General features: G+C 41.5%; 124 protein-coding genes, 13 pseudogenes and 1 riboswitch. Of the genes and pseudogenes, 28 read left to right on the top strand and 109 right to left on the bottom strand.

Annotated features, from left to right (window positions below):
- Positions 1-232: 232 nt before the first annotated feature.
- The 15 genes and pseudogenes from ACHUFA_RS02865 to ACHUFA_RS02795 form a co-directional block, all read right to left on the bottom strand.
- On the bottom strand, positions 233-760 hold the full coding sequence (locus ACHUFA_RS02865; RefSeq protein ID WP_222347251.1) for a hypothetical protein: 528 nt from the start codon (positions 758-760) through the stop codon (positions 233-235).
- Positions 757-1,098, bottom strand: coding sequence for a hypothetical protein (locus ACHUFA_RS02860; protein ID WP_394404847.1), 342 nt, complete (start codon positions 1,096-1,098; stop codon positions 757-759). Before ACHUFA_RS02860 ends, ACHUFA_RS02865 begins: the two co-directional genes overlap by 4 nt.
- 296 nt (positions 1,099-1,394) lie before the next feature.
- Positions 1,395-1,583, bottom strand: a pseudogene (locus ACHUFA_RS02855) (helix-turn-helix domain-containing protein); the annotation flags it as partial.
- A 13-nt stretch (positions 1,584-1,596) separates the two neighbouring features.
- Complete coding sequence (locus ACHUFA_RS02850; RefSeq protein WP_394404846.1) at positions 1,597-2,394, bottom strand: PD-(D/E)XK nuclease-like domain-containing protein; 798 nt, start codon at positions 2,392-2,394, stop codon at positions 1,597-1,599.
- Entirely contained in the window at positions 2,391-3,362 is a 972-nt protein-coding gene (locus ACHUFA_RS02845; RefSeq protein WP_394404845.1) for a recombinase RecT, read from the bottom strand. Before ACHUFA_RS02845 ends, ACHUFA_RS02850 begins: the two co-directional genes overlap by 4 nt.
- Before the next feature lie 12 nt (positions 3,363-3,374).
- Positions 3,375-3,731 carry a hypothetical protein gene (locus ACHUFA_RS02840; RefSeq protein ID WP_394404844.1) on the bottom strand — a complete coding sequence of 119 codons (357 nt, stop codon included), beginning with the start codon at positions 3,729-3,731 and terminating at the stop codon, positions 3,375-3,377.
- The gene (locus ACHUFA_RS02835) at positions 3,728-3,907 is read right to left on the bottom strand and encodes a hypothetical protein (protein ID WP_318530325.1); all 180 of its coding nucleotides are present in this window, start codon (positions 3,905-3,907) and stop codon (positions 3,728-3,730) included. The genes ACHUFA_RS02840 and ACHUFA_RS02835 overlap by 4 nt, the downstream gene beginning before the upstream one ends.
- A complete protein-coding gene (locus ACHUFA_RS02830) occupies positions 3,900-4,103 on the bottom strand; it encodes a BAR domain-containing protein (RefSeq protein ID WP_394404843.1) in 204 nt (67 codons plus the stop codon). Before ACHUFA_RS02830 ends, ACHUFA_RS02835 begins: the two co-directional genes overlap by 8 nt.
- Before the next feature lie 2 nt (positions 4,104-4,105).
- The gene (locus ACHUFA_RS02825) at positions 4,106-4,339 is read right to left on the bottom strand and encodes a hypothetical protein (RefSeq protein WP_222347244.1); all 234 of its coding nucleotides are present in this window, start codon (positions 4,337-4,339) and stop codon (positions 4,106-4,108) included.
- 2 nt (positions 4,340-4,341) lie between these two features.
- The gene (locus ACHUFA_RS02820; RefSeq protein ID WP_222347243.1) at positions 4,342-4,599 is read right to left on the bottom strand and encodes a hypothetical protein; all 258 of its coding nucleotides are present in this window, start codon (positions 4,597-4,599) and stop codon (positions 4,342-4,344) included.
- A gap of 55 nt (positions 4,600-4,654) precedes the next feature.
- Positions 4,655-4,822: a hypothetical protein gene (locus tag ACHUFA_RS02815; protein WP_394404842.1), complete on the bottom strand. Its 168-nt coding sequence runs from the start codon at positions 4,820-4,822 to the stop codon at positions 4,655-4,657.
- A gap of 8 nt (positions 4,823-4,830) precedes the next feature.
- Positions 4,831-5,688, bottom strand: a complete 858-nt coding sequence (locus tag ACHUFA_RS02810; RefSeq protein ID WP_394404841.1) for an ATP-binding protein — start codon at positions 5,686-5,688, stop codon at positions 4,831-4,833.
- Positions 5,689-5,706: 18 nt separating this feature from the next.
- Complete coding sequence (locus tag ACHUFA_RS02805; protein ID WP_394404840.1) at positions 5,707-6,510, bottom strand: replication initiator protein A; 804 nt, start codon at positions 6,508-6,510, stop codon at positions 5,707-5,709.
- An 18-nt stretch (positions 6,511-6,528) separates the two neighbouring features.
- The gene (locus ACHUFA_RS02800; RefSeq protein ID WP_222347240.1) at positions 6,529-6,744 is read right to left on the bottom strand and encodes a helix-turn-helix transcriptional regulator; all 216 of its coding nucleotides are present in this window, start codon (positions 6,742-6,744) and stop codon (positions 6,529-6,531) included.
- 4 nt (positions 6,745-6,748) lie between these two features.
- On the bottom strand, positions 6,749-6,952 hold the full coding sequence (locus tag ACHUFA_RS02795; protein WP_394404839.1) for a helix-turn-helix domain-containing protein: 204 nt from the start codon (positions 6,950-6,952) through the stop codon (positions 6,749-6,751).
- Between the two features lie 49 nt (positions 6,953-7,001).
- Here ACHUFA_RS02795 and ACHUFA_RS02790 point away from each other — a divergent pair, with 49 nt between their 5' ends.
- Positions 7,002-7,130 carry a hypothetical protein gene (locus tag ACHUFA_RS02790; protein ID WP_394404838.1) on the top strand — a complete coding sequence of 43 codons (129 nt, stop codon included), beginning with the start codon at positions 7,002-7,004 and terminating at the stop codon, positions 7,128-7,130.
- Here ACHUFA_RS02790 and ACHUFA_RS02785 read toward each other — a convergent pair.
- A complete protein-coding gene (locus ACHUFA_RS02785) occupies positions 7,120-7,410 on the bottom strand; it encodes an ImmA/IrrE family metallo-endopeptidase (protein WP_394404837.1) in 291 nt (96 codons plus the stop codon). The genes ACHUFA_RS02790 and ACHUFA_RS02785 overlap by 11 nt on opposite strands.
- Before the next feature lie 74 nt (positions 7,411-7,484).
- Here ACHUFA_RS02785 and ACHUFA_RS02780 point away from each other — a divergent pair, with 74 nt between their 5' ends.
- The 5 genes from ACHUFA_RS02780 (at position 7,485) to ACHUFA_RS02760 (ending at position 12,153) form a co-directional block, all read left to right on the top strand.
- On the top strand, positions 7,485-7,685 hold the full coding sequence (locus ACHUFA_RS02780) for a KTSC domain-containing protein (RefSeq protein ID WP_222347239.1): 201 nt from the start codon (positions 7,485-7,487) through the stop codon (positions 7,683-7,685).
- Positions 7,686-7,890: 205 nt separating this feature from the next.
- Entirely contained in the window at positions 7,891-8,322 is a 432-nt protein-coding gene (locus ACHUFA_RS02775) for a hypothetical protein (protein ID WP_394404836.1), read from the top strand.
- A 589-nt stretch (positions 8,323-8,911) separates the two neighbouring features.
- Positions 8,912-9,679 (top strand): S24 family peptidase, encoded by a 768-nt coding sequence (locus tag ACHUFA_RS02770; RefSeq protein WP_394404835.1) that lies wholly within the window; start codon positions 8,912-8,914, stop codon positions 9,677-9,679.
- A gap of 140 nt (positions 9,680-9,819) precedes the next feature.
- Positions 9,820-10,887 carry an Abi family protein gene (locus ACHUFA_RS02765; protein WP_222347236.1) on the top strand — a complete coding sequence of 356 codons (1,068 nt, stop codon included), beginning with the start codon at positions 9,820-9,822 and terminating at the stop codon, positions 10,885-10,887.
- Between the two features lie 129 nt (positions 10,888-11,016).
- On the top strand, positions 11,017-12,153 hold the full coding sequence (locus ACHUFA_RS02760) for a tyrosine-type recombinase/integrase (protein ID WP_394404834.1): 1,137 nt from the start codon (positions 11,017-11,019) through the stop codon (positions 12,151-12,153).
- Positions 12,154-12,226: 73 nt separating this feature from the next.
- On the opposite strand, the gene pbp2b is transcribed toward ACHUFA_RS02760, so the two are convergent.
- The 11 genes from pbp2b to ccpA all read right to left on the bottom strand — a co-directional run bounded on the left by pbp2b (position 12,227) and on the right by ccpA (position 25,122).
- The gene (pbp2b, locus tag ACHUFA_RS02755; RefSeq protein ID WP_394404833.1) at positions 12,227-14,299 is read right to left on the bottom strand and encodes a penicillin-binding protein PBP2B; all 2,073 of its coding nucleotides are present in this window, start codon (positions 14,297-14,299) and stop codon (positions 12,227-12,229) included.
- Positions 14,300-14,362: 63 nt separating this feature from the next.
- Positions 14,363-15,754 (bottom strand): ribosomal protection-like ABC-F family protein, encoded by a 1,392-nt coding sequence (abc-f, locus tag ACHUFA_RS02750; protein WP_394404832.1) that lies wholly within the window; start codon positions 15,752-15,754, stop codon positions 14,363-14,365.
- Positions 15,755-15,999: 245 nt separating this feature from the next.
- Positions 16,000-16,785 (bottom strand): ABC transporter permease, encoded by a 786-nt coding sequence (locus ACHUFA_RS02745; RefSeq protein ID WP_222347232.1) that lies wholly within the window; start codon positions 16,783-16,785, stop codon positions 16,000-16,002.
- 1 nt (position 16,786) lies between these two features.
- Positions 16,787-17,605, bottom strand: a complete 819-nt coding sequence (locus ACHUFA_RS02740; protein WP_222347231.1) for an ABC transporter permease — start codon at positions 17,603-17,605, stop codon at positions 16,787-16,789.
- Positions 17,606-18,598, bottom strand: coding sequence for an ABC transporter ATP-binding protein (locus ACHUFA_RS02735; RefSeq protein ID WP_394404963.1), 993 nt, complete (start codon positions 18,596-18,598; stop codon positions 17,606-17,608).
- 107 nt (positions 18,599-18,705) lie between these two features.
- Positions 18,706-20,655: a threonine--tRNA ligase gene (gene thrS, locus ACHUFA_RS02730; protein WP_394404831.1), complete on the bottom strand. Its 1,950-nt coding sequence runs from the start codon at positions 20,653-20,655 to the stop codon at positions 18,706-18,708.
- Between the two features lie 17 nt (positions 20,656-20,672).
- Positions 20,673-21,002, bottom strand: coding sequence for a nucleoside triphosphate pyrophosphohydrolase family protein (locus ACHUFA_RS02725; protein WP_394404830.1), 330 nt, complete (start codon positions 21,000-21,002; stop codon positions 20,673-20,675).
- A gap of 263 nt (positions 21,003-21,265) precedes the next feature.
- Positions 21,266-21,652 carry a hypothetical protein gene (locus ACHUFA_RS02720; RefSeq protein ID WP_394404829.1) on the bottom strand — a complete coding sequence of 129 codons (387 nt, stop codon included), beginning with the start codon at positions 21,650-21,652 and terminating at the stop codon, positions 21,266-21,268.
- Positions 21,653-21,665: 13 nt separating this feature from the next.
- Positions 21,666-22,979, bottom strand: a complete 1,314-nt coding sequence (locus tag ACHUFA_RS02715; RefSeq protein WP_222347227.1) for a glycosyltransferase family 4 protein — start codon at positions 22,977-22,979, stop codon at positions 21,666-21,668.
- Positions 22,980-22,991: 12 nt separating this feature from the next.
- On the bottom strand, positions 22,992-24,026 hold the full coding sequence (locus ACHUFA_RS02710) for a glycosyltransferase family 4 protein (RefSeq protein WP_222347226.1): 1,035 nt from the start codon (positions 24,024-24,026) through the stop codon (positions 22,992-22,994).
- A gap of 94 nt (positions 24,027-24,120) precedes the next feature.
- Positions 24,121-25,122: a catabolite control protein A gene (gene ccpA, locus ACHUFA_RS02705; RefSeq protein WP_222347420.1), complete on the bottom strand. Its 1,002-nt coding sequence runs from the start codon at positions 25,120-25,122 to the stop codon at positions 24,121-24,123.
- Between the two features lie 214 nt (positions 25,123-25,336).
- Between ccpA and ACHUFA_RS02700 the strand changes: the two genes are divergently transcribed.
- From ACHUFA_RS02700 to ACHUFA_RS02690, 3 genes are all read left to right on the top strand, one after another.
- The gene (locus ACHUFA_RS02700; RefSeq protein WP_394404828.1) at positions 25,337-26,416 is read left to right on the top strand and encodes a M24 family metallopeptidase; all 1,080 of its coding nucleotides are present in this window, start codon (positions 25,337-25,339) and stop codon (positions 26,414-26,416) included.
- 147 nt (positions 26,417-26,563) lie between these two features.
- Positions 26,564-26,866 carry an NUDIX domain-containing protein gene (locus tag ACHUFA_RS02695; RefSeq protein ID WP_394404827.1) on the top strand — a complete coding sequence of 101 codons (303 nt, stop codon included), beginning with the start codon at positions 26,564-26,566 and terminating at the stop codon, positions 26,864-26,866.
- A gap of 193 nt (positions 26,867-27,059) precedes the next feature.
- Positions 27,060-27,593, top strand: coding sequence for a biotin transporter BioY (locus tag ACHUFA_RS02690; RefSeq protein ID WP_394404826.1), 534 nt, complete (start codon positions 27,060-27,062; stop codon positions 27,591-27,593).
- Between the two features lie 42 nt (positions 27,594-27,635).
- On the opposite strand, the gene ACHUFA_RS02685 is transcribed toward ACHUFA_RS02690, so the two are convergent.
- Complete coding sequence (locus ACHUFA_RS02685) at positions 27,636-27,851, bottom strand: YdbC family protein (RefSeq protein ID WP_394404825.1); 216 nt, start codon at positions 27,849-27,851, stop codon at positions 27,636-27,638.
- Positions 27,852-27,940: 89 nt separating this feature from the next.
- Here ACHUFA_RS02685 and ACHUFA_RS02680 point away from each other — a divergent pair, with 89 nt between their 5' ends.
- Complete coding sequence (locus ACHUFA_RS02680; protein WP_222347222.1) at positions 27,941-28,270, top strand: hypothetical protein; 330 nt, start codon at positions 27,941-27,943, stop codon at positions 28,268-28,270.
- 18 nt (positions 28,271-28,288) lie between these two features.
- Here ACHUFA_RS02680 and ACHUFA_RS02675 read toward each other — a convergent pair whose 3' ends face one another.
- Together ACHUFA_RS02675 and ACHUFA_RS02670 are read right to left on the bottom strand one after the other, a co-directional pair.
- A complete protein-coding gene (locus ACHUFA_RS02675) occupies positions 28,289-29,578 on the bottom strand; it encodes a peptidase U32 family protein (RefSeq protein ID WP_222347221.1) in 1,290 nt (429 codons plus the stop codon).
- 145 nt (positions 29,579-29,723) lie between these two features.
- Positions 29,724-30,653, bottom strand: coding sequence for a peptidase U32 family protein (locus ACHUFA_RS02670; protein WP_222347419.1), 930 nt, complete (start codon positions 30,651-30,653; stop codon positions 29,724-29,726).
- A gap of 166 nt (positions 30,654-30,819) precedes the next feature.
- On the opposite strand from ACHUFA_RS02670, the gene ACHUFA_RS02665 reads away from it, so the two are divergent.
- Positions 30,820-31,131: a DUF3270 domain-containing protein gene (locus ACHUFA_RS02665; RefSeq protein WP_222347220.1), complete on the top strand. Its 312-nt coding sequence runs from the start codon at positions 30,820-30,822 to the stop codon at positions 31,129-31,131.
- A 16-nt stretch (positions 31,132-31,147) separates the two neighbouring features.
- On the opposite strand, the gene ACHUFA_RS02660 is transcribed toward ACHUFA_RS02665, so the two are convergent.
- The 19 genes from ACHUFA_RS02660 to ACHUFA_RS02570 all read right to left on the bottom strand — a co-directional run bounded on the left by ACHUFA_RS02660 (position 31,148) and on the right by ACHUFA_RS02570 (position 47,141).
- The gene (locus tag ACHUFA_RS02660) at positions 31,148-31,588 is read right to left on the bottom strand and encodes a YtxH domain-containing protein (protein ID WP_394404824.1); all 441 of its coding nucleotides are present in this window, start codon (positions 31,586-31,588) and stop codon (positions 31,148-31,150) included.
- Positions 31,581-31,985 (bottom strand): DUF948 domain-containing protein, encoded by a 405-nt coding sequence (locus tag ACHUFA_RS02655; protein WP_222347418.1) that lies wholly within the window; start codon positions 31,983-31,985, stop codon positions 31,581-31,583. The genes ACHUFA_RS02660 and ACHUFA_RS02655 overlap by 8 nt, the downstream gene beginning before the upstream one ends.
- Positions 31,986-31,996: 11 nt before the next feature.
- Positions 31,997-32,773, bottom strand: coding sequence for a prolipoprotein diacylglyceryl transferase (gene lgt / locus ACHUFA_RS02650; protein ID WP_222347218.1), 777 nt, complete (start codon positions 32,771-32,773; stop codon positions 31,997-31,999).
- Positions 32,773-33,711 carry an HPr(Ser) kinase/phosphatase gene (gene hprK, locus ACHUFA_RS02645; protein WP_222347217.1) on the bottom strand — a complete coding sequence of 313 codons (939 nt, stop codon included), beginning with the start codon at positions 33,709-33,711 and terminating at the stop codon, positions 32,773-32,775. Before hprK ends, lgt begins: the two co-directional genes overlap by 1 nt.
- A 107-nt stretch (positions 33,712-33,818) precedes the next feature.
- Positions 33,819-34,733 (bottom strand): L-lactate dehydrogenase, encoded by a 915-nt coding sequence (locus ACHUFA_RS02640; RefSeq protein ID WP_394404962.1) that lies wholly within the window; start codon positions 34,731-34,733, stop codon positions 33,819-33,821.
- A gap of 95 nt (positions 34,734-34,828) precedes the next feature.
- A complete protein-coding gene (dltD, locus tag ACHUFA_RS02635) occupies positions 34,829-36,103 on the bottom strand; it encodes a D-alanyl-lipoteichoic acid biosynthesis protein DltD (RefSeq protein WP_222347215.1) in 1,275 nt (424 codons plus the stop codon).
- The gene (gene dltC / locus ACHUFA_RS02630) at positions 36,096-36,335 is read right to left on the bottom strand and encodes a D-alanine--poly(phosphoribitol) ligase subunit DltC (RefSeq protein WP_222347214.1); all 240 of its coding nucleotides are present in this window, start codon (positions 36,333-36,335) and stop codon (positions 36,096-36,098) included. The genes dltD and dltC overlap by 8 nt, the downstream gene beginning before the upstream one ends.
- Before the next feature lie 18 nt (positions 36,336-36,353).
- On the bottom strand, positions 36,354-37,607 hold the full coding sequence (gene dltB / locus ACHUFA_RS02625; protein ID WP_222347213.1) for a D-alanyl-lipoteichoic acid biosynthesis protein DltB: 1,254 nt from the start codon (positions 37,605-37,607) through the stop codon (positions 36,354-36,356).
- On the bottom strand, positions 37,607-39,142 hold the full coding sequence (gene dltA / locus ACHUFA_RS02620) for a D-alanine--poly(phosphoribitol) ligase subunit DltA (protein ID WP_222347212.1): 1,536 nt from the start codon (positions 39,140-39,142) through the stop codon (positions 37,607-37,609). Before dltA ends, dltB begins: the two co-directional genes overlap by 1 nt.
- Positions 39,143-39,152: 10 nt before the next feature.
- Positions 39,153-39,275 (bottom strand): teichoic acid D-Ala incorporation-associated protein DltX, encoded by a 123-nt coding sequence (locus tag ACHUFA_RS02615; RefSeq protein WP_222347211.1) that lies wholly within the window; start codon positions 39,273-39,275, stop codon positions 39,153-39,155.
- Between the two features lie 162 nt (positions 39,276-39,437).
- Positions 39,438-40,598 (bottom strand): sensor histidine kinase, encoded by a 1,161-nt coding sequence (locus tag ACHUFA_RS02610; RefSeq protein WP_222347210.1) that lies wholly within the window; start codon positions 40,596-40,598, stop codon positions 39,438-39,440.
- Positions 40,595-41,272: a response regulator transcription factor gene (locus tag ACHUFA_RS02605; protein WP_222347209.1), complete on the bottom strand. Its 678-nt coding sequence runs from the start codon at positions 41,270-41,272 to the stop codon at positions 40,595-40,597. Before ACHUFA_RS02605 ends, ACHUFA_RS02610 begins: the two co-directional genes overlap by 4 nt.
- A gap of 118 nt (positions 41,273-41,390) precedes the next feature.
- Positions 41,391-41,891 (bottom strand): NUDIX domain-containing protein, encoded by a 501-nt coding sequence (locus ACHUFA_RS02600; RefSeq protein WP_394404823.1) that lies wholly within the window; start codon positions 41,889-41,891, stop codon positions 41,391-41,393.
- Positions 41,892-42,146: a PspC domain-containing protein gene (locus tag ACHUFA_RS02595; RefSeq protein WP_222347207.1), complete on the bottom strand. Its 255-nt coding sequence runs from the start codon at positions 42,144-42,146 to the stop codon at positions 41,892-41,894. It abuts the gene before it with no gap.
- Positions 42,130-42,897: a hypothetical protein gene (locus ACHUFA_RS02590; RefSeq protein WP_394404822.1), complete on the bottom strand. Its 768-nt coding sequence runs from the start codon at positions 42,895-42,897 to the stop codon at positions 42,130-42,132. The genes ACHUFA_RS02595 and ACHUFA_RS02590 overlap by 17 nt, the downstream gene beginning before the upstream one ends.
- Positions 42,898-42,966: 69 nt before the next feature.
- A complete protein-coding gene (locus tag ACHUFA_RS02585) occupies positions 42,967-43,404 on the bottom strand; it encodes a SprT family protein (protein ID WP_394404821.1) in 438 nt (145 codons plus the stop codon).
- Positions 43,391-45,517 carry a Tex family protein gene (locus tag ACHUFA_RS02580; RefSeq protein WP_222347204.1) on the bottom strand — a complete coding sequence of 709 codons (2,127 nt, stop codon included), beginning with the start codon at positions 45,515-45,517 and terminating at the stop codon, positions 43,391-43,393. Before ACHUFA_RS02580 ends, ACHUFA_RS02585 begins: the two co-directional genes overlap by 14 nt.
- Before the next feature lie 85 nt (positions 45,518-45,602).
- The gene (locus ACHUFA_RS02575; RefSeq protein ID WP_394404820.1) at positions 45,603-46,472 is read right to left on the bottom strand and encodes a GRP family sugar transporter; all 870 of its coding nucleotides are present in this window, start codon (positions 46,470-46,472) and stop codon (positions 45,603-45,605) included.
- A gap of 153 nt (positions 46,473-46,625) precedes the next feature.
- Positions 46,626-47,141 carry a QueT transporter family protein gene (locus ACHUFA_RS02570; RefSeq protein ID WP_222347202.1) on the bottom strand — a complete coding sequence of 172 codons (516 nt, stop codon included), beginning with the start codon at positions 47,139-47,141 and terminating at the stop codon, positions 46,626-46,628.
- Positions 47,139-47,238: riboswitch (PreQ1 riboswitch) on the bottom strand. It overlaps the preceding gene by 3 nt.
- A 34-nt stretch (positions 47,239-47,272) precedes the next feature.
- Here ACHUFA_RS02570 and ACHUFA_RS02565 point away from each other — a divergent pair.
- Complete coding sequence (locus ACHUFA_RS02565) at positions 47,273-47,701, top strand: GtrA family protein (protein WP_222347417.1); 429 nt, start codon at positions 47,273-47,275, stop codon at positions 47,699-47,701.
- Positions 47,702-47,882: 181 nt separating this feature from the next.
- Here ACHUFA_RS02565 and ACHUFA_RS02560 read toward each other — a convergent pair whose 3' ends face one another.
- From ACHUFA_RS02560 to ACHUFA_RS02520, 9 genes are all read right to left on the bottom strand, one after another.
- On the bottom strand, positions 47,883-48,590 hold the full coding sequence (locus ACHUFA_RS02560; protein ID WP_222347201.1) for a B3/B4 domain-containing protein: 708 nt from the start codon (positions 48,588-48,590) through the stop codon (positions 47,883-47,885).
- A 12-nt stretch (positions 48,591-48,602) separates the two neighbouring features.
- Entirely contained in the window at positions 48,603-49,049 is a 447-nt protein-coding gene (locus tag ACHUFA_RS02555) for a MarR family winged helix-turn-helix transcriptional regulator (RefSeq protein WP_394404819.1), read from the bottom strand.
- A gap of 57 nt (positions 49,050-49,106) precedes the next feature.
- The gene (locus ACHUFA_RS02550) at positions 49,107-50,045 is read right to left on the bottom strand and encodes a YihY/virulence factor BrkB family protein (protein WP_222347199.1); all 939 of its coding nucleotides are present in this window, start codon (positions 50,043-50,045) and stop codon (positions 49,107-49,109) included.
- A gap of 24 nt (positions 50,046-50,069) precedes the next feature.
- Complete coding sequence (locus ACHUFA_RS02545) at positions 50,070-50,930, bottom strand: methionyl aminopeptidase (protein WP_222347198.1); 861 nt, start codon at positions 50,928-50,930, stop codon at positions 50,070-50,072.
- Positions 50,927-51,493, bottom strand: coding sequence for a GNAT family N-acetyltransferase (locus ACHUFA_RS02540; protein WP_222347197.1), 567 nt, complete (start codon positions 51,491-51,493; stop codon positions 50,927-50,929). The genes ACHUFA_RS02545 and ACHUFA_RS02540 overlap by 4 nt, the downstream gene beginning before the upstream one ends.
- Before the next feature lie 8 nt (positions 51,494-51,501).
- The gene (gene murA, locus ACHUFA_RS02535; protein WP_394404818.1) at positions 51,502-52,761 is read right to left on the bottom strand and encodes a UDP-N-acetylglucosamine 1-carboxyvinyltransferase; all 1,260 of its coding nucleotides are present in this window, start codon (positions 52,759-52,761) and stop codon (positions 51,502-51,504) included.
- A 209-nt stretch (positions 52,762-52,970) separates the two neighbouring features.
- The gene (locus tag ACHUFA_RS02530) at positions 52,971-54,683 is read right to left on the bottom strand and encodes a leucine-rich repeat protein (protein WP_394404817.1); all 1,713 of its coding nucleotides are present in this window, start codon (positions 54,681-54,683) and stop codon (positions 52,971-52,973) included.
- Between the two features lie 282 nt (positions 54,684-54,965).
- The gene (metK, locus tag ACHUFA_RS02525) at positions 54,966-56,156 is read right to left on the bottom strand and encodes a methionine adenosyltransferase (RefSeq protein WP_222347194.1); all 1,191 of its coding nucleotides are present in this window, start codon (positions 56,154-56,156) and stop codon (positions 54,966-54,968) included.
- A gap of 421 nt (positions 56,157-56,577) precedes the next feature.
- Entirely contained in the window at positions 56,578-57,057 is a 480-nt protein-coding gene (locus ACHUFA_RS02520) for a deoxycytidylate deaminase (RefSeq protein ID WP_222347193.1), read from the bottom strand.
- Between the two features lie 98 nt (positions 57,058-57,155).
- Between ACHUFA_RS02520 and ypfJ the strand changes: the two genes are divergently transcribed.
- Positions 57,156-58,058 (top strand): KPN_02809 family neutral zinc metallopeptidase, encoded by a 903-nt coding sequence (ypfJ, locus tag ACHUFA_RS02515; RefSeq protein ID WP_394404816.1) that lies wholly within the window; start codon positions 57,156-57,158, stop codon positions 58,056-58,058.
- Positions 58,059-58,291: 233 nt separating this feature from the next.
- On the opposite strand, the pseudogene ACHUFA_RS11145 reads toward ypfJ, so the two are convergent.
- From ACHUFA_RS11145 to ACHUFA_RS02505, 3 genes and pseudogenes are all read right to left on the bottom strand, one after another.
- A pseudogene (locus tag ACHUFA_RS11145) lies at positions 58,292-58,520 on the bottom strand (transposase); the annotation flags it as partial.
- A gap of 208 nt (positions 58,521-58,728) precedes the next feature.
- A complete protein-coding gene (locus ACHUFA_RS02510; RefSeq protein ID WP_394404815.1) occupies positions 58,729-60,081 on the bottom strand; it encodes a HAMP domain-containing sensor histidine kinase in 1,353 nt (450 codons plus the stop codon).
- Positions 60,082-60,083: 2 nt separating this feature from the next.
- Positions 60,084-60,734, bottom strand: coding sequence for a response regulator transcription factor (locus tag ACHUFA_RS02505; RefSeq protein ID WP_394404814.1), 651 nt, complete (start codon positions 60,732-60,734; stop codon positions 60,084-60,086).
- Between the two features lie 228 nt (positions 60,735-60,962).
- Between ACHUFA_RS02505 and ACHUFA_RS02500 the strand changes: the two genes are divergently transcribed.
- Complete coding sequence (locus tag ACHUFA_RS02500) at positions 60,963-61,658, top strand: CPBP family glutamic-type intramembrane protease (RefSeq protein ID WP_394404813.1); 696 nt, start codon at positions 60,963-60,965, stop codon at positions 61,656-61,658.
- A 345-nt stretch (positions 61,659-62,003) separates the two neighbouring features.
- Here ACHUFA_RS02500 and ACHUFA_RS02495 read toward each other — a convergent pair.
- A pseudogene (locus ACHUFA_RS02495) lies at positions 62,004-62,132 on the bottom strand (transposase); the annotation flags it as partial.
- A gap of 69 nt (positions 62,133-62,201) precedes the next feature.
- Between ACHUFA_RS02495 and ACHUFA_RS02490 the strand changes: the two are divergent.
- Positions 62,202-62,275: pseudogene (locus tag ACHUFA_RS02490) on the top strand (IS200/IS605 family transposase); the annotation flags it as partial.
- Positions 62,276-62,479: 204 nt separating this feature from the next.
- Here ACHUFA_RS02490 and ACHUFA_RS02485 read toward each other — a convergent pair.
- A pseudogene (locus ACHUFA_RS02485) lies at positions 62,480-63,502 on the bottom strand (IS30 family transposase).
- A gap of 251 nt (positions 63,503-63,753) precedes the next feature.
- Here ACHUFA_RS02485 and ACHUFA_RS02480 point away from each other — a divergent pair.
- Both ACHUFA_RS02480 and ACHUFA_RS02475 read left to right on the top strand, forming a co-directional pair.
- Positions 63,754-64,275: an isoprenylcysteine carboxyl methyltransferase family protein gene (locus ACHUFA_RS02480; RefSeq protein ID WP_222350202.1), complete on the top strand. Its 522-nt coding sequence runs from the start codon at positions 63,754-63,756 to the stop codon at positions 64,273-64,275.
- Between the two features lie 58 nt (positions 64,276-64,333).
- Positions 64,334-65,911 carry an LPXTG cell wall anchor domain-containing protein gene (locus ACHUFA_RS02475; RefSeq protein ID WP_394404812.1) on the top strand — a complete coding sequence of 526 codons (1,578 nt, stop codon included), beginning with the start codon at positions 64,334-64,336 and terminating at the stop codon, positions 65,909-65,911.
- A gap of 251 nt (positions 65,912-66,162) precedes the next feature.
- On the opposite strand, the pseudogene ACHUFA_RS02470 reads toward ACHUFA_RS02475, so the two are convergent.
- Positions 66,163-66,240 (bottom strand): annotated as a pseudogene (locus ACHUFA_RS02470) (IS200/IS605 family transposase); the annotation flags it as partial.
- Between the two features lie 66 nt (positions 66,241-66,306).
- On the opposite strand from ACHUFA_RS02470, the pseudogene ACHUFA_RS02465 reads away from it, so the two are divergent.
- A pseudogene (locus ACHUFA_RS02465) lies at positions 66,307-67,402 on the top strand (IS3 family transposase).
- An 11-nt stretch (positions 67,403-67,413) separates the two neighbouring features.
- Here ACHUFA_RS02465 and ACHUFA_RS02460 read toward each other — a convergent pair.
- Together ACHUFA_RS02460 and ACHUFA_RS02455 are read right to left on the bottom strand one after the other, a co-directional pair.
- Positions 67,414-67,887, bottom strand: a complete 474-nt coding sequence (locus tag ACHUFA_RS02460) for a glycerophosphoryl diester phosphodiesterase membrane domain-containing protein (protein ID WP_394404961.1) — start codon at positions 67,885-67,887, stop codon at positions 67,414-67,416.
- A 30-nt stretch (positions 67,888-67,917) separates the two neighbouring features.
- On the bottom strand, positions 67,918-68,952 hold the full coding sequence (locus tag ACHUFA_RS02455; protein ID WP_394404811.1) for a M42 family metallopeptidase: 1,035 nt from the start codon (positions 68,950-68,952) through the stop codon (positions 67,918-67,920).
- A 65-nt stretch (positions 68,953-69,017) separates the two neighbouring features.
- Between ACHUFA_RS02455 and birA the strand changes: the two genes are divergently transcribed.
- Positions 69,018-69,959: a bifunctional biotin--[acetyl-CoA-carboxylase] ligase/biotin operon repressor BirA gene (birA, locus tag ACHUFA_RS02450; RefSeq protein ID WP_394404810.1), complete on the top strand. Its 942-nt coding sequence runs from the start codon at positions 69,018-69,020 to the stop codon at positions 69,957-69,959.
- Here the strand turns inward: birA and ACHUFA_RS02445 are convergent.
- The 10 genes from ACHUFA_RS02445 to udk form a co-directional block, all read right to left on the bottom strand.
- Positions 69,931-70,125 carry a DUF3272 family protein gene (locus ACHUFA_RS02445; RefSeq protein WP_222349119.1) on the bottom strand — a complete coding sequence of 65 codons (195 nt, stop codon included), beginning with the start codon at positions 70,123-70,125 and terminating at the stop codon, positions 69,931-69,933. The two genes, birA and ACHUFA_RS02445, sit on opposite strands and share 29 nt — an antisense overlap.
- A 131-nt stretch (positions 70,126-70,256) precedes the next feature.
- Positions 70,257-71,921, bottom strand: a complete 1,665-nt coding sequence (gene dnaX / locus ACHUFA_RS02440) for a DNA polymerase III subunit gamma/tau (protein WP_222349118.1) — start codon at positions 71,919-71,921, stop codon at positions 70,257-70,259.
- Positions 71,921-72,418 carry a GAF domain-containing protein gene (locus ACHUFA_RS02435; protein ID WP_222349116.1) on the bottom strand — a complete coding sequence of 166 codons (498 nt, stop codon included), beginning with the start codon at positions 72,416-72,418 and terminating at the stop codon, positions 71,921-71,923. The genes dnaX and ACHUFA_RS02435 overlap by 1 nt, the downstream gene beginning before the upstream one ends.
- Before the next feature lie 46 nt (positions 72,419-72,464).
- On the bottom strand, positions 72,465-73,055 hold the full coding sequence (gene leuD / locus ACHUFA_RS02430; protein WP_394404809.1) for a 3-isopropylmalate dehydratase small subunit: 591 nt from the start codon (positions 73,053-73,055) through the stop codon (positions 72,465-72,467).
- Positions 73,056-74,444 carry a 3-isopropylmalate dehydratase large subunit gene (leuC, locus tag ACHUFA_RS02425; protein ID WP_394404808.1) on the bottom strand — a complete coding sequence of 463 codons (1,389 nt, stop codon included), beginning with the start codon at positions 74,442-74,444 and terminating at the stop codon, positions 73,056-73,058. It lies immediately after the preceding gene.
- Positions 74,441-74,716 (bottom strand): DUF1294 domain-containing protein, encoded by a 276-nt coding sequence (locus ACHUFA_RS02420; RefSeq protein ID WP_222349110.1) that lies wholly within the window; start codon positions 74,714-74,716, stop codon positions 74,441-74,443. The genes leuC and ACHUFA_RS02420 overlap by 4 nt, the downstream gene beginning before the upstream one ends.
- Complete coding sequence (gene leuB / locus ACHUFA_RS02415) at positions 74,713-75,750, bottom strand: 3-isopropylmalate dehydrogenase (RefSeq protein WP_222349108.1); 1,038 nt, start codon at positions 75,748-75,750, stop codon at positions 74,713-74,715. The genes ACHUFA_RS02420 and leuB overlap by 4 nt, the downstream gene beginning before the upstream one ends.
- Complete coding sequence (locus tag ACHUFA_RS02410; protein ID WP_394404807.1) at positions 75,747-77,318, bottom strand: 2-isopropylmalate synthase; 1,572 nt, start codon at positions 77,316-77,318, stop codon at positions 75,747-75,749. Before ACHUFA_RS02410 ends, leuB begins: the two co-directional genes overlap by 4 nt.
- Before the next feature lie 268 nt (positions 77,319-77,586).
- Positions 77,587-78,135: a PadR family transcriptional regulator gene (locus tag ACHUFA_RS02405; protein WP_222349104.1), complete on the bottom strand. Its 549-nt coding sequence runs from the start codon at positions 78,133-78,135 to the stop codon at positions 77,587-77,589.
- 1 nt (position 78,136) lies between these two features.
- Positions 78,137-78,766 (bottom strand): uridine kinase, encoded by a 630-nt coding sequence (udk, locus tag ACHUFA_RS02400; protein ID WP_222349103.1) that lies wholly within the window; start codon positions 78,764-78,766, stop codon positions 78,137-78,139.
- Positions 78,767-78,849: 83 nt separating this feature from the next.
- Between udk and ACHUFA_RS02395 the strand changes: the two genes are divergently transcribed.
- Together ACHUFA_RS02395 and ACHUFA_RS02390 are read left to right on the top strand one after the other, a co-directional pair.
- Positions 78,850-79,848 (top strand): Gfo/Idh/MocA family protein, encoded by a 999-nt coding sequence (locus tag ACHUFA_RS02395; RefSeq protein WP_394404806.1) that lies wholly within the window; start codon positions 78,850-78,852, stop codon positions 79,846-79,848.
- Positions 79,826-80,908 carry a DEAD/DEAH box helicase gene (locus ACHUFA_RS02390; protein ID WP_394404805.1) on the top strand — a complete coding sequence of 361 codons (1,083 nt, stop codon included), beginning with the start codon at positions 79,826-79,828 and terminating at the stop codon, positions 80,906-80,908. Before ACHUFA_RS02395 ends, ACHUFA_RS02390 begins: the two co-directional genes overlap by 23 nt.
- A 137-nt stretch (positions 80,909-81,045) precedes the next feature.
- On the opposite strand, the gene ACHUFA_RS02385 is transcribed toward ACHUFA_RS02390, so the two are convergent.
- The 7 genes and pseudogenes from ACHUFA_RS02385 to rplK all read right to left on the bottom strand — a co-directional run bounded on the left by ACHUFA_RS02385 (position 81,046) and on the right by rplK (position 84,620).
- Entirely contained in the window at positions 81,046-81,630 is a 585-nt protein-coding gene (locus ACHUFA_RS02385) for a cysteine peptidase family C39 domain-containing protein (protein ID WP_394404971.1), read from the bottom strand.
- A 4-nt stretch (positions 81,631-81,634) separates the two neighbouring features.
- A pseudogene (locus ACHUFA_RS02380) lies at positions 81,635-81,685 on the bottom strand (hypothetical protein); the annotation flags it as partial.
- A gap of 60 nt (positions 81,686-81,745) precedes the next feature.
- Positions 81,746-81,976 (bottom strand): annotated as a pseudogene (locus ACHUFA_RS02375) (hypothetical protein); the annotation flags it as partial.
- Between the two features lie 95 nt (positions 81,977-82,071).
- A complete protein-coding gene (locus ACHUFA_RS02370) occupies positions 82,072-82,428 on the bottom strand; it encodes a hypothetical protein (RefSeq protein ID WP_394404804.1) in 357 nt (118 codons plus the stop codon).
- Positions 82,429-82,521: 93 nt separating this feature from the next.
- Positions 82,522-83,301 (bottom strand): glutathione-dependent disulfide-bond oxidoreductase, encoded by a 780-nt coding sequence (yghU, locus tag ACHUFA_RS02365; protein WP_394404803.1) that lies wholly within the window; start codon positions 83,299-83,301, stop codon positions 82,522-82,524.
- 109 nt (positions 83,302-83,410) lie between these two features.
- Positions 83,411-84,100 carry a 50S ribosomal protein L1 gene (gene rplA, locus ACHUFA_RS02360; protein WP_222349084.1) on the bottom strand — a complete coding sequence of 230 codons (690 nt, stop codon included), beginning with the start codon at positions 84,098-84,100 and terminating at the stop codon, positions 83,411-83,413.
- Between the two features lie 94 nt (positions 84,101-84,194).
- Positions 84,195-84,620, bottom strand: a complete 426-nt coding sequence (gene rplK, locus ACHUFA_RS02355) for a 50S ribosomal protein L11 (RefSeq protein WP_222349081.1) — start codon at positions 84,618-84,620, stop codon at positions 84,195-84,197.
- A gap of 160 nt (positions 84,621-84,780) precedes the next feature.
- On the opposite strand from rplK, the gene ACHUFA_RS02350 reads away from it, so the two are divergent.
- Positions 84,781-85,134, top strand: a complete 354-nt coding sequence (locus ACHUFA_RS02350; protein WP_222349127.1) for a DUF3397 domain-containing protein — start codon at positions 84,781-84,783, stop codon at positions 85,132-85,134.
- A gap of 151 nt (positions 85,135-85,285) precedes the next feature.
- On the opposite strand, the gene gloA2 is transcribed toward ACHUFA_RS02350, so the two are convergent.
- The 3 genes from gloA2 to ACHUFA_RS02335 all read right to left on the bottom strand — a co-directional run bounded on the left by gloA2 (position 85,286) and on the right by ACHUFA_RS02335 (position 88,435).
- A complete protein-coding gene (gene gloA2 / locus ACHUFA_RS02345; RefSeq protein WP_394404802.1) occupies positions 85,286-85,672 on the bottom strand; it encodes an SMU1112c/YaeR family gloxylase I-like metalloprotein in 387 nt (128 codons plus the stop codon).
- Entirely contained in the window at positions 85,672-88,080 is a 2,409-nt protein-coding gene (locus tag ACHUFA_RS02340) for a DNA translocase FtsK (protein WP_394404801.1), read from the bottom strand. The genes gloA2 and ACHUFA_RS02340 overlap by 1 nt, the downstream gene beginning before the upstream one ends.
- A gap of 94 nt (positions 88,081-88,174) precedes the next feature.
- A complete protein-coding gene (locus ACHUFA_RS02335) occupies positions 88,175-88,435 on the bottom strand; it encodes a metal-sensitive transcriptional regulator (protein ID WP_222349078.1) in 261 nt (86 codons plus the stop codon).
- 219 nt (positions 88,436-88,654) lie between these two features.
- On the opposite strand from ACHUFA_RS02335, the gene ACHUFA_RS02330 reads away from it, so the two are divergent.
- The 3 genes from ACHUFA_RS02330 to ACHUFA_RS02320 are packed head-to-tail and all read left to right on the top strand — an operon-like array spanning position 88,655 to position 90,862.
- The gene (locus ACHUFA_RS02330; protein WP_318530399.1) at positions 88,655-88,918 is read left to right on the top strand and encodes a rhodanese-like domain-containing protein; all 264 of its coding nucleotides are present in this window, start codon (positions 88,655-88,657) and stop codon (positions 88,916-88,918) included.
- Entirely contained in the window at positions 88,915-90,570 is a 1,656-nt protein-coding gene (locus ACHUFA_RS02325) for an FAD-dependent oxidoreductase (RefSeq protein ID WP_394404800.1), read from the top strand. Before ACHUFA_RS02330 ends, ACHUFA_RS02325 begins: the two co-directional genes overlap by 4 nt.
- A complete protein-coding gene (locus ACHUFA_RS02320; protein WP_394404799.1) occupies positions 90,563-90,862 on the top strand; it encodes a rhodanese-like domain-containing protein in 300 nt (99 codons plus the stop codon). Before ACHUFA_RS02325 ends, ACHUFA_RS02320 begins: the two co-directional genes overlap by 8 nt.
- A gap of 82 nt (positions 90,863-90,944) precedes the next feature.
- Here ACHUFA_RS02320 and ACHUFA_RS02315 read toward each other — a convergent pair whose 3' ends face one another.
- The 4 genes from ACHUFA_RS02315 to ACHUFA_RS02300 form a co-directional block, all read right to left on the bottom strand.
- A complete protein-coding gene (locus ACHUFA_RS02315; protein WP_394404798.1) occupies positions 90,945-92,006 on the bottom strand; it encodes a sensor histidine kinase in 1,062 nt (353 codons plus the stop codon).
- The gene (locus ACHUFA_RS02310; protein ID WP_394404797.1) at positions 91,996-92,667 is read right to left on the bottom strand and encodes a response regulator transcription factor; all 672 of its coding nucleotides are present in this window, start codon (positions 92,665-92,667) and stop codon (positions 91,996-91,998) included. The genes ACHUFA_RS02315 and ACHUFA_RS02310 overlap by 11 nt, the downstream gene beginning before the upstream one ends.
- 461 nt (positions 92,668-93,128) lie before the next feature.
- Positions 93,129-93,812 carry an ABC transporter ATP-binding protein gene (locus ACHUFA_RS02305; RefSeq protein ID WP_222349074.1) on the bottom strand — a complete coding sequence of 228 codons (684 nt, stop codon included), beginning with the start codon at positions 93,810-93,812 and terminating at the stop codon, positions 93,129-93,131.
- Positions 93,812-94,903: an ABC transporter permease gene (locus ACHUFA_RS02300; protein WP_394404796.1), complete on the bottom strand. Its 1,092-nt coding sequence runs from the start codon at positions 94,901-94,903 to the stop codon at positions 93,812-93,814. The genes ACHUFA_RS02305 and ACHUFA_RS02300 overlap by 1 nt, the downstream gene beginning before the upstream one ends.
- Positions 94,904-95,110: 207 nt before the next feature.
- Here ACHUFA_RS02300 and ACHUFA_RS02295 point away from each other — a divergent pair, with 207 nt between their 5' ends.
- Positions 95,111-96,592, top strand: a complete 1,482-nt coding sequence (locus tag ACHUFA_RS02295; protein ID WP_222349072.1) for a C69 family dipeptidase — start codon at positions 95,111-95,113, stop codon at positions 96,590-96,592.
- A 44-nt stretch (positions 96,593-96,636) separates the two neighbouring features.
- Here the strand turns inward: ACHUFA_RS02295 and ACHUFA_RS02290 are convergent, their stop codons facing one another.
- Together ACHUFA_RS02290 and ACHUFA_RS02285 are read right to left on the bottom strand one after the other, a co-directional pair.
- Complete coding sequence (locus ACHUFA_RS02290; protein ID WP_394404795.1) at positions 96,637-97,143, bottom strand: hypothetical protein; 507 nt, start codon at positions 97,141-97,143, stop codon at positions 96,637-96,639.
- A gap of 81 nt (positions 97,144-97,224) precedes the next feature.
- Positions 97,225-97,452 (bottom strand): annotated as a pseudogene (locus ACHUFA_RS02285) (3-hydroxyacyl-CoA dehydrogenase family protein); the annotation flags it as partial.
- 135 nt (positions 97,453-97,587) lie between these two features.
- Here ACHUFA_RS02285 and ACHUFA_RS02280 point away from each other — a divergent pair.
- Positions 97,588-98,394 (top strand): peptidylprolyl isomerase, encoded by an 807-nt coding sequence (locus tag ACHUFA_RS02280; RefSeq protein ID WP_394404794.1) that lies wholly within the window; start codon positions 97,588-97,590, stop codon positions 98,392-98,394.
- 49 nt (positions 98,395-98,443) lie between these two features.
- Here the strand turns inward: ACHUFA_RS02280 and ACHUFA_RS02275 are convergent, their stop codons facing one another.
- The 17 genes and pseudogenes from ACHUFA_RS02275 to ACHUFA_RS02195 all read right to left on the bottom strand — a co-directional run bounded on the left by ACHUFA_RS02275 (position 98,444) and on the right by ACHUFA_RS02195 (position 108,122).
- Positions 98,444-99,130, bottom strand: a complete 687-nt coding sequence (locus ACHUFA_RS02275) for a 5'-methylthioadenosine/adenosylhomocysteine nucleosidase (protein WP_222349068.1) — start codon at positions 99,128-99,130, stop codon at positions 98,444-98,446.
- Positions 99,131-99,139: 9 nt separating this feature from the next.
- Complete coding sequence (gene macP / locus ACHUFA_RS02270; protein WP_222349067.1) at positions 99,140-99,430, bottom strand: cell wall synthase accessory phosphoprotein MacP; 291 nt, start codon at positions 99,428-99,430, stop codon at positions 99,140-99,142.
- Between the two features lie 6 nt (positions 99,431-99,436).
- Positions 99,437-99,985 (bottom strand): NUDIX hydrolase, encoded by a 549-nt coding sequence (locus tag ACHUFA_RS02265; protein WP_222349066.1) that lies wholly within the window; start codon positions 99,983-99,985, stop codon positions 99,437-99,439.
- 8 nt (positions 99,986-99,993) lie between these two features.
- Positions 99,994-101,373: a bifunctional UDP-N-acetylglucosamine diphosphorylase/glucosamine-1-phosphate N-acetyltransferase GlmU gene (gene glmU / locus ACHUFA_RS02260; protein ID WP_222349065.1), complete on the bottom strand. Its 1,380-nt coding sequence runs from the start codon at positions 101,371-101,373 to the stop codon at positions 99,994-99,996.
- Positions 101,374-101,532: 159 nt separating this feature from the next.
- Positions 101,533-102,450, bottom strand: a complete 918-nt coding sequence (locus ACHUFA_RS02255; protein WP_394404793.1) for a DUF4300 family protein — start codon at positions 102,448-102,450, stop codon at positions 101,533-101,535.
- Positions 102,451-102,493: 43 nt separating this feature from the next.
- Positions 102,494-102,895: an NUDIX domain-containing protein gene (locus ACHUFA_RS02250; protein WP_222349056.1), complete on the bottom strand. Its 402-nt coding sequence runs from the start codon at positions 102,893-102,895 to the stop codon at positions 102,494-102,496.
- Complete coding sequence (locus ACHUFA_RS02245) at positions 102,896-103,138, bottom strand: DUF3977 family protein (RefSeq protein ID WP_222349054.1); 243 nt, start codon at positions 103,136-103,138, stop codon at positions 102,896-102,898.
- Positions 103,135-103,833, bottom strand: coding sequence for a 3-oxoacyl-ACP reductase (locus tag ACHUFA_RS02240; protein ID WP_394404792.1), 699 nt, complete (start codon positions 103,831-103,833; stop codon positions 103,135-103,137). The genes ACHUFA_RS02245 and ACHUFA_RS02240 overlap by 4 nt, the downstream gene beginning before the upstream one ends.
- A complete protein-coding gene (locus tag ACHUFA_RS02235; protein ID WP_222349051.1) occupies positions 103,826-104,062 on the bottom strand; it encodes a DUF2829 domain-containing protein in 237 nt (78 codons plus the stop codon). The genes ACHUFA_RS02240 and ACHUFA_RS02235 overlap by 8 nt, the downstream gene beginning before the upstream one ends.
- A gap of 61 nt (positions 104,063-104,123) precedes the next feature.
- A complete protein-coding gene (locus tag ACHUFA_RS02230; RefSeq protein WP_222349049.1) occupies positions 104,124-104,462 on the bottom strand; it encodes an FtsX-like permease family protein in 339 nt (112 codons plus the stop codon).
- Positions 104,463-104,470: 8 nt separating this feature from the next.
- Positions 104,471-105,460: a hypothetical protein gene (locus ACHUFA_RS02225; RefSeq protein WP_394404791.1), complete on the bottom strand. Its 990-nt coding sequence runs from the start codon at positions 105,458-105,460 to the stop codon at positions 104,471-104,473.
- A 101-nt stretch (positions 105,461-105,561) separates the two neighbouring features.
- Positions 105,562-106,101, bottom strand: coding sequence for an FtsX-like permease family protein (locus ACHUFA_RS02220; protein WP_394404790.1), 540 nt, complete (start codon positions 106,099-106,101; stop codon positions 105,562-105,564).
- Between the two features lie 36 nt (positions 106,102-106,137).
- Positions 106,138-106,254: pseudogene (locus tag ACHUFA_RS02215) on the bottom strand (ABC transporter ATP-binding protein); the annotation flags it as partial.
- Positions 106,250-106,369, bottom strand: a pseudogene (locus ACHUFA_RS02210) (ABC transporter ATP-binding protein); the annotation flags it as partial. The pseudogenes ACHUFA_RS02210 and ACHUFA_RS02215, both read right to left, overlap by 5 nt.
- Before the next feature lie 96 nt (positions 106,370-106,465).
- Positions 106,466-106,696: an ATP-binding protein gene (locus tag ACHUFA_RS02205; protein WP_394404789.1), complete on the bottom strand. Its 231-nt coding sequence runs from the start codon at positions 106,694-106,696 to the stop codon at positions 106,466-106,468.
- Between the two features lie 10 nt (positions 106,697-106,706).
- Complete coding sequence (locus ACHUFA_RS02200; RefSeq protein WP_394404788.1) at positions 106,707-107,447, bottom strand: sensor histidine kinase; 741 nt, start codon at positions 107,445-107,447, stop codon at positions 106,707-106,709.
- Positions 107,440-108,122 (bottom strand): annotated as a pseudogene (locus ACHUFA_RS02195) (response regulator transcription factor). Before ACHUFA_RS02195 ends, ACHUFA_RS02200 begins: the two are co-directional and overlap by 8 nt.
- Positions 108,123-108,267: 145 nt before the next feature.
- Between ACHUFA_RS02195 and ACHUFA_RS02190 the strand changes: the two are divergent.
- On the top strand, positions 108,268-109,479 hold the full coding sequence (locus tag ACHUFA_RS02190; RefSeq protein WP_222349042.1) for a DUF2974 domain-containing protein: 1,212 nt from the start codon (positions 108,268-108,270) through the stop codon (positions 109,477-109,479).
- Positions 109,480-109,690: the final 211 nt, after the last annotated feature.

The raw sequence follows: 109,690 nt of genomic DNA, 5'->3' as shown, positions 1-109,690 counted from the left end.
TTGTCATTGCAGCTAGCACTATAGCTATGATTTTATCTTTGTCCATGTTGCACCTCTAGAATGTAGTATTCTTTGAACTTTGACTTCACACTAGCTAATTTTGTAAGTGCTTCTATTTCGGTATCAAAAAAATACTCATCGAATTTGCTCTTAGTCGTCGTATTTCTGCTCACAGTTGAAGCGCGCTGATAGACTCTGACGACATGCGTTTTCTTTTTAACCATTTGACACCTCAATATTCATGTGATTCCAGATCATCGTTGAGACCTTTTTCGACGTAGTAAAAACCAAGCAGAATCGCATCTGCCTCGTCATCCTTGACTGTCTTGTTAAAAGACTCTAAGACCTTATCAACTGCCTGCAACTTCATAGATTTTTTAGAGCGGGCTTTTAAGCCTTTGTACTCTTTATGGCTAAATTTCCAATGCTTGCGCCACGTAGACACATTGACAAAAACTGCCTTATCCGCAATCAGTCTGCCAAGAATGGTTCCTGTCACAATCCCGATGCTGATCATTGATTGCTGATTTGGACCCATGACGCTGTTTTTTTCCACCACAATTGCGCTAAACGGACAATCATGCTCCTTTAGAGCCTTAGACTGTATCATGCGTAGTTGACTAGCCATATAGCGACCACGCTCAAAATAAGACTTACTCTTGTGCTTCAAGACACCACTTTGGACCAGTTCTGGACCTTTAAATAAGGCCCATCCTGTTCCAGTAGTTGAGATGTCTAGCGATAATACTAGACTACTCATTCAATCACTCCTTGAATTCCGAGAGATTCAAAGATGTTTTTCTTGTTGTCTTCAATAAAGGCAAAGACTTTCTGGATTTCGTCCATATCCTTTTTGCGGTCCTTGGCCGAGTATGACGAATCGATAACGATAGGCATCAAAGGTTCTGCCTCTAGCACTAAATCATAAACCGGTTCGAACAAGTCGCCGTTTTCGTCCAAAGAAGGCCCGTCATAAACTTTTTCAAATAGAGTTCTAAACTTCCATTTTTCGGCCAAGTGACCTGCGATGACAAAGGTTCTGTCAATTCGACTGCTGATGATGGTTGTTTCTGTTCCTGTGATTCTAATTTGTTCCATGTTTCATTTCCTTTTCAAAAAGCTAGAGTCTGGATTTGTGTGAGTAAAAACAATTGTGAGTATATCCAGACTCTACGAAATTCTGCGATTCGTCCAAAATCGCAAAACTAACGCTTTCTAGTTCGCTTTTAACGTGGTTCACGACACGTTGTTTATTGTTAATCTAAAATTCTATCAATTACATTTAATACGTCGTTTTCGGAAATAAAATTTTCGAATCCATTGCGTATTACCTTGTATTCTTTCAAAGCTTTGATTTCATGGAAAAGCAAATCTCTAAGATTGTCTCCTTGATAATCGGAATAGCCGAGTAAATAAGCAACTGTTACCCCAAAATGTTCAGCGAGTGCCTGAGCTTTGTCTGGTTTGATTTGGCTTTCGCCGTTTTCCCAATTTTGTAAAGTTCTATAATGCACGCCAATTTTTTTAGCTAACTCTTTCTGAGATAGCTTTTTTTCTTGCCTTAATTCTTTCAATCTATTCATGATTTCACGACCTTTAAATAATATATACACGTTTTGTCAGCTTATTAGCTCGACAAAAATCGCAATGTCCGCAAGGTTTAGGTTTTTCTAAACCTTTTTTAACCGCATCCAATCGTTGAATGTTTTGAGATAGCTCATTTAATTCCATCTGCATCATGTCTATATTTTGCACACGTAGCGCAGCTGTATCAGACGGTTCTTCCTTGGTTACTGCGTAGATGATTGGCTCAAAAGGCTTGTTGTAAATCGCCTCTAACATGTTTTTGTAAGCTGCCATCTGTAAGATGTAACCGTAAGCCTCAAACCAAGGCAATTTAGCCTGACCAGTCCAAACCATGTCATCAACTGGACCTTTCGTGGTCTTAATATCCACAAAATAGCCACGTTCAACGTTTAGACAGTCGATTTTACCTTTGAACTCTACACCACCAAGGAAGCCAGTGACAGCGACTTCTTTGTCCCCGCGATAGATAGCCATAAAGTTATCATCATTTTTGAGCGCTTCAATCATCTGTTCAGCTACTAAGAACTCCTTTTTAAGCTGGCCTTTCGTAGCGCCACGAGTTGATAACATTACATTTTTGTTGACGTCAACAAAATTGGCATGAGCTTCTTCGCTCTCGAAGTAACTATGTACATAGTTACCGACGAGTAGCGCAGTCTTATCTCTGGCATCTGTCCAATCCCCTCGTAATTCGGCAAGCGCTCTTGTCTCGCATTCTCTAAAACGCTTGTACTGACTAATAGACCAGTATCTGATGGCCGATTCCTTGCTATAGTAGTCCTTTCCGAGTAAATCTAATTTTGTCATGGCATCAAGTCTTCTAAGTTGTCAAAGAGGTTGCCAGAGCCTTCCAAAATCTCGCCTGTTTCGGCATCAAAATCTGGAATTTCTTCTGCTGGGTATTCGGTTGAAGTTGATTTGCTCTTATTTGCTGTTTTTTTAGCCGTTTTCGGCTCTGTTTCGGCTGTCTCGGCAAATTGTCCATCTAACACCTTTTCGTTCTCTATGGGCTCTCTATGGGCTTGTAGAAGGTCGTCCAAAGTTGCGTGATCATCTTTGATTAGTTCAACTTCTTTAATTTGACGACCGTCTTCGTATTCATCAGCGATAGCACTGTTAATTGCTCCAGCGAATAAGTCGCTGTCATTACTTGTATTGATAAACATTTTGGCTGCACGGTTGATAACTGTGCGCATTGCCATCTGGTCTGGAAAATCAATCTGCACATTCTTTGTTTTCGCTTTTGACCAAGATTTGTCAATTTGCTTTTTAGTCATGATTTCAAAAAAATCCGTTCCATCTGTACGAGTGATGATACAGTAAGCGGCAATGATTGGATTGTCAGCATTCTGCCAATCAGTCTCGTGTTTGACTAGTTTTTTGCGACCATTTTCAACAGCCACTTCCAACGTGTCTCCTTCGTACACAACATTCGCGGTAACATCTTTGACTTCTTCCAAATCCTTGGTGACTTTGATTGTCCCAAAATATGACATCCGCAACTGAACATCTGTCCCGTATTGGATAAAGTAGCACTGCTTTTTAGCCGGACTTAGTCCTTGCGTCACCATTTCGAGTAGCGCATTATAAACACTGTCTTGGCTGCATTGTTGCAATAGATTGCCACTAGACGAGTTCTTCAACGCGTAGTAAGCAGAGCTTAGAGCGTTATTTACGCTGTAATTTGGAGCGATAAGCAAACCTTCGCCTTTCATCGCTTCGATTCGCGTGGCAACATTTGATGTTACCTGTTTCTGTGTCAATTCATTTGCCATCTATTTTCTCCTCTATTCTTCATCCATTCTAATTGCGTATATCTTAACAACCTTCTTGATAAGCTCAACCTTATCTTTACCACGCTTGTCGATTTCAGATCCATATCTTAGTAAATCCATTCTGTCTTTTTCACAAGATGTCGAAAGGTGTTTTAGAATTTTTTCAAGTTTTTCATCTTTAAAACCGACAAATTTCTTTTCAAATTCTCCGTCTTCGCCCTCAACAACTTCGTAGATTTTATTTTCATCTCTAAAATCTTCAATCAGTTTTTGCGTATCAAAAGAAACTGGTGATACGTAACCATATCTTTCGACACCTTCTGCAATTGATAAAATAGTTGTCGCTAAAATTTGTGTTTCTGTGTTCATTTTCTTCTACCTTTCGTCTGTTTCAAGTTCCAGTTTTCTTTCTTCAACCTGCGGTTCTCGTTCTGCAAGCTGATAATAATATCCTGTTGCTCATTGATAATCTTTCCGAGCTCTTCGCAAAGATGTAGCTTGTCGCAACGTTCGCGTCTGATTGTTTCTAGCAATTCTTTAGTCATTGTTTTGCTCTCGAATTGCGTCTGTAACATCGGATAGTACGTAGCCTAGATAGATACCAATAGCGACGTGGTTAATCGTTTGTTCACCGCTTCCAAACTCGTACGCGGATTCCACTTTTGCCAAAATCCTGTCATACAAATCTAGTTGACTTTCAATGTACTTATTCTGCGCTTCAATAATTTTCTGTTGGTTCATATTCATACCTCTAACGGCTTCCAAGCCTTCAAACTGAGTTTGGCCTGCACCTTAGCACGTTCACGCTCTTCCATGACTGCCTGCCACTTGATGTGGTACTCGTGATTCTCACGGATTTCCTGCATTCTACGTTTGCGACGTAGGTTTTCCAGTTTTCGTTGTTCCAACCACGCACTGCCTGCAACCATCGCAAACAATCCAGATACGACTGTGATTCCGCCTAAAATTTCACTCATGTTTATGCCTCTTTAATTTTCATCTTTTCAAGTTGTGCTTGTTCTTTTTTCCAAGCAGGCGACCTGTAATAAGCCATGTAATCCGCAAACCCTTCCTCGAAGAAGAACTTGCCATCTCCAGTCAGACAATGCTTCTGCGACGGCATTTTATGCGCTTCACGTCGTCTTGTAGCTATCGTTTTGGCTGATATACCAGTCTTTTCTGCCAGCTTTGCATCTGTCACTGGTAAATTTATGACTTTCTTTTTTTCTTTTTCCATGGTATAATTCCTTTAGTTTTTATTTGCAAGCCATCTGTTCCCGCAGTGGCTTTTTTTATTTTGCTGAAAATTCGATTTGTCCGACTTCCAACCAGTTATGCCAATCAACTAGTTTACAAGCTAATTGATTAATAGATAACTGCAAGAGTCGTTTTTTTAATTCTTCATCAATTTTCCATGCGACCGCTTCAAAATCAGCAATCATTTCTTCTTTTTCGTCCATACAACCTCCTAAAACGGTAATACACGTTTATCCTCTGCTGTGTCTGGATAAAAAAGTGTGTGTCCTTTAGCGCCTTTGAGCATTCGACTGAGTACTGCTTTGTCGTAGGCTTTCTGTAAACCGTCCTTGCTCAAATTAGTATTGATAAACGAATTTGAGCGAGCATCAAATAGTTCATACAGAATCTCTTGTTTAAAGTCAGATACACGTCTAACCTCATTCTGATACGTAGCTTCTTTTCCAAGGTCGTCCACAAATAGAAAATCAACCGACTTCATCAATTCCATTAACTTCTTACCTTCGTGGTTTGTCTTATCGTCAAACCCATCTTTGATTTTTCGGAACAGTTGTTGAATAGGAATGTACAACACGCTCTTAGGTTCGCCGTTTGCTCTAAAGTCGTCGTTTAGTTTCTTAGCTATTGCCAAAGTCAAATGCGACTTTCCGACTCCGGCATGGCCACTTAAAAGAGCATTTCCTGTACCTTGCTGCCTAAACCAAAAATCATTCTGTCTCAAGCCAAAATTTCTAGCGTGATTATCCATTTGCGTAGAAGTCGTGAACGTTGAGTAATTCGCATCTTTTAAATCTGACGGAATGATACTCTTGTTATAAAAGACATCGTAAGTCTTGCTCAAATCGTGTTGCAACGTAGATTTCATATCTAAGGCTTCACTTGATTTATCAATCGCTTCTTGTCCACACCTCGGACAGACTCTGATTTTCTTTACGCAATCAGGAACCATTTCCTTTTTTTCTTTGTCATATTTGTAGACAGTGACAGGTTGAATCATTTCCCAAACGTAGATATTGTGCTTCCTGCATAGTTCGTCTGTCACGGTATGACTAAGTTTTCTGACATCCATTCACGGCATTACTCCTTTCTACAATTCCAAGAACCAGTCACCGCCGTACTTAGGCTTGTCAGGTTCTTTTTTTGAGCACTTTCCATTTTGGAAACGGTCGGCTTTTCCGTCATCAAACTTCCGCTGTTCTTCGTCCTGTTGCGCTATGGTCTTGATACCGTTCTGCGACCAAGATTTTAAAATAGAGTTGATATAGCCAAATGACCGCTTAGAGTTGTCCGCAGCTCTCGAAATAGCACGCTTGACTAATTCAGGCTCAAGACCATCTACAGTCATGTACTGATTCAGACTTTCATACTGATAGCCGTCCAATGCTCCAATCCGTTGTTGGTAGTAGTCAAATACTGAAGAATTTTCAGAAGGGCTATAAGCAGTAGAAGTATTGGTTATATTAGTATTGGTTATATTAGTATTGATTCCGTCTAATTTTTGGACTTCTTGAAGTCTAGTATTTAGACTTCCGCGGTCTAATTTTTGGACTTCTTGAAGTCTAGTATTTAGACTTCCGTTGATGTACATGATGTTAGGCTTGTTTACGCCTTGGCGGATTTCTTCCAACAGACCAATTTTTTGCAATTCTTTCTTAGCGTTAATAATAGTCTGTCGACTGCAAGAAAGTTCCTGCATAAATTGCTCAATGGTGAAGTACATATATACTCTGCCATTTTCGTCATACCAATTATTTTTTTCCGAAAGAGTTCGTCTATCGAACAAGAGCATATACATCAATTTAGCTTTATCACTCAAAGCGTTGTAAGGTTCTTTTAATATCCACTGCGGAAATTGGAAAAATTGATTATTTCTTACTTCATCAATGTGCATACTTTCCTTTCTATCTAGTTATGCTTTGTTCACCTTTCGTGAAGTTGTATCTGTAAAAATATCGCCTATACTAACTTTGAAGTAATTGGCGATGTTGTACATCTCGCTTAGTGTAAAATCTCGGTTTCCTAATTCTTTATCGCGATAAGTTGTCTCGCTTTTATTGATGACACCAGCTAAAGTTGCTTGTGTCAAGCCAGCTTTTTTTCTCAACTCATAAAGCTTAACCTGCATTCTCTCACTCCTTTCTAAATTCATCTAGGCTGACTTCTAGTGCGTCAGCGAGTTTTACCATTTTTTCAAAACCAATATCGTGATACTTTGCGTTGTAGATACTCGTCTTTGGAATATCTGCCATTTTCGCCAAATCAACGACTGTCAAACCTCGTTCTGCCAATATTTCTATGACATTCAGGAAAATAAATCCAACTTTAACTACCAAATCTAGTGATTTTCTCCTGTGTGTCAAATAGAAAAGAAAGGAGAATGATATGGCAAAATCGTGCAAACCATCTAAAACTGTCAGTAAAGCTGGTAAAACTCTATCAACTAGCAAATCACCTTCTGCTAAATCAAAAGCTAGCCACACTCTGAACAGCCATAAATCAACTAAGCATTAAGCAATTTAGGATTATCAGTAATGACTTGATGTAGAACGATTGAAAAACGATTCACAAATTCTTCATCTTGTTCTTTGTAACCAGCTTCATGCAGAATGGCATGTGTTAATTCATGGATTAGCACTTGCTTTTTCTTTTGTTCTGATAACGATTCACGGATATAGATTTTCTGTTGCTCATAGTCACAGTAACCCCAAAGATTGCGTTCATCATCATGGGCTTTGAAATATTCTTTGACTTCGACAGCGTAAGTCATTCCACAGACTTTAATTTCATCCATCCAGCTCCCTCCTTTCTAAAAGTGTTGATAATTGATATAATATCCTCGAAATCTTAATGAAAGGAGGATAAGGTATGCAACGTCAATACGTTTCATCTAGTAACGTCCGAAGTGTTGGTTGGGAAGATAGCACTTTGGAAGTTGAATTTAATAATGGTTCTATTTACCATTATCATAATGTTAGCCAAGCTGAATACCAAGCTGTATTAGTTGGTTCTGTTGGTTCAAATATTCATAGATTAGCTAAACTGCATTCATACACACGTATTATCTAATCTATTAGAGTTTCGCTTGTAGGGTGGAACTCTTTTGTTTCCGTAAAAGTGACGCCTTCAACCGTTATGATAATTTGGCTATGCAGGCAGTTCTTTGACAAGAACTCCGACCCTTCTAACAATTTTTGCATCAACTCTGGTGGCATTTTCTTCACCCCCTTTCTATGTGGTATAATGAAAATAAAAACGATCGGAGACACCTCTCATGGAAAATTTTCAATTTTGGCTCACTTTCGGTACTGCAACAATACCAGCTGCAATAACCGGTTTGCTTAGCTTTGGAGCTTCTTGGATGAAAAATCGTTCTGACATTAAAGCGATTAAAATTCAGTTTGAGCACGAGATGGAGAAACTATCGCTATCTCATAAGCACGAACTTGAAAACATTGAGCGACAACACTCTCAAGAATTAGATGCTCTCAAACAATCTCACGACCTCAGACTCTTAGAATTAGAGAAAGTATCAAAACTAGATGCTGAAATGGATTTAGCTTTAAAACAGAATGAACTTATCTATAAAGTCATGACGGGAGAAGTCAACCTCGATTCCGTATTTTCTAGCGCAGACAAGGTAGAAAATTACAACCAAAAACAAAACCTAAAAAAACAATTTGTCCAAAAACTCTCCAAGAAGTAGGCTACTTGCCACTTCTTTTTTTATACTCATCCCAAACGCTTTTGTACATCTCGTCACGCATTTTCTTAGATTTCCTGTCAACAGCTGTTGTGACCACGATGAAAGAAATCAATGAAAAAATGGTAGAAAGTAACAACGTTATTAAGATTTGAAGGTCCATCCCCTTCCCCTTTCTACACCAACCAAGTGGCGATAATAATTCCGACGGTCAAGGCAATCAATACCCAAGTCAGGATTTTTGCGTGTTTGTCTTGCATAACTTCCACCTTTGCTTTATAATAAAGTCACAATAATTGGACGGGGCAAACGCCCCTGACAATTATTCTAAGAGTTTGCTTAGTAGATTTAGTAAGGCTGCAATCAAGTTGATAACCGCTATTATCAATGCGATTCTTACTTCGCTACTAAGCTTTTTCTTTTTGCGACTTCTCATAAGCGCTCCTTTCCTTAGATTTGATTGATTACCTCAACCTTGATTATATTATACTTCACTTTTCGTGAAGTGTCAACTATTTTTTTGCGAAAACACAAAAAAACTTTTCAAATCGTGAATTTATGTGATATAATCATACTGAAAAGAGGTGAGAAAATGACTGATAAAGAATTAGCTATCTATATTGGAAATAAAATAAAAGAATATAGAAAAGCCAAAAGTTTTACACAAAAAGAATTAGCTGAGAAAGTTGGAATGGGAGATACTACTATCGCCAATTACGAAAAAGGTTTTCGTACACCGAAGAAAAACACCCTTTTCAAATTAGCAAACGCTTTTGATATTTCTATAGATGATTTATTTCCTCCTATAGACAAAATTGTCGAAAAGTCCACCCCCGCCGTCCTACAGCTAGACAAAGACCTAAAAGACCCGCGACACGGTAAGTGGGTGCAGTATGGAAATGAGTTGTTAGAGGAGCAAAAGAGAGAAAAGACAGTAGAAAACAGTAAGAATACAGTAGAGGTTCACGAAGAACAACTTTTCCCCTACAACTACTACGACCAACCAGCCTCGGCTGGAACGGGGCAGTATTTGAACGATGTGCAAGTTAAACAAGTTGAATTGCCTATCAATGTGAATGCCGACTTCGTTGTACCCATTTACGGTGACTCCATGGAACCAGAATACCACTCAGGCGATTACGTATTCGTCAAACTATCTGTGGACCTCTCTGATGGCGATATTGGAGTATTTGAGTATAACGGGGACGCTTATATTAAACAATTGCTTATCAATGAAGATGGAGCGTTTCTGCATAGCTTAAACAGTAAATACGACGACATTCCTGTTGATTCAGATAGTGACTTCCGTATTATCGGAAAGGTTGTGGAGAGATATAGGAAAAATATTAATAAAAATTAAACATTTTTGTTGACAATCTAATATTTTTTATGTAATATAAGTTAAATGAGTTAAGCCCATATCCCCAAGGGGGTATGGTCGTTAAGAAAACGGCATCTAATTTATATTAGTTGCCGTTTTATTTTTTGTGGGAGAACCAGATGAAACCTTTTAAGGATTTAGATGAGCAGATTAACATATTAAAAAGCAGAGGCCTAAACTTCTCTGATGTTGATAAAGCTAAAAAATATCTTTTAACCAACAATTACTATAACGTGATTAACGGATATAGTAAATTTTTCACGACACGCCGAAATCACTCTATTTATATTTCAACCACTGATTTTGATGAGATTGTCGCTGTACATTTATTTGATAAGGAATTAAAAAACGTCGTTTTAAAAGCGTTTATCGAAGCAGAAAAACATTTTAAATCAGTTGTAGCTTATAGATTTTCCGAAAAATACAAATCGCCATATTCCTATCTTAATACTAATTGTTACAAAAGAACATCTAATTTCAAAGAGATGGCTAAAATATCTAAGTTAATAGGAATTTTATCTAATATCGTCAACTCGAATGTAAATAAAAAAGATATGAATTCGATAAAGCACCATTATAAAAATCATGGTGAAATCCCTTTTTGGGTACTATGCAATGATATGACGTTTGGTCAAATAATTACATTTTATACGTATCTAGACAGTAGTTTACAAGATGATATTGCAAGAGATATGTCTACGTTTTTACAAAGTAACATCCAAAATATAACGAGTAAAACAACCAATCAGGTTATCTCTGCTTCTACATTATTAAAGGTTCTAAATAATACAAATGAGTTTAGAAACATTGCAGCTCACAATAATTTAATTTTTAAGCATCGCTGCTGGAAATCTCTAAGTTCTCAAAGGTGGTTGCCTGCTGACCACGTTAGTTGTAATCGCCAAGGGCTGTATTATGTATTTTGTTATTTGCAGTGTTTATTGTCTAGTTCACAATATGCTATTTTACACAACAGTATTAGAAAAAGGGTCACAACCCTTAAGAAAAACCTCCATTCTATCCCGATTTCTAAGGTTTTGCAAACCTTGGATTTCCCGACCGATTGGGATAATACTTCGATAATCCCGCTGCCAAATACACCGCAAGCAATAAAAAAACGTTCCATAGATAGCGTGAAAAATATTAATAGACCACTATCTGAAAGATTACGTTTTAAATCAAAGTAAAAAACAAAAAAGCCTACCACTCTCCGCCGCCAAGCTTGAGTGATAGGCTAAATCTGGTATAGTACATAGACTGCTTATTAGTAGTTCTATTTACTTTACCCATTTTATCAAAAAGTGAGGTAAAAAACAATGTGGATTGAAGAATTAGACAACGGAAAGTATAAGTATTTTGAGCGTTATAAGGACGAATATAACCGCACAAAGCGTGTATCTATCACTCTTGACAAGAATACCAAGCAAGCGCAGAATCAAGCCTCACGCATGTTACTAGAGAAGATACAAGAGAAAACAAAAAGCGGAAATGCAACTTCCGCTTTATTTTGGGAAGTTGCGAAGGATATGGAAAAAATTGAAACGCATACGCTTAAACCTGCCACTATACGAAACAGAAAAGTTGCTCGGCACAAACTAGCTCTATTTATTCCAGAGAAAACTTTGCTGATAGAATTAAAACAAGCTCAAGTACTGGATATTTTGGAGAATCTATACTACGAGGAAAACTATTCGCTCGAAAGCATCTCGAATTTTAAGGCTTATATCTCAAATGTATACAAATACGCTATCAAGCGTGGATACAATGTGGAAAATCCAACGAAAAACTGCACAATTGTCCCTAAAATAAAAACGATAGACGAGTTAGAAAACGATACCCCAAAATATTTGGAAATGGAGGAATTACGCGAAGTGCTCCATTTAGTTGATGCGAAAAATCATCGTTATGCGTTGCTCTTCGAATTTTTGGCGCTGACAGGTTTGCGCATCGGCGAAGCCTTAGGTTTGACTTGCAAAGATTATCAAGGAGACTTTATAGCGGTAACTGGTACATACGATAGATACGTACGCCAAAAGATAACGCCAAAAAACAAATCAAGCTACAGAAAAGTATCGCTCAGCAAGAGAGCAAGAACGATATTAGACGAAATTATTCAAACAAATATCACACTTGGAAACAATCAAGGAAAGTCATCTGACCCAATATGGACAAATCAACGAAACGGCACTATCATTTTTGATTCAAATATCGGCATATTCTTGAGGAGATTGGACTATCAAAAAAAGAAACTATCAACACACGTTTTTAGACATACTCACATCTCCATATTAACGGAATTAAACACACCGCTCAAAGCAATTATGGATAGAGTCGGGCATACGAATCCAAATACAACTCTAAAAATCTACACACACGTTACAAATAAAATGAAAAATGACATCATAGATAAACTTGATAACTTGCCCCTTTTCTGCCCCCAGAAAAACAAATAAACCCCACGAACGTTGATTTCATGGGGTTTTTATGTGTTTTATTTGATGTGTGTTGGGTAGAGCATAAAATTCCTTAATTCATATGATAAAGTGAGTTGTAAAGGTTAACGATTTCTGTGACAATGGCCTTACTTGTCGCTGAATTGAGATCCGTAAGATTTGGCAAGACAACGGATACCGCAATTTGGGGATTGTCACTCGGTGCATAGGCAACGATATTGGTATTGACTGCGTCTAAAAATTGACCATCTGCCGCTTTGACAAAGGTTTCGGCAGTACCTGTTTTGGCACTGATTTGCACAGAAGCTCCGTTTGCAATAGCACGACCAGTTGTGAAACCGCTGGCACCATTTACCACTTGGTAGAAACCTTCCTTGATAAGAGCCATATCTTCTGCAGAGACATTGACTTGATTCAATTCCTTACCGGTCACCGTTGAGATTTGATTGCCTAGACTACCGTCTTCCTTATTGTCATAAACCCCTTGCACTAAATGCGGTGAAACACGTTTTCCATCATTGGCAACCGTCGCTGCATACTGGGCCATTTGCAGAGGAGTATAGTTGTCAAACTGTCCAAAGGCATTGGTCAAATAGTTAGAAATACTGAATTCTTCAGGAATATAGCCTGTAGACTCAAGCGGCAAGTCAATACCTGTTGAAGTACCCAGACCAAATTCTCTAAAGGTAGACCGCAGCTTTTTCATTGCCTCTGTCATTTGATCATTTTCAGCTAAGGTCATGCCGTAAATATAGGGTTGACCAGCCATCTTGAGGGCAAGCTGTACCATGTAAGTATTAGATGAGTACTGGAGAGCTTGAACAGCTGTGATATCTTGATTGCCATAAGCTGTAAACCAAGAAGTAATGGGATTGGAACCCGCAAACTGGATAGGCTGGTCCGTCAGGACTTGATTTCCCGAAATAATTCCATTTTCCCAACCAGAAGCAATGGTGGCTCCTTTGACGATTGACCCCGGTACAAAGATATTGGTAATAGTTCCGAGAGCATCTTCTGACACCTCATTGGTCTCGGTATCATGCTTGTAGCCCGCCATGGCAAGGACATCGCCGGTATCTGGTTTGAGAACGACAGCATAAACACCATTAGAATAACGAGCACTACCTGTTGAAAGCTCAGCATCAAAGTGCTTTTTCAAGATAGCATTGACACCATCTTGGAATTTCAAATCAAGGGTTAGCTTGATATTATTCCCTTTTTGTCCTTCTTGAACCGTTTTTATCTGGTCTACTCTGCCATTTTTATCCAATAAAATATCTCGAACTTGGTGTTTGCCTTGGAGAACTTCTTCGTATTGTTTTTCCAAGTAAGCTGTTCCCACACGGTCATTAAGAGCATAGCCTTTGGCTAAATACTCTGCCGCATCTTCTTGTGGCAATCCTGCTTGCTCAGTCGTTACCGTCCCTATAATGGAAGCTAGCGATGTCTCCTTGACAACTCGGTTCCAGTTACTGGTGGTCGAAATGCCTGATAAATTCTTTTCATTGGCAGCGATCAAAGCAATCTGTTCAGCTGTCAGGGGTTCTGTCACCAAATGGACTGTTTCAAAGTAACCTGCCGCATTCATCTGCGAAAAGAGTTCAATGACCTTGTTTTCTTCCTCAGAAAAATTCAACTGTTCGGGCTTCAAGCTCGCTACTGCATTAGCATAAATGGTAGACTCATTCAAATAATTGCCATCTGTATCAAATTTTTTCTTTTTAGGAAGATTGGCAACAACTTCTCGATAGGTTTCTGGATCAGCCAAGTAGTAATCTGCGCGATCTCGGTCTGAGTTGGACACACTTGTCACTGTCACATAACCAAGCAAATTTTGTGCAATCTGCTTAATTTGCCCCGCTGTCATCGTGTTGGAACGAGTAAAAGCGACCACTTGTTCCACTTCATTTTCTACCAAAGCAACTCCTTTGGCATCATAAATCTGACCACGTACCGAGCTGGTCGTAATGGTCTTCTTACTGGCTTTTGCCAATTTATTGGTATAAAATTCCTGATTCACAATCTGCATGTAGGCCAATCGTGCAATCAAGGCTGTAAACAAGAGGACAACCAACGAAAATAGGATATAGAGTCTTCTAGGAATGTGGTTGCGTAACTTGTTATTTGCCGTTTTCTTTTTCGCCACTATCAACACCTCTTTCTGGAAATTCTTTTCTATTATAACACAGGAGGAGGGATTTTTCTTGACCTAGATTGGGCTTTCTAGAGAAAGTTGACCATCCTCAATCCGCCAAATCTGCTCTGCTATTTCCCCAACAAAACGAGGATCATGTGAGATGAGAAGAAGGCTTCCAGGATAGCTTTCTAGAAAGGTTTCCAAGGCCTCCAAGGTGACCACATCCAGAAAATTGGTCGGCTCATCCAGTATCAGCAGAGTGCTGTCGCTCAATAAAACCTTGGCTAGAGCCAATCGCACACGCTCACCACCTGACAAGGTCGCCACCTTCTGTTGAGCCTTTTCATAGCGAATCCCCAGCATGGCTAGAAGATTAAGGATTGTCACACGGTCCTGCTCAGAAGTCTGACGAGCATTATCAAAGGCGGATTTTTCCAAGTCCAGCTGGCTGAAATTCTGTGAAAAGTAGGCGACGGATAACTTAGCCGCATAATAACCGTCCAGCTGATGAGACAAGAGTTGTCGTACAAAACTAGTCTTTCCAGCACCATTTCTCCCCAGCAAGGCCACTTTTTGACCAAAGGTCATGCTTAATTCTGGATGATAAAACAAATAATTCTCTTCTACAAAAATCGCATTTTCTTTGAGGCGGAAAAGGGTGTGGAGAGTGCTGTCCAACTGCCCTCGCACCTCCATTTTCACCCATGATTCCTTTCGTGGTTTTTCTACTTTATCCATGCGCTCGATGCGTTTTTCAATCGCCTTAGCATTCTTGGCCATTGCCTTAGCTTGCCCATCATAGGCACCCAATCTAGAATTAACCTTCCAATCCGAAGAACTGACTGACTTTTTCTTCTTAGTTAATTTTTTCGCCTTGACCTTCTTGTCTTCCAAGACACCTTGCAGTTGCTTGACCTTGGCTTGATAATCGCGATAAGCAGCTGCTTTCTGGCTTCGTTCAGCCTGCCGTTCTTCTGTACACTGGTCATAATTTCCTTGGTATTGACGAATAGTCTGGTGTTCCAGATACCAGATTTTCGTCACAATTTGATTGAGGAAGTCACGGTCATGACTGACCACCAACAGACTCCCTCGGTATTTTCGCAATTGGTGGATGAGCCAGAGACGATTTTCCATATCTAGATTGGCAGTTGGCTCATCTAAAAGCAAGAGTCTAGGCTTTTGAGCCAGTGCTTTCTTTAGTGCCTGCAAAATTTGTTCACCACCAGATAGAGCTGTTTCTTCTTTGATTTGAGGAAGATAGGCAAAATCCTGCATAACCTCTATCTGACCTGTGAAATCTCTATCCTGCCCCACAAGAATCTTGAGAAAGCTAGATTTGCCAGCACCATTTTCCCCAATTAAACCCACCTTACAACCTGTCTCCAGCTGTAACCTAGGCAGATCAAATAAGAGACGACCTGCTACTTCTTTTCTTACTTGTTGACAATATACTACTTCCATAAAAACCTCACTTGCCTGAAAAAGAAAGGTTTCGGGTAGACAAAAAGCCGTGCAGAACACGACCTTGACAGAAAAATCCCGCCAAGCCAGACTACAAGAAACCTCAAAAGTACAGTCTCCACCCTTGTATCTCAAGAATGAAAACTAGAAACTTCGGATTTACTTGTTAATCATGACGCCACAGGACCTCACATTTCATTTTATAGGTTTATTTTAGCATAAAAGTACAGGATTGAACAGAATTTTTAAGAACCCGCACTTTCATAGGCAGACAAACCTTTATTCCATACAAAAATAGAAAGACTGAGACAAATGATTGCCGCCAAAACCAGCCCTCCTAAGCGAAATACCAATTCTTCCCCTGTCAAAAAGTAAGCTGCAGGATAATAGGCTGTAAAAGCAAAGGGAAGAATAAAGCTAAGCACATATTTCAAAAAAGGATGGTAGATTGCCATAGGATATTTAGCAAAATCATTAAACATATAAAAAATATAAGTCACTGCACCCGATTGCTTGGTCCAAAAGGAAATACTGGCTGTCGCAATCTTTAATGAAGTATAAATAGCTGTCGCAAATGGCAAACTAAGGACAAACAAGAGCAACTTCCCTGCTGTCCACTCCATACTCCCAGCACTGCTTGCTAGAAGTAGAAAGCCAACCAATAACTCTCCAAGAGCATCTACTTGAAAGGTTTCTACCAATACATGAAAAAGTGGATTGAGAGGGCGTGTCAAATATTTATCAAAATCCCCCCTGCGAACCAAACGCTGACCAACCGCCCACAAATTATCGAAGAAAAGGTGGTCAATTCCCTTGGGAAGCAGTGAATAACCATAGATAAATGCAATCTGCGCGAAATTCCACCCTTGTAAATTAGGAATATGGGAAAAAAGAACTTGGAGGAAAAGGATATTCAAGCCCTGTGTCAAAAAAACTCCCAGCACACCAATTAAAAAATCCACCTTGTACTCCATCAGCTGCTTTAGATATTGCTTGATAAACAAGCCATGTAATCGTCCTAAACGTCTCATATCAACCTCCTTGAACTGTCAAATGTCCCTGTACAGCTTTCCAAACTAACTGAGACAAGCCCACAAAAAAGAGCAACCAAAACACCTGCAGTCCCAAAGCAAAGAAAGTTTCTTGCAGATTATATTTTCCAATAAAGATCATGACTGGTGCATACACGAGCGATGAAAAAGGTAAAATCGACAATATTTTAGCGACAATTGTTGGGAAAAAAGCCAGCGGTATGAGACTTCCTGATAAGAAAGCAACAATGGAATTCTTCAAAAGGTTGGAACCCCAGAGATTTTTAAATACAAAGGCTGTAAATCCAAAACAAATATTAAAATAAAAGTTCATCAGATAGGCCAATAACAAGCTAAACAGATAAATGACCAATCGTAGCAAGACTTGCAAAAAAGTCTGACCTTGCCAGATTTGCCAAAGACTCATTCCAAGTAAAAATGGAAAACCTACAGATAAAAAGACCATACACTTGAAGCCTAATTCGGTAAATAAATAGGATATGGCAAAGTGAACTGGACGCAGTAAACGCATGACAATCGAACCATCTTTGACCTCATCGCCAATCATAAAGGATGAATCTGACTTAGTCAATAGATTGGTTAAGAACCCGACAATAATATAGGAAGTCATATCTGCTAAACTAAAATGATTGAGAACGGGATTGGCTGATGAATCGAAAACTGCTTTCCATAAGTAAAAAGCCACAAAAGCACCAATCACATCTCCCAAGCGATAGAGGAAAAAATTAACCCGATAGGTCACCATTTCCTGAATCCCCGCCCGTACAAAGGGGCGGTATCGATACCAAAAAGTCTTCATTTAGAGCTCCTTTCGGTAGAAACGCCGGATAATATCCTCAATGTCCGCTTCCTTGATGGCTACATCACGTACTTGGACCTGATTCATAGTCTTTTGGATTAAATCAGCCGTCTGATAACGTGTCCGATCATATTGCACAGTCAAGTGATTTTTCTCGCGCTTGACCTGAATATCTGGCATCCCTTCATAAGAAAAGCGATTTGGAGATTGACCCGACATGACTTCAAATTCCAAGGTCTGCATTTTTCCAAAAGTTGTTTTTAATTGATCCAAGGTGCCATCAAAAATTTCTTGCCCCTTATCAATCATAAAAATCCGGTCACAAAGATTTTCAATATCGCTCAAATCATGGGTCGTCAGTATAATGGTTGTCTCTTCCTCTTGATTGAGCTGAGAAATGGCCTTTCGAATATTGTCCTTAACCGCTACATCCAGCCCAATCGTTGGCTCATCTAAGAATAGAACCTTGGGATTATGGAGCAAGGAGGCTGCAATATCGGCCCGCATTCGCTGACCAAGCGACAGCGTCCGAACAGGATCCTTGATAAATTCATTCAAATCCAGAATATCATTGAGAAAGTCCATACGCTTGTGAAAATCCTTATCAGGAACCTGATAGATTTCTTTCAAGACAGTGTAGGTTTCTTGCAAGGCTAAGTCCCACCACAACTGGGTCCGTTGCCCAAAAACAACCCCGATATCCTTAACATAGTCCTGTCGATTTTCTTGAGGAATTTTTCCGTTAATCTGACAAAAACCAGATGTCGGAGTCAAAATCCCTGTCAACATTTTAATTGTAGTTGATTTCCCAGCACCGTTGGCACCGATAAAGCCCATAATCTGCCCCTTTGGAACTTCAAAGGTCAAGTCCTTGACTGCTTCAAAATTCTGGTATTCTGGTCGAACTAAAGATTTCATAGCTCCTAAAAGCCCTGGCTCCTTGATCGTTTTCTTGAAATTTTTCTGTAAATGAGATACACGTATCATTGTCATCATAGCGACTCCTTGCTATTTCGTATCTCTCATTATAGCAGGTTCCACCTACTTATGCAAACGTTTTCTCGGGTTGCAAAAAAGAAGCCCCGCAGGACTTCATTTTCTTATTCTGCATCAGCTGGGCGTGATTTGCGAGCGATATCTGCTAAAATTGTCTCTACAAATTCAGCGATGGTTTCAGTGTGTGTTTCTTTACTTCCGTAGCGACGAACGTTGACAGCCGTGTCAGCCATCTCCTTGTCACCAACGATCAATTGGTAAGGAACTTTTTGCGTTTGACTTTGACGAATCTTGTATTGCATTTTTTCGTTTCGTTCATCCACTTCAACACGGACACCACGGTCGCGAAGTTCTTTTGCTACTTCCCAAGCGTAGCCAGTATGCGCTTCATTTGAAATAGGGATAACCGTAACTTGTTGAGGTGCCAACCAAGTTGGAAAAGCTCCTTTGTAAGTTTCGATAAGGATAGCTGTAAAGCGTTCCATGGTTGAAATAACCCCACGGTGAATCATAACTGGACGGTGTTCTTCTCCATCAGCACCAATGTATTTCAGGTCAAAACGTTCTGGAAGAAGGAAGTCCAATTGAATAGTTGACAGGGTTTCTTCATTACCAAGAGCAGTCTTCACCTGGATGTCGAGTTTTGGACCGTAGAATGCTGCTTCACCTTCTGCTTCAAAGTAATCCAGCTCCATATCATCCATTGCGCCCTTGAGCATAGCTTGCGCATTTTCCCACATTTCGTCGTTATCATAGTATTTCTCAGTGTCCTCAGGATCACGGTATGATAAACGGAAACGATAATCAGTCAAGTTGAAATCAGCATATACATCAATGATCAACTGAAGAGCACGTTTGAATTCTTCTTGGATTTGTTCTGGAGTAACGAAGATGTGACCATCGTTGAGGGTCATTTCGCGCACACGTTGCAAACCAGTGAGGGCACCAGATTTTTCATAGCGGTGCATCATACCAAGCTCAGCGATACGCACTGGCAATTCACGGTATGAACGAACATGATTTTTATAAACTTGGATGTGGTGTGGGCAGTTCATTGGACGAAGGACAAACTCTTCCCCGTCGCCCATATCCATAGTTGGGAACATATCTTCATGGTAGTGGTCCCAGTGACCTGATGTTTTGTAGAGTTCAACAGATGCTAACGGTGGTGTGTAAACATGTTGGTAGCCTGAAGCCAACTCTTTATCCGTAATGTAACGCTCCAAAGTCCGGCGAATTGTCGCACCATTTGGCAACCAGAATGGCAAACCTTGACCAACTTCTTGAGAAATCATGAAGAGGTCCAATTCTTTACCAAGTTTACGGTGGTCACGTTCTTTAGCTTCTGCCAAGCGTGTCAAGTGGTCTTTCAAATCTTTCTTGTCAAACCAAGCAGTCCCATACACACGTTGCATCATATTGTTGTCGCTATTTCCACGCCAGTAAGCACCCGCTACGTTAAGCAAGTGGAAGACTTGGATACGACCAGTTGACGGTACGTGTGGTCCACGGCAAAGGTCTACAAATTCACCTTGACGGTAAATGGTCAAACCAGCAGCGTCATCAGCATGTTCAGAAATCAATTCGACCTTATAAGGATCGTCTTTGAAGATTTCAAGCGCTTCTTCTTTTGTCACTTCCTCACGAATACATGGATAGTTTTCTTTAACGATTTTTTGCATTTCTGCTTCAATAGCTGGCAAATCTTCGTTCGAAATTTGTCCGCCAGCATTGTCCGTATCATAGTAGAAACCATCCTGAATAGCAGGACCAACCCCCAACTTGATGTCCGGGAAAAGGCGACGAGCCGCTTGGGCAAATAAGTGAGCTGCTGAGTGACGCAAGATATCCAAGGCATCCTCGTGATCAGGCGTTACGATTTCAAGCGTACCGTCCTCTTCAATAGCACGAGTGGTATCAATCAATTTACCATTGAACTTACCAGCAAGCGCCTTTTTCGCCAAAGACTTGCTGATGCTCTCTGCAATTTCAAAAGTAGTCACGCCAGCTGGGTACTCACGAACAGCACCATCTGGGAAAGTGATTTTAATCATGTTTATCTCCTTATTTTTTATTTTTTAATCCCCAATAACTCTTCTTTTTGAGCTAAAAAGGTTTCCATTTCTTTTTGAATATCAATATCCAGTCGGTCAGCCAGTTCAATCAACCACCAGATATTTTCAGCCATTTTATGCTCCAAGGTATAAGGCGTTTCATCATAGTAACGCCCCTGCTTGGTCATAATCAGGCGGTTCATGTTGCCAATATCATTGGTCAAAGCCAAAAGGTCTTCCTCAATCGACCACTCTTTGTCGTGATGCTTGACTTCCAACTCTCTGTAAGCCTTGCGAATGGCTAGGCAACGGGCAATCGTTTCTTGTGGAATGCTGGTCAATTTCATCTCCTTGTTTTGTCAAAAAAGAAAACACGACGCCCTCACAAAAGGACGTCGTAACGTGGTTCCACCTTCATTCGCAGTCACGCTAAAAAGCCTGACTACCTCAGATTGGCGATAAGGGAACCACCCTTTTATGTTTGCATAAAATCATACCGAGTAGTGTCCGTCCATGAATAGGTGCCACTCCCAGCAACGGGCACTCTCTCGACCATTCGACAAGGTTAGACATGTCTCTGTGTTTTATTGTAGCACAAAATTCAGATATTTCAAGTTTTCTTCTTCCCTTTTTTTGACATCCTCCCTAGACCAACCCCTAATAACATCGCTAGAAAAGAAATAATTAGATAGGGAAGAAGGTAAAATTCAATACCATCGCTGTTGAAACATACATATTCTACTACTATTTTAAGCAAAAATCCACCACCAATTACCAAAGGAAAGTACCAGTTAAAACCTTGAAAGAAACCAAACAATGTGGAAACAAGAAAAATTGCCAGTGGTGCATAAAATAAGATTGTACTAATATCAAAACTCTTTAAGGCTAGTTCATTCACGTCAAGCCATTTCATTGTTACAAAAAGATAAAGAAAAACTGGTAGAAAATGCACGACAAGTGGACATAGAGAATACAGAAATAGTTTTTGAGTCTTCATAACAGATTCCTTTTTAATCTAGATAATCTCGAATGGATTTGATCTGCTTGATGGAAGCTTTCCAGATTTTCGCGGTTGTATCTGATGATTTGACAAAGGCACGTTTAGGCAAGGCAATCGCTCCTTTGAGAATTTCTTCTGCTACCGATTCGCCATTGAGCTGGTTTTTCCGAAAATCATAGGCAATTTTCAAGTCCAGATAATATTCATAAACCCGACGACCGAAGTTTTCTGCAGAAATTTCATACAACTTTTTGTCCAAGACATACTGATTCATAGCTGGTGTCTGGTCAATAGCCTCAAGAACCGTTTCCGCCAAGGCTTCTTCTTCTGCAAAAAGAGCTCCAAACATCGGATTCGTCAGTACATTTTCCAAATAAGGGTTGGCATGAGCCAAAATCGGTGTCCCAGAAGCCAAACTCTCCAAGTAGGTCAGCCCCTGCGTCTCACTGGTTGAAGCCGAGATGAAGAAATCTGCTGCCTTGTAATAAAGAGCCGTGTCGCTAGGCGCAATCATACCTGTCATCTGAATGGAAGCCTCTAGCCCCAATTCCGCTATCATGGCTCCCAAGTCTTTGGCATAAGGCCCACCACCAGCAATGACTAGCTTCACATTGGGATTTTCTGCTAGGATTGCAGGCATAGCTTGCACCACCGCCTGAATATTTTTTTCATAGGAAATCCGTGACAAGCTGAGGAGCATGGTTTCATTTTCCGCAATCCCCAACTGCTCCCGTAAATCCTCGATATTATCTTTGGTAATTTCTGGACGGTCAAATTTTGCCAAGTCAATCCCTGTCGGAATCACGCGCTTGGGAATAGCAATCTGATACTCATTAAGAATGTCTTCAACAATCTCACTCGGACAAATCACACCATCCAAATCCTTGAAAAAGGCACGCGCCAAATACTTGACCATGCTTGGTCGAATCAATTTTCCGTTAGCAATATAGCGAACATAGTCCTCGTACTGAGTATGATAAGTGTGAACCAGCGGAATATCCAGCTCACGTGCAATCATTTTTCCTAAGATCCCCAGAGAAAATTCTGTATGGGTGTGAATAAGGTCTAACTTGTAACGCTCTGCAATTTTCAAGGCATCTGTAAAGCCACGATAGGCCACCCGACGATCCTTGAAGGCAAAGAAAGGCACACTTGGAATGCGGATTATATCCCAATCTTCATAACGATTGACATCCTTATCTGTCGTGGTAAATATGAACACCATATGTCCCTGTTTTTCCAGTTCTGTCTTCAGGGTCTTAATGGACGTCGCAACACCTGATACCTGCGGAAAATAAGAATCTGTAAACAATCCAATTCTCATACAAATCCCTTTCTAGTCTTTTTTAGGTGACACTTTTTCGTAAAATTCCTGCCACATCTCTAGCACATGCTCACGTGAGTAAAATTCATTGCCACGCTGAGCATCGGCTACCGCCTGCTGGTAATAGTTGCTATCTGTTGCCAATTTTTCAATTTGATCAACAAAGCCCTCCAAATCCTCCGCCCGACGATAAAAGTCAAAGAGAATATCTTCATAAATCTCCAAATCCCGCAAAAGAATGGGCTTGTGGGTGCACATGGCCTCTAGGATGGACATGGGAAAGAGTTCTTCAAAGGATGGTAAAATCATGACATCCGCCAAATTGTAGATAGCGTTCATTCTTTCTCGCTCGACAATTCCTAAAAAAGTCACATTAGCTGGTGGATTATCTACTACTTTTTTCAATTCTTCATAACCGTCTGTGATTTTTCCAAAGGAGAAGCCACCTGCCCAGACAAACTTGTAGTGAGGCAAACGCTCTGCCATTTTCAAAAAGTCAAAAACACCCTTACGCGTCTGAATCTGGCCCACGCCTACAATCAAAAAATCAGCCTGAGCAAAACCGTACTGGTCCCGATTAGCTGCCTTTTCCTCTGCTGTCAGGGGATGAAAGGTCTGGCTGGACACAAAATTTGGAATGTAGGTCACCTTTTCCTTGGGCACACCGTAGCGAGCCAACTCGCCAATAAAGTAGGGATTGACTGTCACCAAGTAATCCATCTTCTTATAGAATGCAATCATATACTTGTAAAATATTTTCTTGGCAAAACCAGGCAACTGTAGGCTCTGTTCAACCGTTTCAGGTAACATATGCACGTAGCCCACTGACATTCCCTTGCGGGTAAACCAAGGCTTGGTCAAGTAAAATTGAGGGTCAATAGTATGATAATGGGTAATATCTGCAGGCTTGTACTGATTAATGGTCACTTCAAAGTCTTCTGACAATCCTGTCTTCACCAAGTCAACCTGCTCCAAGTAAGCTGAACCAACTCCCTGCCCTGAAACCTTTGTGGCGCTCGACATCATGTTAATAATTTTCTTACTCATTCTCTCTCCAGTCACAAATTCTTTCTATCATTTTATCATAATCTTTCAATATTCATGTCGATTTACCAAAAAAAGCTGCCGAAGCAGCTTGTCTTTATTTAGTTGATTGGCGTTCTTTGATGCCATGGTTAAGGACCACTTCGCGGTTTTCCAATTCTTCCTTGTGCATGATTTTAGTCAACATACGCATGGCAATAGCACCGATATCATAAAGTGGTTGGCTAATAGATGTCAAGTTTGGACGAGTGAACTTAGTTACCAAAGAATCATCGCTTGTCACGATTTCAAACTCTTCTGGAACTTTCACTCCGCGGTCAGCAATACCGTTCAAGAGACCAGCAGCAATTTCGTCTTCTGCTACATAAGCCGCAGTTGCACCTGCATTCAAGAGGCGTTCTGCCAAGGCATAGCCTTCTTCATATTTGTATTTAGACTCAAACACCAAACCTTCGTTGAATTCCAAACCATTATCTTGAAGGGCTTCCTTGTAACCTGCCAACCGAATCTTACCATTGATTTCATCCACTAGCGGACCAGATACAAAGGCAATCTTCTTATTATTTTTCCCCAACAAGTTTACCACATCCTTGGCTGCTTGACCGTAATCAATATTAACACTTGGTAATTGATGTTCAAGGTCAACTGTACCTGCCAAGACAATCGGTGTACGTGAGCGTGAAAACTCTGCACGAATCTTGTCTGTCAAGTGGTACCCCATAAAGATAATCCCGTCTACTTGTTTAGAGAAGAGGGTGTTCACCACATTGATTTCCTTGTCATCATTTTCATCAGAGTTTGCCAAGATAATATTGTATTTGTACATCTCAGCAATATCATCAATCCCTTTTGCAAGCGTTGCGTAGTAGGCATTTGCAATATTTGGAATCACCACCCCAACTGTTGTCGTTTTTTTGCTGGCCAAACCACGTGCAACAGCATTTGGACGGTAATCCAAGCGTTCAATGACTTCTAAAACTTTCTTACGAGTATTCTCTTTTACATTTTTGTTGCCATTGACAACACGACTAACAGTAGCCATCGATACGCCAGCTTCGCGGGCAACATCATAGATTGTTACTGTATCATCCGTATTCATCATATTTCCATATCCTTTCTGTAACTTTTATCTTATGAAAATTACGCTTTCACTCTGTTATAGTTTATCACTTTTTGAAACCACTTTCAAGAGTTTTGTTGCTTTTTTTAGAAAATAAATAGGAAAAAAGTAAAATTTTCTCAATTTTAGTTGGGACTTGATTTTTCTCATAATTGGCATAGAATAGAAGGTAGAAATTTCAAAGGAGAAAACTATGTCAAAAATTACGACTCTTACTCAGAAACTCGAAAAAGAAAATATTTTCGCTGCTGTTTTATCTGACCCCGTTTCTATCAACTACTTGACTGGATACTTATCTGATCCACACGAGCGCCACATGTACCTCTTTGTCTTTGCGGACAAGACACCGCTCCTTTTCTTGCCTGCCCTTGATGTGGCACGCGCTGAAGCGACGCTTAATTTTCCAGTTGTGGGATACCAAGATTCTGAAAATCCTTGGGAAAAAATCAAAGCTGTTCTACCAGCAACCAATTTCCCACAAGTGGCTGTCGAATTTGATAACCTCAACGTGACTAAGTTCAAAGGCTTGCAGACAGTCTTCTCTGGAGAATTTGTCAACTTGACACCAACTCTCCAACACATGCGTCTCATTAAATCAGCCGATGAAATCGAAAAAATGCTGGTTGCCGGTGATTTTGCAGACAAGGCTGTTCAGGTCGGATTTGACAATATTTCTCTGGATGTGACCGAAACAGATATCATCGCCCAAATCGAGTTTGAAATGAAAAAACAAGGCATCAACAAGATGAGCTTTGACACCATGGTCTTGACTGGTAACAACGCTGCTAACCCTCACGGCATTCCAGGCACTAACAAGATTGAAAATGATAGTCTCCTTCTCTTTGACCTAGGTGTGGAAACATTAGGCTACACTTCTGATATGACTCGGACGGTGGCTGTCGGAAAACCAGACCAATTCAAGCAAGATATTTACAATCTTTGCTTAGAAGCTCAATTAACTGCTCAAGAATTTATTAAACCTGGTGTTACTGCTGCTGAAGTTGACGCGGCTGCCCGCAATGTCATTGAAAAAGCAGGCTATGGCGAATACTTTAACCACCGTTTGGGACATGGTCTCGGCATGGATGTCCACGAGTTTCCATCTATCATGGCGGGCAACGATATGGAAATCCAAGAAGGCATGTGCTTCTCTGTAGAACCTGGCATCTACATTCCTGGTAAGGTCGGTGTTCGTATCGAGGATTGTGGTTATGTGACAAAAACTGGATTTGAGGTCTTCACCAAAACACCAAAAGAATTGCTCTATTTTTGAAGGCTAATCATAACCTACAAACAAGAAGATTATTGTAGCACTTGCGGTCATAAACTTGAGATACGCTTCTTAGAGCATGAAGGAAGTATCCCCTACTGCCCAAGCTGTCAAGAATATCGATTTCCAACTTTCGATACAGCCTGCAGTATGATTGTGCTAAATGAAGCTGAAGATCAAGTCCTGCTTATCCAGCAATATGGACGTCCAGATTACATTTTGACGGCTGGCTGTATTAGTCAGGGGGAGAATGCTGAAGATACAGTTGCACGAGAAATCGCTGAAGAACTTGGTCTGACCACGACTTCGATCTGCTTCAACAAAAGCCATTACTACGCAGGTTCAAATACACTCATGCTGAATTTTATCGCCACAACAAGCGCTCAGGTAAAACCGAACCACGAGATTGATCATCGGCAATGGTCCGAGAAGCCATCAAACCAAACAGCCTAGCACAAGAATTTCTCAATTACTATCTAGATAGACTATAAATCACACAAAGCACCAGAGACAAGCGTCTTAGGTGCTTTACTATTTATTAACCAAACAGCTTGACGCTTCTTGTGACAGCCGATCTTAGCCTATTGACTTTCCGAAAAAGAGTCTGTAAACTATTGTTAACCTAACAAACAAAAAGGATAACAACATGAAAACTACTAAATTACATCAGCTAACCTATATCGCTAGCGGAGTGACCCTCCTTGTCATTCTCTCTCAGATGACGATTTCGCTTGGCCCTGTTCCCTTCACCCTGCAAACTTTCGCAGTCGGACTGATTGCAACAATTTATCCTTGGCGACTTGCTTGTTCTTCTGTCGGGCTCTACCTCCTTCTTGGTGGAATTGGAATTCCAGTTTTTTCTGGATTTTCAGGAGGAATCGCTAGCCTAACTCTTCATCCAACAGCTGGTTTTTTATGGGGATTCCTCACCTATGCCTTCGCTACTTCACTAATGACTTATCGTGATTCGAGTGTCATCAGAGTCCTAAGCGCCAATATTCTCGGCGATATAACGTGCTTTTTACTAGGTATCTTCTTTTTTAGATTTAGCTTGGATACTAGTTGGAGTAAGACACTCGCCCTGACAACTCTTCCCTTTCTTCTTCCTGAACTTGGTAAAATTAGCTTGGTTTGCCTCAGCCATCGCTACCTGCAACCTATTTTGAAGAAGAATAGGTAGGCTACAAATGTACTATAAAAAGCTAGGGAAGACCTAGCCTTTTTACTTACCTGCAAATGCATCTAACATGACTTGGAATTCTTCGTTTGAGAGGGTAATGCCTTTACTCATTTTTGTATGATCTGGACTCCAGGTACGGATATCATACTTGGCTGGTGCTCCGTTAAAAGAGACACGGTTTAGTTCCTTGGTCCAACCTTTATCATTTTCTGACAAGACCAAGAGTTGTTCTTCAATTTCAAATGTAAATTCTGCCATATTTTCCTCCTAACTATCTATTCGTAGACACTTGTCTTTTTTTAAAAATTTCGCTAAGATTATTGTATCAAGGATGAAAGGATTTTACCATGAAAAAGTTCATCGAGCTACTTTTAGATCATGCACAAGTATTTTTAGGGACAAAAACAGCTCCTGTTACTATCAGCGATGAAGAAGAGAAACAAGAAAAACTATTGGAAACCATTGACTTAGCTTTATATAAGCAGGCTGCCGTACATGTCATCTACGGTCGTCAGAAAAGTTTCACAGGCGAAATCGTCAAATTTGACAAAGAACGAAAGCGTTTAGTGATGAAAAATTTCTCCAAAAATATGGGAAGCATCATTCATTTGGAAGAAATCAAACGCATCTCCCTAGTTCCTGAAACCATTCGAAAATCGCAAAAAGGCTGGAAGTAAACTTCCAAGCCTTTTCTATCATGCACGAACTGTAACTGACTTCCCGTCTTCTTGGTAAAGATTGATAAGACCTGACTTGCAGGCACGAACCATATCACCAGGGAAAACTTCCTGTGGCAAGGTAATAGTTAAGAGTTCCATTGGACGGTTGGCACGGTCAATCAAGTTGCCGTCAGAATCACGCAGTTCTTGAATGCTGGTCTCAAAATGACGGAAACCTGGTCCGTAAAACTCAACTTGGTCACCTTCGTTGATAACATTGCGCTGACGAATGGTTGCGGTCATAGTCGCCTTGTCAAAAGCGACTACTTCTGCGATGAATTTATACTCAGGAATTTTACGACGGGCACCAAAGAGCTGCTCGTTTTCTGTTGGTGCATTGTAGTAGAAACCAGTTGCCAATTCACGCTGTGCCACTTTCCACATCTCATCAATCAAGTCTTGCTTGATAGATTCAAATTTAGCTGGGCTTTCAAGATAAGCATCCACTGCTGCCTTATAACAGTTTGTTACTGTGGAAACATAGTGGACAGACTTCATACGACCTTCGATTTTCAAGCTATCAACGCCATTTTCAATCATATCAGGAATATGGTCAATCATACACATATCAACGGCAGACATCGAAAATTCTTCCGGAACTTGACCTTGGATAGAACGGCGCTCTTCGCCAAATGGCAAATCATAGAGATTGTATTTCCAGCGACAAGACTGAGAACAGCCACCACGGTTGGCATCACGGTTACTCATATGGTTAGATAAAACGCAACGACCTGAGTAGGAAATACACATAGCACCATGGACGAAGGCTTCAATTTCCACGCTGGTCCGCTTACGGATTTCAGCCAATTCTGCCATAGTTACTTCGCGGGCTAAAACGACACGAGTCAAGCCCAGTTCTTTCCAGAACTCGAACGTTTCATAGTTGGTTGATGAGGCTTGGGTTGAAAGGTGAATCTCCAAACCAGGTGCTTCTGTCGCACAAATCATGATAAGGGCTGGGTCAGACACGATGACCGCATCCAAGCCCATATCACGCAACTCACGGAACCAAGCACCAGCGCCTGATTCATTGCCCTCGTGAGTGACCATATTGGCAGCCACATAGACCTTAGCACCGCGGGCATGGGCGTATTCAATTCCCTCTTTCATCTCTTCCATAGAGAAATTCCCAGCGCGGCTACGCAAACCATAGGCCTGACCACCAACAAAGACAGCATCTGCACCATAATCAATGGCAACTTTTAATTTTTCCAAAGTCCCAGCAGGCGACAAAACCTCAGGACGCTTTAACGTTTTATTTGACATATTTTATTCTTTCTATTTACAAGATAGGTTGAATTAAGGTCTTTCGACACTTCTCACTCTAAAACGATATTTTTTAGAGTGGGAAGCTAGTTTTTTCACTGACCATGTCCTGTTTAATAGTAACTTCATGGTCAGCAATACGATATTATTTTACTTTATTACGAGCGTACTCGTAGAAACCAGTATCTAAACCACGCTCTTTAGGGTGGAATTTGCGAATTTGCTCATCCAAGACAAAGGCTTGGTCTTGACTAAACTCACCTTTTTCCATCAAATCACGGGCTTGGATAAAGATTTTTGCGATTTCAACAAAGTTTTGACCTGGACAGAATACCCCATCCAATTTCCAATTGTGGTAACCATGGGCATCCAATTCCAGTAACTTGGTCATCATGTCGATATCATTGTTGATAAAGATATGAGTGCCGTGTTTGTCCTCAAAAATAGAATAGTGGCTATCTGGATCTGTCGGCTCTGCTAAGAAGAGACCGCGTTCTTTGGACTTATCCGTTTCATCAGCCTTTGTAAAATTGTAGTAATTTTGTAACAAAGAGCGTTTTGAATGGTGGATAACGGAAGCTCCATAGACCAAAATCTCAGCTGGTATGTCCAAATTTTCTGCAATATCAAAGAGTTCTTCAGACGGAATTTCACGCGCCAAAACTGCTTCGACAGCTCCATGTTCCTTCCAAAAGTTAATCTGACGACTAGACGTCACAAAAACGGAAGTATCATAGATGAGTTTAAAATTGTAACCATCGCGTTTATTAATATAGAAGACACCCGCATCTCCTACCACCAAATAATCCACTTGAATTTCCTTCATCAATTCCATGAAAGGCTTGATATTGTCCATCATGTCTTGGTGCATAAGGGCGTTGGCCGCCACTGTCAGCTCCTTTCCTGCTGCATGCACTAGTTGGGCAATTTCACGCAATTCATCATATGAAAAAGTTTTTGGAAGGCGCAGTGCGTAATCTGCTTCTCCCACATAAATGCGGTCAACACCTGCGGCAAGCAGCTCTTTGACCTGCTCCACACTTTCAGCTGTTGCTGTAATAATAATTTTTTTCATAAAGTTCATTATATCAAATTCCTCCTTAAAATTTAAGGAAAGATTAGAATTTTAATGTTCTGACTTTTCTCATGTGAATTTTGCCTTTTGTAATACTTTTGTAACATTACTGTTACATAAAGAAAGCAATATTATGATATTATTGTAAAGCATTAAAGGAGACGATATGGCACTTAGACAATATCGGCCTGACCAGTTTGAAGAGTATATCCCGCAAGAGAAACAGGCTAGTTACCAAGAATATAAAGAAAAGAATACACGAAGAGAACAATTAAAAGAGGTACTCTTTTTTGTCAATATCGCTATTTTTAGTATTTTGACTGTCATTTCAGCCTATATCTACCTATCACTTGGCATTCCAGCCTTCTTTGCCTTTATTTTGGCAACAGCTACAGGGCTTTGGGGACTCAAATTGGTTCAAATAGGGCTAAAAGCAGAATACAAACGAATTCAACAAAAAAAACGAGGTCGAAAATAATTCCGACTTCGTTTTTTTACAAGTTAATTTCAATGTCGTTTTGAACGACTTTTTCTTCTTCAACTGCTTCAAAAACATCTTCTGAGAGGACTTCCACTTCAGCTGTTTCTGATTCAGCGAATTTTTCTTTTACTTGGTCAATTTTTTCCAAAGACTGGTCCTTGAGGGCCAGGGCTTTTTCTTTTCCTGATTGAATCAAATCATCCACTGTCAGCTCCCCTGTTTCTAACTGCGTTTTGACCTGATCAAATTTATCTACGACCTGTTGTCCCAAATCTTGCGCCTTGTTGACAAATTCAGCATTGATTTCTTCGTAATTTTCTTGGTAATCCTTGGCAAAGCTAGTGACTTTGTTTTTCACAACTTTCCCTGTTTCTGATGCCAAGAAAACTGCCGCAGCTGCACCGCCTGCTGCTCCTAAGAGGAGGCTTGTTAAGATACTTGTTTTTTTAGCCATTGTCTTTTTTTCCTTTCTTGTTCAAAAGTGATGAGACGATATTAAGAGCTGACAGGGCTGTTCCTGCTTTGACTGTACTCTGTCCGGCATTTTTAGCCTTAACTGTTAAGTCACGAGCAGAAGAATTAAGGTCTGATACCGAAGTTGACAGATCCGCAACAGCAACAAAAAGGGGATCTAGGATCTGTACCTTGCCATTGACATCTTCTACTAAAACATTGGTCTTAGCCAAGAGTTCATTGGTCTGGTAGAGGGTAACATTAAGGTCACTCGTCAAAACTTTTAGCGTTTGTTGTGCTTCATCTGTAACTTGACCAATTTTTTTCAGCAAGAGTACTAGGTAAACTGCGATAGCCACAAAAGAAAGGGCAATTAATAAAACAGCAATTTCAATCATCATAAAACTCCTTATGCAGTATAGTAAGGGATTGACTTATCCCGACGGCGGTAGGCCCAAAGAGCCAATCCGAGTAAAATCAAACCTGCCGACAACCATTGTGAAACCCGTAAGCCACCCAACATGAGGCTATCTGTCCGCATCCCTTCGATAATCATCCGGCCGATACCGTACCAAATCATGTAAAAGAAGGTGATTTCACCCTGCTTCAAGAAACGGGGGCGACGTCGTAAGATGAGAATAAGGACAAATCCAAACAGGTTCCAGACAGATTCGTAAAGGAAGGTGGGAACACGATAAGAACCGTCAATATACATCTGATCTCGAATGAAGGCTGGAAGGTAATCCAGGCTTTTCACCGCCTTCCCGTAAGCTTCTTGATTGAAGAAATTCCCCCAACGCCCAATTGCTTGTGCAATCATCACCGGTGGAACAGTGATATCTAAAAAGTCCCATGTTTCAATAAAACGGTGACGAGTAAAGAGAAGGAGGCAAAGTAAGCCTGTCAGCAAACCGCCATAAATAGCTAAACCGCCATGCCAGATGGCAAAAATCTCACCCAAATTGTCCTTATAATCTGCCCAAGAAAAGATGACGTAGTAAAGACGCGCACCGATAATGGACAAAGGAAAAGCAATAAGGATAAAATCCAAAATATCATCCGATAAGATTTTTTTGCGCGGCGCTTCTTTAGAAGCCAAGTAAACTGCTAACATCAAGCCTGAAACGATACAGAGCGCATACCAACGAATGGCAACAGGTCCCAACTGGATAGCAATTGGATCCATTAGTCTGCCCCCACTTCTGTATTTTTCTCAATGAGAGCTGTCAAACGATCTTCGAAGGTTTTGGTTGCGTCAAATCCCATCAATTTAGCACGGTAGTTCATAGCTGCTGCTTCGATGACCACAGAAATGTTACGACCGGTTTTAACTGGAATACGAATTTGAGGAATGGTGATTCCCGCGATTTCAATGGTATCACCACCATTTCCAAGACGGTCAAAGACCTTACCTGTTTCGTAATTTTCAAGGTAGACAGCCAATTGCACTTCTGATGACTCTTTGACAGCGCTAGCCCCATAAAGGCTCATAATGTCAATGATACCAACACCTCGGATTTCCAAAAGGTGACGAAGGATTTCTGCAGGTTCACCCCAAAGAGTCACATCATCCTTAGCAAAAACATCTACACGGTCATCCGCAACAATCCGGTGACCACGCTTGACCAGTTCCAAACCAGTCTCACTCTTACCGATACCAGAATCCCCTTGAATCAGTACGCCCATACCATAGATATCCATGAGCACCCCATGAACACTAGTCCGCTGTGCCAAACGTGAATCAAGGAAGGATGACAATTCTCCTGAAAGTCGGCTAGTCGCCGTCGTTCCGCTAAGGATAGCGATCCCCTTTTCCTTGGCTGCTTGATACATTTCTTCTGGAATTTCCAAGCCACGCGCCACAATTACAACGGGGGTTTCTGGCTGGAACATGCGGCTCAAGACAGAGTAGCGATTGTGAGAGGTCATAGACACCAGGTAAGACCACTCCTTCATCCCAATCAACTGAATCCGCTCTGGTGAATAATAATCAAAATAACCTGTCATTTCAAGACCTGGACGTGAGATATCCGCTGTTGAAACAACTTTTTCTAAAAGTTCTTCAGTTCCATAGGCACAATCAACTCGCACATGCTGCATCAAGTCCTTGACTAAAACTGTCATACACTACCTCCATTTTTCTAATACTTTATTATACCATAGTTTGAACTAATTTGTGAAAATTCAAGGAAGCGTTTTCGAAAAAAGCTGGGAGAAATCTCTCCTCAGCTTTACAAACTTTCAGCAAATTTTTTCTGAATAAAGGCTGCAGAGGCTGCCAATTTTTCCTCTTCTGCTGCTGTTAGATTGAGCTTGACCTGCTCGATGATACCTGACCGTCCGACAATAGCTGGATAGCCCAGATAGGTTTCGAGAGGCTGGTAATAAGTTGATACTGGTAATTCTTCTCGGCTATCTGACACCACTGCCAAGGCTAGTCGAATAGCGGCTGAGGCAATGCCGTAGCTGGTATATTTTTTCCCGTAGAAGACACGGTGCCCTCCAACAATGGATTCTTGGGTTAATTCTTCTAAAACACTCGCTTCTACCATATCGGTAATAGCCTGCCCCTTGATCCACACTTGGCTCCATGCGGTAAATTGGGAATTGCCATGTTCACCAAGATTGTAACCCGATACACTTCTAGCATCTACCTCAAAATACTGACTCACAGCTCGTTTCATACGTGCTGTATCTAACAAGGTTCCTGTCCCGATGACCTTCTCCTTTGGTAGCCCAGTATAATGTTGATAGAGACTCGTCACCACATCAACTGGATTTGAAATGACAATCAAAATTCCTGCAAAGCCAACCTCTTTCAACTGAGCCGCGACTTGCGGAACCTGACTGGCTGTGAAAGGCAATTCTGCAAAACGGTCTGCATCAGGATTATCCTGGAGAGCAATATCTCCCAAAGCTGAAATGACCACATCTGCATCCGCCAAGGCTGCATAGTCATTGAGGATAATATTCGCATGATGAGGGAGATTGGCTGCAGCATCTTCAAAATCTCCAGCATCTGCCAGCAATTTTTTCTCATTGATATCTATTAAAACATAGTCATCAAATGCTCCCTGAGCAATTAAACCATGGACTATTGTTGAACCCACGTGCCCCATTCCAATAATTCCGACCTTTCTCACTATAAGCGTCTCCTCCTTAGTTTTGACTATTATACACCTTCTCCTAAAAAAAGAAAACAACTTCTAGCAACTTCAATCATTCGTCGCTAAAAATTGTTTTACTTTTTATCTGTAGGAAAATCCTCTGGTTGACCTGAATAGGCTGCCCATGATTTTTCTAAAAATGCATCATTGAGCTGGTAAGTTGGCGCTGCTTGTTTTTGTGTCAAAAAAGGTTCAATGTACTTGTCTAACTCCAACCAACCATTCCAACCTAGATGAATGGTATCCTGCATAAAATAGGGTTTATCGCCATCTTGTGACAAATCAGCAATGTGAGTAAAACCTTGACTCTGCAACTGGTACTTAATCTTGGCAACTGACTTGGCATACATGGTCTGATCCAGTCCTGAAAAACGAGCCCATTTCCCATTGACAGGAGGAATGACGAAAAGCACATTGGTATTTGATTCTGCAAATTCCTTCAAAACCAGCTGAAGATCGGTGTACTCGGGAGAAGACAGATAAGAAAATTGCTTTTGAGCACCTTTTAATTCTTTTAAGCGGGAAGCGATTCGCTGACGATAAAAGTCATTTTTAATACCAAATTGATTATTTCCTGTCTCTGACTGGGCAATCATGGTTGCCAGTTGCGCCAAATTATCATAAGAAAATTCATCTGGTAACAGTGCTTTCTGCTTTTCAAAGGATGGACTTGTCCAACTTCCTAGAGAAAAATAATCAAAGAAATAATCCTCTTTATTGAGCAAACTTGCATGAAAGGCTAGCCACTCTCTGTCTGACTGACTAAATGCATGCCCCTTAGCCACTTTTTCTACCAAATCCCGATGAGCAATCTGAGGATGCAGTCTCAGAAGGCGTCTGGCCGCCACCTTGTCATAGTTGCTTCCTGTCTGCTCTTGTAAGAAAGAAACCAGTTGCCCATTGCTAAAGTAGGACTGGAAGGCTGAACGATTGCTCCCACCTTTGACAAACCACTGAGGAGAAATGACGTAAACAGCCGTTTTATCCTTCAAAGCATAGTCCATCTGCTGCATGCTAAAATAATGACTAATAGAAGCCGAGCCCCTTTGCCCAAGCAAAAAAGGTGTATAAGAACGATGGTATTTCTCCGCTAAAACTGCTGGATGAAAGGCATCCATGCGCAACCATTCACTAGACCCAAAAAAGGGAACAAAATTCTGCTGTAGATCACTGAGCGCCCGCTCTTTTTTCAAACGACTTTTGAAAACTGTTTTGGCTAAAGAATACGCATCTGCCTTTTCTCTTGCTTTATCATAATGAATCTTAGTCGGCGTAATAGCTAACAAAAGAACAATTAAACTTGCTGCACAGACAAGCGGCCCTAGAATCTGCCATAGACGTTTAGGCATTGCGTAATTCCTCTACACCGGCAATGATTTTATTAACCGTATTCCAGTCGTCACGACCAAATTCAGAAACAGGAATGGCAATATCGAAGTGACCTTCCAACTCCACAATCAACTCAACAGTTGCCATACTGTCTAAAACACCCGCATCAAACAGATCTTCATCCAACATTTCTGACACATCTTCCATAAATAAGTCTTGGAAAATTTCTAAAATTTCTTCTTTACTATTCATACGATTACTCCTTTTGTATTACTTAATAACCTTCGGAAACCAGAGCATGTCTAGGAATCCTGAAAAAATGAGGAAGGAAATCATGACCACATTGAAGGTGATAAAGATTCCCAAAGCTTGTGTCCACTTGTTTTCTGGCAAAGCAGGAAGCCCTTGCGCTTTCCGTTCTTTGTTAATGAGTTTCTTCTTGCGAAGCCAGGCATCATTGATGACCAAGCCTAGACCATGAAAAAGCCCATAAGCGATATAATACCAGGTCACCCCATGCCAAAAGCCCATCAATAACATATTGAAAATGTAGGCAACACTTGAAGTGGTATTACGGTTTTTAAAAACCTTATGCTTGACCAAGACCTTAACCAAGCGCATAAAGACAAAATCACGAAACCAGAAAGACAAACTCATATGCCAACGGTTCCAAAATTCTTTGAGGTCACGAGATTTGAAGGGCTGGTCAAAATTGATAGGACTCTTAATGCCCATGAGATTTGAAATGGCTAAAGCAAACATGGTGTAGCCTGCAAAATCAAAGAAAAGATCCAAGCCAAACAGATACATAACACCAATGGTTGGAAGGTTAAAGAGCCCTCCTTTCTGCAAAGCCATTTCCCTTATCGGTGGAAGCAAGACCTGTCCTAAAAAGTAGGAAATAATAAACTTATAAGCAAATCCACGCATAAGATAGGAAACTGACCGTTCCAACATCACGAGCAACTCTTCTCGATCTGGAATCGCTTGATAATCATCATTGAAACGCTTAAAACGGTCAATCGGTCCACTGGTAAAGGTTGGTAAAAAGAGAAGAAAGCGGAGGCATTCCCAGAAGGTAAATGTCTTGAGGACACCGTCACGCATCTCCATGATCATCCCAACCGTTCGGAAAGTAATATAAGAAATTCCTAAGAATCCAAATAGCGATTTATGCTCCAAAATCAAGGGCGATACCTTGACAAAGACAAGAGGCAAGACAGACAGAAGAGTCCAGAGATAAAAGACTAGGCTGTGATTAAACCTCAGCCGATACACTTTATAGGACCAAATAAGCCCCAGCTGCCAGACCATAAATTTCAAGAGGGATACTAATTGATCTGTCGTTTTTCCTGTCAACATCAGCACGATAAAAATAAAACTAAAGGCTGCTTCATAGATGGGAAAACGTTTCTTGTAAAAAAGACCGATAAAAATGGGAAGAACACCGATCATCAGATAGACAAAGTACTGAGGATTCCCGTAAGCATCCATATGAGGCAGACTAGTGAAAAATTGTTCCATTAGGAATTCACCTCAGCCATGAGTCCTTTGATGTCAATTTTCCCGTTCGGTGTCAGGGGCAATTGGTCACGGTAGAAGAACTTGGACGGCATCATGTAGTCCATCATAATATCTTTCAAGTCCTCTTTAATGGCCTTGGTAATATCAAGATCACGCTCAAACTGGTCACTCACTCCTTCTTTCAGGAGTACATAAGCCAACAGATTCTGCACCTTGTGGTCCTTATTGTAACGAGGCACTGCCACAGCCGACTTGATGTATTGGGATTTGTTAAGGTTTTGCGAAACGTCTTCTAGCTCAATACGGTAACCATTAAACTTTATCTGGAAGTCCATACGACCTCCGTAAAGAAGCAAGCCCTCATCGGTCATACGGCCTAAGTCACCGGTATGATAGGCTGGTAAGCCTTGGAACTCAAAGAAGGCTTCAGCCGTTTTTTCAGGGTTATTGAGGTAACCTTTGGAAACAGCAGGACCTGATACGATGATTTCACCTTGTTCTCCATTTGGAAGGACCTTTCCGTCTTCATCGATGACAAAGGTTGGTGAGTCATCTTTGGTATAGCCGATTGGCAGGCGCGTGCAGGTTTCTAGCATTTCATCTGTAATAGCTACCGCTGACAAGGCAACTGTTGCTTCCGTCGGACCATAGGCATTGATAATACGAGCTTGTGGAAAACGCTGGCGCAATTTCTGAGCCGTCTTAACCGTCAATTCTTCCCCATCAAAGTAGAAATGCGTCAAGTGTGGCAAATTTTCCGCATTAAAATCTGGCGACAAGAGTGCCATGTCAGCGAAAGACGGTGTTGAGGTCCAAATACCGATTGGCAAGGTCAAGATCGTCGCAAAGAGTTGCTTGAAATCACCGATCACTTCTTTCGGAAGAGCGAAAAGCGTCCCACCCATAGCCAAGGTCGGTGCCCAGTACATAACGGACAAGTCAAAGGAGTAAGGCGGTTGGGCCAACATCTGTGGACGTTCTGGCACGGCAAATTCCTTGTCCCTAATCATCCAGTCGGTAAAGCTCAAAAGGTTGTCATGCGAAATTTGCACCCCTTTAGGCTTACCAGTTGTTCCAGATGTGAAAATGATGTAGTAGTTATCATTGCCTTTGACTGGATGAGTCAGTTCATAGCTGACTTTTTCTTGAAAAATGGCTTGCACTTGGTCCAAGGTAAGGACTGGACAATCTACTTTCTCAAGTGGAAAGTCACCAATCGCTACAATCAAACTTGGCTCTGCGATTTCCACAATAGCTTCTACACGTTCGAGAGCCGAGTGTTGGTCCACCGGAATATAAGCATGTCCTGATTTGGTCAAACCAACAAAGGTCGCAAGCATTTCATACTCCTGCCCTCCAAAGACGAGGACTGGCGATTTTTCGGGTAATCCAAGACCATCAATGTGGCTAGCAAAGGCATCCGAATCTGCCTTCAATTCACCATAAGTATGTACCTGACCAAGAATATCATAGACTGGAAAATCTGCTTGTTTTTCAGCAAAATACTCAATGCGTTCAATCATGTCTTTTAACACAAAATACCTCCTAAAATTCATTGTAGATGAAATTACCCTGACCACGTCCTAGGTAACTATAAAAATAAACTAATACTAGTAAAATGACAAAATACACGGCTGTTTTTGCCACAAACTTCCAAAAATCACTCATCTTTCTTCCTTTTCTAAGAATCTTTATTCACTAGTGAAATAGTTTGATTTAGGTGATCATTTTCCGATCATCAAGGCTGTTTTTTGAAAAAACTAACGATGAGTAGCGGAGAATGAGCCCTAAATAAATGCATTGAACTGTGAACACAAGTTCTACATTCCATTAAGCAAGGGGAAATTCTACTTGAATAAGAAACTGTCCATCAACTTGCTCTACTTTAATCGTCCCCTTATGCTGGGCAACAATTGCCTTTGCGATGGATAAACCCAATCCAAAACTTTCTGCCTGATGATGAGACTCCTCCGCTTGGTAAAAACGATTAAAGAGATTGTTCAATACTTCTTGGGGATAAGGATAGGCTGGATTGACCACCAGAATACAAGCCTTTTTCTTTCGGATAGACAATTGCAAATCAATCTGACTCCCTCCTTTAGAATGCTTGATAGCATTGTCCAAGAGAATCGCCCAAAGCTGCTTCAATTGTCCTTCTTCTCCTTTGACAAATACAGCTGGCGCTATCTGCTCAGAGATCACTTTCCCCTCTTCAAAGGCCAGACTTTCATAGGTCAACAACATCTCTTCACAGACAGCAGACAAGTCACAAGGCTTCGTAAAGCTATCGGCCACTCTCGTTTCCAAACGCGTCAGCCCTAACAATTGCTGTACTAGACCTTCCATACGCTTAGATTCTGAAATAATGTGATGTAGATAGCGACTATCTGCTCCTTCATTTTTCAAGACCTGAGCATTAGCCTGAATGGCTGCAATCGGCGTTTTCAGTTCATGACTCGCATCTGAAACAAACTGTTTTTCACGCGCCAAAGCATCCTGAGCAGGTTTCACAATAAAGCGAGAAAGATACAGACTAACACCACTCAGTAAGAGAAAGCCAAAAATTGCAAAAGCCATTTCTACCACTAATTGTCCCAGTCGATCTTCATAGGGCTTGCTATCTAGCAGGGCTAAACTAATCTGTCCATCCTTATTTTCTTTAATGGCATAAATGTAGTCTTGATACTTACGACTTTTCTTCCCCTTTTTCAGCATTTTTTGACTCAAGATTTCCACTTCATCATTCGATAAAAGAGTATTGTTGAGTTGCACCTTGCTGGGTTGATTAGGAGGAATTGTCACTAAAGCAATCGCTTCATCATTAGGAATGGCAATATATTGGTTACTGGCAACCAGACGGACCAAGCGGTAATTATCCATCGTGTCCCAAAATTGACTATAGTAGTGATTAACTGTAAAGAGGAAGGCAACAACCACCGTTAAGAGAGACATGGTGATGATGACAAATTGTTTCCGTAGGTGTGCAATCATCCTTCAACCTCTTTCATAGAGTAGCCCAGACCACGCGTCGCCTTGATTTCCACCGTCGCCTTCAAAAAGCGGAGCTTCTTACGGATAAAGGTCATAAATACCTCTAGCTGATTGTACTCCGAATCATCCATGGGACCCCAAACCTTAGTGATTAACTGTTCTTTCGATAGAATTTGATTTGGATGACGGAAAAATATTTCCATCAGGAGAAACTCTTTATTGGAAAGGGTGATTTTTCCCTCAGGAGATAGTAATTCTCTACTATCCGTCTTAAGAGTGAGGTTCCCTAAACTTAATTGATTGGCCTTCTGAACCACGGACTGTCTCACCTGCACACGCACACGCGCCAGCAATTCATCCACTTCAAAAGGCTTCGTAATATAATCATTAGCCCCTTGGTCTAGCCCTGTTACCTTATCATCTACTTGCGAACGAGCCGTCAGACAAATAACAGGAACTTCCAAACCTAACTTCCTTGTTTTTCGTAAGACAGATAGACCGTCCAGCTTGGGTAGCATGAGATCCAGCAAAACCAAGTCATAGACTGCCGTAATGATTTCATCTAAGCCTGATTCCCCATCAAAGGCTAGACTCACTTCATACCCTTCTCTTTCTAAAATAGCCTTCAAGGCTTCTGCGATGCTTCTTTCATCTTCTACTAATAAAATCTTCATGCATTGCTCCTATTTTCCAGATTCTAGTCTAGCATAGCAAGATTGAAAAAACATTGAAAAGATTGTGCTAGTTTATTTCTGTAAATATTAACAGAAAATCCACAAAAAAAGACCCTAGTTACTTGGTCGCCAAATAAGCTAGAATCTGTTCTTTTTGATTGGTAAAAACCTGATGTGTTTCTAAAAAATTTGGTACTTCTTTTTCTGCTACCCAAACATGAGCATCTGTTTCCGAAATTTGATAGGAAACGTCCTTTTTGCCAGTAATTTTCGCCAAATAGACATCAAAATGCGTTCGGTGCTGCTCTTCTGTAAAACGAAAAAGAAAATCAACTGTACTGGCCTTCAAGCCTGTTTCTTCCTGCAACTCACGTAGAGCTGCCTCCTGCGAGGCTTCGCCCAAGAGTACTGAACCACCAGCTCCCGCTTCATAATAAAGCGGAAAATGAGATTTTTTAGGCGAACGACGAACAAAGAGCCAATCTCCATCTTCATGTTGAACCCAAACATTGACAGCTAAATGATAGATTTCATCCTCAGTTGGCCAATCAGCTCGATCTAGAATTCGGTTTTCAACAAGCTGACCATCCTTATCAAAGGCATTCCAACGTTCTACCATTTATAACTTCTCCGCATCCTTGGTCTTGCGGGGACCTGTTCCAAAACGCTCCGCATCTACATCTTCCTTATAAGGCAAGAGAACTGCCGCCAGAACATAGGCTGCAAGTGCCAGTAGACCTAATCCCCTTAACAATACAACCACTGCTACAAACACACCTCGGACAATCCACACATCCCAATTAAAACGACTAGCTACTGCTGCTAATACACCGGAGAGGATTTTGCCTCGTCTTTGCTTATAAAATCCGTACATTCTTTATTCCTTTCACACTCAACTGACCATCCAAGGTCAGCATTTTTACCTGCAGAGGATATTGCCCCTCCTGTTGGCAAATATAGGGGCTAGGATGAGATTTCCGACCAACCCAAACCTTCCCTATTCGACTCTCTAATCTTCCCTGAACACCTTGGTTCTTAGCTAGTTGCAGCTGCACATTGGCATGACAAAACTGCACTGATAAATGCTGAGAAAACTTCCCTGCGACTGCCAAGCGGACATCCTGTTGTTTTTTATCCGTCTGACTATAAATGGAAATATCCTCAAAAGGCAAATAGTCTAGTCGAGCATCTGCCTGACCCAAATCCAAGTCTAAGACCGACATCCATTTGTCTGGAAGAGCAATGGCGACCTGACAAGGAAAGCGACTTTCAAAATAGAGTTGCTCCTCTTCAATAAAAATCTTGGGTAAATCTTCCTGCTCCAACTGCTGAGGGTAGACAATCCGAATGACACAGTCCTCTTTTTTCTGTTTGGTGAATTGAATCCGTCCTTCTGTCAGACGAATTTTTATGGACTCAATATCTGAAAAGGTGAATTCTTGCTTGAGTTTACTAGATGAAAAGACCTTAAAATGTGGCAAAGTGAAGCCGAGCTTGGCTTTTTCTTCAATGAAAAGAAAATCACAGTCCGCATTAAGCTCCAAAAAACAAGCCTTGGCTTCTTCCTTGGTTAATATTCCTTTTTCATATAGCTCCAAGACACGTTTTTCCTGTTCTTGTCCCATTTTTTCACCTCAATTCTCATATAGTATAGCAAATACCAGCCCAAAAGAAATCAGCCCAAGGACTGATTTCTAATTTTTGTCTAGGATTAATTGTCCACGGCACTTGCCACAGCGGTATTTTTTCAAGTCAATGCGTCGTTTTCGGGTGTAGACTTGTCCACAGACTTGACAATGATAATGATGAATATTCTCCTTATTAGAAGGTAGACTCGGTGCATAGCGCAAGCCATCTACTGTCCTCAACAACTCCTTAAACTCTCGATCACCATGTTTGTAGCCTTTTTTCTCAAAGTAGAGATGGTAATGGCAGAGTTCATGTCGCACAATTTTTCGGAAAGTTTCCAGTCCAAATTGGTCTAATAATTTGCGGTTAAAATCCAGATGACCGTCTTTAGGAAAGAAGCGTCCTCCTGTGGAGCGCAAGCGATTGTTCCAAAAAACCTCATGAAGAAAGGGACGGCCAAAATCCTCCTCAGATACCTGCTTGACATAATCAGTGAGATTCACGAGGTGGCACCAAGGTCAAATTAACTTTTTCGCGCGCTGTATCCAGTTTGTGCACCCAGACCGTCACCAAGTCGCCAACAGATACGACCTGACTTGGATGCTTGATGAAGTTCTTGCTCATGTTGGAAATGTGGATTAGTCCATCTTCGTGAATGCCGATATCCACAAAGGCACCGAAGTCCACCACATTACGGACAACTCCTTCCAACTTCTGTCCAATCTGTAAATCCTTGAAATCCAAAACATCTTGACGCAGGACAGGAGCTGCAAATTCATCCCGTAAATCACGACCTGGTTTGAGCAAGTCTCCCACAATGTCCTTGAGAGTTTCTTGACCAATAGATAATTTTTCTGCCGTTTGCGCAATGTTCAACGCCTTAAGTTGTGGTGTTGCTTGCTCCAAATCACTTGCTCCTAAAAGGCTAAACAAGTCTTGAACCGCTTGATAAGACTCAGGGTGAACACCTGTATTGTCTAAGAAATTTGGTGCATCAGGAATGCGTAAGAAACCTGCTGCTTGTTCATAGGCCTTGTCTCCCAAGCGTGGTACTTTTTTCAGCTGGGCACGAGAAGTCAGAGCGCCATTTTCTTCGCGGTACTTAACAATATTTTCAGAGATGGTTTTATTGAGGCCAGCCACGTGCGCGAGCAAAGACGGACTAGCCGTGTTGACATTGACACCGACTTGGTTAACGACCGTATCGACAACAAAGTCTAGTCCTTCAGACAGCTTCTTCTGATTGACATCGTGCTGGTATTGACCGACACCGATAGACTTAGGATCAATTTTCACCAGCTCTGCCAAGGGATCTTGGAGACGACGAGCAATGGAAATAGCTGAGCGTTTTTCAACCGTCAAATCTGGAAATTCGTAACGCGCCAACTCGGAAGCAGAATAAACAGAGGCTCCACTTTCATTGACAATGACGTAAGAAATGTCTGGGAAATCTTTCAAAATCTCTGCTACAAAGGCTTCTGATTCACGGCTGGCAGTCCCATTTCCGATAGCAATAATTTCAACCTGATATTGATCAAGCAAGTTAGCCAAATCAACTTTTGCCTGAGCAATCTGGCTATTTGAAGCGGGCTTCACGGGATGAATCACCTGCGTTGTCAAGAGTTTACCCGTCTGGTCTACTACCGCGAGCTTAGCCCCAGTACGGAAGGCAGGGTCAAAACCGAGCACCATTTTCCCGCGAAGAGGCGGTACCAAGAGCAGGTTGCGGAGGTTTTCTGAAAAGAGAGCAATGGCTCCTTCTTCGGCTGCCTCTGTCAATTCTGTCCGAATACGGCGTTCCATGGCAGGAATAATCTTCTTCTTGAGGGCTTGACTGATAGCGTCAGCGATGTAGGCGTTCTTCTGTGGAAACCGTACTTCAAAGAAGCGAATCATCTTGTCCAGATTGTGCTCAAAGGCCACTTTTAAGACACCCAGACTTTCACCACGATTGAGTGCCAGTGTTCGGTAACCCTGCATTTTAGCTACTTTTTCAGAAAAATCATAGTAGATCTGGAAGATTAATTTTTCATCGGCCTTTTCATCTTTCAGCTGAGAAATCAAACTAGAATTTGACGCTATTTCATGGTAGACCCAGGCACGGAGCTTGGTATCTTCGGAAATAGCTTCCACTAAAATATCCACAGCACCAGCCAGACAATCCTTCCCTGTCGCAAAGCCTTCTACCACAAAATTTTCTGCCTGCGCATCCAAGTCAGCCACATTTTGTAAAATGAGACGCGCCAAGGGGAAGAGACCTGCTTCTCGTGCTATGGTAGCCTTAGTCCGACGCTTTTCCTTGTAAGGCAAGTAAAGCTCTTCCACATCTGCCAACTTTTCAGCTTCTTCAATGGCCTGACGGAGTTGGTCTGTCAACTTGCCCTGTTCTTCAATCTTAGCCAAAACCGTTTCCTTGCGATCTGCCAAAGCAGTCAATGACTTGTCCAGGTCGATAATAGATTTAATCACTACCTCGTCCAGATTGCCTGTCGCTTCCTTTCGGTAACGTGCGATGAAAGGAATGGTATTTCCTTCTGCCGTCAAAGTCAATACGGTATCAATTTGCTTGAGTGATACGCCCAAATCCTGAGCGATTTTCATGTATTTCTTATCCATAGCTTCTATTATAGCACATGTAAGCCCTTTTCTGAATGACTGGAATAGAAAAAAAGAGGCTTGTTTTCAAACCTCCATTTTGCAATTAATACGTTTTTACAATGCCTAACAAAACTGCACCAGCAACAAAGCAGGCAATTCCAATCAAGACCCAACGCATTTCTTTCTTGGTTTTTGTTTCCCCCAAGAAAAGGATGCCGCCAATGATGGAAATAATAACACCCAACTGTGAAAAGCTAAAAGCAATTGCTAGACCAGCTTTAGCTGCAGCTAAGAGCATGAAGATATTTCCAATTCCCCATAGAAGGCCGACAGAGCCATTTTTAAGGACAAGAATATCCAAGTCTACTTTGAAAGACATGAACAAGAGGGCGCCAAGGACCATTCCGATTGCCATTGGGAAAATAACCGCCAAGGCCTCAAATTTCATGATGTTATTGAACAAAACAGCATAGGAAATATAACCAACTGTTGAATAGGCTAAGGCACGGAAACCTTTTGGCAAATCAATGGAGCGCTCCATTTGGTGAGCACCGTCCTGATCTTGTTTACTTGAAAAATAAAAACCAACAACCAATAAGACGAGGGCAATCATTCCCAAGATAAACTGTATAGGCTTTGTCCACTCATGAAAGAGAAAGGCACCCACCAAACTTCCTAGAACCAGCTGAGCACCACTTGACAAGGGGCCAGCAATCGAAACACCCACGTGCTTCATCGCTTGAAATTGACCAGATTGACCAACTGACCAGAGAATACCTCCAATAATTCCAAAGACCCACAGTTGCCAGGTCATTTCAGGACGCACCACCAACCAAACTACAAAGGCAAAAGCCAAGGCACCAAGGGTCATTCCGAAGGTCTGTTGCGTTGGCTTCCCTCCAATCTTATTACTTGCAAAACCAATACTCCCCCAAGCAAACATGGGAATAAGAGCTAACATGATTCCTTCCATATTTTCCTCCTAGACATAAAGTTTCGTCAAAACAAACGAAATGTTATTATACCGAATTGTTGGAAAAATTTCAAGATATTGGACAAATTGTTTTTTTTTATGCAATTTATACAGCAAAAAAGCACCTTTCGGTGCTGCCTCCCAGAGTCTATTTTATTTTGTAAAATCGATACGTTGGCTCATTTTTTCAATCAACCAAGCACCAACTAAAAGTGATGCAAATTCACCGATAGCTGTTGTAAACCATGTCAAGAAGAATGGAGTAGCTGCGATGACTTTCAATTCCAAGGCAATGGTGAACATTGACAGTGAAAAGAAAATAGAGAAGAAAAAGAATGCTTTATTGAAGAAGCCGTTAAGGATCCGTTCCTTCTTATACTTGTCAAATAAGATAACACCAAGTGTCACAAAGACCAGCGTTGATCCACCACCGACAAAGACGTCAATCACACCAAAACTATAAAGATTGGCAATCATACAACCGATCGTCAAGCCAGCAATGTACTTGCGGTTGTAAAAAGCTAAGAAATTGAGCATTTCTGCGATACGGAACTGGTAAGCACCGTAAGAAATCGCATTAAGGGGTGGCGTCACTGTCAAAATCACGTAAACAGCAGCAACGAGAGCAATTTGCGCTAAATCACGCACAGTCCATTTATTTGTCTTCATGTTTGTCTCCTTTGGCGGCTAAACCGCTTGTAATATGCTTGGCTAAAGGGAGGAAGTGCCAAGGGTTGTCGATTGACAACTTGATAAGTATAGCATATTTACCAAAAAAATGATAGACTATCCTTATGAAAATGATACAAAAAATACTGAAAAATGAAGTCTTCCTTTATTTGGTCTTCGGAGTTGCGACAACCTTGGTCTACATGATAACTAGATTGGTTTTATTTAACCTAATTCCTCATACCTTGACCGTTGTCTTTATTTCCAACTGTGTGGCCATTCTCTTTGCCTTTATCACCAATGATAAAATCGTTTTTCGTCAAGCAAGTCACGGCTGGTTCCCACGATTGATTAAGTTTATCTCTGCTCGAATAACGACCTTAGCATTAGATATGTTCCTGGCTTGGCTCTTCGTGGATACCTTCCCAAGCATCATCGGTCAGTTTGTTCACAGTGATATCAAATCTGTCAATGCAGTAGCAACCTTGATTTCTCAAATCCTCGTTATCGTCCTCAACTATGTACTAAGTAAATTATTTGTCTTTAAGGAAAAGAAATAAGCCTGGGACAAAAGTCTCAGGCTCTCAAACTTTTATAACTTTAACAGTTTGACGCAGTGGTTAACTGAATGTTCTCACTCCTTGCTACGCAAGCAATTTCGACCAATCTAGTCAACTGTGCGGAGGTGGGAAGACAAAATCGATTTCTACGAAATCACGATTTTTGTCCCATTCTCATTTTTTATATTTCCACTTCCACATTTTCTGCTGTCAAAGCTGCTACTTGACCCGTCACGCCAAAATAATCGGCAATCAGATTTTGCAGTGCTACAACCGCCTCATTGGCACGAGCAATCTGACTTTCGTTGATGGCTTCAATAACTAAAACAGCATCCTTGGTATCTTCTGTCAGCATGGTTCTTTGAGCTTCACGCCAGTTGAGATTACGGCAAATAGCTCCTTCTTCATCGTAATAGATGATTTCTTCTGGAAGAGCTGGCGCGTCTTCTTCAGCTCCAAGTGGGAAGAACGGCTCTCCACCTTTTGCTTTTCCAAGATGCATATCTCCTTGAATCTTAGTCACATCTTCCCCACCACAAGGCAAGCCATAAGAGAGAGAAATGCTATTATACAGGTCTACAAGAGGATTGATGGGACGGAATTCACGACCTTGACTAACCCGTTTCAAGAGCGCTTCAATAGATGAACGTACTCCTTTTTTGGTCTTGAATTTGGTAAAAACCTCACGCCATTCCTTAATGACATCATTGTCTGTAAAACTGTCTTCTTCAATAAAAACCTGCGCTTTTTTGGCTGCTTGATTCAAGAGATCTTGAAAATAAGGATCCTTACTTTCGTCGACTCGATTATCCAAGCCCTTGACAGACAAAATCGTAATTTGTGCCTGTGGAAACACATCCCAAAAACTTTGATCAACAACAACTTTCATGCTTAGACTCCTTTAATAATTTCTTTTTTTACCTTGTTTGACATCGTTCCAATCTTGAACGATATTCTCTCGGACCTTGGTCAAGAGACGCTCCAGTTCACTAGCTTCTTCTTGGGTCAAACCTGTCAAGCAGCGTTCCTCAGAATAGTGATGCTCCCTCTGCAAGACTTCATAAAGCTCCAAGCCCTTCTCTGTCGCATAGAGATGCTTATTTTTTCGATTACCATCAGCAGTTTTTCGAAGGACTAGACCATTTTTTTCCAATTTCTGTACCGAACGAGCTACTGTTGAACGGTCAACCTTCAGCATCTCAGACAATTCTTCCTGAATAATCCCTGGATACTGACAAATTCTCACTAAATACAAGTACTGTCCTTTTGCCAAATCCATTTCCCGAAATTCAATATTGGCAATCGAATCCAGACTGCGGGCAATAATGCCAATTTCTCCAATAATCATCGCTCCTCCTTTTTCTTATTATAACACTTTTCCTTGCAAGTGCAACAAAAAAGAGGATTACTCCTCATTTTCATCAGCTATTTCAGTCGGATTCAAGCGAGTCTTAATCCGGTTTAAAATCGATACCACATCACCATGACGAGTATAAAATTCTTCCACATGCATACTTTGAACCGTCGCATTGAGCACCGCTCCAATAATCAAAATATTGGCCATAAAGACAAACCAGAGCATCAAGACCAGAATCACAACGGAGGTCACAAAGCGAAAATCCAATAATCTAGCTGCATAAGAATCCAGATAGAGACCAAACAGTTGCCCAACAGACCCCATGACGACCATCACAAAGATAACACCTGGTAAAATATAGCGAATCTTCTTCACACGGACATTAGGCAGGAAGAAATACATCATGGCTAAGGCTAGAAACAAGGAAATATAGACAACTGGTTCTGTCCGATTAATCAGCTTCAGGAAAAAATCATCTGTAAAATCAAAGGTCTGATGCAATTTCTGTAACACAGTATTACCAAAAGCCACCATGATAACACTCATCGTCAAAATCAACTGAAGACCAATTCCTAAGAACACACCTACAATACGACTGACGATAAAGTCACGGTGTTTCCCGACCCCGTAAGCCTTGTTAAAGGCTTTCTGCAGAGCATCCATACTTTTTGAAATCGTCCACAAGGTTGTCGCAATGGAAATCCCAAGCCATGACGAAGACGGTTTTGTCAGAACCGACACCACCATATTGGCTGCCGTTGGGTACAATTTTTCTGGAAATAGTTCCTGCATGAAAACCAAAATTTGGTCCACATCAAAATTAAGATAGGGCAGAAGATTGGCCAAGGTCATCAAAATCGGGAAAACAGAGATGATAAGATAATAGGCTACTGCCACACTGGTAATATCAATCTCTGAACCCATATAAAAAGAAAAAAGAGAAGTAAAGAAGCGTTTGAATTTATTTTCTTTCAAGCGACTTTTCATATTCTCCTCCTTTTCTATTCAATTTTAATAAGTTCCTTCTTCACCTTGACTGGTCAAGATAACCGGACCATCTTTTGTAATGACAAATTGGTGCTCGTATTGGCAAGATAGGCCACCATCGATGGTTTTATGAGCCCAACCTGTTTTCATATCTGTATCAATTTCCCAAGTGCCTGTATTAATCATCGGCTCAATTGTAAGAACCATTCCTTCTTTAAGGCGCAAGCCACGACCTGCACGACCATAGTGAGGTACCATTGGTTCTTCATGCATGGTTGGTCCAACACCGTGTCCCACCAAGTCTTCTACGACACCATAACCATGACTTTCTGCGTATTCTTGGATGGCTGCACCGATATCACCGATACGATTGCCCACTTTTGCCTGAGCAATGCCACGGTACATACACTCTTTGGTTACTTCCATGAGTTGTTTTACTTCATCAGAGACATTGCCAACCGCATAAGCCCAACATGAATCTGCCAAGCCACCCTTGTATTCTTGGGTGTATTTTTTAACTTGTGCTACGTTGTTAAAGTCCAACTTAGATACATCAAGAACAGCTTTATCCAAAGGCTCACTCAAAACCATGTCTACCTTGAGCAAATCACCATCTTTCAAGATATAGTGACGCGGAAAAGCGTGCGCTACTTCATCGTTCAATCCACAACAAGTTGCGTAAGGGTAGTCCATAAGTGTTCCGTCAACACCGATTTGAAGCGGCAAGACATTGGCCTCTTTACAACGACGGCGAACATATTCTTCGACTGCCCACATGTCAACACCTGGTTGAATCAAATCGCGAAGTCCAATATGGATACTGGCAAGAAAATCACCTGCACGGTCCATAGCTTCAATTTCACGTTGTGATTTTAATGTAATCATTCTTCTTCCTCTGCTAATCTAAATTCTGACGCGGTCAGAACAAAATCAATATAATGGCGCGTTTTTCGGCTGTACCGGTCACTTCCTCGATACTGCCGTTTGGCTGTAAAACCAACTTTCTGTGCGACAGCTTGACTGGCCTTGTTTTCTGCATGAGTTTTGAGCAAGATTTCGCGCAACCCTAGTTCATAAAAAGCTAGAAAAACAATATTTCGTAAGGCTTCTGTCATGAATCCCTGCTTACGATATTCCTTTCGCAAAAAGTAGCCTATCTCTGCCTGACGTCCTTCTACATCCAGCTTTTCAAAGCGAATAGCACCCAGTAATTGCTTCCTTCTCTTGTCCTCAATAGCCCAGATCCCCAAAGGCTGGCGCATGAAGGTCTCAACCAAGAGGTCATCACTGACTTCCTTGTCGCTGAGAGCTGGGAAAATAAAGTCTAAATTTTCTGGATCAGAGACGATCTGAAAAAAGCTCTTCTCATCCGAAAAATGAAAGGGTCTCAAGACCAGCCTCGGCGTTTCAAAGTGTGCAAACTCTGCTAATTTCCGCCAAATACGCATAGTAACTCCTAGTCTTCTACCAACTGGATATCCGCACCCAAGTCCGTCAATTTTTCAATAATATTAGAATACCCACGCAGGATAAACTCAATATTGGTAATTTCTGTTTGTCCTTGCGCCATCAATCCTGCAATGACCATGGCTGCACCCGCACGCAAATCCGTCGCCTTCACTTGGGCACCTGTTAATTGATTTGGACCTTGGTAAGAAATATAATTGCTAGTTGTTTTAATATCCGCACCCATTTTAACCAATTCAGCTACATGACCAACGCGTTTTTCATAAATGGTATCAATCACACGACCACTGCCCTCTGCTTTGAGAAGAAGCGGTGTCAATGGTTGCTGCAAATCTGTTGCGAGCCCTGGATATGGAGCTGTTTTAACAGAAACTGCTTTTAAGCGCTCCTGTTTTTCAACAAAAATGGAATCTTCCGAAACAGTCATACGCACGCCCATCTCTTCCAATTTTGCAATGTAACTTTCCAAATGTTCATAGAGGACATTGTCTACATGAATGCCTTGCCCAACAGCTGCAGCAAGAGCAATGTAAGTTCCAGCTTCAATGCGGTCTGGAATCACTTGATGACGAGTCCCGTGAAGATTTTCAACACCTTCAATGGTGATAATATCTGTCCCGGCACCGCGGATATGAGCTCCCATATTATTAAGAAGCGTCGCCACATCAATGATTTCTGGTTCACGTGCTGCATTTTCAATGACTGTACGTCCCTTGGCCTTAACCGCAGCTAGCACGGTATTAATCGTAGCACCAACACTAACTGTGTCCATATAGATATGAGCACCGTGAACACGCCCCTCTGTAGCCGTCAAGTGCATATTGCTTCCTTCATAGGAAACAGTTGCTCCCATAGCTTCAAAGGCTTTCAAATGCAGGTCAATTGGACGTGGGCCTAAGTCACAACCACCAGGTAAGCCTACAATAGCTTGACCGAAACGACCTAGCAAGGAACCGTAGAAATAATAAGAAGCGCGCAAGCTATTGATTTTCCCAAAAGGCATCGGCATATCTTGAACACCACGTGGATCAATTTCCAAAGTTTCGCCATCACGTTTAACAGTAGCCCCCATGGTCTCCATAATATCAATCAAACTATCTACATCAGAAATAGCAGGTACGCCATCCAAAGTGACAATGCCGTCTGCTAAGATGATAGCTGGAATCAAGGCTACCACTGAATTTTTTGCACCACTAACTGTTACCCGTCCTTCCAATGGACGACCACCGTTTATGACAATTTTTCTCATACTAACATATCTCTTTCTCAATTTCGTCATAAAGACATCCATTTATTATACCATATAGGGTAAAATATGGCTAGTGTTTCAATTTTAGCCTTCCTATAGTAAAATAAAACAGTGAACAGACTGTCGCAAGCCCTCTGACTTGCTGAAGCCTATCCACCATTTTACTGATAAAAATAAAAAACAAAGAAAGTCAAACCGTACGATTTAATCTAGCGTTTCTGCTTCTTCACAAGTAGGAAAACAGCTCCGACGATTAAAGTGATTACACCGATTAAGGCGTACAATTGTTGCACCTTACTTCCCGTGCTAGGAAGTATAGCTTGCACCTTACTTGACAATACATGATGTTTTTTCATTCCAGCATCTTGCTTGTCACTAGACACTGGTTCTTTGTCTTTCATATCCATTTTTTTTATTTCACTTGCGAAGTCTTTCCTTTCCCTTTCACTAGTGTGGCTAATCGCAGGAGTGGTACCTGCCGTTTTTTCCTCCTTACCAGCCTCTTCTGACTTGGTTTCTACCGAATTGATATCCTCTGGATTCATTTCTTCTATAGAAATGGGATTTCCTTTTGATAGATTTGGCGCAAGTTTCTCCTTAATCGACTGTGTTTGTACAATAAATTTTACCGTTTCAGGAACATCAAAACTTGTCTCCTGAACAGAGAATTTGTCATCTTTATTCAAGAGACGGATTTCTTTCAAACTATCTAGACGTCCCGCTAAAAATTTTCTTGGAATCTCACGAACGCCTTTTCCGAGGACTAATGTTTCTAATTTTGGCAACCCATTAAAAGGATTTTCTCCAAACTCTGTCACTTGGTTTGGAATCGTTAATTCTTTCAATTCCAAATTTCCATAAAAAGCTAGTCGCTCAATTTTTTTCAAACTCAGTGGTAAGGTAACCTTTTCCAGCGCCAGAGCATCAGCAAAGACAAATGTAGGAAGAACTTCTACGCCTTCACCTATTTCAACGTTTTTCAGAAACTGATTAAAATTGAAAGCAAAAGCTTCGATTTGTTTAACACTATCTGGAGTACGATAGGTGTCGCCACTTTTTCGAGCTGGATAATAGATTAGCTTACTCATGTCCCTAGAATATAGAATACCATCTTGTGAGACAATTGCCTCATTCCCCTCTTCAACGTAGACCGACTTCAAACCAGATGAGTGTCTAAAAAGGGCATTCCCAATTGTTTTCACCGATTTAGGGAGTATTATTTCTTCCAATTTTGGTAGATTCGAAAAAGCTTCATGGGCAATCATTTCCAACTTAGAACCCTGTTCAAAACTTACTTTTCGTAATTTTTCGTTAAAATCAAATCCTCTATTTCCAATGTATTCAAGTGAAGCAGGTAACAGAACTTCCTCTAACTCTGTGAAAGAAAAAGCTCCATCTTCAATCTTGGTTAATTGACTTCCCGCTTCAAATGAGACTGTCTTTGCTTTACTCCCCTTAAAACCATTTTTTTCAATAATCGTCACACTACTTGGAATTTCAATGGAACTTGGGTAGTAGGTCAAAAGCCCAGATTCATCTGCATAATAGGCCAAAGCCTCCTCCGCAACTCTTGTCACTTCATAAGTGACACCTGAGATGACTACTTCTGAAGGAATGCGATAGGGTTTATCATCCTGCTCTGCTGTGAATTGGATCGGATAGAGACCATTTCCAATTTGAACCTTTGGCTTATCTCCATCTACTGACAAGACCTTATACTTGATACCATTATCTTCAATAACTGTTCCAACTACTGGTTTAGAGTTGACTAGAGCACTGCTTCCTGATATGGAATCCACTGTTGCGACATGGATATCCGGCGACTCTACTTCTTCCCCAAACACTGGTGCTGAAGTTAGAGAAGCTTGAGCTACTACTAATACTGCTGCTGTCACTAAATAGCTACTATTTCTTTTTTTCATATGTCTCCTCATTTTACTAAGTGATGTTAAATTCATATATAAACAGTCAAGCCTTTGAGCTCATTGTTTGACTGTATCAACACTATTTCTTTTATTGTGCTAGCTTTTTATAGTGTTGCTGGATATTTCCAATCATATAACTGAAATCCTATGATTCAGTATACCAAACCACATCTATTAAGTCAACCTATTTTTTTAATTAGGTATGGTTAAAATCAAAAAGATAAAAAAAGAGCGACATCAACTAGGAAACAAATCCTAGCCTCTGTCACTCTTATTTTGTTATTTCAATAATTCTTTTAAAGCATCAACCTTGTCCAATTTTTCCCATGGTAAGTCAATATCCGTACGTCCCATGTGTCCGTATGCCGCTGTTTGACGATAAATTGGACGTTTCAAATCGAGCATTTGAATAATACCAGCAGGACGAAGATCAAAGACTTGACGAACAGCCGCTTCCAAGGCTGATTCTGCAACGGTTCCTGTACCGAATGTATCCACTCGGACTGAGACTGGGTGGGCAACCCCAATCGCATAAGCCAACTGTACTTCTGCTTTCTTAGCAAGGCTTGCTGCAACGATATTCTTTGCAATGTAGCGCGCGGCATATGAAGCAGAGCGGTCAACCTTCGTCGCATCTTTACCAGAAAAGGCGCCACCACCGTGACGAGCGTACCCTCCGTAAGTATCCACGATAATCTTACGACCTGTCAAACCAGAATCCCCTTGAGGACCACCGATAACAAAACGACCAGTTGGGTTGATAAAGAATTTTGTCTTGTCATCAAGGTACTCTGCAGGAATCACAGTTTTAATGACTTTATTGATAACATCTTCATGAATTTGTTCATTCGTCGCTTCTGGGTCATGTTGAGTAGAAATAACGACAGTATCCACACGAACTGGTTGATTGTTTTCATCGTATTCAACAGTGACTTGTGATTTGGCATCTGGACGGAGATAAGCAATCTCACCTGATTTACGCAAGTCAGTGAGTTTTTTCACCAATTTATGTGACAAGGAAATTGGTAATGGCATGAGTTCTGGTGTCTCATCAACTGCAAAACCAAACATGAGACCTTGGTCACCAGCACCAATCAAATCCAAAGCATCGTGCTCAGCATTTTCACGAACCTCAAGCGCTTCATTAACCCCTTGAGCGATGTCTGGTGATTGTTCAACAAGCGATGGGTGCACCCCAACAGACTCAGCTGAAAAACCATACTCAGCCTTATCATAACCAATCTCCGCAATGGTATCACGAACCACACGGTTGATGTCCACATAAGCAGTCGTTGAAATTTCTCCAAAAACATGCACAGACCCCGTATAAACAGCCGTCTCCGCCGCAACGTGAGCCTCAGGATCTTCCGCTAAAATAGCATCCAAAATAGCATCTGAAATCTGGTCTGCAATCTTATCTGGATGCCCCTCAGATACTGACTCAGACGTGAAAAGTTTACGTTCTGACATAAAAATGTCCCCCCTAAAATTAGAATTGCATCAACTTACCGCAACAAGCATTCACACTATTGTTACTAGAATTTTTGACAAATCGATATTATTTGTCAAAAATTCTAGTAAGTCGACTAGCCAAGATTCCATAGGACTTGGCGTCCAACAAAGAGCAACATCGAGTTGCCCTTGTTGGTGTCGAGTTACAAAGAACCGGCCTTTTGTTATTCACTAACATGACCTATCTAAAAATTTTAGTGACAAGGCGATGAAGTCGCAGATAGTACTGAAGTACATCAAGACAAATCAACGCAGTCAATAAGATTTTTAGACGGTCAAGCCGCCTTTTCGGGACTCATTAACCAAACCATTGTACCATGAAAACTCCTAGGATACAATTAGAAACAAAAACAGAATACACTAAAGAAATTCATTTATCTCAGATAAAATCCGTATCTTGAATGGCTTTTTTGACATCTGCCAATGGTAAATGGACTAGCTCACATCCTTTTTCCCGATAGAGATAGGTAGCATAGTCGTCAATGCGATATTCATTGATATAGACCACGCGCTTGCAACCCACTTGAAGTAATTGCTTAGAGCAATTCAGGCATGGAAAATGGGTTACATAAGCAGTAAAACCACGCGGAATCCCACGTTCAGCTCCCTGTAAGATAGCATTAATTTCCGCATGAATCGTCCGAACACAGTGACCATCCACCATGAGACATTCTCTGTCTAGACAGTGCTCAGTTCCAGATACCGATCCATTGTAGCCCGTTGCAATGACCTTATTGTCCTTGACCAAAACTGCACCAACTTTTGCCCGTTTGCAGGTTGCCCGATTGGCAATAAGTAAGGCCTGTGCAGCAAAGTATTCATCCCAAGCTAGCCGATTTTCCACAAGTTCACCTCGCATTTTTCTTTTATTATACTATGAATAACCTTATAAAAAAAGAACGCTCGCTTTTCTTTTTTACGCGCTTACTATATAATATAAGGGAAAGAGAGTACATTATGAAAATAGATGATTTAGAACAAAGTAAACGCATTGAAGATCGCCGGGGCCAGCAACAGTCTGGCTATTCTAGCGGTTCTAGCAATGGACTTGGCATTTTACTCCAGCTTCTCATGTCTTCTGGGCGTGGAAAATGGCTGGTTATCCTCGTTCTTCTCCTGGCTTTTCTAGGCGGTGGAATGAATCTCGGGGACCTTTTCGGAGCAAGTCAGTATCAGTCCTCTTATTCTACCAGTCAGTCTGCTTCAACTGCTGCATCTGACCAAGATGCGGTCTTTGTCAGCAAAGTCTTTAACTCTACTGAAGAATTTTGGACACAAGAATTTGCTAGAAATGGTAAATCCTATCAACCGCCTACTATGGTTCTTTATTCCGAGCAAACCCAAACCAATGGCTGTGGAGTTGGAAGTGCGCAAGCTGGTCCATTCTACTGTCCAGCGGATGAGAAGGTCTATATCGATCTCAGCTTTTACCAAGAACTAACTAGCAAGTACAATGCGGCCGGCGACTTTGCTATGGCCTATGTCATTGCTCACGAGGTGGGACACCATGTCCAAAATCAATTGGGCACGATGGAAAGTTACACACGAGCACGCCAAGGAAAATCTGAAAAAGTGGCCAACGCCCTCAATGTCCGCCTCGAACTCCAAGCCGATTATTACGCTGGAGTTTGGGCAAACCATGTTGAAAATGAAGGCTTGCTAGAAATTGGAGATGTTGACGAAGCTCTTGCTGCTGCCCATGCTGTCGGCGACGATACCTTGCAAGAAGCCGCCTACGGCACTTCTGTACCAGACAGTTTTACCCACGGGTCATCCGCTCAACGGCAAAAATGGTTCAAACGTGGTTATCAATATGGCGATATTGAACACGGAGATACGTTTTCTGCCAGTATCAATTAAAAGAGGCCTCTCTGTCAACCAAAGTGGGGGACTTAGAGCTAAGCACGAAAGGAGACGAATTTCGGATTCCACTTGAAAAAGTAAGTTTTCTATTGCTTAAATAAAACTCAAAAACGAGGAATCTAGCTCATAACCGAGGAGAGTCCTCGTTTTTTCACTTATGTGACTTTCCGTCCGTCTCGCTCCGTAGGTGTGAGACAAGTCATAGCCACCCGTTTGACGGGTGGTTATGATTATTTTGGGTTTATTAGAGTTATAATCCTCTTCATATTTAACCACGAAGAGAGTTGTTACCACCTGCAACCCCACATTGAAAAGACCCAATGCCCTAGCAGTATCAAGACCATGTCTGTGTTTAAGTTCCACATTTTTGGATTCTATCCTGTAGCGATGTTTGATTCTTTCTTTAAAATACGGTGTTCCCTGAAACTTCTGGTGCTCATCACTCTTAAGAATTATCGTTCGCTTGGTCATTTCCTCTTTTCACTTTATGATAGAGATTCCCGTGCTACTTGGAGCTTTTTAGTACAAACACTCTCAGGTACCGATGTTTGTCCTCCTCATACCTTATGGAACAAAACAAGATGCAAACTACAAATTACATAATAAATATAATTCCAAAAGTAAAGCCCTCTTGTATATTCGTAATAGCAAACTATCATGCCAGAAATTACTTAAACCAAATGGTAAATTGAAAAAAATCTTCCTCACACTTTAATTGATACCTAAAACCTCGTCTTTCTAGGACTTGTTTCACCAGATATAGCCCTATGCCCGTACCACCATCTTTTTTTGATCTGCTGAAATCTGGACGATAAAATGGCAAAAATAATTTTTCTAATTCGTCCTGTTCAGGTAAATGTTCAGCCTGATTTTTAATTCTTAGATAATCATCTTCTAAGGTTACTTGGATAGCCCCACCCTCTCTTGTATAGCGAAAGGCATTATCTAAAATATTTTTGATGGCTTTCAGGAGGAAGGTCTCATTTGCTCTTACGGTAACTGGAGAAAGATTCACCTGAAAGTCATAAGCATGGAGCTGTGCAAGAGCTTGATAGGTATCCAGATGCTGCTCAATCGTCTCTTTCAAATCGAACTGTTCCTGATTACCTAGCTGCCCAAGATCAAGATTGGTCGCTTCCAAAATGGACTGCACCAGCTGGGATTGTTCTTGCAAAATGTCATAGCATTTCTTCAAATACGTGTCGTGGTTCTTGAAATCACCGACATTGTAAATCATCCCCTCAACCAATCCTAGCGCACTAGCGATGGGAGTTTTTAACTCATGTGCCGTTATCCGAAGAAAATCAGCCTGCTGTCGCTCACGTGCTACCGTTTTTTCATTTTCAACCTTTAATTCTCCAATACTTGTCAGCAACTTGGCATAAAGGTGATTAACATCCTGTGCCAAAGTTGCAATCTCATCCTGACCACTTACTTGACAAACAGCCCCTTCCTGCAACAGTTGCATTTGCCTAGTTGTCTGTGAAATCGCTGTAATTCGCTTATTGGAAAGGCGGCTATAAATATAAGCAACCAAACTAGACAGCAAGACGACAGCAAGTAGAATGAAAGGATAGAAGGCCAGTAAAATTTGACTGATCTCTGATAGAGATTGAAAACCATACTCGGCTTCTACAATGTACTGTTTTCCTTCGACGCTTGTAATGACTGTTGACCAATGTCCAATCTGATCAAAGTTTCCATTTTCCAAATATTGTTGACTTTGACGGATAAACTCCTTATCCGAAAAATCTGGATATCTCACCTCTCCAGAAGTTGTCAGCAAGCTGAGTAGAATATTAGGATACTGCTTATCATAGGATTTCACATCCGAAAGAAGGGCTTTCTCCGATTTCCCATCCAATTTTTTCACAATAGTTGTGTAATCCTTTTTGAGCTCTGCTTGTTTAGTCTGATTATAATAGATTGGCATGGTATAAGACAGGAAAGCAAATAAGATAAAAATCGTCGTTATAATCAACGCACTAACAACCAAGAAATTCTTACGTACAAGTCCCATACTCACTCCTCCAAAACCCGATAACCGCGGCCAATAACCGTTTTTAGAGGAAGTGAAGGTAATTTCTTTCGTAGATTTTTCATGTGATTATCCAAAACACGGCTATCCAGTTCCTCGTAACCCCAAATAGCAGTCATTAACTGACTTCTACTCACGATTTGCCCTTTCCTTTTAACCAAGTAAAGTAAGATATCATACTCTTTCTTCGTCAAATCAATAGACTGACCCGCCAGTTCAACACAGCCTTCCTCAGGAAAAATCTGAATATCAACTACTGATAGACTCTCAGGAACTAGTTTGTTTCGCAAAATATTTTCCACCCGCTTCATTAAAATCAGGGGGGAAAAAGGTTTGGTCACGTAATCACTGATCAAGTGATTAAAACTAACGAGCTGTGTATATTCATCATCCATGGCTGTCAACATCATGATAGGAACTTGTGACGTCTTACGAATCTCTTTAAGCACTTCAATCCCCGTGCATGACGGAATCATGACATCCAAAATGATTAAATCGAAGTTGTCATCTTGAAAGGCCTCCAAAGCCAGTTTCCCATCAAAAACTGCCAAGGTCTGATAACCCTGTTCTCCTAAAAATTCACAAACAACTTGGTTGATGACGGGATCATCCTCCACAACCATAATTTTTACCATGCTGGTATCGTCTCCTCTTCTGAGTTTTAACTTTATTATAATATTCCAAGCTTGACCAGGCAAGCTTTACAGGAGAGGAAACTGTAATTTTCTCAAAAAACAGACAAAAAACAGATAGGGAGCAGAAAGAGTTTAGTTGCCTTTGCTATAATGAATCTAGAAGTTGTACAGTTATAACCAAACTGCACAGGAATAACTATTATTATTTTATGAGGAGGTGAGCTTTTTATGAAAAAAAAACTGACAACTTTGCGCTGGTTTGATATTATCATTGTTACCTTCATTATGTTTGGGGAAGGTATTTACAAATCAACCCTCCAATATATCGCCTTGATTAATCACACAACCACGTTGGGAAATAATCTTACCTTTTCTAGTTGGCAAAATTATCAGGCTTTGGCTATTCAATCAATCTGGCTTTTCCTTGCCTTTATCTATCTGCTCTGGCGAAACTTTGACTTTTCGGTCTGGACACGACATATTAAGATTGATGCTTGGCTTCCGCTTAAGGTTATTGGACTTTTTTTGATATCGGCACTGGCTATGGATGCCTACTCACTGATCAGTTACAATCTGACAACTCCCCCAACACCAAGTCTGGTACAGCTTTTTTCTAATGTGGATTTATCTCTAATTCTTTATTCACTGCTCAATGGTTTTTATGAAGAGATTTTCTTTCTGGGCGTCTGCCTTGCTGTTAAACCTCAGCACATTAAATGGGCTTTCCTTTATTCTCTTCTTATCCGCTGCAGCTTCCACACCTATCAAGGTCTTGGAAACGCTATTGCGCTGGGACTTTTGCTTGGTCTCATTTTCTTTATCTGTTACAGAAAATGGAAACCGCAAAACCTGCTTCCCTTCTTTTTAGCACACGCCATTGCTGACACACTTGGCTTAACTATACTATCTTATATTCTTTACTAATTCTATTTTTGAAAGGAAATCTACTTCGTGAAACATTTTTTCTACGCATAAAATGAAACTTGTCATTTTTCTAGCTATTTGGGGATTCTTCTCGGGCTGTAAAGTTCTCTTTAACTACTTTGGTAAGCCAAATGGTTAGCAAAAATATCCACTCTTTTTGCTAACCATTTCATTAGTTGCACTCTATGCCTTGCCGATGATTTTTCTTACTCGTTATTTGGCCAAACGCTTTGCTGTCTCCAAAAGCGTTGTTAACCTAAGCTGGACTTTAGGCTTGACTGCCAATCTTTACTTTTCTGGTCTTGGACAAACGAAGGAACCAGTTGTTCTTGCTTGTTTAACTCACTTATCGAAGGTTGAGGGCGTTAAATCATATTCTTTGATCAGTTCACTGCGTTTTCTACCTGCATTGTGCAAGTCAACGATTTGTTGTTTGAAGTCATCTGTGAAGTAACGGCGAATTTTTCTAGACATAGTTTTTCTCCTATTTTCTTTAGTGTAGAACACTTTATAAATTCTGTCTAGTTTAGTGTAACCTGTTCAGACATTGCACTTGATTCTTGAGTGTGAAAGAGTATGAGGACCCGTTTTCAGATGGCAGATTCAGAACACGATAAATGCCCGTTGTTACGGGCATTGGTCAAGTAACCATAGCATTAACCTGAACGTTTTCAGCGAACGACTTTGGTCGTTACTGGAGGAGAGCGGCTTACAGTCGGTGTACAAGCTACTCATTTTAACGGATGATTGTGACCTTTTTTAAAAACCGCACGTTGTCAAGTTAAGTGCAACAAGTTCATTGATAGCTAGAGTTCCAGAGGTTAAGCTGTTTGGACTAGCCCAAACAGAAATTTTGAGGCTTGATACTGAAGAAGTCGTCTTGGGCGCTCATTGATGGCAGTGATATAATTTTCCAGTTCTTCAGAGGTTAGTGAATTAAGTGAGACTCCTTTAGGGACATATTCTCTGAGGAGGCCATTGAAGTTCTCGTTTGTGCCTCTCTCATGTGAAGAATATGGATGTGCAAAGTAAACATCAACAGCTTCCAAGTCTGAGAGTAAACTAAACTCAGAACCATTATCTGCTGTGATGGATGCAATAGGATACAGACTGGTGAGATGCCTTACAGCACTATTGATGGTGTGGGACTGTTTGTCTTCTAGCTTAACGCCCAGTGCATAGCGTGTCTGGCGCTCTACCAAAGTCAAAATAACAGCTTCATCTTTGGTTTTCTTGCCAAGAACCAAATCAATCTCCCAATGCCCAAATTCAGAACGGTCATTGATACACTCTGGACGTTCTTCGATAGACTTACCCAAAGTCTTCCGATTCGTCTTCGTGACTTTCTTAGAACGTTTTCTGATACTAACCATCTTAGGCAGATCAATTGGTTTAATAGCTAACAGCCCCTATTTGATATAACGATAAATCGTTTTGGTAGAGGGTACGACTTCTTCAGGATGGGTTGCTTTATAAGTCTGAACAAAACTATCTACGCTATGGAGACGGACGTTAGCCTTCAAGGCATCTCCTAATTGTTCAATGAACCTAGCGGAGCAGTCATTCAACTTGAGATAAGAACACTTTTGACGATTGGTTTCATAGACACGTTGTCCACTATCAGCGAAATAGGCGCTGAAATAGGTTCGTTTCCCATTTTTATCCTGTACCTAATTAACTGAACCACGTCTGATTTCTCGGCAGATTGTAGAACGGTGACGACCCAGGAGACGAGCAATCTCAACTGGTTTCTTTCCCATTTTAAGATAAGCAGCAATTTCACCACGTTCTGTGGCTGAGAGATGAGAATAGGATGATTTTTTGGTAGAATGAGTGTTAGACATGTTCATCTGCTTTCTATACTGAGTTGGGGAATTCTAGTATATCAGACGAACATGTCTTTTTTGTTGCACTTCATTTTACAACGCGGGCATTTTTTAAAAAACAGAAAGACTACAGATAAAGAACAGACATATTGTAGAAGCATTTATTATAATTAATTTATCAAGTAAACCTGTTAACAATTCTACTTATTTCTTATGGTTTGCCCCCCCTTTAGAAAAGGTAGGAGTTGCAACATGAAAGGAGGTATCTTTTGATTGCCATATTGGTCGGTGCTCTATTCCTGCTGAGACTTTTCTTTTTAAAGATTTCTATCAGAAATGAGAAGCAGATTTTAGCGGATGGAGGTGAAGAGTTCGGCGTAGCTAATACAAAGTTGTTGACCCTTGCTCATATTCTCTTTTATGTAGCCTGCTTAATGGAGGCCAGCATTAAACAAGTATCATTCGATACAGTAAGTGCTTTCGGATTGATTCTACTTGTTTTTGCAATGGTCATGCTCTACTGGGTTGTTCAGCTTCTGGGTTCTATTTGGACAGTGAAGCTCATGTTAGTTAAGAACCATCGCTTTATTAACCATTGGTTGTTTCGAACAATAAAGCACCCAAATTATTTTTTGAACATCTTACCTGAGCTCATCGGATTAGCACTTTTATGTCATGCAAGTTACAGCTTCATTCTGCTATTTCCACTTTATGCCTTTATTCTTTATAAACGTATAAAAGAGGAAAATAAGTTGTTAAAAGAAGTGATTATCCCAAATAGTCAGCAATAATTTTTAAGCAGATTTACAAACCAGAATCGTTTACTCAATCAAATTAAAGGAGGAAGATATGAGAAAACAAACCATTCTTAACAATTTACTACTCAGTACAGCCGTCTTGGGTACTTTAATGGTATCCCAGCTACCAGCGATCAAGGCAGAGACGGTGTCTGAAATAAATCCATCAACTGTCACTGAACCAGTGACCAACACCAAAACAGAACAAATTCAGAATAATAATGTTGGAGTAAACACTGTGTCTATTGCCCGAGAACAACCAACTTCCAACACCGTTAAATGGATAGTAACCTTTAATGCAACCGGCTGGAGTTTCTCTTCCGAAAGCGTCGGAGCCTACTACTTCTTTACTCCGAAAAATGCTACTATTACCAGTATTATAGATAATAGTACTAGTCAAGAGTTGATCAATCAATTCTCAACGACAGGTCTGTTTAAAGCTTACGATAAGAATCACCCAACAGATGGACTTTCCAATCAATGGGGATGGTCTGTGGGTAGGATTTCCTCTAGAGATACAAGATTAGATGAATGGAAAAACACAGACCTATTTTCTAAGGTCTTTGTTCTAAATGAAAGAAAAGATAAGGGTCCTGTCACATTCACTATCACAGCTACATTACCGAATGATAACCAGCAATCCTTTCCATTTGTAGCAGTTATGAAACGATATGCGTACTTTGCTCCCGTTGAACCTGCTTCTCTCGCAGCAACTACGTTTGTGAAAACTCCCCAAAATGATGGTATCATATTATCTCCGTTGAATCCAGAAAAACCAAAGGAAAATCCAACTGAACAACTTACAATTACCTTTAAAGAGGGCAACGGAGAAAATATTCTAACAGATCCCTCTGCAAAATACTATATTCGTAACAATCCCGCTGTACAAACTGTCTCTCCTGGAACTCGTTTAAAGGATGTTCTTCCCCGAATAAAAACTGCTTCGCCTGGTATAGAACCTCAACCAGGCGAACTCGTTCTTCAAATAGGTTACAAAATAACAGGTTGGGTGGATGAACAGAACAGACCAGTTGATGAAAATACTGTTCTAAAACAGTCAATGACTCTATCACCTGTTGTGGAGAAGGAAGTCTCAGAAGATAAACCGATGGAACCTAAGGAAGAACCTAAAGTCTCAGAAGACAAACCGATGGAACCTAAGGAAGAACCTAAAGTCTCAGAAGACAAACCGATGGAACCTAAGGAAGAACCTAAAGTCTCAGAAGACAAACCGATGGAACCTAAGGAAGAACCTAAAGTCCCAGAAGATAAACCGATGGAACCTAAGGAAGAACCTAAAGTCCCAGAAGATAAACCGATGGAACCTAAGGAAGAACCTAAAGTCTCAGAAGATAAACCGATGGAACCTAAGGAAGAACCTAAAGTCTCAGAAGACAAACCGATGGAACCTAAGGCAGAGCCAAAAGGTCCTCAAGTACAAGGGGCGCCTACATCAGTTAGTCCAAATACTCCAACCGTCGAACACACAATCAACACCAAAAAAACAGGAAAGGCGACGTTACCAAATACAGGAGAACGTAGTAGCATTTTTGTAGGGATTGGAGGAGTACTTGTAGCGTTAATAGCGGGTCTCTTTGCACTAAGACAGAAACGTTCTAAAAAACAATAAAACAATAAGGTTCCACCTATTGTTAAATAAGAAATAAACAATAGATTGAAGTTCAATCTATTGTTTTCTGTTATGTGACTTTTAGTCCGTGACACTCCGTAAGGTGCGTGATAAGTCATAACCACCCGTGAAAACGGGTGGCTTGTACACCGGCTGTAAGCCGTTAGTCTCCAGCAGCGTCTAAAGACGCTAGCTGAACGTTGTTCAGGTTATGCTTCTATTACTTGACTATTGCCCGTAACAACGGGCTTTTATCGTGTTCTGAAACTTCCATCCGAAAATGGATCCTCATATTCTTTTACGCTCAACTTATCAAGAGCAATGTCTGAACAGGTTACACTAAACTAGACAGAATTTATAAAGTGTTCTACACTAAAGAAAATAGGGAAAAAACTATGTCTAGAAAAATTCGCCGTTACTTCACAGATGACTTCAAACAACAAATCGTTGACTTGCACAATGCAGGTAGAAAACGCAGTGAACTGATCAAAGAATATGATTTAATGCCCTCAACCTTCGATAAGTGGGTTAAACAAGCAAGAACAACTGGTTCCTTTAAAACTATTGATAATCTTACAGATGAGCAGCGTGAGCTGATTGAGCTCCGAAAGCGTAATAAAGAACTCGAAATACAGCTAGATATCCTAAAGTAAGCGGCGGTGATTATGGCACGAAAAGAGAAGTAATCACTGCTAACAAAGACAAATATAGTATTTCAGCCATGTGTCGGTGGTTGGGTATTCCTCGTTCTAGCTATTACTACAAAGCTGTGGAATCCGTATCTGATACCGAGCTTGAAGAAAAAATCAAAGCTATTTTTCTCGAAAGTAAGGCCAGATACGGAGCTAGGAAAATCAAGAAATGTTTGAAAAACGAAGGCATCCAGCTGTCTCGTCGTCGGATTCGTCGCATCATGCACAGACTCAACTTAGTATCCGTTTACCAGAAAGCAGCCTTCAAGCCATATTCAAAAGGGAAGAATGAGGCAGCTATTCCTAATCACTTAGCCAGACAATTTCATCAAGAAAAGCCTCTAAAAGCTTTAGTGTCAGACTTAACCTACGTTCGTGTCGGTAATGGTTGGGCTTATGTTTGCTTGATTATTGACCTCTTCAATCGTGAAATCATTGGCCTCTTCCTTGGTTGGCACAAGACTGCTGACTTGGTCAAAGAAGCCATTCAAAGCATTCCCTACGCTCTGACCAAGGTCAAACTCTTCCATTCTGATCGTGGTAAGGAATTTGATAATGCCTTGATTGATGAGATGTTAGAAGCCTTTGGCATCACACGTTCACTGATGTCCTTATGACAATGCGGTCGCTGAGAGTACCTATCGCTCCTTCAAACTGGAATTTATCAACCAAGAAAACTTCCGCTCTCTGGAAGAATTAACCCTTAAAACTAAGGATTATGTCCATTGGTGGAACTATCATCGAATCCCATGGCAGTCTTAACTACCAAACGCCAATGGATCTTCGATGGATTGCCTAACGAAATACACTTTATAAATTTTGTTCAGAAAAGTATTGCCTTTCCAAATAAATATTTAAGACTCTACGTAAAAACGGTAACAACATCAAAACATAAAAGAGTAAAAATAGGACCTTTGACAGGCTGATATGATGGATAACTTGCCCCATATCTTCCCTTACATCTCGCAGATAATCTCGCAAATCTTTTGATCGACTATCTAAGAGATGACGAATCCCCGTAAACATGAGGGTAGGCTCTAGATAGGCCACCAAAATATTGACTACAACTAAGAGAATAAACAAGATAGAGACGAAAATATTAGCCGAAAAAACTTTGAAAAAATTGGTCGGTGAAAAATAAGCGTGTCCTGTCAACGACAAGAGAGACTCCGCTATCCATGAATTGAGTGGTATCCAGACCAACTCCATGACCAAAAACACGGTAAAGAACAAGAGTAAAATTTTATCTAGATTATCATATATTTTTTGAAATTCATGTGTTATTTTTTTATACGCTCTAGTTTTCCTTTTTTTCTAGCAGATCATTTCTGATTTCAAATACACATCCACCATACGCTCTGTTGCGACAACTGAGTCCATATGGGTACGCTCATAGGAGTGGCTAGACTCGATACCAGCACCGAGAAGAGCATGACGAACGTCTGCGCCTGCCCGCATGGCTGCCGAAGCATCACTGCCGTAATAAGGATAAATATCCAATTTAAACGGAATATCATTTTTTTGAGCCAATGCTACCAACTGTTGACGGAGTTCATAATGATAAGGACCTGAACCATCTTTAACACAGATCGAAACCGTATATTCATCCGTCTGTTGGTCATCCCCCATTGCTCCCATATCCACAGCCAAGTATTCTACCGTTTGCGCTGGTAGGCTTGAGTTGGCACCGTAGCCAATTTCTTCATTGTTTGAGAAGTAGAAATGAGTCGTATAAGGGAGAACTACTCCTTCTTCCTTGTAAACTTTAAGTAAGTTAATGAGAATGGCTGCAGAAACCTTGTCATCCAAGTGACGACTCTTGATGAAACCTGACTCCGTTACTGTAGTACGTGGATCAAAAGAGATAAAATCTCCGACCTCAATACCAAGTGCGCGTGTTTCAGCTGCAGAAGTCACTTTTTCATCCAAACGAATTTCCATATTGGTCTGATTACGCTCAGCTGTGTTGGCATCGCGGTAAACATGAACAGAAGTTTGATGCATAAGAATAGTACCAGTGTAGTTTTTGCCATTGCTTGCTACATGGATCAGACAGTTTTCTCCCTCAATAGATGGATAACCAAAGCCACCGACCAAGTCCATTTTGAGACGGCCATCTGGCTTAACCGCACGGACAATAGCGCCTAATGTGTCCAAGTGAGCTGTCACGACACGGTGTTCTTGGTCATTTTGTCCTTTAACAGACACCATGACGCCTCCTTTTGGCGTTTTCACAGCTGCGTAACCAAAAGACTCAGCTTCCGCTTTGATATAGTCCATGATGGCTGTGGTAAAGCCGGTTGGTGAAGGGGTGTTGGTCAATTTTACAATATAATCAAGTGTATTCATGAATTCTCCTTTTTTATCTATTTCCATTATATCATCTAGCTAGTTCTTTTTGGTATACTAATAGTATGAAAACATACGAAAAAATTTACCTCTTACTAGCTCAAGCAGAGGATTCCATCAGCGGAGAAGAACTAGCAAAGAAGCTGGGAATTTCAAGAACAGCCGTTTGGAAGGCCATTCAGCAACTGGAAAAACAGGGTTTGGTCATTGAAGCTGTACAAAATGTTGGCTATAAACTGATCAAAGGAGACCTCCTCGTAGCCGATTGGATTAGCCAGGGTTTGGCTATCCCCGTCCATTACCAGGCGCATAGTCGCTCTACTCAGCTAGACGCCAAAATTGGCTTAGAGTCTGGCAATGTAGCCCCTGCCCTCTATCTTGCTCCCTCTCAAGAAGGAGCGCGTGGGCGTTTTGGTCGTGCCTTCTTCGCGCCAACTGGAGGAATCTACATGACCCTTCATCTGACACCAAATGCTAGTTTTTCCACTATCAAACCCTACACCATTTTGGTAGCGGCAGCCATTGTCAAAGCCATCGAAAATCTGACGGGACTTGAACCACAAGTCAAATGGGTCAATGACATTTACTTAAAGAGGAAGAAAATAGCTGGTATCTTGACAGAAGCCATTTCGTCCATCGAGACACAAACGGTAACCGATATGATGATTGGGGTTGGTCTCAACTTTCACTTGGAACATTTTCCGCAGGAATTAGAAAACAAGGCGGGCAATCTCTTTGAACAAGCTCCAACTCTTTCGCGAAATGAATTAATCGCAGAAATTTGGCGGGTCTTTTTTACAACTTCGGATGATCAATTAATAAAAATCTACAAAGAAAAATCACTCGTTTTAGGAAAACAAGTGAGCTTTGTGGAAAATCAGATAACATTTCATGGACAGGCAAGAGTCATTACCGATACAGGGGAGCTAATCGTGCAACTTGAAAACGGGCAAGAAAAAATCCTCTCCAGCGGGGAAATTAGCCTTTCTTCTTGGAACGCGGAATGACCGTTTGAATAAATTTGGTCACACGATAGCTAAAGCGTAAATTGCGAAAGACAAAAAAAGCATAGAGGCAGGCCCAAAAATAATCTCCTGCAATAAAGGCGGCATTCATCCAATAGGTCGCAAGAGCCGTAAAAATAGCTAAAATTAAAAACTGTGAAACTCTCATATCATTAGTATAGCAAAAAAACAGCGAATTCGCTGTTTTTTTAGTTACTTATTTTCTTTTCGAGTCGTAAAAATGAAACGATGAATGACTATCTTCATAGGGGAATGTAGAAATTGGTAACAGCTTCCCCATCAATCCTCCACAACTGTCACATCATCTGCTAAAAATTGAAACCCTTCTGGTAGGAGGTTCTCCTCCTTCTCCTCTGCTGCTTCAGATTTTTGTCCCTTCACTTTGGCAGAAAACTCAGCGCGAATAGCTGTCCAATCCTCTTCTGCGATGGCCAAAATTTGCGGTGAAAATCCAGCTGCACTGCTGAGAATATTCCCAAACATGGTATTCAGATTATCTCGTTTCATGGTTTGCTCAGCATTAAAGCGAGAATCAAAGGCTAGGATAGCATGATTTTCATTGGCTGCGACAGGCTTAGAGCCAATCAAGAGCGCCTTATCTGCGCCAGCTAAACTTTCAATGATTTCACCCCAAGCATTTTGCAATCGCATGAGATTCTCACGCGCAAGCTGAGGATTTTCCATGGCTTCCTGCAAAATCAGGTGCACGCGATTGGTGTCTGGACGATAGGCCTTGCGAGTTTGTGGTTTACGGCTAACCGGTTTAACATCACTTGGTTGGCTAGATAGGGTGTTCACTTTTTCCTGTAAAGCGACTACTTGTGCCTGTAAACCAGCGATTTGCTGGGCAAGATTCTCTGGAATGGCTGCTGTCTGACTGACATTGGCTTGAGCCAGTTGAATGGTCATCATTTCTGCATAAATCTTGGGCTGTGGACTAGACTTGATATCTGCCAATCCCTTAGTGACCTGACCAATGAGCTGGAAAATCTGGTCTTGTGGTAAATTCAGATTGTCCAAGAATACTTGACTAGAATGCGTATTCCCCCCGCCAGTCTGGACAATCAAGAGGTCCCGCAAATAATGAAGCAAGTCTGTCGCAAAGCGACTCATACTTTTCCCATTATCAAAAATGGTCTGCAATTGTGCCAAAGCGGCCGACGCATCCTGCATACGGATAGCACTTACATAGTCATCCAAGGCAACCAAGCTAATTGAACCCGTAATTTCTTCCGCAATCGCAAGGGACACATAACTTTCTTGACTGAGGCTGAGGGCCTGATCCAAGATAGACAAGGCATCACGCATCCCACCTTCTGCTCGACGCGCAATCATGGACAGGGCTTGCTCATCGTAGGAAATGGCTTCCTTTTTCAAAATCCAAGCCAAATGTGCCTGAATATCCGACGTCTGAATAGCCTTAAATTCAAAACGCTGTACACGCGAAAGAATGGTCGCTGGAATCTTGTGCAGTTCTGTTGTTGCTAGGATAAAGACGACGTTTTCCGTCGGTTCTTCCAAGGTCTTCAACAGAGCGTTGAAGGCCCCGGTTGACAGCATATGAACCTCGTCAATGATATAGACCTTGTACTTGGCTAGGCTAGGTGCATAGGTCGACTTATCACGGATATCACGGATTTCGTCCACACCGTTGTTTGAAGCCGCGTCAATCTCGATGACATCCTCTAAACTGCCTTCGGTGATTGATTGACAGATATAGCAATCATTGCAGGGCTCGCCATTGACTTGATTGGTGCAGTTCATTGCCTTAGCAAAAATTTTAGCTGCGGAAGTTTTACCTGTCCCACGTGGACCTGAAAAAAGGTAAGCATGGCTGATTTTTTCCTGCTCAATGGCTTGGCGCAAGGTAGTCGCAACCACTTCTTGTCCTACCATTTCCTGGAAGGTCTGGCTACGGTATTTTCGATAAAGAGCTTGGTACATTAGTTTTTCTCTCCAAACATGGCAAAATTCCAGTCTGTTTTCTCTATCAACAAGGCAACAAATTTTTCCAAATATTCTTGGTCAATGGCGTCATAATCCGCTACCAAACTAGAATCCAAGTCCAGCACACCTAACAATTTCCTATTTTTTACCATGGGAACAACGATTTCAGACATGGCTGCGCTGTCACAAGAGATATAGTTGGCATGGGTCCGCACATCATCCACAATAAGAGTCTCATTTTTTTCTGCTGATTCCCCACAAACACCTTTTCCAAGTGCAATATGAACGCAGGATACATGGCCTTGGAAGGGCCCAAGCAGCAATTCTTGACCATCAAAAAGATAAAAACCTGTAAAGACAGAATTCGGCAGGGCCTGCTTAAGTAGTGCAGAGGCATTGGAGAGATTGGACAAGGCATTGCGCTCCCCGTCTAAAAGAGCCTCATGCTGAGCCAATAGTAATTGATAGTTGGATACTTTTTCTTGATTTTTCATGTTCTCATTATAGCATAAAATCGCTACCAGTTGATAGCGGTACTTGTTACTTCCAGTAGCTAGGCCGATTTTTTTCGTATTGGGTGATCAAGTCCTCATATTGGAGGGTGATGCCAATATCATCCAAGCCATTCAATAATTTGTGTTTCCAGTCTGCATCAATGTCAAAGTGAAAATTACCAGCTGGGGAGAAGATCATCTGTTTTTCTAAGTCTACTGTCACTTCTTGGTCTGGATGCAAAGCAGCTAATGTTTCACGAACCTCACGGGGTTGGACAATTGGCAAAATGCCGTTGTTAAGGTCGTTATTGTAGTGAATATCTCCGAAAGAACCTGCAATAATCACTCGAAAGCCATAGTCTGCCAGTGCCCAAGCAGCATGTTCTCGGGAAGAACCTGCTCCAAAATTATCCCCACTAATAAGAATGGTCCCCTTGCGATAAGGAGCTTGATTGAAAATAAAATCAGGATTTTCTGTATAGTTGTCATCCAAATAGCGCCAAGCATACATGAGATATTTGCCAAAGCACTTCTTATCAATTAGTTTGAGAAATTGCTTGGGTAACAGCTGATCTGTATCGATATTGTCATTCATAAGCGGAACTGTCGTCCCTGTGTAAATGGTAAATTTTTCCACTTAGACCTCCTCCAATTCTGGTAATTGTCTAACATCCACAAATTGACCTGCAATAGCAGCAGCGGCGGCCATTATGGGACTGCAGAGATGAGTCCTTGCACCAAAACCTTGACGGTCTTCAAAATTTCGATTGCTGGTTGAGGCCGCATGCACACCACTCGGTACCTTGTCAGGGTTCATGCCGAGGCACATGGAACAGCCTGGGTCCCGCCATTCAAATCCTGCCTCCATGAAAATCTGATCTAGACCTAATTTTTCTGCTGCCTGCTTGACAGGGCGAGACCCTGGGACGACAATGGCTGTCAGATTGGGAGCAATCTTCTTTCCTTTAACAATTTTAGCCGCTAGTTGCAAGTCACTGAGGCGAGCATTGGTACAAGACCCTAGAAATACATAGCCCAGTTCAATATCTTCTGCCTTTTCCCCTGGCTGACTGCCCATGTAGGCATAGGCACGCTCGTCATTGAGGTCGCGAATAGGAGGAAAGGCTTGGTCAAAGGCTACCGCCATAGCCGGATTAGTTCCCCAAGTTACCATTGGAGCTAGGCTAGCCACGTCCAATTCAATGACCTTGTCATAGACTGCATCCTCGTCTGACACCAAGTTCTTCCAGTCTGCCACTGCTTGGTCAAAATCAGCTGGCGCGCATTCTCTCCCCTGTAGATAATCATAGGTTTTCTGGTCAGGATTCATGAGCCCCATTTTTGAGCCAAATTCGATAGACATATTGCAGATGGTCATGCGTTCTTCCATGGATAGGGCTTCTACTGCCTCACCTGCATATTCGACCACATAACCGACACCGCAAGCCACACCGTATTGAGCAATCAAGGCCATGATATAGTCCTTGGCAAAGACTCCTTTAGAGGGTTTCCCGACAAATTTAACCAGCATGCGCTTTGGTTTGACCTGCCAAATGGTCTGAGTAGCAAAAACATGTTCCACTTCCGAGGTCCCAATCCCAAAAGCAATGGCACCAAATGCGCCATGAGTAGCTGTGTGGCTATCTCCGCAGACAATAAATTTCCCAGGCTGGGTCCGCCCTGTTTCTGGACCCACCATGTGGACAATCCCCTGCTTGTCCGAACCATGTTCTGCAGTTTCCACACCAAATTCCACCACATTGCGAGAAAGGGCATCCATTTGGGCCTTGGAAATCACATCGCGGATATTGTGAATATCCACGGTTGGTACATTATGGTCGAAGGTCGCAAAGGTCAATTCTGGTCTACGCAGACGGCGACCAGCTTCTCGCAAACCGTCAAAAGCTTGGGGACTCGTTACCTCATGAATATAATGCTGGTCCACATACATGAGTTGAGGTTCGCCCTCATTGCCAGTGATGACGTGGCGTTCCCAAAGTTTATCAAAAATAGATTTCCCTGTCATCTCCACCTCCATAGTCCATAAAGCAGGGCTGCATCAACCAAAATCCCCAGTATCCAAATAGCTTTAAAATACCACTTTCGTGTCTTATGATGAAAGAATCGCCCAGCCAGAAAAGCACCGACTCCCCCGCCAAAAAAACTCATTAAGAGGAGAGTTTTCTCAGGAATACGCCAACTTTGGCGGATCGCCTTCCCTTTATCTACACCATAGGTAGCAAATACTACTATATTCCAAATGAGTAAAATCAGCATGCCTGCTTGTTCGATTGTCATAAATTCTTAATAATGGCCTCTGTCATCTGACTTGTCGAGGCACTTCCTCCTAAATCTCGTGTTAGAATCCCTTGGCTCAGGGTCTTTTCCACCGCATTTTCAATCTGCTCTGCGCCAGCTATTTGCCCAAAAGACTCACGCAGCATCATAGCGACCGACAAAATCATGCTGATAGGATTTGCAACTCCTTTCCCAGCAATATCAGGCGCTGAACCGTGTATGGGCTCATAAAGGCTCGGACCAAAGGCCGAATGGCTAGCAGAAGACATGACCCCCAGTGTACCAGGAAGTACTGAAGCCTCATCGGACAAAATGTCACCGAACAAATTCTCCGTCACTACCACATCAAAGCGGGCTGGATTGGTAATCATGACCATGGCTGCACTGTCCACCAACTGGTGTTCTAAAACCACATCAGGATAATCCTGAGCCACTTCTTCAGCGACCTTCCGCCAAAGTTTTGAAGTTGCAAGCACATTTTGCTTGTCGATACTAGTCACTTTTTTCCGACGAGTTTGAGCTAGTTCAAAGGCTGCTATCATAATGCGACGGATTTCCTCAGCTGTATAATCGTTAACATCACGCGCTCGGTCTTCCTGCAACTCATGCTGACCAAAATAGATTCCACCCGTTAATTCTCTCACAAGGACAAAATCTACGCCAGTAATTCGCTCCGTTTTCAGAGGAGACAGGTGTTCTAAAGCTGGAAAGATTTTAACAGGACGGATATTGGCAAAGAGTCCTAATGCCTGACGAATGGCTAAGAGCCCTTGTTCTGGTCGTACAGGAGCCTGGTCATACTGAGGACCACCGATGGCTGCTAACAAAATAGCATCTGCTGTCTTGGCTGCTTCCAAAGTTTGAGTTGGTAACGGATGCCCTGCAGCATCAATTCCCGCACCACCAAATGGGTACGCCTCGACTTGGTAACTGAAACCGATTTTCTCTGCAACCGCAGCAAGCACTTGTAAACCCGCTTCCATGATTTCTGGACCGATACCGTCACCAGCCAAAGAAACAATTTTCTTGGTCATAACTCCTCCACATTCTTTGGGAAATCTTTTTCAGATAAGGGGACAGATTGACGACTGTTTTCTTTTTGCACTTTAATATTGGCATTGATATAAGCAATGGCTGCTGCTTTTAATACATCAAAGTCAATCCCTGTCGCATTGAAAATGGTATCTGTATCTTGATTTTCTACCGTTACATTTACAGCCGCTTGAGCATCAATCCCGTCGGTAATGGCATCAATAGTGAAACTATCCAGACGGACTGCTTGCTTGAAGAAGTCATCGATAGCATTGAAAATCGCCTCCACAGAACCTTTTCCGTCTGCCACCAATTCCACCGTCTCTGCCTCTTGATTGACCATGGTAACTGTTGCGGTAATGGTTTCATCACTGTGTGAAGCCAATTTGAGGTCACCAAAGTGAAAGCCTTCTACATTTTCAACCGTTGTTGCTGCTACCAAGGCACGGATATCCGAATCTGTAATGTCCTGTTTTTTATCTGCCAAATCCTTGAATTTAGCAAACAAGGTCTTGATTTCTGTCTCGTCAAATGCTAACTGAAGTTCCTTGAGTTTTTCGGTAAAGGCATGGCGACCAGACAATTTGCCCAGAGGCAATGAATTAGATTTGACACCCACCAATTCTGGTGTGATGATTTCATAAGTCAGTGGATTTTTAAGAACACCATCCTGATGAATTCCGGACTCATGTGAAAAGGCATTCCCTCCCACCACAGCCTTGTTTTTAGGGATTGGAAGGCCAGAGAAGCGAGAAATCATTTCAGAAGTATTGACCGTTTCAGATAGGACAATGGGACTATCCACTTGATAGTAGTCCTGACGAATATTCAGTGCCACCGCAACTTCTTCCAAGGCCGCATTTCCAGCTCGCTCACCGATACCATTGACAGTTCCTTCTACACGACCAGCTCCATTTTTGATAGCCGAAAGGGTATTGGCCACCGCCATACCGAGGTCATTGTGGCAATGGGGACTGAAACAAATCTCGCGGTCTGCTTTAACATTCTCAATCAAATACTTGAAAATATTGCCATATTCTTCAGGTGTTGTAAAGCCAACAGTATCAGGAATATTGATGTAGCTAGCACCTGCGTCCACCGCTGTTTGGACCACTTCCAAAAGAAAGTCCAGTTCTGTCCGCGTCGCATCTTCTGGAGAAAATTCAACCACCTCAAACTTACTGCGAGCATAAGACACATGTTCTGTAATAGCTACTAAAATTTCTTCCTTACTTTTATTAAGCTTAAATTCTCGATGGATGGGGCTAGTTGCAATAAAAACGTGAATCTGAGGATATTTTGCCCCTTTTAAAGCTTCATAGCAGGCATCAATATCTGACTTGACCGATCGCGCCAAGCCTGTCACTGCTGTCTTTTTCATAGCAGCTGCAATGGCTTGAACTGCGACAAATGAATCTGGACTAGCCGCGGGAAATCCCGCTTCAATGGCTGAAATGCCCCATTTTTCAAGCTGTTTCGCAATCGCAACCTTTTCTTTAACCGAAAAATTGACTCCCGGCGTCTGCTCACCATCTCGCAGACTGGTATCTAAAAATTCAACTGTACGCATACTTCCACCACTTTCTTTTTTCTGGATAAACAAAAACATCTCACCAACCAGCGAGATGTCCTTCCCGCTTGGTAAGCCAAACAGGACTAATGCTCTTGCACTAGCCCCTCTATCGCAACAACAAGATTGTCTTGTAGCTTGAAACCATTTGGCATTCTCCTTGAAATGTGATAATCCTATTTTAGCAGTGTAAAAACCATTTGTCAAGAATTTTCTGATAATTTTGTTAATTCTGTAAATTGTACCAAAGAAAAACAGGATAGTAATTCTATCCTGCTAACACTTCTTCTAAAACCTCACGTAGCCATTCCAATTGACTCTTGTTACGAGCAATCGCACGACGAAGGATGAGATAATGCCCATAGTTGTTCTTAATCGTTGCCTGCTCAGCGAACAATGTTGCTTTTCTTTCTTCCATGTGCGCTAAATGAGCTTCTAAGATATCAATCTGCCCCTGTAATAGCATCGGAATCCGCTCGTCATCCATTTTTTGGATGAAAAACATCTTAAGGGAGAAGATATCCCGTTGCTTGGGTGTTTCTTGATTGGGAATAGCCAACCAGGACTCCAGTTGCTCCTGCCCTTTCTCCGTCAAACGATACAATTTTTCCTTATCATTATCTGGCAAACCATGACAGGTCAAAAACCCTTCTGCTGTCATTCGTTTGAGTTCTGGATAGACTTGGCTGTGGGCAACCTGCCAAAATTCCCCAATTTCACGATTGAAAAAGGCGATAATATCCTTACCCAGCATTTCTCCATCATTTGATGACATAATTCCTAAAATGATATGAGGTAAAATTCGTTCTCTAGGCATCTTAATTGCGCTCCTGCAAAATACTTGCTACTTTTGTATTGATCAAGTCAATGGCTACCACATTGCTCACTCCTTCTGGAATGACAATATCTGCGTAACGCTTAGTTGGCTCAATGAATTGATGGTACATCGGTTTAACAACGCTGGTATACTGCTCAATAATGCTATCCAAACTCCGTCCGCGCTCTACCATATCCCGCTTAATCCGACGAATAATCCGAATATCATCATCTGTATCAACAAAAATCTTAATATCCATCAAATCACGTAAGCGCTCGTCTTCCATCACCAAGATTCCTTCAATAATGAAAACATCTTGCGGCTCCTGACGGTAAGTTTCCTTGCTACGCGTATGTTGAGTATAGTCATAGATGGGGATATCCACCGGACGACCCGCAATCAATTCCCTCAATTGCTCAATCATAAAGTCCGTATCAAAAGCCAATGGATGGTCATAGTTAGTCTTCACTCGCTCTTCAAAGGTCAAATGATCTTGATTTTTATAGTAAGAATCGTGCTCAAGCATGGCAATTTTTGAATCTGGGAAATTTGCTAAAATAGCTTGGGAAACACTTGTCTTTCCTCCTCCAGAACCACCCGTCACGCCAATAATAATGGGTTTTTGAATCATCTCTGTCTCCTCTTTTTCTACTTCTTTCTATTTTACCAAAAATCATGCTATAATGAAAGGTAGAACACCTTAGGAGGTAACACATGTTAAAACTTGGAATTATTGGAACCAATAGCATCTCACATCAATTTATCGCTGCTGCAACTCTTTCAAAAAAATATCAACTTAGCGCAGTTTATTCTCGTCGTTTAGAAACAGCTCAAGCATTTGTCAAAGACTATGAAAATGTGGACTGTTTTACTGACTTTAAAGCATTTTTCAAGGCAGATTTTGATGTCATTTATATTGCCAGCCCAAACTCACTCCACTTTGAACAAGCCAGTTTAGCCTTAAAAGCAGGTAAGCATACCATCGTCGAAAAACCAATCGCATCGACACCTAGCGAACTCGCTCAACTACGTCAATTAGCGCAAGAAAATCAGGTTTTCCTCTTTGAAGCGGCTCGTAATTATCAAGAAAATGCCTTCCAGATTATCCGTGATTTTTTGGCAGACCAGACAATTATCGGTGGTCACTTTACTTACGCCAAATACTCTTCAAAAATGGGAGACCTTCTAGCAGGAAAAGAACCCAATGTCTTCTCTGCTGACTTTTCCGGCGGTGCCCTCATGGACCTAGGTGTTTATACCCTCTATGCTGCTATCGGTTTGATTGGCAAACCAAATACAGCTCACTATACAGCCGTGCAACTGCCAAATACAGTAGATATCAATGGCATCGGACAATTGATTTACGATACCTTTATGGTCACTGTCCAAGCAGGTAAAAACTTGACCAGCAATCTTCCAAGTGAGATTTATACAACTGACGGAACCTTGACGCTTAACGATTGCCAAGACATTCGCTCTGCTATTTTCACAGCCTGTGATGGAACCGAAACAGCCTTGCCAATCCAAGCAGCCCCTGACCGTATGCTGGAAGAAGCGCAAGCCTTTGCCCAAGCTATCATGGAGCAAGACCAAAGCAGTGTCAACCACTGGTTAGACGATGCAGAAAATGTTCATCAGACACTTTACACCATGCGCCAAAGCGCAAACATTACATTTAAGGCGGATATACATGAAGGAAACATTTCCAACTAGTTGGCAAGAACAGCTAGAACAGCTTAACTTTACCGAATTTACAGCTATCCAAGAGGCAGCATTCCAACCTATTTCATTAGGAAAAAATCTCCTAGGTATCAGTCCAACAGGAACGGGTAAAACCCTAGCCTATCTCTGGCCAAGTTTACTTTCTCTGACACCAAAAAAAGCCCAGCAACTCTTGATTTTGGCTCCCAATACTGAGCTGGCTGGACAAATTTTTGAAGTCTGTAAAACATGGGCTGAGCCAATCGGCTTAACAGCACAACTCTTCCTATCAGGCTCTAGCCAAAAGCGTCAAATCGAACGCTTGAAAAAAGGACCTGAAATTCTAATCGGAACACCGGGACGGATTTTTGAACTCATCAAACTCAAAAAAGTCAAAATGATGAATATCAACACCATCATTTTGGACGAGTTTGATGAACTTTTCAGCGATTCCCAATACCATTTTGTGGATAAAATCCTCCGCTACGCACCGCGCGATCACCAGCTGATATACATGAGTGCGACTGCCAAATTTGATCAAAAAAAACTAGCTACAGATGTTGTGAAACTCGATTTGACAGACCAAAAATTGGATAATATCCAGCACTGTTATATGATGGTGGATAAGCGCGATCGGATGGAACTCCTACGCAAGCTGGCCAACATTCCTGATTTTCGAGCGCTAGCCTTTTTCAACAGCCTATCCGATTTAGGTGCTGCCGAGGAAAAACTGACCTACCGTCAGGCAAATGTTGTCTCACTCGCCTCTGATGTCAATGTCAAATTCCGCAAGGTGATTATCGAAAAGTTCAAAGAGCTCGAGATTAATCTGCTTCTTGCTACTGATTTAGTCGCTCGTGGTATGGACATCGACAATCTTGAATGCGTGCTCAACTTTGAAGTCCCTCGTGATAAGGAAGTCTACACTCACCGTGCAGGACGGACAGGACGAATGGGTAAAGATGGATTTGTCATTACCCTCGTGACCAATCCAAGTGATTTGAAAAATCTTAAAAAATACGCTACGGTCAGCGAAATCGTCTTGAAAAATCAAGAATTTTATAAGGTATAAAAGAGTTTAGACTAAAAAATGAATAAAACTACAAAACTTCTAACGAGAACTGTAGCTTTGTTCATTTTTATTTGTTCTGATAGTCGTTCCTAAGCAGGATTTTTAGTCAGTTACTTTAATAAATGGACGACCTTCTGTCAAATCAATGGAATCCGTACTTTGAACATTCTAGATATAAGATAGGCTGGTCCAACCATTATTACGAGGATTATAAGGGTCAAGAACATAGTTGTTGCCATTACTGTAGCCTTTGAGGACAATTTCATGCCCACCAGCCACAATATACTTACTTGACTTGGACCAACTGCAGCTGCTACATAACAGCCTTCCTGCAAGGCTTTTGCCAAGGCCAGTTGTGAATTCAGAACCTGTGTTTTCAAGCCCCAGTTTCTTGCTGCAAAGACAACTCCACGGCTACTTGTACCCAGATAAGAGTAGTTAAATTCTAAGGTATTATAGTAAAGATAATTCCCAACTTGAATAGGGGGCACTGTTTGATCTTTCACAGCAGAAATAATCATAGACATGGTAGCCGGCACACATCCTGTTGCTCCAAAACTACCTGTCCCAAGTCGTACACCACTCCAACGGCCATCTAACTGTGAATAATAAGGAGCAGAATAGGCTGCTTTATTGACTTGAACACTTGTTGTAGCAAGACCCATTAATTGTGCCGTATAAATGAATGTGGTATTTGCCAGTTCCCTTATGATTTTGGGCATTGAAACTACCGATAAAGGTAGAAGTACCTTTACGACCAGCTGTGTACCACTTCAAATCATCTTGACCTTTTGCGTCAGACCAAACAGCAATTCTAAGATTTTGGGGATTTGAAATTTAGACAGACTGGTAAGAAATGGCAATCCCTTTATCTCCTAAATTTGTTGTCAAACTAGGCTGGAAATTTTTGACTTGCGCTTCTGTCACATCAAAGCCTTGACTGGCTAGAACCCCCTGTCTCTTACCAGTACTAGTATTTTTAGCGTAAAGGTGGACTGCATAGTGACCAGTTGTGAATTTATGGTCCGATAGACTCAACTCCACTTCCCAATCTCCATTCGCTAAACGATTTGCCTTATACTATTTAATATCATCTTGCCCATTTTTTTCAGACCAAGTAGGAAACTCAACATCGCTAAAATCTGCTCCTAAGCCTGAAAGTGTCAACCGATAATGTGTCTCATCCAAGGCCAAAATCGCCATCTGTAGAGTCTGAACTTGTGGAGAAAGCGCAGGTTCCGTTTTTTGATTTGCTTTCTGCTCTGTTGAAGAGGAAGTTGTTGTTGTCGCACTGCTTTCTTGACTGCTAGAATCTTCTGTCGAAACAGAGGATGAACTACTGTGCTTGTCGAAGAACTTGTTGAAGTAGGATCTGTCTCACCAGTTACTGTCGCTGTACTCGCTCCTGTTGAAAACGAAATTTCCTCAGCTTGTACAACTCCCAACTGCGCCCAACCAAATAAGCTAATGGCTAAAAAAGTCGTACATTTGAGAGCAAACTGTCTCTTATTCTTTTTCATAATTTCTCCAAATTTAATATATTTAATATCTAGTTTACCTTGCTAGAAGTCTCTTTATCAAGTATTTTTTTAGTAAAAAAGATAAGGAATCCCCTATCCTTCTATTGACCTGTATTCCTTTAATAAAGCACGTTGAATCGCTGGACGCTCTTTGATTTTTTCAGACCAAGCAAGGACATGTTTATAAGCTTGCCTATCTAAAAATTCAGCAGCACCCGCATACAATTTACCGTCCAAAAGACGACCATACCAAGACCAGATAGCAATATCAGCAATGCTGTAATCTTCCCCCGCAATATAAGGACGATTCGCCAAGAGTTGATTCAAGACATCCAGCTGACGTTTGGTTTCCATGGTATAACGGTTAATAGGGTATTCCTGCGCTGTTGGTGCGTAATAAAAGAAATGGCCAAAGCCTCCGCCAACAAACGGTGCCGCACCAGTCTGCCAGAAAAGCCAATTCAAGACCTCAGTTCGTCCAGTCAGATCACTTGGCACCAAACCTGAAAACAGTTCTGCCAAATACAGCAAGATATTGGCTGACTCAAAAACATTCAAGCCGTTTTCCTGGTCTAAGAGGACTGGAATTTTGGAGTTAGGATTGAGGGCGACAAAATCTGAACCAAACTGATCGCCTTTACCGATGTCAATCTTGAATAAATCATAATCTGCAGCATGACCGAGTTCTTTTAACTCTTCTAAAACAATTGGTACCTTAATTCCATTTGGAGTCGCTAACGAATAAACTTGAAAGCGATGATTTCCCTTAGGGAGATGCTGTTCAAAACGACTGCCTGCTGTTGGACGATTGCCACTTGGACGATCATTTTCATCTTCCCAACGCCAAACGGCTGGTTTTACATAATCTGTCATCTGTTTACTCCTTTACTTTATTTTTATATTATCGAAAATAAGTATAAATTGTAAAAATACAACACAAAGCACAAAAAAGACTGCCCGAAGACAGTCTTGGAACTACTGATTACAATGAGTTTGTATCAACTTTGATACCAACACCTTGTGTTGTAGTGATTGTAAGGCTTGTGATGTAAGTACCTTTAGCAGTAGCTGGTTTAGCTTTGACAATTACATCGTTGAAAGCTTTGAAGTTTTCAACCAATTTATCAGCTTCAAATGATACTTTACCGATAACAGCTTGCACGATACCTGCTTTGTCAGCACGGTAAGTGATTTTACCACCTTTAGACTCTTCAACTGCTTTAGCAACATCCATAGTTACTGTACCAGTTTTAGGGTTTGGCATCAAGTTACGTGGACCAAGCACACGACCAAGACGACCAACAAGTGCCATCATGTCAGGTGTAGCGATAACCACGTCGAAGTCCAACCAACCGCCGTTGATTTTAGCAACGAGGTCGTCTTCACCAACAAAGTCAGCACCAGCAGCTTTAGCTTCTTCAGCTTTAGCGCCACGAGCGAATACCAATACGCGAGCAGTTTTACCAGTACCGTTTGGCAATACCATTGCACCACGGATTTGTTGGTCTGCTTTACGAACGTCAATGTTCAAGTTGTAAGCAACTTCTACAGTTGCGTCAAATTTTGCAAAGTTAGTTTCTTTTGCAAGTGCTACAGCTTCTTCTACGCTGTAAGCTTTTGTGCTGTCGATTTTCTCAAGAGCAGCACGCATTTGTTTGCTTTTTTTAGCCATGTTTTATTCTCCTTGTAATGTGGTCATACGATTTTCATCTCCCACGTCACTCATCGGAAATGATGAAGTTAAGCGGGTCTAGGGTTGTTGCTGATTAGTCAGTAACAGTGAATCCCATAGAACGAGCAGTTCCTTCGATCATACGCATTGCAGACTCAATGTTTGCAGCGTTCAAATCTGGCATTTTAGTTTCAGCAATTTCTTGTACTTGTGCACGAGTAACTGTTGCAACTTTTGTTTTGTTTGGTGTGCCTGAACCTTTTTCAACACCTGCAGCTTTTTTCAAAAGAACAGCAGCTGGTGGTGTTTTGCAGACGAAATCAAATGATTTATCTTCGTATACAGTGATTACAACAGGAATGATCATACCAGCTTGGTCAGCTGTACGAGCGTTGAATTCCTTTGTGAATCCCATGATGTTGATCCCTGCTTGACCAAGTGCTGGTCCGACCGGTGGAGCTGGAGTAGCTTTACCAGCAGGAATTTGAAGTTTTACAAGTTTTTCGACTTTCTTAGCCATGAAAAAATCCTCCTTTTGTGGTTTTGGCGGTAATTAAAAGATTTTTACCTCCCACAAATATGTGCTTTACACATACCATACTATTATACAGATTAACTGTTTTAATTGCAAGTTAAAAGTTTACTTTTTTTGACTTTTTTTATAGAATAAAGACATGAATCTGATCTTATTAAAAATTGCCGCAATTCTCTTTTTAATCCTGAGCTTAACCATTTCGGTTATCCTAGTGAAGCTCCTTGGTTTACGAAAAAAAGGGCTTAATTTTGCAGATATTGCTTTTCCACTTTTTATTTGTGAATTTTACTTGATTTCAGACAAGGCTTACTACCATAGTCAACTACCGCTTCTCGGTCTGGCTCTTGGTATTCTAGCGCTCGGCATCTGCTCTTACATGGTTTTTAAGAAGCAGGAATTTGAACCTCGCCGCTTTTTTAAACTTTTTTGGCGAGCCGGTTTTATTCTCACCTTCCTCATGTATTTGGCACTTGTTATTTCTATTTTCTTTATGAAATAAAGAGAACCTGACTCCCTTTGTCGAAATTGCTTGCGCTACTAAGGAAGGTTACAACAGTTATTGTGCAGGCAAAAAAACTTCGTCAAACTAATTTATCTACAAACATTAAAGGACCAAAGACAGTTGTCTCTGGCCCTTTTTGTGTACCTTTTTATTCATGTATTTCCAAGGGAAGTCCATCGGGGTCAAAGAAGAATGCCATCTTCTTTCCATCAAAATCATCTGTCCGCAAAGGATCATGAGGAATAGCCAAGCGGTCAAATTCCTGTAAACAGGTTTCTACATCTTCTACTTTGAAGGCCAAATGACGTAGCCCTGTATGTTCTGGATTAGGCATGACAGGTCTGATTGGAGCGTCTGGCTTGATAAAGATTTCAAGGACTGTATCTCCTTTTTTGACATTAAAAAGAATGTCATTTTTATCAGGACGAATATGCTCATCTAGTTGTTCAAATCCGAGCTTGTCAACATAGAATTCTCGCGTTTTTTTATAGTCACGTCCGATAATGGCAATATGGTGGATATCTTGCAAATTCATTACTGGGTCTCCAATACTTTTCTTGGTTTGGTGCCTTCTGCTGGTCCGATGACACCTGCTTCTTCTAATTCTTCCATGAGACGAGTTGCTCGGTTGAAGCCGACTGACAAACGACGTTGAATCATAGAGGCGCTAGCTTTTTGTGTTTCGATAACCAAAGCTCTGGCTTCCGCAAAGAGAGGGTCTCCTTCTGATGAAGCGCCAGCTCCATTTCCAGAAAGATCATCATTTTCAAAAACTTCACCTGGATCAAAGTTTTCATCGTACTCAGCATCAGCCTGATCTTTAATGAAGGTCACAATACGCTCGACATCATCATCCGAAATGAAGGAACCTTGTAAACGAAGGGGAGCTGACTCACCGATGGGGTGAAAGAGCATATCACCACGCCCTAAGAGTTTTTCAGCCCCATTTTCTCCCAAAATGGTTCGACTATCTGTCCCAGAAGCAACAGCAAAGGCTACACGAGACGGCACATTGGCCTTAATCAGACCACTGATGACATCAACCGACGGACGCTGAGTAGCTAGAATCATGTGAATCCCTGCTGCACGCGCCTTTTGTCCTAAACGAATAATGGCATCTTCAACTTCTTTGCTGGCCACCATCATGAGGTCAGCCAACTCGTCTACGATGACCACGATAAGAGGAAGTGGAATTTGTTTTTCCTGCGACTGGGCATTAAATTCTTCCACCTTGACGTTGTAACCTTCAATATTACGAACGCCGACTTTACTAAAGAGCTCGTAGCGATTTTCCATCTCATCTACCACCTTCTGCAAGGCACGGCTGGCCTTACGTGGGTTGGTCACTACGGGAATGAGCAGGTGAGGAATGTCATTGTAGACAGACAATTCCACCATTTTAGGGTCAATCATCATAAATTTGACTTCGTCAGGACGAGCTTTCATGAGAATACTCGAAATGATACCATTAACCGCAACAGATTTCCCTGAGCCAGTTGAGCCTGCCACCAAGAGGTGAGGCATTTTGGTCAAATCAAAACTTTTAGCTGATCCATTAACAGCTTTTCCAAGAGGAACCTCAAGGAGTTTACGCGGATTGGTCTGGGCTTGTTCCCACAGCTCACGGAAGGAAACGGACGCCACTTCTGAATTGGGGACTTCAATTCCTACCAGAGATTTTCCAGGAATAGGCGCCTCTATACGGACGTCCTTAGCTGCCAAAGCCAGAGCCAAATCATCTGCTAAATTAGAAATACGATTGACACGAACACCAACGGCTGGTTTTACTTCATAACGAGTCACAGAGGGACCAATTTCAGCACGTTCTACGACAACTTTTATTCCAAAACTGGCAAAAGTGTCTTCCAATACTTTGATATTGTGACGAACCAATTTTTTCTCATTCACTTGACTACTCGCCTTAGCTGGAGCAAATAAATCAATAGACGGTAATTGATACGCTAAACGCTCCTTAAGGCTTGGAGCAGGTTTTGAGAAAATGATTTCCTCATCACTCTCCTCCTCGTCTATCTCAAGACCAAGAGGTTCCTCTTCTGCCAAGAGAACTGGAAATTCTTCATCCGTATCTACAGCAATCTCCTCAACCGGAAAAGCCGCTACATGCATCTCTTGGTAGTCACGAATAATTGGTTCGTGTGGCATATCTTCCAAAATCTCACCCGTTTCCAGATTAACTTGGTACGGATCAAAAACTGGTGTTTCTTCCTGCAAAGCCAAGCGTTCAACCTCCGCCAAGGCTTCCTCTTCGCGACGAAGTGCTTCTTCTGCCAACCGTCTTTCTTTCTCAGCAGCCTTAAGCAAGCGCTTTTCCTCACGTTTTTCTGCCCGAAGAGCGCTCTTTTCTTGGTGTTTTTCCATAGCCAAAGCAAACATATCTGCTAGATCATAGACAGACCACGGACTCATGAAAAAGAGACCAAAGGCTATCAACAAGAGACCGATAAAGAAACTACCGATGGTCGCAAATAGGAAGGAAACAGGCATATATATGATCCCTCCGACCAGTCCACCACCCAAATAATGGCTCACTTGGAACTTTGTCCCATCTTCTAACAATAATGTAAGAGTATGGCCAAATAAATTCGTTCCTTTATAGGTAACATCTAAGTAGGCTTGAAATTCCAACAAAACACCTGCTAAGAAGAGGAGAAAACCAGAGACAATCCCTTCTTGGCGATGGAGATGTTGCCCAAAAATCAAATAGACCACTATGCCTGCTAAAAGTAAATAAGCTGCACTACCTGCTAAGGCTCTCAACAAATTATAGGCTGTAACTCCAAAAACTCCCATCTTTACAGCAGCAAATCCCAATAAAATCAAGCCAGCGATCCGTAACAGTATAGAGTGTAAGTTCTGACGTTGGGCCTGTTCTGCCTTGGTCGGACGGCGTGTTGTTTTTCCTTTTTTTGTATTTTTCTTCATAAATTCCTCACTATCCCATATCTTTTTATTTTACCATATTTCTCCTATTTTTTCAGACATGAAAAACAGACTCCAAAAGCCAATGGGGTCTGTCTTATTTTTTTACAATCAAGTCAAGCGCTTGCTGAATTTTCTGTTCTTGTTCTTCCTTGTCATCAACTGGATTTTCGATGACTTGGGTAATCTTATTGCCAATAACCAGCCCCAATGTACGATTAATACTTGAACGTACAGCTGTCAATTGCGTTACAATATCAATGCACTCTTGCTCTTCTTCAATCATCTTTTGAATCCCACGCAGTTGTCCTTCCGCACGTTTGAGCCGATTAAGAATATTTTTTTTATCTTGAGTCATAAAACCTCCTTATTTTATTATACCACCTTAGGGTATCTTGTCAATTTTTAAGGATGTAATGTTTTTGCTTGACCAGTGGAAGAAAATTATGCTATTATTCAATTATACCCACGGAGGTATTTAAGATAAAGAAAGTAGATTATATGATAAAATCAATCTTTAACAAGCTCTTTCAATCAAGTTATACGAATATTTCCACATGCCAACTAGCTACCTTGCTTGAGAAAAAGAACCTTGTATTGGTCGATGTACGGACAGAAACCAAATACCTACAGGGGGCATATAAAAGATGCTAGAAATATTCCTCTATCAACTATTGATAGCTATAGAGTGGATACTACAAAACCAGTCTATCTCATCTGTCAATCTGGTATTTGTAGTAAGAAAGCTGCAAGAATTTTAAGTAAAAAAGGCTACCAAGCAATCCATGTCAAAGGAGGCATGCTTGCTTGGATAGGAAAAAACATAGGAGGAAAGAAATGACGAAAATTGTAATTGTCGGTGGTGTAGCAGGGGGTATGTCAGCAGCAACTCGCCTACGTCGTTTGATGGAAGATGCTGAAATCATTGTTTTGGATAAGGGGCCTTATGTGTCTTTTGCCAATTGCGGCTTGCCCTTCCATGTTTCTGGAGAAATTGCAGAGCGTTCCAGCTTGATTGTGCAATCACCAGAACAATTGCGAGCGCGTTTCAATCTTGATGTTCGCCCAGAGCAAGAAGTTATCAGTATTGATGTTAACAAAAAAGAAGTAACCGTTCGTTCAGCTGAAAAAACTTACCAAGAAAGTTACGACAAATTAATTCTGTCGCCAGGCGCTAAGCCATTTATTCCGCAAATGGAGGGCTTAAAGGAAGCTGACAATGTCTTTAGTCTTCGCAATATTCCAGATTTAGATAAGATTATGGGGCATTTAGAAACCATTTCTGCTAAAAAAGCCACTGTCATCGGGGCAGGTTTTATCGGACTTGAAACGGCTGAAAGCTTGGCACATAAAGGGTTAGAAGTAACTATTGTGGAAAAAGCATCGCATGTCTTGCCGCCACTTGACCAGGAAATGGCAGCCTTTATGCAGTCCGAATTGGTCAAAAACGGGGTTCGTGTCATCACAGGTCAATCTGCTAAGTCTTTCAAAGATAGTGGCCGAGTGATTGTATTGGAAGATGATCAAGAATTGATTTCGGACGTAACCATTATGTCGGTCGGTGTCGTGCCAGCATCTGACTTAGCTGAAAAAGCTGGCATTGAACTTGGTTTGCGTGGTGGTATTCTAGTTGATGACAACTATGAAACTAGCCAAAAAGATATCTATGCTGTTGGTGATGCTATTGTGGTTAAACAAGAAATCACTGGTCAAGATGCCTTAATTTCCTTAGCGAGCCCCGCCAATCGTCAAGGTCGTCAGGTAGCGGATGTTATTGCTGGCTTAGGTCGTCATAACAAGGGAAGTATTGGAACAGCTATTGTTCGTACCTCTAGCTTGTCTGCTGCCTCAACTGGCTTGAGTGAGCGTGCAGCGCGTCAAGCTTTTGAAGATGTCGCTGTTGTTCATACGAGTGGAAATGACCACGCTGGTTACTATCCTGAAGCAACAAATATTGTTTTGAAACTGATTTTTAACAAAAAATCAGGCGCTATCTACGGTGCACAAGCCATTGGTCAAAAGGGCGTTGACAAACGCATTGATATTTTAGCAACTGCCATTAAGGCTGGGTTGACTATTTTTGACTTGCCAGAACTTGAATTTACCTATGCACCACCATTTGGCTCTGCCAAAGACCCTGTCAATATGGCCGGCTACGTAGCTATGAACCTGGCAGAGGGTTTGAGCGACTCTATCCAATGGTATCAACTTGAAGAAGAGTTGGCTAAAGGCAAGATTCTGCTTGATGTTCGTAATCCTAGTGAAATTGCTCGAGGGCATTTCAAAGACTATCTTGCAATTCCACTCGACCAGTTGCGTGACCGCCTGTCTGAGCTAGATCCAGCTCAAGATTATATCGTGAGCTGCCATAGTGGCTTGCGCTCATACCTAGCAGAACGCTTGCTCAAACAGGCCGGTTTTAAGGTTCAAAACTTAGATGGTGCTTATGAATTATTTAACACTGTTAAGCCAGAGGAGATTATTCATGACTAAAAACATTACAGTTCATCAATTAAAAGACTTGTTGATGACGGAAGACATTCGCTTAATCGATGTTCGTGAAGCGGATGAGTATGCCTTTGGCCATATTCCAGGGGCAGTCAATGTGCCTCTTAACCAACTAGGCGATAGCTTTTCCGAGCTTGAGAAAGACAAAGCTTATCATATCGTCTGCCAGATGGGTGGGCGTTCGGCGCGTGCTTGCCAATTTTTGGAAGCTCAAGGCTTAGATGTGACCAATGTTGATGGCGGAACCAGCGCTTGGACTGGTGCATTAGAAAAATAAAATCAAAAATAGAGTGAGGCAAGAATCGGTCATTTCACAGATATTCGATTTTGTTTCACTCTATTTTTTTGCAATAAAATTTTTATCGAGGCAGGTGAACCTCAAACCGACTTCCTGTTCCCAGTTGACTGGTTACAGTAATTTGACCGCCACAAAGTCTAATGATGCGATCGACAATAGCCAAGCCAAGACCATTTCCTTCCTGATGATGGGACTGGTCTGTTTGATAAAATTTTTCAAAAATCCTTGGCAATAGTTCCTCAGAAATTCCACATCCCTTGTCTTCCATCACCACTATCAAGCCCTGCTCACTTTCTTGAACTGAAACAGCAATGTCTACTTCCTGCCCAGAATACTTGATTGCATTGTCCAAGAGATTAACCCAAACTTGCATCAGAAGGTCCGGATTGCTGTCTAAGAAAACTGCAGAGCTATCCAAACGAAATGAGATTTCTTTTTCCTGCCATTTTTCTGAGAGGGCAATCATGGCCTGCCGAATCTGCTCATCTACTCGCACCCGTGTTACCGGACCTAAATGATCTAGATTGTCCACCCGCGACATCTGCAAGATTGTATCACACAAGCGACTAAGGCGCTGACTTTCCACTTGTATTAACCGAGTAAATTCCAAGCGACTAGCCTCATCTAGCTGAGGATTTTGCAATAGTTCACTGATATTGGCAATGGCTGCAATCGGTGTTTTCAATTCATGGGATACATTGGTCATAAAATCTTTACGCATGTAATCCATCTGTGCAAGCGAACGAATCATATCGTTGATACTTTCAGATAGCTCATCCAACTCATTATAGTAAGCATATCCCTTACGGAGCTGCTCATTGCGTTCGACACGACCAACAAATTCCCCTCGACTAACATTGGCTACCACCCTATTCACCTCTTCAATAGGCTTGGTCAAGTGCCGAGCACCATACCACATGCTGATAGCACCAAAAAGAATCGTCAGCACACAGACGAAAAATGTTGCCAAATGCAAGAGGAGACTGGTCATTTCTCCTCGATATATCAAGACAAAACCAAGAGTAACCAGCAACATAGCTAAGAATACACAAGCCGTCAAAGTTGCCGCAAACATAAAGGTAAAGTACTGACGTAAAGGGAGACGAAACCGTTTAGTTTTCATGGGCACGATAACCAACTCCTCTCACCGTTTCAATCGTAAAATCTGGAAGATGCTCTACCTTACGGCGCAGTTTATTGATACAGGCATCCACCAAGCGTTCATCCAACTCATCTTCTATTCCCCAAATGGTATCTAGCAATTCCAAACGAGTGAAAATCTTATTGGGATAGCTAAGAAGATGAAAGAGAACACGAAATTCTTTCTGAGGCAAGGTCAAAAGGACAGATCCCTTGGTCAAACTCAGTTGGTCTTCATCTAGTAGACAGTCCCCCACTTTCAGCTGGTGACTGGCAAAAATATTGGATCGGCGTAAGAGTGCCTTAATCCGCAGGCTCAACTCTTGCAGCTGAATCGGCTTCATCATGTAGTCATCTGCTCCCAGTTCAAAGCCTTTTTCCATATCATCAAATTGCGAACGCGCTGTTATAACAATGATAGGGACTTGATAACTCGCCTGGCGCAAGGATTGAATCAAGTCATAACCATCTAGGACAGGCATCATAATGTCTGTTACGATGAGCTGTACTTCTGTTTTTTCTAAAATATCGAGCGCCACAGCCCCATTTTCCGCCACCAATACCTCATAACCGTCTTGTTGTAATTTGGTCGCGATGAGGCTTTGTTGCAAGGCATTATCTTCCACTACTAGTATTTTTATCATGCTTTTATTTTAGCATAATTTTTAGAGGGAGTGGGAAAGAACTCATAGCAATCAACAAAGAGTTCCCTTCGCTCCCTTATTTTTAAGCTCAGGCAGAAAACGTCCACTGGACCTTTTCTCTCCCACCCCCGCACAGTTGATTAGGCTATCCTTGAAGCTTGAAAAGCGAATAAAGATGCCAATCAGCAGTGGTTGTCGGGTGCTGAAGCACCTCGTCAACTGTGCGGGGGAAAGACTATGCTATTAAAATAGCAAGGCTTTCTCCCAACCACTGCGTCTTGCAATTCTAGCTCAAATAAAATTAGGAGTTGGACTTGAGCCTAGCTCCTTGAATTAGGTGATCATTTTCCGATCATCACGGCAGTTTTTTGAAAGAATACTAACTACATTTTGAAAAAAGCTAACGATGAGGAACGGAGAATTAACCCTAAACAAATGTATTGAACTGTGAATACAGATTCTTAAGATTCTTTGACTAGCTTCCCTTGTTTGAGACGATAAACAGTATCGACTAAATCTAGGACACGCTCATCATGGGTTACCATGATAGCAGCCGTATTTCTTTCCTTCACTTCCTTACGAATCAACTCCGTTACTTGACGCCCTCTCACTTCATCCAAGCTAGCTGTCGGTTCATCTGCTAAAATGAGTTTTGGGTGATGAATAAAGGCACGTGCAATCGCCACGCGTTGCTTTTGTCCTCCGGATAACTGTCGTGGAAATTTATGGGCTGAGTCAGCCATCCCTAATTCTTCTAAGAGCTGAGCAATTTCTGATTGGCTTTGTTTTTTATCGACATTTTCCGCAAAATGCGCTACCTGTTCTAACTGGTCCTGTACCGTTAAATAAGGGAGAAGTTGATGACTTTGGAAAATGAAGCCCAATTTGTGGCGACGAAGTTTGGTGTACTCTTTTTGTGATAACTGGGTTACATCCTGCTTGTCTAATAATAAGTGTCCACTATCTGCACCAAGCAGCAAGCCTGCAATTGACAAGAGCGTACTTTTCCCTGAACCAGATGGCCCAAGAATAGCAACGAATTCTCCCGCTTGAACCGCCAAATCCAATTCCTTCAAAATGACAGCCTGTTCCTCACCATCCTTATAAGACTTAGAAATAGCTTTTAATTCCATGACATTTTCCATTATTCTTCACCTCCATTTATCACTTCAACCGGATCAATTTTTGCTACTTTTAGAATGGACAAACCACTACTTAATAAGGCAATGACGAGAAAAGCAAGCGATACCCAAGCGATATGCACAAAATTTAAAACAAATGGCATAGAAACTGGCAAGGCGAGGGATAAGGCGTAGGCCAAACCATCCCCCACAAGAATCCCTAGAAGCGCCAAAAAGAGAATCTGTGCTAACTGGAAACGACCAATTTCAAACATGCTCATACCAATAGCCTTCATGACACTAAATTCATGCCGTTTTTGTAGGGTAATGATATAGAAAAACACTCCCAAAATCGCTGCTGAAGCTAATACCAAGACCCATAAAATCATATTGAGAGTTGACTGCTCAGCACTGTAGCCAGGGATTTTTGAAATCAGTGTGTTCTTCTCAATAATTTCCAAGTCTGCTAATTTTTGATCTGCAACCGCCTTGTCTTTGACGGCAAAAGCCTGTGGATGATAGCTAAAGTTTGGATTTTTTTCCTTTTGTAAATCTTTATAGGTCTGTTCAGAAATGTAAGCAACTGGGCCATGAGCGTACATTTCATTATGAGTAAATCCACTCACCGTCAATTGAGTCCCCGTCGCTTCGTCTTCCAATACATCGCCTAATTTGACCCCTTTCGCCTTCAGGCTATCATTGAGAAGAATCGTATTTTTTTCAGTTGTCAGTGATTTCCCCTCAACTGCTTTTGGGGCGATAAAACTAGCCGGATCAATCACAAAATACATGATATCAAGGGTGTCTTCATCCCCATTTTGTGGCACCAAACCTGTCCTTTGAATAGATAGACCCGTTTTATCCTTTAACTGCAAGTCGTCAACAGCTGCAAGGTCTTCTTCTGTCATATTTGAAAAAGTAATGACCTTTTCCGCCTTGTCCGACAGAATATAGTAACTAGCTGGACTATTCTCAATAGCAGCACTAACGGCTCGCCCAAGTCCATTTGCCAAACCAGACAAAAAGACGACCATAAACATCATCAGAATGATGAGTAGTTCAATTAAGAGATATTTTTTCTTGTAAAAAAGCAATTCTTTCCAAGCATATGGCATACAAGTTCCCACTTTCTTTATTTTTTTATCAGTCTAACAAAATTTTATGACCTCAATATGACCTCATTGATTTTTTTGAAAAACTCGCAAATCATTTGCCAAAAATTTGGCATCATTCGAAAGGTAAAAAAGTTATACTATTCTTGGAAATTTTGTCTCGACGTTTTCCTACCTTTTGTTTACTTTATATAAAATGGAGGTTTTCTCATGCAAAAGAAAAAACTGGCTCTTGGTCTCTTGACCATGCTCTTCCTATCTCAATCTGCTACAGCTTACGCCTGTACAGGATTTATCATCGGGAAAGACTTAACGAAAGACGGAACAGCTCTCTATGGACGCACAGAAGATTTAGAGCCCAATCACAATAAAACCTTTGTTGTTTATCCTGCAAAAACCAATAAAACTGGTGCAAAATTAGTAGATGAAAGCAATGGTTTTACCTATTCACTTCCTAACCAATCTTATAAATACACCGCAGTCCCAGACGTCACTCCAAAGGATGGCGTTTACGACGAAGCAGGCTTTAATGAATTTGGGGTCTCTATGTCTGCGACTGTTTCCGCCACTGCTAATGACAAGATTCTAAAACTTGATCCCTATATTGAAGATGGACTAGCTGAGTCCAATATGACCAGTTTGATCTTGCCAAGTGTCAAGACTGCTAAAGAAGGCATCGAGTTGATTGCTAAGGTGGTCACTGAAAAGGGATCTGCAGAAGGAAACATCGTCGTTTTGGCAGATAAAGAAGGCATCTGGTACATGGAAATTCTCTCTGGGCACCAATACGTCGCTATCAAATTCCCAGATGACAAATTTGCTGTTTTTCCAAATACCTTCTTCTTAGGACATGTTGATTTTGCTGATAAAGAACATGTTATTGCTTCAAGTGGTGTCGAGGACCTCGCTAAAAAAGCAGATTCCTATAAGGAAGTCGACGGTCAATTCCACATTGCTCAGTCTTACAATCCAAAACTGTCTGATGGTAACCGCTCACGCTCTTATTCTGGTATCAAGAGCTTGGACCCAGACAGCAAGGTAACTTACAAGGATGACTACTATGAACTCCTGCAATCTACCGATAAAAAATTCGATCTCCAAGATGCTATGAAGCTGCAGCGCAACCGTTTTGAAGGATTAGAATTAAAACCACTGGATCAAATGGAGTTAGACGGAAAAGGCAAACCAGATTCTAAAAATGCTGTAGACGGCTATGCCTACCCTATTTCCAACCCAAATGTCATGGAAGCCCACATCTTCCAACTGAAAGAAAATGTCCCTGCCCAACTCGGTGGAGGTGTTATGTGGCTGTCTGTCGGTAGCCCACGCTTTGCCCCTTACTTGCCTTACTATGGAAATATCACAGACACTTACAAAGCCTATAAAAAGACCAACACCAAGTACAATAAGAAATCCTGGTATTGGACAGTTTCTCATATCAACCAAATGATTGCTAAAAATCCTGATAAGTATTCCCAAAAGGTTCTCGACCAAATCCAAGAACTTGAAAGTCAGTGGATGAAAGAAATCGCAACTGATGAAGAGAAACTCGTAAAACTCAGCCAATCAGATCCTGAAACAGCAGCCAAAGAAAGTACGGAAACATCGAAACAACGTGCCAAAGAAGCCTTCAAACAATTAAAAACTATCGAAAAAGACATTGCTAAACAAAGCAAGTCAGACAAGAAATAAAGGAAAGGTCTGGACATCCTGTCCAGACCTCTCCTTTATATGACCTAATATTTCTTCTTCGGATGGCGGTCAATAACCTGTGGATTGGCATCAATCGCTGCCTGACCTTTATCTGTCAGAAGGATGCCACGAACGGTAAAGTACTGGCCTAACTCTTCTTCTGTCAGATTGTCCTTTAAGGCTTGGTCCAAATCGGCCGCCTTCATTTTAGATAAACCCGCTACACCCTTGTCCTTCAAAATCTTCTTTTTCTTAGTGGCGTTGAGATGGTCCAATGAAGCAAAAGCTGTCTCTAATTGAGCATAGCCCTTGTCAAGAAGTTCTTGTAAATGCTGAGGGGCATTGATCCCATACATATACTCAAAATACTTAGGGAACCAAGTCTCGTTAGTGAAGGTATCAAAAGCGATACGCCAGAGCAAAATAATATCCCCTGCCAAGAGGCCATCTTCCAAAAGTTCCATATTCTTCTTTGGAACAGGCTTAAATTCTTCTGTCGCAAGGTCACGCTCTGGTGAAATATAAGGTTTTACTGGATAATCTCCGTACATAGTCACACTCCAAAATTTACTCTGTTTAGTATAGCATAAAAAGAAAGGCTGGGCAAAATACCCAACCTACATCATCATTTACTAATAACGATAAAATCCACGACCAGCAGCCTTACCAGTGTATCCTTTATCCAAATAATCCTCTTTGAGCATCTGAGCCAATCTAGCATGGATGTTCTCAGGATCAGAAGAGGTTTCTGCATAGTTCCTCATGATATTATAGGCTGTCTGAATACCTACAATATCTAGAATTTCCAAGGGACCAATGGGTGCCCCTATCCCCAGCTTCCATGTACGATCAATGGTTTGAGGCAAGCAAAAACACGAAAATGTTCAAATTTCACAATACTGAATGTTGGCAGCCTTCATGCCAGTTGAGAAGAAAATTTGAGAGCTATTTATGGTATAATGTGACTTATAAACTGAATTCCAGAAAGGATTACCATGAAAAAAACACTTGTATGGACAGCCCTCGCTGCCAGCCTTCTTTTGACGGCTTGCGCCAATGAGGCTGACAAAACGACATCATCATCACCTGCTAACAGCAGTCAAGCTAGCACCACAGGCACAGGAGCTAGCCAACAATACCAAAAAGATTTGGCTTACGCCATCAACAATCCAAACGCTACTTTTCCACAACTTTCCTCTGCAATTGCGGAAAATGAAGCTGCCGTCATTCTCAAAACAACTGCTGGGGACATTCATATCAAACTCTTCCCAGAACAAGCCCCACTTGCTGTGGAAAACTTCTTAACTCATGCCAAAGAAGGCTATTATAAGGACGTCATCTTCCACCGTGTCATCAAGAATTTCATGATTCAAACTGGTGATCCTAAGGGAAATGGTACTGGCGGTGAGTCTATTTGGAAGGGCAAAGACGACACAATTGACGCTGGCAATGGCTTCAAAAATGAAATTTCTGCCTTCCTCTACAATATCCGTGGCTCTCTTGCCATGGCAAATGCTGGCGCTGATACAAATGGAAGCCAATTCTACATCAACCAAAATACAGCCGATGCTTCGAGTCAATTACCTACTAGCAAATACCCAGCCAAAATCATTGAGGCCTACAAAAATGGTGGAAATCCTAGCCTAGATGGTGGCTATACTGTTTTCGGACAAGTCACAAGCGGTATGGACATTGTGGACCAGATTGTAGCTGTTGAAACAGATGACATGGATAAACCCAAAACAGACATTAAAATTGAAAGCATCGAAATTGTGAAGGATTACGATTTCAGTAAAAAATAATGCTACATATTCAAAAAAATCAGTTGAGATCTCAACTGATTTTTTGTTACTATTTTTCTAAAAATGCCAGTAAGGTCTTGGCTGATCGTTCGCCAGCTTGGATGATAAATTCATCAAAGGTAATATTGGCATCACCTTGAGCTGTGTCACTCATGGCACGGATAACAAGGAAAGGTTTGCCTGCATTGACCGCAGCTTGCGCAATGGCTGCTCCTTCCATTTCCACTGCTAGGACTTGTGGGAAGTTTGCCTTGATAGCTGCAATCTTGTCCTGACCCGCAATGAAACTATCTCCTGTAGCAATGAGTCCCACTTGACTGGTCAAGTCTTGTTCAGCTAAGACTGAACGCATTTTTTCCAACAAAGTTTGATCTGCTGGGAAATAGAGTTCCTGCCCAGCCATTTGTCCATAGGCATAGCCAAAGGCAGTGACATCCACATCATGGTAGGATAATTTGTCAGCAACAACTACGTCCCCAATCTGTAAACCTTCTGCAACAGCGCCAGCCGAACCTGTATTGATGACCGCATCGACTTGGAAATGGTCAGCCAAAATAGCCACAGACATAGCGGACATGACTTTCCCAATACCAGACTGCACCAAGACAACTTCTGACTTTCCGAGGCGACCAGTATAATAGGTATTTCCTAAAACAGAAACTTCCTCTTTTTCCACCAAAGCCTCTACCAAAATCTTTAGTTCCTGAGGCATAGCAGCAATAATTCCAAATTTCATATGACTCCTCTAAAAATAAATAACAGCTAGAACAAACAAAATCAGCAAGAAGACAATCCAAAAAAGAGTTTTATTGACCTTGGACTTGAACCGTTCTTTTTTTATGGTCTCAATACGGCGACTCTTGACAATGGACGCTTCTACTGGAATCCGTATTGTCTGCCCTTCTTGATAACCTTGGTAGTCTTCGTCTTCCCAGTCTTCTAATTCTTCGTCATCATAATCCTCTTCAAAATAGCCAAATCGCTTTTTACGAGCTTCGCGTTCCAGCACTTCATCTGACAACAAGGGCTTTCTCATAGATACCTACTTTCTCAGTAGTTGGTAGTATTGAAGTGCCATAATGGTCTTGGCGTCACATATCTCACCACTTGCTACTAAGGCTTGCGCTTCTTCTAATGTCACTTCATAAAGTTCAATGACTTCATCTTCGTCCTGCGGGCGAGGATTTTCTACCTTCGTCAAGTTCTCTGCTAAGTACAAACGCAAACGTTCATTACAAAAGCCAATGGCAGAGTAAAAATCAGATAGAAGAACCAACTTATCTGTTGTGTAACCTGTTTCTTCTTCCAGTTCACGTAAGGCAGCAGCTTCTTGGCTATCTGCTTCGCCATCTTCTAGCTTTCCAGCAGGAATCTCATAGATGACCCGTTCAATAGCCTTTCGGAATTGACGTACTAGCACAATCTTGTCTTCTGGAGTAACCGCCAATACGCAGACCGCTCCCTTGTGGAAAATCAATTCTCGCTTGGCTTGACCCAATCCATTTGGCAGCTCCACATCGTCTACGACTACGTCAAAGATATGCCCCTTGAAAATTTCTTTCCGAGCAATCGTTTTTTCCTCAAATTCCATAAAAACTCCTATTTTTGACTAGGATGATGAGGAAGGCGAGTAGCATAGCCGATTTTATTTTCCTGACGGCAACGACCAATAGCTACGCTATCTGCTGGAACATCCTTGGTAATGGTTGAACCTGCTGCCGTCAAGGCGCTATCCCCAATTTCAACGGGAGCAATAATGGTTGAATGGCTACCGATAAAGACATTGTCGTGAATGAGCGTCTTGTACTTACCTTGTCCGTCATAGTTTACCGTAATGGTACCTGCACCAACATTGACATTGTTACCAACTTGAGCATTTCCGATATAGGTCAAGTGACCTGACTTAGTATTTTCACCCAAAGTGGAAGCCTTGATTTCCACGAAGTTCCCCACATGAGCGTCTTTCTTGAGAAGACTTCCTGGACGGATATGAGCGTAAGGCCCCACTGTTACACCTGTCTCAATGACAGAATCTCCAATATCTGAATTGCTGATAACCACATCCGCTGCAATGCTTGAATCCACCACGCGCGTGCCATTGGTCAAAACAGTCCGTTCACCGATTTTCGTTTTCCCTTTAAGGGTAACATTGGCCTCGATGACCACTTCCGCACCAATTTCCACATCAATGTCAATGTAGGTTGCTTCTGGATTGGTAAAGGTGACACCGTTAACCATGTGTTTTTCTGTAATCCGCTTGCGCATCACAGCCTCAGCAGTCGCAAGGGCAATACGGTCATTAACACCCAAGCTTTCATCAAAATCACGGAGAATATAGGCACCAACTTTTTCACCAGCCTGACGGAAAATGGAAATCACGTCTGTCAAGTAATACTCACCCTGCGCATTGTCCGTATTGATGTCTTTGAGAGCTTCAAAGAGGCGTTTGTTGTCAAAAAGATAGGTTCCGGTATTGATTTCCTTGATTTGCTTTTCAAAATCGTTGGCGTCTTTTTGCTCAACAATTTTCAAAACTTCGCCATCATTGTTCCGAATAATCCGGCCGTAACCGAATGGATTTTCCGCTTGAGCTGTCAAAATCGTTGCCACATTCTTATGGCTAATGTGAAAGTTAATCAAGTTTTTCAAGCTATCACCTGTGATGAGTGGCGTGTCACCTGCGATAACCAAGGTCTGCCCTTCAAGCCCCGCAAGTGCTTCTTCTGCCATCATGACCGCATGACCAGTACCTAGTTGCTCAGACTGGAGCGCAAACTCAGACTGCCCCTCCAACACTTCCTGAACCAATTCTGCCTTGTGACCAACAATGGTCTCAATCTTAGCAGGATCAATAGCTGAAACCGCACGAAAAACGTGTTCCAACATCGAAATACCTGCTACCTTGTGCAGAACCTTTGGAAGGTCTGACTTCATGCGAGTCCCTTTTCCCGCAGCTAAAATAATTGCATAATTTGCCATAAGATTTCCTTTATTTTTCTTTTGTACAACATAAGAACCAGTAAAGTCTATGCAGCAGCACACACAAGATCTAGATCCACTAGTTTCCCCAATAAAGGGTAAAAACGAATGTTACCTCATTACAGTATACCATTTTTATCCTTTTTTGTGAATGATAAATCAATCTTGGGGAGAAAAGGCTTGGTCATTCTCCATTAGGAATGGTTTGGTAGCTCCCGTTGTATCGACATCATACTTATCCAATAAATAATCACCGATAGCCTGCTTGGACTTAAATAGCAATACTTGATAAGGCTCTTCAAATGAAATTTTTTCCACAAACAGATACTTCTTGCCTGTCGGAATCAGTACTCCTACGTGTCCGATAAAGAGCTTGGTCTGTTGCTCATCGAGTTGATCATGCATCCAGACCGAAACCATCTTGGCTTTTCCAGTATGAAACTTCACACCTTTCTTATTCCAGTAGTCCTGAACTTTCTCAATATGGACCTGATGATCTGTCACATTTTCCGTCGCTACAGCACCAAAAATCGTTCGAAACGCCTTCTCTTCTTCTGCTGTTAATTGATACGGATCTGGGGCTTGTGTAATAGCTTCATTATCAATGAAAAGCAGATGGTCATCGTAATCATCTGTTGACGCCACCGAAACAAGCTCTTTCAATAAACCAAAACTTGTCAATCGGCAATTGTAGCCGGGAAAAGTAGGAAATTGACTGGTCCATTTTTCACTGATGGCTGCCACATCGTAGTCGGGAATGAGGGACCTCGATGTAGCAAAATCTGCCTGTACAAAACTGTCTGTTGGCACATGCTGATTGTAGAATTGTACCTGCTCAAAAAAAGCGAGAACAGCGGCTTCTGGTAAAGACGCCACCATCTTACTTTTCACTGCTTCCTGTGTCGGCTGATCAAACAAATTCGAATAGGTAATCAACTTCGTCGCTACCTTACGCCCTTCTTGACTAGAAGCTAGCATGGATGAGTTAGACGATTCTACAGGCATGTGTGTCAGACGACTACATCCTGCTAACAATATTAAACATGTACTTGCCAGTATAACTGCTTTACATTTCATATTCTCTCCTAGTTATCAATATTATTGAAAAGTATCCACGTACTCACTTCAATTCTCTGATTTTGGACTTGATAGCTCTCACGTGAATTTTTGGAAAAACATCCAAACTTGCAAGCTGATCCAGAGACAGCCAGTAAGGACTGTAGACATTATCCCTACTCGACCGCTCCTTTTCCTCACCAGAAATGGCTAGTTTCCCCACCGCCAAATCCGTTTCCGCTAGGAACACAGCCCCCTCCGCAGAACTTTCTAACAGTGTCAACTGCTGTGTTGATAAGTTAATATCCAACTCCTCAGCAACTTCCCGTAGAGCAGCTGCTTCCAGCGTCTCACTGCTTTCCAAACCGCCACCAGGCCAAACCTGATAGATTCGACCTTCTTTTTGCCGACCAATCACGATAACCGACTGCTTGAGTTTGTCGAGAATAAGGATTGTAACACGCATTTAGACCTCCGATTTTATTCCAATAATCAACTTCATGGCGCTACGATTTTTCACTTGCTTCTTAAAACCTTCCTGCCAATCCCAAATATAAACTGACTTTCCTAGCCAAAAGCGTAAATAAATGGACTGAGGTTTTAACTTTCCAGAAATCCCCTTGACTTCCCACTCGCTACCATCTTCTTCTTCAAATTCTGTTCGAACTAACCAACGATTTCCAAGACCAAACTCAATATACTTTTTCACTTCAAACTCCAACCGCCATCAATTTTAACGATTTCTCCTTGCATGGAGCTGGCTTTTCCAGATGCTAGAAAGGCAGTGAGGTCGGCGATTTCTTCTGCTTGCATCCAGCGGCCAATTGGAGTCTCACTAGCTACCCAGTCTGCCAGCCCCCCTGGTTCAAAATCTGCCGCTGTCATGCCTGTCTGAACGGCACCTGGGGCAATACCAAAAATCTGCACACCAGCCTTGGCATAGTCCAGCGCTAGCTGGCGGGTGAATCCTGCCAGAGCATGCTTACTGGCTGTATAGGCCGCGCCTCCGCCACCAGCTAGAAAGCTAGCAATAGAGCACATATTAATAATGATACCTTCTTTTCTCTCTACCATTTTTGCCAGATAGTGGCGGGTCAACTTGACCGTCCCAAAGAAGTTTGTGGCGAAAACTTGTTCAAATTCCTCTTCTGAAATCTCTAGCAGGGGCTGATAGTTGTCGAGGATTCCTGCGGTGTTACATAAGATATCCACCTCTGGAACCTGCTCGATCAGCGCAGCTATATCCCTTGTCAGGTCTAACTGATAAAAATGAAAGTCTCCCGACAAGTCAGGTTTAGCTGACTTGTCTACACCGTAAACCGCGCAGCCATTTTCCAAAAAAAGCCGTGCTTGTGCCAGTCCAATCCCTGAGGAAACGCCTGTAATGAGGACCCGTCTAGTCATGGACCTGTACCCAATCAGTGGCTAGGACGTCGCAAGGGGTCGGCGCCCACATGGAGAAGCCTTCGCCCTCACCGCTAACATTGATCAGGAAATAGGGAGTCACCTCAAGTTGCTTACCGTCTACTTCTAAGCGGTCAAAGAGTTGGACATAGTTCTCTGCCCCGCCCCAACCTGTGCGCACATACTTTTTCTTGGCCTTCAAGCCTGGTAAAATCTCTTCAAATGTCATGGGAATACCTCTTTTCTTTTTTTACATTTTACCAAAAAAGTAGCGTCGGGCGCTACTTTTCTTATCGACTCACGATGCAGTGATAGGAGCGAGAGGTTAGAAGATAAACGGCTAGATAGGTCAGCAAATAAATCAAAACTGTCACGCTGGTCACCAACATCATTAAGGAGTCACTGGTCAAAATCATGAGTTTGAGAATTAAGGTCAGCATCTTGAATGCTGCTGTCAAGTGAATAACCGCAATACAAACAGGTAGGAGAAAGACTGTCAGCATTTGCTTGTGAATGCTACGCTTGGTTTCTTTTTCATCCAAACCAACCTTTTGCATCATAACAAATCGTTCACGGTCTTCAAAACCTTCTGAGATTTGCTTGTAGTAAATCACCAAAGCGGTTGCCATCAAAAAGATCAGTGATAGAATACCTCCAATAAAGATAATCGAGCCAGCAATCGCATAAAGCTGTAGCTAAAATTACCACGAGAAGCGATAAACCAGTTGGTAAACGGAAATTCCTTATCTGCATCTGGCATGAAATCTCGGCTGAGTTTTCCATAGGCCTCATCTTGCTCTTTCAAGGATAAATCTGTATCAATACCTGTGTAATAATGACTATTATTAGCTGGAAGCAATTGCACATCATCAGACAATACAACGACAACCGTCGTCTCCACAAGAAGAGACATATTGGTTGGAATTTTCAAGTTGGTAAAATCTTCTTTCAAAACTTCCTTAATATGGAAGTCTTTGTCATTTATCGTGAGCGGCTTTGTACTATCCATAGACTTCCCGCTGGTATAGAGAAGAATCTCCTTGCCTGTTAGGCTCGTCTTCTTGCCTGTCATCTTTTGGTAGTCACTTTGATGAATGGCAATCAAATAACCTACTCCAGAGGAATCTCCACCTCCATCTTCTGAAATCTGTCCATTTTCATAGGCCGAAATGGTATTTCCTGATAAAGTTTTTAGAAAGGCTGCTTGGTATTGAAATTGGGTGAGCTTTGCATCTTTCAAGGGGCCCTTAGCCAAGGATTCTCTGATACACACATCTGCTTCTGCCTGCCCTGCCGTAACTTTTCCATTTTCATTGGCCTTGGGTTCTAATTCAATATAAAAATCATTTGGATATTGCTTAGCGATATAATTTTCTGCACCAGCATAAATATTAATAGCCCCGACCATGGTCACTAAAACCATGGTAGACAGAATGGAAATGGTCGCCAGTCCCATGGCGTTTTTTTGCATACGGAAAATAAGATTGGAAACCGAGATGAAATTGACAGGCTTATAATAGTAATTTGGACGATTTTTCAGAAAATGCAGGAAGCTAATGATTCCGACATTAAACAAGATATAGGTCGCAACAATAACCATGAGAACAGCGATAAAAAAGTTGTTCATAGCCTGAAGGGGGGCTTTAATATCCTGAGCCAACCAGTAAGCAATACCAAGAATCACCAAACCTAAAAAGGTCTGAACCCATAGAAAACGACCATTTTTTTCTACTTTCTTTTATCTCTTACAAGATTCAAGGAAGTAGAAAATCCTAGTTTTCCAGCATTAAGTAGCCAAATCAGTACAAAAATAGCTCCAAAATATTCTAAAATAGTGAACACAGTGGACCACTGAAAACTTGATACCAGTAGGACATCCATTTTCATCACTTTGAGTAAAATCGCATAGAAGAGCTTGTCGAGTAAAGCTCCCGTCACAATGCTTAAGAAAAGCGAACTAACTGCAAAGAACAGAGTTTCTACCAAGGTCATTAAAAGTAGGTGTTTTTTATCCATCCCTAAGACGCTGTAGAGACCGATTTCCTTGCTCCGATTTTTCATGACGAAGGAATTGGCATAGAAAATCATTATCACTACTGCAATCATCACAACGTAAAAGCCAAAATCTAATACCGTTCGAACGCCTGTCGCTCCCCATACTCGAAAGAGATTGGGGTTGTTAGCCAGCGATGTAAAAATATAGGCAAAGGCAGAGGATAAGACTGTTACCAGAGCAAAGGGATAATAGAGTTTGCGATTTTTGAGCAAATTGGACAGGCCAGTTTATAGGTCAATCCCCACATACTACTCACCTCGATTCGCCATAACCGTCAAGGTATCGGAGATTGCTTGGAACATCTCTTGATCCGTGCGATTTCCGCGGTAGATTTGATTGTAAAGAATCCCGTCACGGATAAATAGCTACATATTCTCCCTCATCCACTGTAAAATGAATGTCCTTCAAGGCCTGAACTTGATTGGCTTGAAATCGAGTTTGGTAAATCTTTTTCACATGCTGTACATCTAGTAGTGTCATCGCAGTTCTCCATTTCTTTTTGCTGCTTTCATTTTACTGCTAAAAAGCCATGGTATCCATGGTTCTAACTTGCATCTCGCTTACAGATTTGTAAGATTAATCTAAACTGAGTCGTTTTTGATAAACATCAATTCGAATCTCGGTTCCTTGGCCAATCTCGGAGGTCAATTTTAGAGTGAGGTCTAATTCGTGGGCAATCTTCCGAGATAAATAGAGCCCTAATCCTGATGATTGTTGGGTAATCCTGCCATTGTATCCCGAAAATCCTCGTTCAAAAACCCGCTCCAAATCTTCCTTGGCAATCCCAATTCCCGTGTCACGAATCACCAAATCTCCTTCATCGTAGCAAAATCGAAATGGTTCCTGTTTTGGTATATTTCAGTGCGTTGGACAAAAATTGTTCCAACAGAAGCCCGAACCAACGCTTATCTGTCACGATTTCCTGTTCTAAATCTCCTAACTCCAGGCGAATGCGTTGCTGGATAAAGAAAATGGAAAATTTCTTAACCGTTTGATTGACCAAGTCTGCAAGATTTTCCTTACAAAAAACGAGGTCATCATGAAAAGACTGCAACCGTAAGTAATTAAGCACCAAGCCAGTATACTGTTCAATTTTTACCAGTTCTTGGGTCAATTCTTGCTTGTGTTGACTGGTTTCCAAATCTCCTATCAAGAGCTGACTCGCCGCAATGGGAACTTTCATTTGATGAGCCCTCATGGTATAGTAATCCTGCAACTCCTCTTGACGCGCGCGTTCTTCTGCCTTAAAATTCAATAGTTTTTGTTCAGCTTCTTGGTATTTTTCCTGCAACAAAAATTCTACCGGTGACTTGATAGAAAACTCCTGTCCCGTCTGTACAGCCGTCCATTTCCGAAATTCTCGTGTCCCGTCTAAAAGGAAAAGCAAAAAAGCTACCACCAAGAGCAAAAGCAAACCGTAACCTGCTAACTCCTGGGCTACACCATGCAGAATCGCTAGAATCCAAAGCAAACTAGCCATCAGGGTAAAACCGAAGAGAAATACAAAACGAATCCGCAGCCAGATGGAAAAGAACGTCCAAAAATCGCTTCTAATCATACCGTTTCACCAAGCCGTAACCGACTCCTTTTTTGGTCAAAATCAAATTAGCCAAGCCAAGATCAGCCAATTTCTTTCGCAAGCGGGCAACATTGACCGTCAAGGTATTGTCATCAATAAACAAATCGCTATTCCACAACTCTTTCATCAACTCCTCCCGACTCACAATCACTTGAGGCCGTTCAAAAAGAACACGTAAAATTTGAAATTCGTTCTTGGTTAATTCCTCTGTCTTTTCTAAAAAACTCACCTGCATGGTTTTCAAATCCAAAGAAACATCATCAAAAAGCAGGACAGCTTGTTCCCCAACAAAGTCATAGGTCCGCCGCAAGAGTCCCTGTATCTTGGCTAGAAGCACTGTCATATCAAAGGTTTGGTCACATAGTCATCTGCCCCCATATTGATAGCCATGACAGTATCCATTGGCTGGTCATGGGAGGACAAAAAGATAATGGGCAACCGTGATTCCTTCCGAATTTCTTGGCACCAATAGTAACCATAAAAAAATGGAAGAGTAATATCCAGCAAGAGCAAATGGGGTTGAAATTGTCGGATTTGTTCTAAAATAGATTGAAAATCTGTCACTTCTTCTACTTGGTACCCCCAGTTTGTCAAATTTTTGGCTCCCAAACGACTGATGGTCGCATCATCCTCTACAATCAAAATCTTCTGCATAGGGAACCCCTTTCCTTTCTTTTCTTATAAAGGATTTACGAGCTAAATGGAATGGGTTCTCGTAGACTTACAAGATTGTAAGTCCATATTTGTCTTTTGAGAGGACTTAAGCTATACTGATAAAAACGATATTCAAAGGAAAATTATGGCCAATATACTCAACTATATCACAGATTGTCAACATGAAAATTTCTATGAGACCCCTCTCAATGAATTGGATATTCTAGCCCTAACAGAAGTTTCCTATCTCCCCTTTGACGACTTGATTTGTCCTGATTTTTCAGCAGAAAAGGGAATTCGCTTAGATGATTTGGCGACACAATTTCATGAAAAATTCAAGATGGGTTACCCTCCCCTGTCCATGGTCAACCGTGACCGTCTGGCACTGCTACAAAGTCTCAGTACCAGTAAGCGTTTTAAGTATATTCGCGCTTTTGCCTACATCAATGACTACAGTCTGGAAGCTCAAAAACAGTTCGCTGCAGTCTGCTACCGTATCACACCTCAAAATGTCTTGACGGTTTTCCGTGGTACGGACGATACCATCATTGGCTGGAAAGAAGATTTTCATATGACCTATATGGCAGAAATTCCTGCCCAAGCTGCCGCAAGAGACTATCTGGAAACAGCCATTGAAAAATTAACTACCAATTTCTACGTATCTGGCCATTCAAAAGGAGGCAATCTAGCTATCTTTGCAAGCAGTCAAGTTAAAACTGCCCTACAAGAAAGCATTCAAGATGTCTACAGTTTTGACGGACCAGGTCTTCACGACAGTATTTTACAATCTAATGGCTACTCTGCCATTGAAAATCGCATCCACTCCATTATTCCAGAAGGCTCTATCGTGGGGATGATGTTGGAAACTCCGAGAAATGCTCTCATTGTCAAAAGTACAGGACTTGGCCTGGGCCAACATGTCAGTTTTACTTGGGAAATCGCCAATAGAACCTTTCTACCCGCACCGAGTCTAACAACTGAGAGCCTGCAAATGGATCAAACACTGAAAACTTGGACTGCCAGTCTCACACCAGAAGAACTCAAAACCTTCTTCGATCTCTTCTTTGGTCTCTTTACCCAGGCCGGTATTTACCGCTTCAGCGATATAACTGTTGATACACCTACGAAATTGCAAGCACTAGCGAAAAATCGACAACTTCTTACACCTGAAGAAAACCAAATGTTTGAACGTATCACCCATCTCCTCATTGACACCCGCTACCAAATTTGGAAAGATCAACTACAGCCTCTGCCTAACTTTGACATGAAAAAATTAAAAATAAATCTCCCCGATTTCCACCAGTCGCTAAGCAAACTAACAGAAGAATTTAGTGATGAGAAAAACAAGCAGAAATGATAAAAAAGAAAGAGTTGATCCTATGAAAAAAACTGACCTCTATCTATTAGACGTCAGTAGCTTCAGCCTATCCTTTTAGAAGCCAGCCAATATCTCTGTCACCTGGGATTTTTTGATACCGGAGATATTCTGACTAATTCGCTTGGATTTATCTTTGGCAATCTCATCCACGATAGCTCAATAGGGAAAAGCATTCGCTCACATATCAAAC

It is taken from the genome of Streptococcus hepaticus, assembly GCF_043656315.1.
Classification (GTDB): Bacteria; Bacillota; Bacilli; order Lactobacillales; family Streptococcaceae; genus Streptococcus; species Streptococcus hepaticus.
The sequence above is the reverse complement of the archived record's forward strand: the minus strand, read 5'-3'. Positions and strand labels throughout refer to the sequence as shown.

Bases quoted from the DNA above. Each gene is read 5' to 3' on its own strand.
- ACHUFA_RS02865 (WP_222347251.1), bottom strand. From the start codon at position 760: ATGAGTAGTCTAGTATTATCGCTAGACATCTCAACTACTGGAACAGGA.
- ACHUFA_RS02860 (WP_394404847.1), bottom strand. From the start codon at position 1,098: ATGGAACAAATTAGAATCACAGGAACAGAAACAACCATCATCAGCAGT.
- ACHUFA_RS02850 (WP_394404846.1), bottom strand. From the start codon at position 2,394: ATGACAAAATTAGATTTACTCGGAAAGGACTACTATAGCAAGGAATCG.
- ACHUFA_RS02845 (WP_394404845.1), bottom strand. From the start codon at position 3,362: ATGGCAAATGAATTGACACAGAAACAGGTAACATCAAATGTTGCCACG.
- ACHUFA_RS02840 (WP_394404844.1), bottom strand. From the start codon at position 3,731: ATGAACACAGAAACACAAATTTTAGCGACAACTATTTTATCAATTGCA.
- ACHUFA_RS02835 (WP_318530325.1), bottom strand. From the start codon at position 3,907: ATGACTAAAGAATTGCTAGAAACAATCAGACGCGAACGTTGCGACAAG.
- ACHUFA_RS02830 (WP_394404843.1), bottom strand. From the start codon at position 4,103: ATGAACCAACAGAAAATTATTGAAGCGCAGAATAAGTACATTGAAAGT.
- ACHUFA_RS02825 (WP_222347244.1), bottom strand. From the start codon at position 4,339: ATGAGTGAAATTTTAGGCGGAATCACAGTCGTATCTGGATTGTTTGCG.
- ACHUFA_RS02820 (WP_222347243.1), bottom strand. From the start codon at position 4,599: ATGGAAAAAGAAAAAAAGAAAGTCATAAATTTACCAGTGACAGATGCA.
- ACHUFA_RS02815 (WP_394404842.1), bottom strand. From the start codon at position 4,822: ATGGACGAAAAAGAAGAAATGATTGCTGATTTTGAAGCGGTCGCATGG.
- ACHUFA_RS02810 (WP_394404841.1), bottom strand. From the start codon at position 5,688: ATGGATGTCAGAAAACTTAGTCATACCGTGACAGACGAACTATGCAGG.
- ACHUFA_RS02805 (WP_394404840.1), bottom strand. From the start codon at position 6,510: ATGCACATTGATGAAGTAAGAAATAATCAATTTTTCCAATTTCCGCAG.
- ACHUFA_RS02800 (WP_222347240.1), bottom strand. From the start codon at position 6,744: ATGCAGGTTAAGCTTTATGAGTTGAGAAAAAAAGCTGGCTTGACACAA.
- ACHUFA_RS02790 (WP_394404838.1), top strand. From the start codon at position 7,002: ATGGCAAAATCGTGCAAACCATCTAAAACTGTCAGTAAAGCTGGTAAA.
- ACHUFA_RS02785 (WP_394404837.1), bottom strand. From the start codon at position 7,410: ATGGATGAAATTAAAGTCTGTGGAATGACTTACGCTGTCGAAGTCAAA.
- ACHUFA_RS02780 (WP_222347239.1), top strand. From the start codon at position 7,485: ATGCAACGTCAATACGTTTCATCTAGTAACGTCCGAAGTGTTGGTTGG.
- ACHUFA_RS02775 (WP_394404836.1), top strand. From the start codon at position 7,891: ATGGAAAATTTTCAATTTTGGCTCACTTTCGGTACTGCAACAATACCA.
- ACHUFA_RS02770 (WP_394404835.1), top strand. From the start codon at position 8,912: ATGACTGATAAAGAATTAGCTATCTATATTGGAAATAAAATAAAAGAA.
- ACHUFA_RS02765 (WP_222347236.1), top strand. From the start codon at position 9,820: ATGAAACCTTTTAAGGATTTAGATGAGCAGATTAACATATTAAAAAGC.
- ACHUFA_RS02760 (WP_394404834.1), top strand. From the start codon at position 11,017: ATGTGGATTGAAGAATTAGACAACGGAAAGTATAAGTATTTTGAGCGT.
- abc-f (WP_394404832.1), bottom strand. From the start codon at position 15,754: ATGGAAGTAGTATATTGTCAACAAGTAAGAAAAGAAGTAGCAGGTCGT.
- ACHUFA_RS02745 (WP_222347232.1), bottom strand. From the start codon at position 16,785: ATGAGACGTTTAGGACGATTACATGGCTTGTTTATCAAGCAATATCTA.
- ACHUFA_RS02740 (WP_222347231.1), bottom strand. From the start codon at position 17,605: ATGAAGACTTTTTGGTATCGATACCGCCCCTTTGTACGGGCGGGGATT.
- ACHUFA_RS02735 (WP_394404963.1), bottom strand. From the start codon at position 18,598: ATGACAATGATACGTGTATCTCATTTACAGAAAAATTTCAAGAAAACG.
- thrS (WP_394404831.1), bottom strand. From the start codon at position 20,655: ATGATTAAAATCACTTTCCCAGATGGTGCTGTTCGTGAGTACCCAGCT.
- ACHUFA_RS02725 (WP_394404830.1), bottom strand. From the start codon at position 21,002: ATGAAATTGACCAGCATTCCACAAGAAACGATTGCCCGTTGCCTAGCC.
- ACHUFA_RS02720 (WP_394404829.1), bottom strand. From the start codon at position 21,652: ATGAAGACTCAAAAACTATTTCTGTATTCTCTATGTCCACTTGTCGTG.
- ACHUFA_RS02715 (WP_222347227.1), bottom strand. From the start codon at position 22,979: ATGAGAATTGGATTGTTTACAGATTCTTATTTTCCGCAGGTATCAGGT.
- ACHUFA_RS02710 (WP_222347226.1), bottom strand. From the start codon at position 24,026: ATGAGTAAGAAAATTATTAACATGATGTCGAGCGCCACAAAGGTTTCA.
- ccpA (WP_222347420.1), bottom strand. From the start codon at position 25,122: ATGAATACGGATGATACAGTAACAATCTATGATGTTGCCCGCGAAGCT.
- ACHUFA_RS02700 (WP_394404828.1), top strand. From the start codon at position 25,337: ATGTCAAAAATTACGACTCTTACTCAGAAACTCGAAAAAGAAAATATT.
- ACHUFA_RS02695 (WP_394404827.1), top strand. From the start codon at position 26,564: ATGATTGTGCTAAATGAAGCTGAAGATCAAGTCCTGCTTATCCAGCAA.
- ACHUFA_RS02690 (WP_394404826.1), top strand. From the start codon at position 27,060: ATGAAAACTACTAAATTACATCAGCTAACCTATATCGCTAGCGGAGTG.
- ACHUFA_RS02685 (WP_394404825.1), bottom strand. From the start codon at position 27,851: ATGGCAGAATTTACATTTGAAATTGAAGAACAACTCTTGGTCTTGTCA.
- ACHUFA_RS02680 (WP_222347222.1), top strand. From the start codon at position 27,941: ATGAAAAAGTTCATCGAGCTACTTTTAGATCATGCACAAGTATTTTTA.
- ACHUFA_RS02675 (WP_222347221.1), bottom strand. From the start codon at position 29,578: ATGTCAAATAAAACGTTAAAGCGTCCTGAGGTTTTGTCGCCTGCTGGG.
- ACHUFA_RS02670 (WP_222347419.1), bottom strand. From the start codon at position 30,653: ATGAAAAAAATTATTATTACAGCAACAGCTGAAAGTGTGGAGCAGGTC.
- ACHUFA_RS02665 (WP_222347220.1), top strand. From the start codon at position 30,820: ATGGCACTTAGACAATATCGGCCTGACCAGTTTGAAGAGTATATCCCG.
- ACHUFA_RS02660 (WP_394404824.1), bottom strand. From the start codon at position 31,588: ATGGCTAAAAAAACAAGTATCTTAACAAGCCTCCTCTTAGGAGCAGCA.
- ACHUFA_RS02655 (WP_222347418.1), bottom strand. From the start codon at position 31,985: ATGATTGAAATTGCTGTTTTATTAATTGCCCTTTCTTTTGTGGCTATC.
- lgt (WP_222347218.1), bottom strand. From the start codon at position 32,773: ATGGATCCAATTGCTATCCAGTTGGGACCTGTTGCCATTCGTTGGTAT.
- hprK (WP_222347217.1), bottom strand. From the start codon at position 33,711: ATGACAGTTTTAGTCAAGGACTTGATGCAGCATGTGCGAGTTGATTGT.
- dltD (WP_222347215.1), bottom strand. From the start codon at position 36,103: ATGCCTAAACGTCTATGGCAGATTCTAGGGCCGCTTGTCTGTGCAGCA.
- dltC (WP_222347214.1), bottom strand. From the start codon at position 36,335: ATGAATAGTAAAGAAGAAATTTTAGAAATTTTCCAAGACTTATTTATG.
- dltB (WP_222347213.1), bottom strand. From the start codon at position 37,607: ATGGAACAATTTTTCACTAGTCTGCCTCATATGGATGCTTACGGGAAT.
- ACHUFA_RS02615 (WP_222347211.1), bottom strand. From the start codon at position 39,275: ATGAGTGATTTTTGGAAGTTTGTGGCAAAAACAGCCGTGTATTTTGTC.
- ACHUFA_RS02610 (WP_222347210.1), bottom strand. From the start codon at position 40,598: ATGATTGCACACCTACGGAAACAATTTGTCATCATCACCATGTCTCTC.
- ACHUFA_RS02605 (WP_222347209.1), bottom strand. From the start codon at position 41,272: ATGAAGATTTTATTAGTAGAAGATGAAAGAAGCATCGCAGAAGCCTTG.
- ACHUFA_RS02600 (WP_394404823.1), bottom strand. From the start codon at position 41,891: ATGGTAGAACGTTGGAATGCCTTTGATAAGGATGGTCAGCTTGTTGAA.
- ACHUFA_RS02595 (WP_222347207.1), bottom strand. From the start codon at position 42,146: ATGTACGGATTTTATAAGCAAAGACGAGGCAAAATCCTCTCCGGTGTA.
- ACHUFA_RS02590 (WP_394404822.1), bottom strand. From the start codon at position 42,897: ATGGGACAAGAACAGGAAAAACGTGTCTTGGAGCTATATGAAAAAGGA.
- ACHUFA_RS02580 (WP_222347204.1), bottom strand. From the start codon at position 45,517: ATGGATAAGAAATACATGAAAATCGCTCAGGATTTGGGCGTATCACTC.
- ACHUFA_RS02575 (WP_394404820.1), bottom strand. From the start codon at position 46,472: ATGGAAGGAATCATGTTAGCTCTTATTCCCATGTTTGCTTGGGGGAGT.
- ACHUFA_RS02570 (WP_222347202.1), bottom strand. From the start codon at position 47,141: ATGAAGACAAATAAATGGACTGTGCGTGATTTAGCGCAAATTGCTCTC.
- ACHUFA_RS02565 (WP_222347417.1), top strand. From the start codon at position 47,273: ATGATACAAAAAATACTGAAAAATGAAGTCTTCCTTTATTTGGTCTTC.
- ACHUFA_RS02560 (WP_222347201.1), bottom strand. From the start codon at position 48,590: ATGAAAGTTGTTGTTGATCAAAGTTTTTGGGATGTGTTTCCACAGGCA.
- ACHUFA_RS02555 (WP_394404819.1), bottom strand. From the start codon at position 49,049: ATGATTATTGGAGAAATTGGCATTATTGCCCGCAGTCTGGATTCGATT.
- ACHUFA_RS02550 (WP_222347199.1), bottom strand. From the start codon at position 50,045: ATGAAAAGTCGCTTGAAAGAAAATAAATTCAAACGCTTCTTTACTTCT.
- ACHUFA_RS02545 (WP_222347198.1), bottom strand. From the start codon at position 50,930: ATGATTACATTAAAATCACAACGTGAAATTGAAGCTATGGACCGTGCA.
- ACHUFA_RS02540 (WP_222347197.1), bottom strand. From the start codon at position 51,493: ATGCGTATTTGGCGGAAATTAGCAGAGTTTGCACACTTTGAAACGCCG.
- murA (WP_394404818.1), bottom strand. From the start codon at position 52,761: ATGAGAAAAATTGTCATAAACGGTGGTCGTCCATTGGAAGGACGGGTA.
- ACHUFA_RS02530 (WP_394404817.1), bottom strand. From the start codon at position 54,683: ATGAAAAAAAGAAATAGTAGCTATTTAGTGACAGCAGCAGTATTAGTA.
- metK (WP_222347194.1), bottom strand. From the start codon at position 56,156: ATGTCAGAACGTAAACTTTTCACGTCTGAGTCAGTATCTGAGGGGCAT.
- ACHUFA_RS02520 (WP_222347193.1), bottom strand. From the start codon at position 57,057: ATGCGAGGTGAACTTGTGGAAAATCGGCTAGCTTGGGATGAATACTTT.
- ypfJ (WP_394404816.1), top strand. From the start codon at position 57,156: ATGAAAATAGATGATTTAGAACAAAGTAAACGCATTGAAGATCGCCGG.
- ACHUFA_RS02510 (WP_394404815.1), bottom strand. From the start codon at position 60,081: ATGGGACTTGTACGTAAGAATTTCTTGGTTGTTAGTGCGTTGATTATA.
- ACHUFA_RS02505 (WP_394404814.1), bottom strand. From the start codon at position 60,734: ATGGTAAAAATTATGGTTGTGGAGGATGATCCCGTCATCAACCAAGTT.
- ACHUFA_RS02500 (WP_394404813.1), top strand. From the start codon at position 60,963: ATGAAAAAAAAACTGACAACTTTGCGCTGGTTTGATATTATCATTGTT.
- ACHUFA_RS02475 (WP_394404812.1), top strand. From the start codon at position 64,334: ATGAGAAAACAAACCATTCTTAACAATTTACTACTCAGTACAGCCGTC.
- ACHUFA_RS02455 (WP_394404811.1), bottom strand. From the start codon at position 68,952: ATGAATACACTTGATTATATTGTAAAATTGACCAACACCCCTTCACCA.
- birA (WP_394404810.1), top strand. From the start codon at position 69,018: ATGAAAACATACGAAAAAATTTACCTCTTACTAGCTCAAGCAGAGGAT.
- ACHUFA_RS02445 (WP_222349119.1), bottom strand. From the start codon at position 70,125: ATGAGAGTTTCACAGTTTTTAATTTTAGCTATTTTTACGGCTCTTGCG.
- dnaX (WP_222349118.1), bottom strand. From the start codon at position 71,921: ATGTACCAAGCTCTTTATCGAAAATACCGTAGCCAGACCTTCCAGGAA.
- ACHUFA_RS02435 (WP_222349116.1), bottom strand. From the start codon at position 72,418: ATGAAAAATCAAGAAAAAGTATCCAACTATCAATTACTATTGGCTCAG.
- leuC (WP_394404808.1), bottom strand. From the start codon at position 74,444: ATGACAGGGAAATCTATTTTTGATAAACTTTGGGAACGCCACGTCATC.
- ACHUFA_RS02420 (WP_222349110.1), bottom strand. From the start codon at position 74,716: ATGACAATCGAACAAGCAGGCATGCTGATTTTACTCATTTGGAATATA.
- leuB (WP_222349108.1), bottom strand. From the start codon at position 75,750: ATGACCAAGAAAATTGTTTCTTTGGCTGGTGACGGTATCGGTCCAGAA.
- ACHUFA_RS02410 (WP_394404807.1), bottom strand. From the start codon at position 77,318: ATGCGTACAGTTGAATTTTTAGATACCAGTCTGCGAGATGGTGAGCAG.
- ACHUFA_RS02405 (WP_222349104.1), bottom strand. From the start codon at position 78,135: ATGCCTAGAGAACGAATTTTACCTCATATCATTTTAGGAATTATGTCA.
- udk (WP_222349103.1), bottom strand. From the start codon at position 78,766: ATGATTCAAAAACCCATTATTATTGGCGTGACGGGTGGTTCTGGAGGA.
- ACHUFA_RS02395 (WP_394404806.1), top strand. From the start codon at position 78,850: ATGTTAAAACTTGGAATTATTGGAACCAATAGCATCTCACATCAATTT.
- ACHUFA_RS02390 (WP_394404805.1), top strand. From the start codon at position 79,826: ATGAAGGAAACATTTCCAACTAGTTGGCAAGAACAGCTAGAACAGCTT.
- ACHUFA_RS02385 (WP_394404971.1), bottom strand. From the start codon at position 81,630: ATGCCCAAAATCATAAGGGAACTGGCAAATACCACATTCATTTATACG.
- ACHUFA_RS02370 (WP_394404804.1), bottom strand. From the start codon at position 82,428: ATGAAAAAGAATAAGAGACAGTTTGCTCTCAAATGTACGACTTTTTTA.
- yghU (WP_394404803.1), bottom strand. From the start codon at position 83,301: ATGACAGATTATGTAAAACCAGCCGTTTGGCGTTGGGAAGATGAAAAT.
- rplA (WP_222349084.1), bottom strand. From the start codon at position 84,100: ATGGCTAAAAAAAGCAAACAAATGCGTGCTGCTCTTGAGAAAATCGAC.
- rplK (WP_222349081.1), bottom strand. From the start codon at position 84,620: ATGGCTAAGAAAGTCGAAAAACTTGTAAAACTTCAAATTCCTGCTGGT.
- gloA2 (WP_394404802.1), bottom strand. From the start codon at position 85,672: ATGAATTTGCAAGATATCCACCATATTGCCATTATCGGACGTGACTAT.
- ACHUFA_RS02340 (WP_394404801.1), bottom strand. From the start codon at position 88,080: ATGAAGAAAAATACAAAAAAAGGAAAAACAACACGCCGTCCGACCAAG.
- ACHUFA_RS02335 (WP_222349078.1), bottom strand. From the start codon at position 88,435: ATGACTCAAGATAAAAAAAATATTCTTAATCGGCTCAAACGTGCGGAA.
- ACHUFA_RS02325 (WP_394404800.1), top strand. From the start codon at position 88,915: ATGACGAAAATTGTAATTGTCGGTGGTGTAGCAGGGGGTATGTCAGCA.
- ACHUFA_RS02320 (WP_394404799.1), top strand. From the start codon at position 90,563: ATGACTAAAAACATTACAGTTCATCAATTAAAAGACTTGTTGATGACG.
- ACHUFA_RS02315 (WP_394404798.1), bottom strand. From the start codon at position 92,006: ATGAAAACTAAACGGTTTCGTCTCCCTTTACGTCAGTACTTTACCTTT.
- ACHUFA_RS02310 (WP_394404797.1), bottom strand. From the start codon at position 92,667: ATGATAAAAATACTAGTAGTGGAAGATAATGCCTTGCAACAAAGCCTC.
- ACHUFA_RS02305 (WP_222349074.1), bottom strand. From the start codon at position 93,812: ATGGAAAATGTCATGGAATTAAAAGCTATTTCTAAGTCTTATAAGGAT.
- ACHUFA_RS02300 (WP_394404796.1), bottom strand. From the start codon at position 94,903: ATGCCATATGCTTGGAAAGAATTGCTTTTTTACAAGAAAAAATATCTC.
- ACHUFA_RS02295 (WP_222349072.1), top strand. From the start codon at position 95,111: ATGCAAAAGAAAAAACTGGCTCTTGGTCTCTTGACCATGCTCTTCCTA.
- ACHUFA_RS02290 (WP_394404795.1), bottom strand. From the start codon at position 97,143: ATGTACGGAGATTATCCAGTAAAACCTTATATTTCACCAGAGCGTGAC.
- ACHUFA_RS02280 (WP_394404794.1), top strand. From the start codon at position 97,588: ATGAAAAAAACACTTGTATGGACAGCCCTCGCTGCCAGCCTTCTTTTG.
- ACHUFA_RS02275 (WP_222349068.1), bottom strand. From the start codon at position 99,130: ATGAAATTTGGAATTATTGCTGCTATGCCTCAGGAACTAAAGATTTTG.
- macP (WP_222349067.1), bottom strand. From the start codon at position 99,430: ATGAGAAAGCCCTTGTTGTCAGATGAAGTGCTGGAACGCGAAGCTCGT.
- ACHUFA_RS02265 (WP_222349066.1), bottom strand. From the start codon at position 99,985: ATGGAATTTGAGGAAAAAACGATTGCTCGGAAAGAAATTTTCAAGGGG.
- glmU (WP_222349065.1), bottom strand. From the start codon at position 101,373: ATGGCAAATTATGCAATTATTTTAGCTGCGGGAAAAGGGACTCGCATG.
- ACHUFA_RS02255 (WP_394404793.1), bottom strand. From the start codon at position 102,450: ATGAAATGTAAAGCAGTTATACTGGCAAGTACATGTTTAATATTGTTA.
- ACHUFA_RS02250 (WP_222349056.1), bottom strand. From the start codon at position 102,895: ATGCGTGTTACAATCCTTATTCTCGACAAACTCAAGCAGTCGGTTATC.
- ACHUFA_RS02240 (WP_394404792.1), bottom strand. From the start codon at position 103,833: ATGACTAGACGGGTCCTCATTACAGGCGTTTCCTCAGGGATTGGACTG.
- ACHUFA_RS02235 (WP_222349051.1), bottom strand. From the start codon at position 104,062: ATGACATTTGAAGAGATTTTACCAGGCTTGAAGGCCAAGAAAAAGTAT.
- ACHUFA_RS02230 (WP_222349049.1), bottom strand. From the start codon at position 104,462: ATGGCAACCGCTTTGGTGATTTACTACAAGCAAATCTCAGAAGGTTTT.
- ACHUFA_RS02225 (WP_394404791.1), bottom strand. From the start codon at position 105,460: ATGAACAACTTTTTTATCGCTGTTCTCATGGTTATTGTTGCGACCTAT.
- ACHUFA_RS02200 (WP_394404788.1), bottom strand. From the start codon at position 107,447: ATGATTAGAAGCGATTTTTGGACGTTCTTTTCCATCTGGCTGCGGATT.
- ACHUFA_RS02190 (WP_222349042.1), top strand. From the start codon at position 108,268: ATGGCCAATATACTCAACTATATCACAGATTGTCAACATGAAAATTTC.